122 protein-coding genes and 4 pseudogenes (2 of these 126 only partly in view) are annotated in these 115,343 nt (G+C 41.4%); 88 read left to right on the forward strand and 38 right to left on the reverse strand.

Going from position 1 to position 115,343, the window contains the following annotated elements; translation table 11 throughout:
• From yutH to JJ692_RS06220, 6 genes are all read left to right on the forward strand, one after another.
• Positions 1-372: the 3' portion of a spore coat putative kinase YutH gene (gene yutH / locus JJ692_RS06195; protein WP_073207282.1), read on the forward strand. 651 nt of this gene lie to the left of the window's left edge; only the last 372 of its 1,023 coding nucleotides appear in the window; its start codon lies beyond the left edge, outside the window; its stop codon occupies positions 370-372.
• A gap of 74 nt (positions 373-446) precedes the next feature.
• The gene (locus JJ692_RS06200) at positions 447-1,415 is read left to right on the forward strand and encodes a 2-hydroxyacid dehydrogenase (protein WP_206534343.1); all 969 of its coding nucleotides are present in this window, start codon (positions 447-449) and stop codon (positions 1,413-1,415) included.
• Positions 1,416-1,638: 223 nt separating this feature from the next.
• The gene (locus JJ692_RS06205) at positions 1,639-2,940 is read left to right on the forward strand and encodes a homoserine dehydrogenase (protein ID WP_041107666.1); all 1,302 of its coding nucleotides are present in this window, start codon (positions 1,639-1,641) and stop codon (positions 2,938-2,940) included.
• Positions 2,940-4,001, forward strand: a complete 1,062-nt coding sequence (thrC, locus tag JJ692_RS06210) for a threonine synthase (protein WP_103131572.1) — start codon at positions 2,940-2,942, stop codon at positions 3,999-4,001. Before JJ692_RS06205 ends, thrC begins: the two co-directional genes overlap by 1 nt.
• Positions 3,998-4,930, forward strand: a complete 933-nt coding sequence (gene thrB, locus JJ692_RS06215) for a homoserine kinase (RefSeq protein ID WP_206534344.1) — start codon at positions 3,998-4,000, stop codon at positions 4,928-4,930. The genes thrC and thrB overlap by 4 nt, the downstream gene beginning before the upstream one ends.
• 102 nt (positions 4,931-5,032) lie before the next feature.
• Positions 5,033-7,003 carry a S9 family peptidase gene (locus tag JJ692_RS06220; RefSeq protein ID WP_044331186.1) on the forward strand — a complete coding sequence of 657 codons (1,971 nt, stop codon included), beginning with the start codon at positions 5,033-5,035 and terminating at the stop codon, positions 7,001-7,003.
• A gap of 216 nt (positions 7,004-7,219) precedes the next feature.
• On the opposite strand, the pseudogene JJ692_RS06225 reads toward JJ692_RS06220, so the two are convergent.
• Positions 7,220-7,519: pseudogene (locus JJ692_RS06225) on the reverse strand (NifU family protein).
• A gap of 121 nt (positions 7,520-7,640) precedes the next feature.
• Between JJ692_RS06225 and JJ692_RS06230 the strand changes: the two are divergent.
• Positions 7,641-7,970, forward strand: a complete 330-nt coding sequence (locus tag JJ692_RS06230; RefSeq protein ID WP_024423358.1) for a YuzD family protein — start codon at positions 7,641-7,643, stop codon at positions 7,968-7,970.
• Positions 7,971-8,071: 101 nt separating this feature from the next.
• Positions 8,072-8,302, forward strand: a complete 231-nt coding sequence (locus JJ692_RS06235) for a WYL domain-containing protein (protein ID WP_024423357.1) — start codon at positions 8,072-8,074, stop codon at positions 8,300-8,302.
• 50 nt (positions 8,303-8,352) lie between these two features.
• On the opposite strand, the gene JJ692_RS06240 is transcribed toward JJ692_RS06235, so the two are convergent.
• Positions 8,353-9,420, reverse strand: coding sequence for an NAD(P)/FAD-dependent oxidoreductase (locus tag JJ692_RS06240; protein ID WP_024423356.1), 1,068 nt, complete (start codon positions 9,418-9,420; stop codon positions 8,353-8,355).
• Positions 9,421-9,675: 255 nt separating this feature from the next.
• Between JJ692_RS06240 and JJ692_RS06245 the strand changes: the two genes are divergently transcribed.
• From JJ692_RS06245 to JJ692_RS06255, 3 genes are all read left to right on the forward strand, one after another.
• Entirely contained in the window at positions 9,676-9,912 is a 237-nt protein-coding gene (locus tag JJ692_RS06245; protein ID WP_008346813.1) for a YuzB family protein, read from the forward strand.
• Between the two features lie 270 nt (positions 9,913-10,182).
• Complete coding sequence (gene dapF, locus JJ692_RS06250) at positions 10,183-11,037, forward strand: diaminopimelate epimerase (protein ID WP_044331168.1); 855 nt, start codon at positions 10,183-10,185, stop codon at positions 11,035-11,037.
• Positions 11,038-11,110: 73 nt separating this feature from the next.
• Positions 11,111-11,473 carry a HesB/IscA family protein gene (locus tag JJ692_RS06255; RefSeq protein WP_024423354.1) on the forward strand — a complete coding sequence of 121 codons (363 nt, stop codon included), beginning with the start codon at positions 11,111-11,113 and terminating at the stop codon, positions 11,471-11,473.
• A 295-nt stretch (positions 11,474-11,768) separates the two neighbouring features.
• On the opposite strand, the gene JJ692_RS06260 is transcribed toward JJ692_RS06255, so the two are convergent.
• On the reverse strand, positions 11,769-12,536 hold the full coding sequence (locus JJ692_RS06260; RefSeq protein WP_171464652.1) for a MerR family transcriptional regulator: 768 nt from the start codon (positions 12,534-12,536) through the stop codon (positions 11,769-11,771).
• A 238-nt stretch (positions 12,537-12,774) separates the two neighbouring features.
• Between JJ692_RS06260 and JJ692_RS06265 the strand changes: the two genes are divergently transcribed.
• Positions 12,775-12,981, forward strand: coding sequence for a hypothetical protein (locus tag JJ692_RS06265; protein WP_024423352.1), 207 nt, complete (start codon positions 12,775-12,777; stop codon positions 12,979-12,981).
• 46 nt (positions 12,982-13,027) lie between these two features.
• Here the strand turns inward: JJ692_RS06265 and yumC are convergent, their stop codons facing one another.
• Positions 13,028-14,026, reverse strand: coding sequence for a ferredoxin--NADP reductase 2 (yumC, locus tag JJ692_RS06270; protein ID WP_024425964.1), 999 nt, complete (start codon positions 14,024-14,026; stop codon positions 13,028-13,030).
• Positions 14,027-14,417: 391 nt separating this feature from the next.
• On the opposite strand from yumC, the gene JJ692_RS06275 reads away from it, so the two are divergent.
• The 4 genes from JJ692_RS06275 to JJ692_RS06290 all read left to right on the forward strand — a co-directional run bounded on the left by JJ692_RS06275 (position 14,418) and on the right by JJ692_RS06290 (position 17,045).
• Entirely contained in the window at positions 14,418-15,635 is a 1,218-nt protein-coding gene (locus tag JJ692_RS06275) for an NAD(P)/FAD-dependent oxidoreductase (RefSeq protein WP_024423350.1), read from the forward strand.
• Positions 15,636-15,773: 138 nt separating this feature from the next.
• Entirely contained in the window at positions 15,774-15,899 is a 126-nt protein-coding gene (locus JJ692_RS06280; protein ID WP_157834354.1) for a YuiA family protein, read from the forward strand.
• A gap of 81 nt (positions 15,900-15,980) precedes the next feature.
• Positions 15,981-16,301, forward strand: coding sequence for a YuiB family protein (locus JJ692_RS06285; protein WP_024423349.1), 321 nt, complete (start codon positions 15,981-15,983; stop codon positions 16,299-16,301).
• Between the two features lie 99 nt (positions 16,302-16,400).
• Complete coding sequence (locus JJ692_RS06290) at positions 16,401-17,045, forward strand: 3D domain-containing protein (protein WP_024423348.1); 645 nt, start codon at positions 16,401-16,403, stop codon at positions 17,043-17,045.
• Between the two features lie 40 nt (positions 17,046-17,085).
• Here JJ692_RS06290 and JJ692_RS06295 read toward each other — a convergent pair whose 3' ends face one another.
• Positions 17,086-17,562 (reverse strand): divergent PAP2 family protein, encoded by a 477-nt coding sequence (locus JJ692_RS06295; protein WP_024423347.1) that lies wholly within the window; start codon positions 17,560-17,562, stop codon positions 17,086-17,088.
• A 324-nt stretch (positions 17,563-17,886) separates the two neighbouring features.
• Between JJ692_RS06295 and JJ692_RS06300 the strand changes: the two genes are divergently transcribed.
• From JJ692_RS06300 to JJ692_RS06310, 3 genes are all read left to right on the forward strand, one after another.
• Positions 17,887-19,377 carry a leucyl aminopeptidase gene (locus JJ692_RS06300; protein ID WP_024423346.1) on the forward strand — a complete coding sequence of 497 codons (1,491 nt, stop codon included), beginning with the start codon at positions 17,887-17,889 and terminating at the stop codon, positions 19,375-19,377.
• Between the two features lie 341 nt (positions 19,378-19,718).
• Positions 19,719-21,047: a Na+/H+ antiporter family protein gene (locus tag JJ692_RS06305; RefSeq protein WP_206534345.1), complete on the forward strand. Its 1,329-nt coding sequence runs from the start codon at positions 19,719-19,721 to the stop codon at positions 21,045-21,047.
• A gap of 159 nt (positions 21,048-21,206) precedes the next feature.
• Positions 21,207-21,983 carry a sporulation protein gene (locus JJ692_RS06310; protein WP_206534346.1) on the forward strand — a complete coding sequence of 259 codons (777 nt, stop codon included), beginning with the start codon at positions 21,207-21,209 and terminating at the stop codon, positions 21,981-21,983.
• 39 nt (positions 21,984-22,022) lie between these two features.
• Here JJ692_RS06310 and JJ692_RS06315 read toward each other — a convergent pair whose 3' ends face one another.
• The 3 genes from JJ692_RS06315 to JJ692_RS06325 all read right to left on the reverse strand — a co-directional run bounded on the left by JJ692_RS06315 (position 22,023) and on the right by JJ692_RS06325 (position 25,212).
• Complete coding sequence (locus tag JJ692_RS06315; RefSeq protein WP_034282595.1) at positions 22,023-22,619, reverse strand: biotin transporter BioY; 597 nt, start codon at positions 22,617-22,619, stop codon at positions 22,023-22,025.
• 116 nt (positions 22,620-22,735) lie between these two features.
• The gene (gene ald / locus JJ692_RS06320) at positions 22,736-23,872 is read right to left on the reverse strand and encodes an alanine dehydrogenase (RefSeq protein ID WP_025094176.1); all 1,137 of its coding nucleotides are present in this window, start codon (positions 23,870-23,872) and stop codon (positions 22,736-22,738) included.
• 110 nt (positions 23,873-23,982) lie between these two features.
• A complete protein-coding gene (locus JJ692_RS06325; RefSeq protein ID WP_024423341.1) occupies positions 23,983-25,212 on the reverse strand; it encodes a sporulation transcriptional activator AdeR in 1,230 nt (409 codons plus the stop codon).
• Positions 25,213-25,618: 406 nt separating this feature from the next.
• Here JJ692_RS06325 and JJ692_RS06330 point away from each other — a divergent pair, with 406 nt between their 5' ends.
• From JJ692_RS06330 to JJ692_RS06365, 8 genes are all read left to right on the forward strand, one after another.
• The gene (locus JJ692_RS06330; RefSeq protein WP_003213769.1) at positions 25,619-25,912 is read left to right on the forward strand and encodes a WXG100 family type VII secretion target; all 294 of its coding nucleotides are present in this window, start codon (positions 25,619-25,621) and stop codon (positions 25,910-25,912) included.
• A gap of 95 nt (positions 25,913-26,007) precedes the next feature.
• Positions 26,008-26,247 (forward strand): ESX secretion system protein YukD, encoded by a 240-nt coding sequence (gene yukD, locus JJ692_RS06335; protein ID WP_003213579.1) that lies wholly within the window; start codon positions 26,008-26,010, stop codon positions 26,245-26,247.
• Positions 26,248-26,261: 14 nt separating this feature from the next.
• Complete coding sequence (gene essB / locus JJ692_RS06340; protein WP_206534347.1) at positions 26,262-27,575, forward strand: type VII secretion protein EssB; 1,314 nt, start codon at positions 26,262-26,264, stop codon at positions 27,573-27,575.
• Between the two features lie 49 nt (positions 27,576-27,624).
• Positions 27,625-32,100 (forward strand): type VII secretion protein EssC, encoded by a 4,476-nt coding sequence (gene essC, locus JJ692_RS06345; protein ID WP_206534348.1) that lies wholly within the window; start codon positions 27,625-27,627, stop codon positions 32,098-32,100.
• Positions 32,097-35,006 carry a type VII secretion protein EsaA gene (gene esaA, locus JJ692_RS06350; protein WP_206534349.1) on the forward strand — a complete coding sequence of 970 codons (2,910 nt, stop codon included), beginning with the start codon at positions 32,097-32,099 and terminating at the stop codon, positions 35,004-35,006. The genes essC and esaA overlap by 4 nt, the downstream gene beginning before the upstream one ends.
• Complete coding sequence (essA, locus tag JJ692_RS06355; protein WP_073207254.1) at positions 34,996-35,481, forward strand: type VII secretion protein EssA; 486 nt, start codon at positions 34,996-34,998, stop codon at positions 35,479-35,481. Before esaA ends, essA begins: the two co-directional genes overlap by 11 nt.
• A 99-nt stretch (positions 35,482-35,580) precedes the next feature.
• Complete coding sequence (locus JJ692_RS06360; RefSeq protein ID WP_241258054.1) at positions 35,581-36,324, forward strand: (S)-benzoin forming benzil reductase; 744 nt, start codon at positions 35,581-35,583, stop codon at positions 36,322-36,324.
• Between the two features lie 299 nt (positions 36,325-36,623).
• Positions 36,624-37,157, forward strand: coding sequence for an HD domain-containing protein (locus JJ692_RS06365; RefSeq protein WP_024425954.1), 534 nt, complete (start codon positions 36,624-36,626; stop codon positions 37,155-37,157).
• On the opposite strand, the gene JJ692_RS06370 is transcribed toward JJ692_RS06365, so the two are convergent.
• Positions 37,154-38,641: an esterase/lipase family protein gene (locus JJ692_RS06370; RefSeq protein ID WP_241258024.1), complete on the reverse strand. Its 1,488-nt coding sequence runs from the start codon at positions 38,639-38,641 to the stop codon at positions 37,154-37,156. The genes JJ692_RS06365 and JJ692_RS06370 overlap by 4 nt on opposite strands.
• A 176-nt stretch (positions 38,642-38,817) precedes the next feature.
• Between JJ692_RS06370 and JJ692_RS06375 the strand changes: the two genes are divergently transcribed.
• The 9 genes from JJ692_RS06375 to JJ692_RS06415 all read left to right on the forward strand — a co-directional run bounded on the left by JJ692_RS06375 (position 38,818) and on the right by JJ692_RS06415 (position 45,194).
• Complete coding sequence (locus JJ692_RS06375) at positions 38,818-39,054, forward strand: YuzF family protein (RefSeq protein WP_024423334.1); 237 nt, start codon at positions 38,818-38,820, stop codon at positions 39,052-39,054.
• 183 nt (positions 39,055-39,237) lie between these two features.
• A complete protein-coding gene (locus tag JJ692_RS06380) occupies positions 39,238-40,341 on the forward strand; it encodes an AI-2E family transporter (RefSeq protein ID WP_024423333.1) in 1,104 nt (367 codons plus the stop codon).
• Between the two features lie 66 nt (positions 40,342-40,407).
• The gene (locus JJ692_RS06385; protein ID WP_024423332.1) at positions 40,408-40,629 is read left to right on the forward strand and encodes a spore germination protein; all 222 of its coding nucleotides are present in this window, start codon (positions 40,408-40,410) and stop codon (positions 40,627-40,629) included.
• 98 nt (positions 40,630-40,727) lie between these two features.
• A complete protein-coding gene (locus JJ692_RS06390) occupies positions 40,728-40,949 on the forward strand; it encodes a spore germination protein (RefSeq protein WP_024423331.1) in 222 nt (73 codons plus the stop codon).
• A gap of 96 nt (positions 40,950-41,045) precedes the next feature.
• The gene (locus tag JJ692_RS06395) at positions 41,046-41,294 is read left to right on the forward strand and encodes a YueH family protein (protein ID WP_024423330.1); all 249 of its coding nucleotides are present in this window, start codon (positions 41,046-41,048) and stop codon (positions 41,292-41,294) included.
• A 27-nt stretch (positions 41,295-41,321) separates the two neighbouring features.
• Positions 41,322-41,729, forward strand: a complete 408-nt coding sequence (locus tag JJ692_RS06400) for a YueI family protein (protein WP_024423329.1) — start codon at positions 41,322-41,324, stop codon at positions 41,727-41,729.
• A 60-nt stretch (positions 41,730-41,789) separates the two neighbouring features.
• A complete protein-coding gene (locus tag JJ692_RS06405) occupies positions 41,790-42,341 on the forward strand; it encodes a cysteine hydrolase family protein (RefSeq protein WP_024423328.1) in 552 nt (183 codons plus the stop codon).
• A gap of 17 nt (positions 42,342-42,358) precedes the next feature.
• A complete protein-coding gene (locus JJ692_RS06410) occupies positions 42,359-43,831 on the forward strand; it encodes a nicotinate phosphoribosyltransferase (protein ID WP_024423327.1) in 1,473 nt (490 codons plus the stop codon).
• A gap of 136 nt (positions 43,832-43,967) precedes the next feature.
• Entirely contained in the window at positions 43,968-45,194 is a 1,227-nt protein-coding gene (locus JJ692_RS06415) for an EAL and HDOD domain-containing protein (protein WP_024423326.1), read from the forward strand.
• Between the two features lie 35 nt (positions 45,195-45,229).
• Here the strand turns inward: JJ692_RS06415 and JJ692_RS06420 are convergent, their stop codons facing one another.
• Entirely contained in the window at positions 45,230-45,586 is a 357-nt protein-coding gene (locus JJ692_RS06420; RefSeq protein ID WP_024423325.1) for a YuzC family spore coat inner layer protein, read from the reverse strand.
• Positions 45,587-46,091: 505 nt separating this feature from the next.
• On the opposite strand from JJ692_RS06420, the gene degQ reads away from it, so the two are divergent.
• The 6 genes from degQ (at position 46,092) to JJ692_RS06450 (ending at position 50,966) form a co-directional block, all read left to right on the forward strand.
• The gene (gene degQ / locus JJ692_RS06425; protein WP_003213123.1) at positions 46,092-46,232 is read left to right on the forward strand and encodes a degradation enzyme regulation protein DegQ; all 141 of its coding nucleotides are present in this window, start codon (positions 46,092-46,094) and stop codon (positions 46,230-46,232) included.
• Positions 46,233-46,383: 151 nt separating this feature from the next.
• Positions 46,384-47,298, forward strand: a complete 915-nt coding sequence (locus JJ692_RS06430) for a polyprenyl synthetase family protein (RefSeq protein ID WP_206534350.1) — start codon at positions 46,384-46,386, stop codon at positions 47,296-47,298.
• Positions 47,295-47,465, forward strand: a complete 171-nt coding sequence (gene comX / locus JJ692_RS06435) for a competence pheromone ComX (protein WP_098677614.1) — start codon at positions 47,295-47,297, stop codon at positions 47,463-47,465. The genes JJ692_RS06430 and comX overlap by 4 nt, the downstream gene beginning before the upstream one ends.
• Positions 47,466-47,518: 53 nt before the next feature.
• Positions 47,519-49,831, forward strand: a complete 2,313-nt coding sequence (locus tag JJ692_RS06440) for an ATP-binding protein (protein ID WP_206534351.1) — start codon at positions 47,519-47,521, stop codon at positions 49,829-49,831.
• 80 nt (positions 49,832-49,911) lie between these two features.
• Positions 49,912-50,553 (forward strand): two-component system response regulator ComA, encoded by a 642-nt coding sequence (gene comA / locus JJ692_RS06445; protein ID WP_024423322.1) that lies wholly within the window; start codon positions 49,912-49,914, stop codon positions 50,551-50,553.
• A gap of 23 nt (positions 50,554-50,576) precedes the next feature.
• The gene (locus JJ692_RS06450) at positions 50,577-50,966 is read left to right on the forward strand and encodes a hotdog fold thioesterase (RefSeq protein ID WP_024423321.1); all 390 of its coding nucleotides are present in this window, start codon (positions 50,577-50,579) and stop codon (positions 50,964-50,966) included.
• 92 nt (positions 50,967-51,058) lie between these two features.
• Here JJ692_RS06450 and mnhG read toward each other — a convergent pair whose 3' ends face one another.
• From mnhG to JJ692_RS06485, 7 genes are read right to left on the reverse strand one after another with little or no spacing between them, the layout of a single operon-like run.
• Positions 51,059-51,433, reverse strand: coding sequence for a monovalent cation/H(+) antiporter subunit G (gene mnhG, locus JJ692_RS06455; protein ID WP_024423320.1), 375 nt, complete (start codon positions 51,431-51,433; stop codon positions 51,059-51,061).
• On the reverse strand, positions 51,417-51,698 hold the full coding sequence (locus tag JJ692_RS06460; protein ID WP_024423319.1) for a Na(+)/H(+) antiporter subunit F1: 282 nt from the start codon (positions 51,696-51,698) through the stop codon (positions 51,417-51,419). The genes mnhG and JJ692_RS06460 overlap by 17 nt, the downstream gene beginning before the upstream one ends.
• The gene (locus JJ692_RS06465; protein WP_024423318.1) at positions 51,698-52,177 is read right to left on the reverse strand and encodes a Na+/H+ antiporter subunit E; all 480 of its coding nucleotides are present in this window, start codon (positions 52,175-52,177) and stop codon (positions 51,698-51,700) included. The genes JJ692_RS06460 and JJ692_RS06465 overlap by 1 nt, the downstream gene beginning before the upstream one ends.
• A 6-nt stretch (positions 52,178-52,183) precedes the next feature.
• Positions 52,184-53,662, reverse strand: coding sequence for a Na+/H+ antiporter subunit D (locus tag JJ692_RS06470; protein WP_206534352.1), 1,479 nt, complete (start codon positions 53,660-53,662; stop codon positions 52,184-52,186).
• Positions 53,655-53,996, reverse strand: a complete 342-nt coding sequence (locus JJ692_RS06475) for a Na(+)/H(+) antiporter subunit C (protein WP_048237322.1) — start codon at positions 53,994-53,996, stop codon at positions 53,655-53,657. Before JJ692_RS06475 ends, JJ692_RS06470 begins: the two co-directional genes overlap by 8 nt.
• On the reverse strand, positions 53,996-54,427 hold the full coding sequence (locus JJ692_RS06480; RefSeq protein WP_024423315.1) for a Na(+)/H(+) antiporter subunit B: 432 nt from the start codon (positions 54,425-54,427) through the stop codon (positions 53,996-53,998). Before JJ692_RS06480 ends, JJ692_RS06475 begins: the two co-directional genes overlap by 1 nt.
• Positions 54,424-56,829, reverse strand: a complete 2,406-nt coding sequence (locus tag JJ692_RS06485) for a Na+/H+ antiporter subunit A (protein WP_206534353.1) — start codon at positions 56,827-56,829, stop codon at positions 54,424-54,426. The genes JJ692_RS06480 and JJ692_RS06485 overlap by 4 nt, the downstream gene beginning before the upstream one ends.
• Before the next feature lie 219 nt (positions 56,830-57,048).
• Here JJ692_RS06485 and JJ692_RS06490 point away from each other — a divergent pair, with 219 nt between their 5' ends.
• Complete coding sequence (locus JJ692_RS06490; protein ID WP_024423313.1) at positions 57,049-57,258, forward strand: hypothetical protein; 210 nt, start codon at positions 57,049-57,051, stop codon at positions 57,256-57,258.
• A 74-nt stretch (positions 57,259-57,332) separates the two neighbouring features.
• Here JJ692_RS06490 and JJ692_RS06495 read toward each other — a convergent pair whose 3' ends face one another.
• From JJ692_RS06495 to malK, 7 genes are all read right to left on the reverse strand, one after another.
• Positions 57,333-58,670 carry a 2-hydroxycarboxylate transporter family protein gene (locus tag JJ692_RS06495; RefSeq protein ID WP_206534354.1) on the reverse strand — a complete coding sequence of 446 codons (1,338 nt, stop codon included), beginning with the start codon at positions 58,668-58,670 and terminating at the stop codon, positions 57,333-57,335.
• Positions 58,671-58,846: 176 nt separating this feature from the next.
• A complete protein-coding gene (locus JJ692_RS06500) occupies positions 58,847-59,806 on the reverse strand; it encodes an ABC transporter permease (RefSeq protein ID WP_024423311.1) in 960 nt (319 codons plus the stop codon).
• Entirely contained in the window at positions 59,807-60,853 is a 1,047-nt protein-coding gene (locus tag JJ692_RS06505) for an ABC transporter permease (protein ID WP_024423310.1), read from the reverse strand.
• A complete protein-coding gene (locus tag JJ692_RS06510) occupies positions 60,846-62,381 on the reverse strand; it encodes an ABC transporter ATP-binding protein (protein ID WP_024423309.1) in 1,536 nt (511 codons plus the stop codon). Before JJ692_RS06510 ends, JJ692_RS06505 begins: the two co-directional genes overlap by 8 nt.
• A 159-nt stretch (positions 62,382-62,540) precedes the next feature.
• Positions 62,541-63,623, reverse strand: a complete 1,083-nt coding sequence (locus tag JJ692_RS06515) for a BMP family lipoprotein (RefSeq protein WP_024423308.1) — start codon at positions 63,621-63,623, stop codon at positions 62,541-62,543.
• A gap of 394 nt (positions 63,624-64,017) precedes the next feature.
• On the reverse strand, positions 64,018-64,725 hold the full coding sequence (locus tag JJ692_RS06520; protein ID WP_024423307.1) for a response regulator: 708 nt from the start codon (positions 64,723-64,725) through the stop codon (positions 64,018-64,020).
• Positions 64,718-66,316: a malate sensor histidine kinase MalK gene (gene malK / locus JJ692_RS06525; RefSeq protein ID WP_024423306.1), complete on the reverse strand. Its 1,599-nt coding sequence runs from the start codon at positions 66,314-66,316 to the stop codon at positions 64,718-64,720. The genes JJ692_RS06520 and malK overlap by 8 nt, the downstream gene beginning before the upstream one ends.
• 185 nt (positions 66,317-66,501) lie before the next feature.
• On the opposite strand from malK, the gene JJ692_RS06530 reads away from it, so the two are divergent.
• Positions 66,502-67,059, forward strand: coding sequence for a YufK family protein (locus tag JJ692_RS06530; RefSeq protein ID WP_024423305.1), 558 nt, complete (start codon positions 66,502-66,504; stop codon positions 67,057-67,059).
• Between the two features lie 247 nt (positions 67,060-67,306).
• Here the strand turns inward: JJ692_RS06530 and JJ692_RS06535 are convergent, their stop codons facing one another.
• The 3 genes from JJ692_RS06535 to JJ692_RS06545 form a co-directional block, all read right to left on the reverse strand.
• Positions 67,307-67,717 (reverse strand): thiol-disulfide oxidoreductase DCC family protein, encoded by a 411-nt coding sequence (locus JJ692_RS06535; protein WP_024423304.1) that lies wholly within the window; start codon positions 67,715-67,717, stop codon positions 67,307-67,309.
• An 18-nt stretch (positions 67,718-67,735) separates the two neighbouring features.
• The gene (locus JJ692_RS06540; protein ID WP_206534355.1) at positions 67,736-69,637 is read right to left on the reverse strand and encodes a transglycosylase domain-containing protein; all 1,902 of its coding nucleotides are present in this window, start codon (positions 69,635-69,637) and stop codon (positions 67,736-67,738) included.
• Positions 69,638-69,744: 107 nt separating this feature from the next.
• Positions 69,745-70,923: an MFS transporter gene (locus JJ692_RS06545; RefSeq protein ID WP_024423302.1), complete on the reverse strand. Its 1,179-nt coding sequence runs from the start codon at positions 70,921-70,923 to the stop codon at positions 69,745-69,747.
• Positions 70,924-71,141: 218 nt separating this feature from the next.
• Between JJ692_RS06545 and kapD the strand changes: the two genes are divergently transcribed.
• Entirely contained in the window at positions 71,142-71,759 is a 618-nt protein-coding gene (kapD, locus tag JJ692_RS06550; RefSeq protein WP_206534356.1) for a 3'-5' exonuclease KapD, read from the forward strand.
• Here the strand turns inward: kapD and kapB are convergent.
• Positions 71,756-72,148: a kinase-associated lipoprotein KapB gene (gene kapB, locus JJ692_RS06555; protein WP_151039934.1), complete on the reverse strand. Its 393-nt coding sequence runs from the start codon at positions 72,146-72,148 to the stop codon at positions 71,756-71,758. The two genes, kapD and kapB, sit on opposite strands and share 4 nt — an antisense overlap.
• Positions 72,149-72,239: 91 nt before the next feature.
• Here kapB and JJ692_RS06560 point away from each other — a divergent pair, with 91 nt between their 5' ends.
• Positions 72,240-72,416: a hypothetical protein gene (locus tag JJ692_RS06560; RefSeq protein ID WP_162860193.1), complete on the forward strand. Its 177-nt coding sequence runs from the start codon at positions 72,240-72,242 to the stop codon at positions 72,414-72,416.
• Here JJ692_RS06560 and JJ692_RS06565 read toward each other — a convergent pair whose 3' ends face one another.
• Positions 72,417-73,709: a sensor histidine kinase gene (locus tag JJ692_RS06565; RefSeq protein ID WP_034282546.1), complete on the reverse strand. Its 1,293-nt coding sequence runs from the start codon at positions 73,707-73,709 to the stop codon at positions 72,417-72,419.
• Positions 73,710-73,842: 133 nt separating this feature from the next.
• Positions 73,843-75,018, reverse strand: a complete 1,176-nt coding sequence (locus tag JJ692_RS06570) for a MalY/PatB family protein (protein WP_206534357.1) — start codon at positions 75,016-75,018, stop codon at positions 73,843-73,845.
• A gap of 83 nt (positions 75,019-75,101) precedes the next feature.
• Here JJ692_RS06570 and JJ692_RS06575 point away from each other — a divergent pair, with 83 nt between their 5' ends.
• Positions 75,102-75,362 (forward strand): YugE family protein, encoded by a 261-nt coding sequence (locus JJ692_RS06575; protein WP_024423298.1) that lies wholly within the window; start codon positions 75,102-75,104, stop codon positions 75,360-75,362.
• Here JJ692_RS06575 and JJ692_RS06580 read toward each other — a convergent pair.
• Positions 75,359-76,183, reverse strand: a complete 825-nt coding sequence (locus tag JJ692_RS06580) for an alpha/beta fold hydrolase (protein WP_044332465.1) — start codon at positions 76,181-76,183, stop codon at positions 75,359-75,361. The genes JJ692_RS06575 and JJ692_RS06580 overlap by 4 nt on opposite strands.
• Before the next feature lie 175 nt (positions 76,184-76,358).
• Between JJ692_RS06580 and JJ692_RS06585 the strand changes: the two genes are divergently transcribed.
• The 3 genes from JJ692_RS06585 (at position 76,359) to yugI (ending at position 78,644) form a co-directional block, all read left to right on the forward strand.
• Complete coding sequence (locus JJ692_RS06585) at positions 76,359-76,859, forward strand: Lrp/AsnC family transcriptional regulator (RefSeq protein ID WP_003213765.1); 501 nt, start codon at positions 76,359-76,361, stop codon at positions 76,857-76,859.
• Positions 76,860-78,053 (forward strand): aminotransferase, encoded by a 1,194-nt coding sequence (locus JJ692_RS06590; protein ID WP_024423296.1) that lies wholly within the window; start codon positions 76,860-76,862, stop codon positions 78,051-78,053.
• A gap of 198 nt (positions 78,054-78,251) precedes the next feature.
• A complete protein-coding gene (gene yugI / locus JJ692_RS06595; protein WP_008345795.1) occupies positions 78,252-78,644 on the forward strand; it encodes a S1 domain-containing post-transcriptional regulator GSP13 in 393 nt (130 codons plus the stop codon).
• A gap of 239 nt (positions 78,645-78,883) precedes the next feature.
• On the opposite strand, the gene JJ692_RS06600 is transcribed toward yugI, so the two are convergent.
• Complete coding sequence (locus JJ692_RS06600; protein WP_003212952.1) at positions 78,884-79,120, reverse strand: DUF378 domain-containing protein; 237 nt, start codon at positions 79,118-79,120, stop codon at positions 78,884-78,886.
• Positions 79,121-79,264: 144 nt separating this feature from the next.
• On the opposite strand from JJ692_RS06600, the gene JJ692_RS06605 reads away from it, so the two are divergent.
• From JJ692_RS06605 to JJ692_RS06625, 5 genes are all read left to right on the forward strand, one after another.
• Positions 79,265-80,428, forward strand: a complete 1,164-nt coding sequence (locus tag JJ692_RS06605; RefSeq protein ID WP_024423295.1) for an iron-containing alcohol dehydrogenase — start codon at positions 79,265-79,267, stop codon at positions 80,426-80,428.
• 121 nt (positions 80,429-80,549) lie between these two features.
• The gene (locus tag JJ692_RS06610; protein ID WP_024423294.1) at positions 80,550-81,722 is read left to right on the forward strand and encodes an iron-containing alcohol dehydrogenase; all 1,173 of its coding nucleotides are present in this window, start codon (positions 80,550-80,552) and stop codon (positions 81,720-81,722) included.
• A gap of 126 nt (positions 81,723-81,848) precedes the next feature.
• Positions 81,849-83,204: a glucose-6-phosphate isomerase gene (locus JJ692_RS06615; protein WP_024425924.1), complete on the forward strand. Its 1,356-nt coding sequence runs from the start codon at positions 81,849-81,851 to the stop codon at positions 83,202-83,204.
• 111 nt (positions 83,205-83,315) lie between these two features.
• Positions 83,316-83,534, forward strand: coding sequence for a spore germination protein (locus tag JJ692_RS06620; protein WP_024423292.1), 219 nt, complete (start codon positions 83,316-83,318; stop codon positions 83,532-83,534).
• Positions 83,535-83,564: 30 nt separating this feature from the next.
• Positions 83,565-83,966, forward strand: a complete 402-nt coding sequence (locus tag JJ692_RS06625) for a YugN-like family protein (RefSeq protein ID WP_024423291.1) — start codon at positions 83,565-83,567, stop codon at positions 83,964-83,966.
• On the opposite strand, the gene JJ692_RS06630 is transcribed toward JJ692_RS06625, so the two are convergent.
• Positions 83,963-84,949 (reverse strand): potassium channel family protein, encoded by a 987-nt coding sequence (locus JJ692_RS06630; RefSeq protein WP_206534358.1) that lies wholly within the window; start codon positions 84,947-84,949, stop codon positions 83,963-83,965. The two genes, JJ692_RS06625 and JJ692_RS06630, sit on opposite strands and share 4 nt — an antisense overlap.
• 126 nt (positions 84,950-85,075) lie before the next feature.
• On the opposite strand from JJ692_RS06630, the gene JJ692_RS06635 reads away from it, so the two are divergent.
• The 6 genes from JJ692_RS06635 (at position 85,076) to JJ692_RS06660 (ending at position 89,230) form a co-directional block, all read left to right on the forward strand.
• On the forward strand, positions 85,076-85,300 hold the full coding sequence (locus JJ692_RS06635) for a YuzI family membrane protein (protein ID WP_024423289.1): 225 nt from the start codon (positions 85,076-85,078) through the stop codon (positions 85,298-85,300).
• Between the two features lie 80 nt (positions 85,301-85,380).
• Complete coding sequence (locus JJ692_RS06640) at positions 85,381-86,055, forward strand: zinc metallopeptidase (RefSeq protein WP_024423288.1); 675 nt, start codon at positions 85,381-85,383, stop codon at positions 86,053-86,055.
• Positions 86,056-86,103: 48 nt separating this feature from the next.
• Positions 86,104-87,396 (forward strand): hemolysin family protein, encoded by a 1,293-nt coding sequence (locus tag JJ692_RS06645; RefSeq protein WP_024423287.1) that lies wholly within the window; start codon positions 86,104-86,106, stop codon positions 87,394-87,396.
• 113 nt (positions 87,397-87,509) lie between these two features.
• Positions 87,510-87,911, forward strand: coding sequence for a secondary thiamine-phosphate synthase enzyme YjbQ (locus tag JJ692_RS06650; RefSeq protein ID WP_025094201.1), 402 nt, complete (start codon positions 87,510-87,512; stop codon positions 87,909-87,911).
• A 16-nt stretch (positions 87,912-87,927) separates the two neighbouring features.
• A complete protein-coding gene (locus tag JJ692_RS06655; RefSeq protein WP_206534359.1) occupies positions 87,928-88,956 on the forward strand; it encodes a nitronate monooxygenase in 1,029 nt (342 codons plus the stop codon).
• A gap of 25 nt (positions 88,957-88,981) precedes the next feature.
• Positions 88,982-89,230 (forward strand): hypothetical protein, encoded by a 249-nt coding sequence (locus JJ692_RS06660; RefSeq protein ID WP_024423284.1) that lies wholly within the window; start codon positions 88,982-88,984, stop codon positions 89,228-89,230.
• A gap of 21 nt (positions 89,231-89,251) precedes the next feature.
• Here JJ692_RS06660 and JJ692_RS06665 read toward each other — a convergent pair whose 3' ends face one another.
• On the reverse strand, positions 89,252-89,992 hold the full coding sequence (locus JJ692_RS06665; RefSeq protein WP_024423283.1) for a protein-glutamine gamma-glutamyltransferase: 741 nt from the start codon (positions 89,990-89,992) through the stop codon (positions 89,252-89,254).
• Positions 89,993-90,331: 339 nt separating this feature from the next.
• Between JJ692_RS06665 and JJ692_RS19250 the strand changes: the two are divergent.
• From JJ692_RS19250 to JJ692_RS06690, 8 genes and pseudogenes are all read left to right on the forward strand, one after another.
• Positions 90,332-91,198, forward strand: a pseudogene (locus JJ692_RS19250) (cache domain-containing protein); the annotation flags it as partial.
• A 114-nt stretch (positions 91,199-91,312) separates the two neighbouring features.
• Complete coding sequence (locus JJ692_RS19255; protein WP_372713616.1) at positions 91,313-92,140, forward strand: methyl-accepting chemotaxis protein; 828 nt, start codon at positions 91,313-91,315, stop codon at positions 92,138-92,140.
• A gap of 124 nt (positions 92,141-92,264) precedes the next feature.
• Positions 92,265-94,256, forward strand: coding sequence for a methyl-accepting chemotaxis protein (locus JJ692_RS06675; RefSeq protein WP_024423281.1), 1,992 nt, complete (start codon positions 92,265-92,267; stop codon positions 94,254-94,256).
• Positions 94,257-94,570: 314 nt separating this feature from the next.
• Positions 94,571-95,467 (forward strand): annotated as a pseudogene (locus JJ692_RS19260) (HAMP domain-containing protein); the annotation flags it as partial.
• Positions 95,459-96,406 (forward strand): methyl-accepting chemotaxis protein, encoded by a 948-nt coding sequence (locus JJ692_RS19265; RefSeq protein WP_369880186.1) that lies wholly within the window; start codon positions 95,459-95,461, stop codon positions 96,404-96,406. The pseudogene JJ692_RS19260 and the gene JJ692_RS19265, both read left to right, overlap by 9 nt.
• Positions 96,407-96,569: 163 nt before the next feature.
• Positions 96,570-97,613 (forward strand): annotated as a pseudogene (locus tag JJ692_RS19270) (HAMP domain-containing protein); the annotation flags it as partial.
• Positions 97,605-98,558: a methyl-accepting chemotaxis protein gene (locus tag JJ692_RS19275; protein ID WP_370880889.1), complete on the forward strand. Its 954-nt coding sequence runs from the start codon at positions 97,605-97,607 to the stop codon at positions 98,556-98,558. The pseudogene JJ692_RS19270 and the gene JJ692_RS19275, both read left to right, overlap by 9 nt.
• A gap of 90 nt (positions 98,559-98,648) precedes the next feature.
• Entirely contained in the window at positions 98,649-99,173 is a 525-nt protein-coding gene (locus JJ692_RS06690) for a type 1 glutamine amidotransferase domain-containing protein (protein WP_024423278.1), read from the forward strand.
• Between the two features lie 73 nt (positions 99,174-99,246).
• On the opposite strand, the gene JJ692_RS06695 is transcribed toward JJ692_RS06690, so the two are convergent.
• The gene (locus JJ692_RS06695; protein ID WP_151863261.1) at positions 99,247-100,239 is read right to left on the reverse strand and encodes a Gfo/Idh/MocA family protein; all 993 of its coding nucleotides are present in this window, start codon (positions 100,237-100,239) and stop codon (positions 99,247-99,249) included.
• 197 nt (positions 100,240-100,436) lie between these two features.
• On the opposite strand from JJ692_RS06695, the gene JJ692_RS06700 reads away from it, so the two are divergent.
• The 4 genes from JJ692_RS06700 (at position 100,437) to JJ692_RS06715 (ending at position 103,844) form a co-directional block, all read left to right on the forward strand.
• Complete coding sequence (locus JJ692_RS06700; RefSeq protein WP_073207206.1) at positions 100,437-100,829, forward strand: DoxX family protein; 393 nt, start codon at positions 100,437-100,439, stop codon at positions 100,827-100,829.
• 65 nt (positions 100,830-100,894) lie between these two features.
• Entirely contained in the window at positions 100,895-102,037 is a 1,143-nt protein-coding gene (locus JJ692_RS06705; protein ID WP_024423275.1) for an AI-2E family transporter, read from the forward strand.
• Between the two features lie 127 nt (positions 102,038-102,164).
• A complete protein-coding gene (locus JJ692_RS06710) occupies positions 102,165-102,998 on the forward strand; it encodes an undecaprenyl-diphosphate phosphatase (RefSeq protein WP_171464637.1) in 834 nt (277 codons plus the stop codon).
• Positions 102,999-103,370: 372 nt separating this feature from the next.
• Positions 103,371-103,844 (forward strand): hypothetical protein, encoded by a 474-nt coding sequence (locus tag JJ692_RS06715; protein WP_024423274.1) that lies wholly within the window; start codon positions 103,371-103,373, stop codon positions 103,842-103,844.
• 35 nt (positions 103,845-103,879) lie between these two features.
• On the opposite strand, the gene bioB is transcribed toward JJ692_RS06715, so the two are convergent.
• The 3 genes from bioB to JJ692_RS06730 all read right to left on the reverse strand — a co-directional run bounded on the left by bioB (position 103,880) and on the right by JJ692_RS06730 (position 105,974).
• A complete protein-coding gene (gene bioB / locus JJ692_RS06720; protein ID WP_206534361.1) occupies positions 103,880-104,875 on the reverse strand; it encodes a biotin synthase BioB in 996 nt (331 codons plus the stop codon).
• 151 nt (positions 104,876-105,026) lie between these two features.
• Positions 105,027-105,377 carry a hypothetical protein gene (locus JJ692_RS06725; protein ID WP_024425911.1) on the reverse strand — a complete coding sequence of 117 codons (351 nt, stop codon included), beginning with the start codon at positions 105,375-105,377 and terminating at the stop codon, positions 105,027-105,029.
• A 219-nt stretch (positions 105,378-105,596) separates the two neighbouring features.
• Positions 105,597-105,974, reverse strand: coding sequence for a helix-turn-helix domain-containing protein (locus JJ692_RS06730; RefSeq protein ID WP_024423272.1), 378 nt, complete (start codon positions 105,972-105,974; stop codon positions 105,597-105,599).
• Positions 105,975-106,133: 159 nt separating this feature from the next.
• Between JJ692_RS06730 and JJ692_RS06735 the strand changes: the two genes are divergently transcribed.
• The 15 genes from JJ692_RS06735 to JJ692_RS06805 all read left to right on the forward strand — a co-directional run.
• Entirely contained in the window at positions 106,134-106,397 is a 264-nt protein-coding gene (locus JJ692_RS06735; protein WP_206534362.1) for a helix-turn-helix transcriptional regulator, read from the forward strand.
• Positions 106,394-106,546, forward strand: coding sequence for a hypothetical protein (locus tag JJ692_RS06740; protein ID WP_162860191.1), 153 nt, complete (start codon positions 106,394-106,396; stop codon positions 106,544-106,546). Before JJ692_RS06735 ends, JJ692_RS06740 begins: the two co-directional genes overlap by 4 nt.
• The gene (locus JJ692_RS06745) at positions 106,524-106,766 is read left to right on the forward strand and encodes a hypothetical protein (protein ID WP_029706250.1); all 243 of its coding nucleotides are present in this window, start codon (positions 106,524-106,526) and stop codon (positions 106,764-106,766) included. The genes JJ692_RS06740 and JJ692_RS06745 overlap by 23 nt, the downstream gene beginning before the upstream one ends.
• A gap of 50 nt (positions 106,767-106,816) precedes the next feature.
• A complete protein-coding gene (locus tag JJ692_RS06750; protein WP_206534363.1) occupies positions 106,817-107,218 on the forward strand; it encodes a RusA family crossover junction endodeoxyribonuclease in 402 nt (133 codons plus the stop codon).
• The gene (locus JJ692_RS06755; protein WP_024423268.1) at positions 107,215-107,421 is read left to right on the forward strand and encodes an XtrA/YqaO family protein; all 207 of its coding nucleotides are present in this window, start codon (positions 107,215-107,217) and stop codon (positions 107,419-107,421) included. The genes JJ692_RS06750 and JJ692_RS06755 overlap by 4 nt, the downstream gene beginning before the upstream one ends.
• 131 nt (positions 107,422-107,552) lie before the next feature.
• A complete protein-coding gene (locus JJ692_RS06760) occupies positions 107,553-108,071 on the forward strand; it encodes a sigma-70 family RNA polymerase sigma factor (RefSeq protein WP_206534364.1) in 519 nt (172 codons plus the stop codon).
• Positions 108,072-108,223: 152 nt separating this feature from the next.
• Positions 108,224-108,868 (forward strand): phage terminase small subunit, encoded by a 645-nt coding sequence (terS, locus tag JJ692_RS06765; RefSeq protein ID WP_024425907.1) that lies wholly within the window; start codon positions 108,224-108,226, stop codon positions 108,866-108,868.
• The gene (locus JJ692_RS06770) at positions 108,865-110,178 is read left to right on the forward strand and encodes a PBSX family phage terminase large subunit (RefSeq protein WP_445662185.1); all 1,314 of its coding nucleotides are present in this window, start codon (positions 108,865-108,867) and stop codon (positions 110,176-110,178) included. Before terS ends, JJ692_RS06770 begins: the two co-directional genes overlap by 4 nt.
• Positions 110,175-111,632 carry a phage portal protein gene (locus JJ692_RS06775; RefSeq protein ID WP_024425905.1) on the forward strand — a complete coding sequence of 486 codons (1,458 nt, stop codon included), beginning with the start codon at positions 110,175-110,177 and terminating at the stop codon, positions 111,630-111,632. Before JJ692_RS06770 ends, JJ692_RS06775 begins: the two co-directional genes overlap by 4 nt.
• 38 nt (positions 111,633-111,670) lie before the next feature.
• Positions 111,671-112,759, forward strand: a complete 1,089-nt coding sequence (locus JJ692_RS06780; RefSeq protein WP_206534365.1) for an XkdF-like putative serine protease domain-containing protein — start codon at positions 111,671-111,673, stop codon at positions 112,757-112,759.
• Between the two features lie 22 nt (positions 112,760-112,781).
• Entirely contained in the window at positions 112,782-113,705 is a 924-nt protein-coding gene (locus JJ692_RS06785; protein ID WP_024423262.1) for a phage major capsid protein, read from the forward strand.
• Positions 113,706-113,718: 13 nt separating this feature from the next.
• On the forward strand, positions 113,719-114,102 hold the full coding sequence (yqbG, locus tag JJ692_RS06790; RefSeq protein WP_024423261.1) for a protein YqbG: 384 nt from the start codon (positions 113,719-113,721) through the stop codon (positions 114,100-114,102).
• Positions 114,099-114,455: a YqbH/XkdH family protein gene (locus tag JJ692_RS06795; RefSeq protein ID WP_149126338.1), complete on the forward strand. Its 357-nt coding sequence runs from the start codon at positions 114,099-114,101 to the stop codon at positions 114,453-114,455. The genes yqbG and JJ692_RS06795 overlap by 4 nt, the downstream gene beginning before the upstream one ends.
• Entirely contained in the window at positions 114,452-114,949 is a 498-nt protein-coding gene (locus JJ692_RS06800) for an HK97 gp10 family phage protein (RefSeq protein WP_206534366.1), read from the forward strand. Before JJ692_RS06795 ends, JJ692_RS06800 begins: the two co-directional genes overlap by 4 nt.
• 4 nt (positions 114,950-114,953) lie before the next feature.
• Positions 114,954-115,343: the 5' portion of a phage tail terminator family protein gene (locus tag JJ692_RS06805; protein WP_039180991.1), read on the forward strand. 66 nt of this gene lie beyond the right edge of the window; 390 of the gene's 456 nt are visible here — the first part of the coding sequence; it begins with the start codon at positions 114,954-114,956; its stop codon lies beyond the right edge, outside the window.

The following is a 115,343-nucleotide window of genomic DNA, read 5'->3' on the forward strand; positions in this document are numbered from 1 at the left end:
CATCCAACCCGTGATATTGCCGAATACTTAAGAGAGACCTTTGTACAGCATAAGGAAGATTTAATTGAAGAGGGCTTTTCCTTTCTTCAGCAATATGAACAGGTGACACCTCTTTCTTCCTTTTCAAAGCGTTTGTTATACAGCCGCCTGCTGTTCCCACTTCATTACTTTGAAATTGTAGAAGGCTACTACATGTCGGGAGAAAATGAAAAGTCATATTATGAAGAGCGGTTAGATTACGTCTTAAATGATGCGAGCCGCTATGAATACTTTCTGAAGGTCTTTCAAGAAATGAGTGCCATGCGAAGCGGCGGCAGCCCCATTCCGGCTGTTGGCTGGATTCAGCCTGCAGCTGATTTGAAGTTTCAGTGAACAGACAAAACGTCTCTTTTCTCTTGAGGCGTTTTTCGTTATGCTTAAAGAAATCGATTAAAGGAGTGTTCTTCTTGCCGAAACCTTACGTCTATATCACAAGAAAGCTGGATGAAGCATCACTTACACCATTAAAAGAAGTCGCTCATGTTGAGATGTGGCCAAGCGAGGATGAGCCGTGTCCAAGAGAAGAGTTAGAAACACAAGCTGCTAAAGCGGATGCGCTTCTCACCATGCTGTCAGATCAAATAGATGAGCCGCTTTTATCAAAGGCTCCGAATATCAAGGTGGTTGCAAACCTTGCTGTTGGCTATGACAATATTGATCTTGAAGCAGCCAAAAAGCATGGAATCACCGTATGTCATACACCAGACGTCTTGACAGAATCGACGGCTGATTTAGCCTTTGCTCTTCTGATGGCGTCAGCTAGACGCATTGTCGAGGCGAGTGATTGGATTAAGGATGGAAACTGGACAGGCTGGGGGCCGCTTCTTCTTGCCGGTGCTGATGTTCATCACAAAACACTCGGGATTGTCGGAATGGGCAGCATTGGAACAGCACTTGCCAAGCGGGCCAAAGGCTTTAATATGAATGTCCTTTATCATAATCGTTCAAGAAAACCCGAGGCAGAAGCGCAGCTTGGCGTGACCTATGCGGCTTTTGAGGAACTGCTCAAGCAGTCTGATTTCATCGTCTGTCTGACGCCGTTAACCCCGGAAACGAAAGACATGTTTAATGAAAAAGCATTTGATCTGATGAAGAACTCTGCTTATTTCATTAACGTATCAAGAGGACAGACTGTAAATGAGGATGCTTTATACGAGGCTGTCACAACAGGAAAAATTGCCGGCGCTGGTCTGGATGTGTTTAGAGAGGAACCTGTCAGCCCGTCTCATCCGTTAACGACATTACCTAACGTCACAGTCCTTCCTCATATTGGAAGTGCTAGTGTTGAAACAAGAAAAACGATGATGCGTTTATGTGCTGAAAATATTGCGCTTGTCTTACAAGACGAGCCAGCCAAAACGCCGGTTCGTTTATAATATAAGGCTTCCCGGTGTTCGGGAGCTTTTCTAACAAAAATATTTTGAAAATATAGAATCTTGATGTAAATAGCTGTTAAGCGGTTTCATTCTGACAATCTCTTATTTTATTACCTTGTCAAAATGAGGATACCCCTTTATAATGTGTGTACATTGAATGTCTGTGTAAGGTTAACAAATGTCTTTTTAGAGAGGACATTTACGGAGAAAGGTGGAATTTCAGGTGAAGGCAATTCGAGTTGGGCTATTAGGATTAGGAACAGTGGGAAGCGGTGTCGTAAAAATTATCCAAGACCATCAGGATAAATTAATGCACCAAATCGGCTGTCCGGTATTAATACAAAAAGTGCTTGTGAGCAATCCCGATAAAAAAAGAGATGTGGATGTCGCAAGAGAGGTCTTCACAACTGAAGTATACGATGTGATTAGAGATCCAGAGGTCGATGTCATCATTGAAGTGATGGGCGGCATTGAAGAGACAAAACAATATTTAATAGATGCGTTAAATGAGAAGAAGCATGTCATTACAGCCAATAAAGATTTAATGGCGCTTTACGGTACGGAGCTTTTACATGTAGCGAAAGAAAATGGCTGTGATCTTTATTATGAAGCAAGTGTCGCCGGAGGAATTCCGATTCTGCGCACACTGGAGGAAGGGCTCGCCTCTGACCGAATCACCAAGATGATGGGGATTGTGAACGGTACAACGAATTTTATTTTAACGAAAATGAATGTCGATAAAAGCGCATATGAGGATGTCTTAAAAGAAGCACAGGATCTAGGCTTTGCAGAAGCAGATCCGACAGCTGATGTAGAAGGACTGGATGCAGCAAGGAAAATGGCGATTCTTGCAAGACTCGGCTTTTCTATGAATGTGGATTTAGAGGATGTAAAGGTGAAAGGTATTTCTGATATCTCTGATGAGGATATTAATTTCAGTAAGCGGTTTGGCTATACAATGAAGCTGATCGGCATTGCTCAGAGGGACGGAGAGAAAGTAGAGGTCAGCGTCCAGCCAACTTTACTTCCTGATCATCATCCATTATCATCTGTCAACAATGAATTTAATGCGGTGTATGTCTACGGAAGTGCTGTAGGAGAAACGATGTTTTACGGACCTGGAGCAGGAAGTCTGCCGACAGCAACAGCTGTTGTATCAGACTTAGTCGCAGTGATGAAAAACATGCGCCTTGGCGTGAACGGAAGCGGATTTATCGCACCGCAGTTTGAGAAGAAGATCAAATCGTCATCAGAAATATTTGCTCAGCAATTTTTAAGAATTCATGTTAGAGATCAAGTCGGGGCATTCTCCCGCATTACATCTATTTTTTCTGAAAGAGGCATCAGCTTTGAAAAGATCCTTCAGCTTCCTGTGAAAGGACATGATGAGCTGGCTGAAATTGTGATTATTACACATCAGACCTCAGAAGAAGATTTTTCAAATATCCTGCAAAAATTAAACGACCTCGACGTGGTGGTTCAAGTGAAGAGCACGTACCGAGTAGAAGGGAACGGTTTAAGCTGATGAAATGGAATGGACTCATTGAAGAATTTCAAGAATTTTTACCAGTAAACGAATCTACACCTAAACTAACATTAAATGAAGGGAATACACCGCTGATCCATCTCGCCAAGCTTTCAGAAAAGCTGGGAATCGAGCTTCATGTGAAAACAGAAGGCGTCAATCCAACAGGCTCTTTCAAGGATCGAGGAATGGTCATGGCTGTTGCAAAAGCAAAAGAAGAAGGCAATGATACAATCATGTGCGCTTCAACAGGGAATACCTCTGCAGCAGCAGCGGCTTATGCAGCCCGTGCGGATATGAAATGTATTGTCATCATTCCAGACGGGAAAATTGCCTTCGGTAAGCTTGCACAGGCCGTCATGTACGGAGCAGAGATCATTGCCATTGACGGCAACTTTGATGATGCACTGAAAATCGTCCGCAGCATCTGTGAAAAAGCACCGATTGCCCTTGTTAACTCGGTCAATCCTTATCGAATTGAAGGACAAAAGACAGCAGCATTTGAAATCTGTGAGCAGCTAGGCTCTGCCCCGGACGTACTGGCGATTCCTGTTGGTAATGCAGGGAACATCACGGCCTACTGGAAAGGCTTCAAGGAATATCACGAGAAAAAAGGAACTGGACTGCCTGTCATGCGTGGTTTTGAAGCAGAAGGTGCAGCGGCAATCGTTCGAAATGAAGTGATTGAGCAGCCAGAAACAGTGGCAACGGCTATCCGTATCGGAAATCCAGCGAGCTGGAAACAAGCTGTGGCAGCCGCAGAGGAATCAAATGGAAAGATTGATGAAGTAACAGATGAGGAAATTCTACATGCGTATCAATTGATTGCACGTGAAGAAGGCGTGTTTGCAGAACCGGGCTCATGTGCGTCGATTGCGGGCGTGTTAAAGCAGGTGAAATCTGGAGAAATCAAGCCAGGCAGTAAAGTTGTTGCGGTACTAACAGGCAACGGACTGAAAGATCCAAATACGGCTATCGATATTTCTCAAATCAAGCCGGTCACACTCGATGCAGATGAAGATCAAATTCTTGAACACTTAGAAAAGGCCGCACGCGTATGAGTGAAGCCTCCATGCTTTTTTCAATCACAGTACCGGGAAGCACTGCCAATTTAGGACCAGGCTTTGATTCAGTTGGAATGGCGCTCAGCCGCTATTTAAAGCTATCGGTCTATGACCATGATAGCTGGCTGTTTGAAGCAGAAACAGATGTCGTGTCTGGGATTCCATCAGGCACCGACAACCTGATTTATCAAACAGCCAAAAAGGTCGCAGATGACTTTGGAAAAACACTCCCGCCTGTTCATGTCAAAGTGTGGAGTGACATTCCATTGGCACGGGGGCTTGGCAGCAGTGCTGCTGCCATCGTGGCCGCCATTGAACTCGCCAATCAGCTTCTTGAATTAAACATGACAGATGATCAGAAGCTCTTTTATGCAAGTGAGGTAGAAGGTCATCCAGATAATGCGGGTGCCTCTTTATTCGGTGGTTTACTGATTGGTCTCCACGAAGAAGACAAGACACATGCCGTTAAAGTGCAGCATGTGGATGTAGATGTTGTCGTGGTGATTCCTTTTTATGAAGTGCTGACAAAGGATGCCCGTGATGTCCTGCCAGAGGATTTTTCCTATAAGCATGCCGTCAGTGCGAGTGCTGTGAGCAACGTCCTTGTAGCCGCCTTAATGACGCAGAACTGGCCGCTTGTTGGAGAAATGATGAATAAGGATTTATTTCATCAGCCTTACCGCACAATGCTCGTGCCAGAGCTGTCAAAGGTAGAGCATGTCGCTTCGCTAAAAGGAGCGTATGGAACGGCTTTGAGCGGTGCTGGACCGACGATCCTCACCTTAGTGGAAAAAGGGAAGGGAGAAGCGCTGAAAGAGCAGCTAGCCCAAAATTTCCCGCATTGCGAAGTTGATTTGCTGACGGTGCCAGTAGAAGGTATTGTCGTGCAGCATCATCCTGTTAATCAAGTAAAGAACGTGCTGTGAATCTGCACGTTCTTTTTTTATGCTTGTTTTTATGGGAAGAAGCAGGGATTATTATTTAGAGGATCGAACTATTTTTTAAGCATAAAAGGGGGAGATACGTTCATGAAGAAATTGATGACGGCAGAAGATTTAACAAAGATTGTTTCTGTTTCCCATCCGGTTTATTCACCAGATGGACAAAAGGCAGTCTTTACAAAAGTCACTGTGAATGAGAAAAAAGACGATTACAACATCCACTTATGGGTTCGAGATGAAGAGACAGAGGAGCTGGCACAATGGACATTTGAGGATGGAAAGCATCATCAGCCAGTTTGGTCAAAAGACGGCAGGCAGCTTGCTTTTATTTTACAAAAGCCAAAGGAAGTCCCTCAGCTGGCGCTCATGAAGAGCGAAGGAGGCGGCGTGCGAACCTTAACGACGATTCCTTACGGAGTATCTCATCCTGTTTTTTCTCCAGATGGTGCTTTTCTTTATGCGGCTGTGTCATTGAAACAATCAGAATCTGTTCATGATGAAAAAAAGGAAGAGCAAGATGACTTTGCTCCAGCGGTATATGATGATTTGACCTATAAAGCAGATGGAAGAGGCTTTTTAGATGGGCGTGTCACGCAGATCGTGAAGGTAGATATCGATTCAGGAGAGATAGAGCCTGTCACGAGCGAGCAGGTTCATCATATGAATCATACGATTTCTCCTTGCGGCAAATGGCTTGCCTTTATTCAATTAAATCCACAGATACCTTACATAAGTGACGTGTGTCTTCTGTCATTAGAAGATGGTCAGACAAAAAAGATCACACAAGCAAACGGCGCTTATTCCACCGTATCTTTTTCTCCAAATGGAGAGAGTCTTTTGTATATTGGACATGAGCGCGAATTTCAAAATGCTACCTTCCCATCACTATGGCTGTATGATCTGAAGGAAGAAAAGACGGTTCAACTGTCAGAAATGCTGGATATGTATGTTGGGAACTGTATGGCAGGAGATAGCGTGATGGGAGAGGTCTATCAGCTTCCGCAGTGGACAAAGGACAGCCAAGGGTTTTATGCGCTTGTTTCTGATCAAGGCAGTACAGGAATTTATTATTTCTCTATTGAAGGTTTAGCCTATCCTGTTCGACTAGAGGCGGAACATATCACCAATTTCAGCCTTCATCCAAATGAATCCAAATTGCTGCTCAGCCGGCTTTCACCTGTCTCACCAAGTGAGCTGTATGAGATGACATTAGGGGAGACAGAACTAAAGCAAATCACATTCGAGCATCATGATTTTCTAAAGGAGCATATCGTATCGGAACCTGAACCATTTTCTTTTCAGTCAAAAGATGGAGACGAGGTGCATGGCTGGTTTATGAAGCCTTCCAAGATGGAAGAGGGAAAGAAATATCCGCTCATTCTAGAGGTTCATGGCGGACCGCATGCCATGTATGGTTATACGTATTTTCATGAATTTCAAATGCTCGCTTCTGAAGGCTACGCCATCGTGTATATCAACCCGCATGGCAGTCATGGGTATGGACAGATGTTTACTGACCGTGTGAGAGGAAACTATGGTGACGTTGATTATGACGATGTCATGCAGGCTGTTGATCATGTGCTCAAAGCCTATGATTTCCTTGATGAAACAAGGCTTGGCGTGACAGGCGGCAGCTATGGCGGTTTTATGACCAACTGGATTGTTGGTCAAACCGACCGCTTCCGTGCAGCTGTCACACAGCGTTCCATTTCAAACTGGATTAGCTTTTATGGCATCAGTGATATCGGTTATTTCTTTACAAGGTGGCAGATTGATGGGGATATTTATGATTCTGTCGATAAGCTATGGGATCGTTCGCCACTAAAATATGTGAAGCAGGTGAACACGCCGCTCCTCATCTTGCACAGTGATGAAGATTATCGCTGCCCAGTTGATCAAGCAGAGCAGCTTTTTGTGGCCTTGAAGGAGCTTGGGAAAGACACAAGATTGGTCAAATTCCCGAAGGCATCTCATGATTTATCCAGAAGCGGCCACCCGGGGCAGCGTATTCAAAGACTGACTTTTATAAAGGAATGGTTTAGAGAAAAGCTAGCCTAATAAAAAACGACCCTTCAGCGTGCTGACAAACCCTCGCATTCGGTGTCAGTTCAGCGTGCTGGTGCTCACGAATAGAAAATTCGCTCCGCGCCAGTACTCGTCCTTCCTAGACTTCAAGGGTTTTCATATCACGCTGAAAAGAAGACAAAGGGCTAAAGCCTCTGTCAATCATGAAAAAAACGACCCTAATTGGGTCGTTTTCATGTCATATATGAATTAGAAAACCTGTTCAACTTCTACAACGCCAGGCACTTCTTCTAATAATGCGCGCTCAATACCGGCTTTCAATGTAATGGTTGAACTTGGGCAGCTGCCGCATGCACCAAGAAGACGTAATTTCACAATGCCATCTTCAATGTCTACAAGCTCACAGTCTCCACCATCACGTAATAGAAATGGACGAAGTTTGTCCAGTACTTCCTGTACTTGGTCTTTCATTTCGACTTCAGTCATTAGATATAATCGCTCCTTTCACAACATATCACCATTATATTCATCTAGACGATAAAAATCTATTGATTGGTTTCAAAGTTTCCTTCTCATTATAGCACAATCTCATCTTGAAACAAAAAGTGATTTTGACTTTTTTCATCCAGAAAATTCAGCTAAAATGAAGAAAGAATAGGGGGCTTGTCAAATGAACAAAACCGTCGATCTTTATGTATATGGAAGAGATGTCTTGTGCGCTAGCTGCGTGAATCTGCCTTCTTCAAAAGATACGTTTGAATGGTTAGATGCAGCATTAAAACGAAAATATCCGAATCAGCCATTTCGCATCACATATATTGATATTGAGCACCCGCCAGAAAATGAACAGCAAAAGGAATTGTCTGAACGAATTCTTGATGATGAATTCTTTTATCCGCTTGTCTTAGTAGAGGATCAAATCGTTGGAGAGGGCAATCCGAAATTAAAAGACATTTATCAAGAAATGGAGAAATACGGGTACAGGGAGAGCAGTGAATAAGCTGTTCTTTTTTTGAGAAATATAAACGAACGAGTGTTCCTATTTTGGGTTGAAAAAGAACGTTTGTTCGTTTATAATGAAATGAAAGGAGCGTGAGCATCATGAATTATTTACTGAAACAATCTCTTCATCAGCAAACACCGATTGAGATGATTTATATGAAGAAAAATGGAGAGTGCACGAAGAGAAAAATCATTGTCCACCGTGAGACGGATCAGTTTATCCAAGCGTATTGTTTATCGAAGAAAACGATGAGAACCTTTCGTAAAGACTGCATTCTTGCCCTTGCTCCGATCAAATGGACCAACTCATCGGCACATGCCGTTTCATAGAAAAAAGCTCCCTCGTCACGAAGGAGCTTTGAGAAAAAATTCACATAATTTTAGCCGTTGTGATGCTTGTACATCCAAAGCAGTCCAGATTTCAGAAGTCTTGGCACCCTGCCAACAAGTGGACGATCTGCCACTAAGCCAAATCCGGCTTTTTTCCCTAATGAACCTAAAACACCTTTTAGCTTAAACTGTGGATAAGCCTCAGGAAGCGGCTCATTTTTCCAGCGTTTTTGCAGAGATTGGACAATTTGTTCTGCCTGCGCCTCAGCTAGCTGTGCACTTGGGGCATGCGGCAGACTTGCGCAGTCACCTACCACATATACATGCTCATCCCCTGGGAGATTGTGATGAGGAGTTAATACGACACGGCCTTGTGCGTCTTTTTCAACATCCATCTCTCGTACCACTTTACTTGGCTGTATTCCTGCTGTCCACACGATGACATCAGCTTCAATCGCGTCATCATGGTTATAAACAAGACCTTCTTCAACCTTTGTAATATTGGCACAGTTAATAATCTTTACGTCATTTTCTTCAAACCACTTTTGCACATACAAACTTAATCTTTTTGGGAAGCTTGATAGAATCAGCTCTCCGCGGTCAAAAAGAATAATGTTTAAATCAGCACGGCTTTCTCTTAATTCACTGGCCAGCTCTACCCCGCTAAGTCCAGCACCGACGATGCCAACCGTTGCACCTGCGCTCAAATTGTTTAATTTGTTATACGCATGTCTTGACTGATCAATGGTTTGAATGCTGTATGTATGTTCTTTCGCACCAGGGACATTATGATACTTGTCCTCACAGCCGAGTCCAATCACCGTATCATCATACGGAATCGGTTCACGGTCGCTGAATAAAATCTGTTTGTTTTCAATATCAATTTTTTCTACTTCCCCGTATTGAATATCCAGCTTCGGATGCTCTGGAAAAGATACTCGAATGTGATGATCAGAGATCGTTCCAGCAGCAAGTGCATAATATTCTGTTTTTAAACAGTGGTAAGGATTTCGATCAATTAATGTGATAGTGACATCATCAGGTAATTGATTTGGCAATAAGCGGTGGAGAACCCGCATATTCCCGTAACCTCCGCCGATCAAGACTAAATTTTTCATGACGATTCTCCTTTTCCCCGTAGACATTGAAAAACACTTATACTAAAAAACTTTAAGTTAAAATACCAAATAAAATTATATCGAATTTACTGTGAAACCACAATAATTGTTTCAAAATAACCTACATATTCATCAGTTAGTCCTAAATAGTAAAACATTTTATGAGGAATAGGCGTAACGATACAGATGAAGCTCATATTTTGACTAATGCAAGGAATTTCGGTAGGATGGTAAGGCAATGTGAGGTGAAGCACAGTGTTTCCACTGATCGAATTTTGTGTAAGTAATCTTGCACAAGGGTCTCAAGAAGCAAAAGAGAAGCTTGAAAAAGACCCAAACCTAGACGTAATGGAATACGGCTGTTTAAGCTATTGCGGCAAATGTATGGACTCCCCATTTGCACTTGTGAATGGAGAATTTGTTTCAGGAGAAAATGCAGAGCAGCTAGTCGAGCGTATTTATGCTTTTATAGAGGAAAACGACATGTTTTAAATGCACCACATGGGTCATGAGGTGCATTTTTTTCACATTTTCAGCTTCCATTTTTAAGGAGAATCAATAGAAAGCGCATCCAATATGTTATGCTAATAAAATATCATCAATATGAAATATCACACGAGAGAAAAAGAGGCATATGCATAATAAAAGCCCTTTGCCATGGCAGCAAAGAGCTTCTATGTATGAAAAACGGGGGATGATAAGATTGTCTCCTGAATCGACTCCTTTTATACTATAAAGAAACAACATTTTTGGAGGAAGCTCATGACATCATTTCAATTCACGAAAATGCACGGATTAGGAAATAATTATATTTACGTCAATCAGATGAAGGAACAGCTTCCAGAAGAGCAGCTATCAGAGATAGCGATTCGCGTTTCTTCTGTTTATACAGGAATCGGTTCTGACGGGATGATCCTGATTTGCCCATCAGATGTTGCACCTGTGAAGATGCGCATTTTCAACAATGATGGATCAGAGGGCAAAAACTGCGGTAATGGGCTGCGCTGCGTTGCAAAGTATGTGTATGAGCATCAAATTGTGACGGACACAACGTTCCAGATTGAGACATTGTCAGGACTTGTTGAAGCGACCGTTCATGCTCAGGATGGTCACGTTCAGTTAGTTACAGTAGATATGGGAAAACCACGTTTTGAAAAAGAAGCAATGCCGATGCTTGGTGAACCGGCTAGCACAACGATTAATGAGCTGCTTGATTTTGGCACTGCGAAATTAAATGGAACGGCCGTTTCAATGGGAAACCCGCACATCGTTTTTTATTTAGAGGACATTGAAAAAGCGCCGCTTCATACACTTGGACCAATCATCGAAAAACACGACATGTTCCCAGAAGGCGTCAATGTAGAATTTGTAGAAGTTGTCAGTGAAACAGAACTGCATTTTCGCGTATGGGAAAGAGGTTCAGGGATTACCCAGGCTTGCGGAACTGGGGCCTGTGCTGCGGCTGTATCCACAATTGTGAATGGTCAGGCAAAAAAAGAAACAGACATGACCGTTCATTTAGCAGGCGGAGACCTCATCATTCGTTGGAAAGACAATGACCACGTGCTCATGACAGGACCTGCTGAAACGATTTGTGACGGCACATTTTATCTCTAAACCATTTATTTGAGAAAAGGCATCATCACGTTTATAATTGAAAAGAAACATCCAGTCAAAAGGAGGGATGATCATGAGTACACCAGTAACCATTACAGAAGCTGCTGCACTGCAGATTAAAGATATGATGAAAGAACATGAAGAAGAAAATGCGTTCCTTCGAGTGGGCGTAAAAGGCGGCGGCTGCAGCGGTCTCTCATACGGCATGGGCTTTGACCATGAAGTCTCAGAGAAAGACACGCAGTTCGAGCAGCACGGCATCAATGTCCTTGTCGATTCCGAAAGCCTTGACATCATGAACGGAACTATCATTGATTTCAAACAATCACTCATGGGCGGCGGTTTCACCATCGACAATCCGAACGCCATCGCGTCATGCGGATGCGGTTCTTCTTTCAGAACAGCGACGAATACCGGTACGCCGGAAGAGTGTTAAGGGTTAAAACGATTCATTCTGTAAAAGCATTTGTATAATGAAGACCTCCTCATATTAATCATTTTCTTGAGGAGGTTTTTTGTGTTGTTTTTAAAGATGCAAAAAAAGGACATGACTTCAATCACTCAGCACGTCCTCTTTATAAAGATATTTAATTAGAAAAAAGCTCGCAGTTTCTTAGTATTTCCTCTGTTCATCTTCCACATCTTTTCAAAAAGGTTCATCATGGTGTCGGAAAAAATGTTCTTTGTTGTGTTTCGTTGAGAATAACGTTTCGTATTAATCGATTGTATTCTTAATCATCATTTTCAAAGCTGTTCTCTCTTTTATGAAGAGTAGTAAAGACTTTCATCGCTTCGCTCATAAATGATGCCAATCCCTCACCATAACGATCTATATTCTTTGTGAAACGTTCATCTTGAATATAGAGTTGGCCTAAACCGTAAAAAGCATCAAGAGAGTAATAACGAAAGTTTTCGTTTAAAAAGTCGTACCATTGTTTGATGACGATTTGCACCTCTTTGGATTTAGGGGAATGGCTGCGAAGAGAGGCTAGTTTATTCAATATGCTATCCCAGCTATCAGATAATTCAATTTGTTCATCTTTAGACAAATGATTTAGTTTTGAGCTGACTTCATCAACAGCTTGATTTCCCCAACGGTGACGAGCTTCTTCTTCATATTGGCTAAAATTCATATTCATATTCTCAAACCTTTCTTTATAGGTGTATTGAGTTTCTCCCGTTAAATGCTGTAGCGTCTTATCAATATTTCCGATCATTTTATCGAGATTATTTCGTTTCTCTACTAACATTTTTCTTTGTAGCATAAATGCTTCTTTCTTATTAAATGAAGGATTGTGCATCATCTTTTGGATTTCCTTCAATGGAAATCCAAGTTCCCTGAAAAATAATATTTGCTGCAATGTTTCAAGGTTTTCTTCTGAATAGAGCCGATAACGATTATCTGTGACTTCACTTGGGGTCAATAAACCAATCTTGTCGTAATGATGAAGTGTACGAATGCTAATACCAAATAATTCAGCTACTTCTTTCACTTTCATTTCAATTCACCTCTCTTGATATCCACTATAAAATATGACGTTGCGTTAGGGTCAATCATCTTTTTAAAAATTTATATCATTGTTGATCTTGTTTGAAGCAGCGGATTCAAGGAGTTATGTTTTTTTCGCAAATCGCTCAATTTTGTTACAGCTGGCCCGAACAACTGGCTATTTCCATTCGAAAAGAGTATCATGAGAACCAAACATAAACTGTAGTCAGAAAAGAGGTTGCTGAGGTTTGAGTGAACAAATCAATTGCAGGAACTGTCATGAACTGATTCCGTATCGTTCCAAAACGTGTCCATCTTGCGGGATTGAGAAGCCGCTTCCGAAAAAGGAACGTGTGAAGGATCGGGTGATTTTGGTTGTGGCAGGAATTGTTGTGGTGCTGCTTGCTGCAATGGTGCTTGGAATGGCAAATGCCTATATTGGGGTTTTTAAATAAACGAAAAAGGAGTTCCACGAGTGGGAACTCCTTTTTTGATCCGATCTTATTTGTTTTCAAATAAGCTTGTGGAATGGAGAGGCTGTACACGGGCTTTCGGGTCCATGTAAGCTTTCGCATTGTTGACAGCAGTTGGTGCTTCACCAAATCCGCTTGCAATCAATTTGACTTTTCCTTCATACGTACAGATGTCTCCTGCCGCATAGAAGCCTTCAATGTTTGTTTCCATTGTAGATTTCACCACAATGGAGTTCTTTTCGATTTCAAGGCCCCATTGTTTGATTGGTCCAAGGGAGGAAACAAAACCGAAGTTGACGATCACGTCGTCCACATCAAGCACTTGTTTTTTGTCGCCTTTGACTTCTTCGAGCACGATTTGTTCAATGCGGTCTTCACCAATGAGCTCAGTTGGTACATATGGTGTTAGTACATTGACTTTCGAGTTGTGCAGGTTTTCTACACTGTGCTCATGTGCGCGGAATTTATCGCGGCGGTGAATAATGGATACTTCTTTTGCGATTGGTTCAAGCATAAGTGCCCAGTCCACCGCAGAGTCTCCGCCCCCAAGAACGGCAACACGTCTGCCGGCAAATTGGTTCAAGTCATTAATGAAGTAATGCAGGTTGCTTCCTTCAAATGATTCTGCTGAATCAAGTTCAAGCTTTCTCGGTTGGAATGCACCGTTACCAGCTGTGATGATAATTGTTTTAGAATAATGAATCTCTTGATTTGTCACAAGTTTAAAGATCCCATCTGCCTGCTTTTCAACCGTTTCAACTGCCTGCTCTAAGCAAATGGTTTGATCGAATTTATCCATTTGTTCCTTTAAGTTATCAACTAATTCTTGTGCGCGGATTTTTGGAAATCCAGCCACATCATAAATATATTTTTCAGGGTAAAGAGCGGATAGTTGACCGCCGAGCTGAGGAAGGCTTTCAATGATTTTCACACTTGCCTGTCTCATGCCTCCGTAAAACGCAGTAAACAATCCAACGGGGCCGCCCCCGATAACGGTAATGTCATATACCTTAGAATCTTCTTGCATTCCTTTAATCCTCCCAAATGAAAATTGTTATCACTATATCATATCATACCACATATCGTCGTTTGACTTGTTTTGAAAAACTTGTCGTTTTTTGATGCCGAAGCTTTAGAAAGGAGGAAAAAGTGAGAAAGACCGTTTATCATAAGGATTTTCAGTTTAAAGCCTTGAAAATTGGAGCAGAACTCGCTATTATTGTTAAGGGAACTAAATATTAATTTTTTATGAATTTTTGTCGGATACGGTCAAATGCTTTCGTTTTATGTAGGTGAAAGTTCAGATTTTCACATACTTATTTTTTTGTTTAAATTTCATAAAATGCCGCAAAGCGGTTGAGAATAACGATATGTAATTCTTTATCCGTTTTACAGCAAATTTAAAAAAGGTGGATGTGATTCCAGTGAATAAACCGAAAATCGTTGTATTAGGTGCAGGTTATGGCGGATTAATGACTGTAACAAGATTAACAAAACAGCTTGGCACAAATGATGCGGACATTACTCTTGTGAACAAGCATAATTATCATTACGAAACAACATGGCTTCATGAAGCAAGTGCAGGTACTCTTCATCATGACCGCTGTCGTTATCAAATCAAAGATGTGATTAACAGTTCCCGTGTCAACTTTGTACAAGCAACAGTTGAAAGCATTGATAAGGAAGCGAAGAAAGTTGTGACATCAGATGGCGAACTTTCTTATGACTACCTTGTTGTTGCACTTGGTGCTGTTCCTGAAACATTTGGTATTGCAGGACTGAAAGAATACGCATTCTCAATCTCTAACATCAACTCTGCTCGTCAGCTTCGTGAGCACATTGAGCTTCAATTTGCGACGTATAATACGGATGCTGAAAAACGTCCAGAGCGTTTGACAATCGTTGTCGGCGGCGCAGGATTCACAGGTATTGAGTTCCTTGGTGAGCTTGGAAACCGTGTGCCTGAGCTTTGCAAAGAGTATGACATTGATCAAAAAGACGTGCGTATCATCTGTGTAGAAGCTGCGCCAACAGCTCTTCCCGGATTCGATCCAGAATTGATCGACTATGCGATGAACTACCTTCAAGGTAAAGGTGTTGAGTTCAAAATTGGTACAGCGATCAAAGAATGTACACCTGAGGGGATCATTGTTGGAAAAGACGATGATACAGAAGAAATCAAAGCTGCAACTGTTGTTTGGGCAGCAGGTGTACGCGGTAACCCAATCGTTGAAGAAGCTGGTTTTGAAAACATGCGCGGCCGCGTAAAAGTTTCTCCAGACCTTCGTGTACCAGAAAATGATGATGTCTTCATCATTGGTGACTGTTCATTGATTATCAATGAAGAAATCAACCGTCCATACCCACCAACTGCACAAATCGCTATGCAGCAAGGTGAAACAGTAGCGAAAAACCTTGCAGCACTAGTAAAAGGCGGTTCTCTTGAAAGCTTTAAGCCAGACATCAAAGGAACAGTTGCTTCTCTTGGTGAACACGACGCTGTAGGTGTTGCGTTTGGTAAAAAACTTCAAGGAACAAAAGCTTCTGCAATGAAGAAAATCATCGACAACCGTTCTTTATTCATGGTTGGCGGACCAGGACTTGTTTTGAAAAAAGGAAAATTCAAGTTCTTCTAAACCATCATAGACAAAAACGTGTATCCTCGTGATACACGTTTTTTTATAAGTTGTGGTGGTATATTTTCTCACTTGGTCATCGGCAGTAAAATATGTTATGATAAATTATCAGAAAATTTAGATTAAGGAGTGAGCAATATGAATGCACAAACAAAGGAAAAAACATCAATCTGTCAATATTGTTCAGGAAAAGGGTATTTTCAGCTATTGCTCGGCGGATCTGAAACGTGTGAGGAATGTAAAGGGACAGGAAAGAAGCGTTAATCGATCTGCTTTTTCCATTGATTGACTTCATCTCTATTTCCAAGTTAAACTAATGATGGGATATTTGGGGGTGGAGATGAAGTGATCAGTTTACCAGTCGTTATCATTTCAGTTATTTTATTTTTCGTGTTATTCTTCGGCATTGGCTTTTTGCTCAATATGCTACTGAGAATGTCATGGATTATGGCTATTTTATATCCAATTGTATGCCTTTTCATTATTAACAATCAAAAGATGATCGCTTATGTAAGAGAGCCTGGCACTGCTTTTTCAGGAATAGGAGACCGGATCGTCTCACTCGCTGCGGCAGATATCATCATCTTATTAAGCGGCCTGATCGGTGCAATCACATCAGGTTTTGTCATTAATGCACTTCGAAAAAGAGGGTATCAAATGTTTTAACTCACTTGTGGACACGCAAGTGGGTTTTTTTGTTTCTCCTTTGCATAGTTTCCATTTTGTTTGGAAACAAATAGATGGGTAGAGGAGTGACAAATAGAGATGAAAACATGGATGAAACGATTGTTCATGACCGCCCTATTCATGCTTGCACTTTTGACAAGCTTTACGGGCATATCTGGAGTCGAACCAAGTGATTTAGCTGTTTGGGTGAAAAAAACCGATGCGGGCAAGCAAGTATCTTCTTTTTTTCAGCAGCAAAAAAGGGAAACGATCGCACTCAAAAGTGAAGATTCGCGGGCTGTTTCTCTCGAAGAAGCCTTTAATTGGAACGATTACCCGAAGCAGAAAGTTGTGGCAACCGGCTATACAGCGGGTGTGGAATCAACAGGCAAAACGAAGGAACATCATGCATATGGCATTACATATTCAGGCGTCAAAGTGAAACGTGATTTATACTCAACAGTGGCAGCCGACCCATCTGTTTTTCCGATTGGAACGGTGCTGTTTATCCCAAACTATGGCTACGGTGTGGTTGCAGATACCGGGAAAGCCATTAAAGGTCATAAGCTTGATTTATACTATGAAACCGTAGATGATGTGTATAGAGAATGGGGTAAAAAAGTGCTCGATGTGTATATCATCAAAAAGGGTGAAGGGACGTTAACGGAAAAAGACTTAAATCAGCTTAATGAAGCAGAATCGATGCAGGTATTCCGTCAGCAGTTTCAAGCCAATAAAGAATAAAAAAGCTTTGGGCCGTTTAAGGTCCAAAGCTTTTTCGCTTCTACATGAAGTAATAATCTAAGATGAGTGTCAGCAAGATCCCTGTTAAGCCGCCGAAGAAGACTTCAATCGGCTTATGACCAAGAAGCTCTTTTAATTTCTTTTGCTTTTCTTTTTCTTCCGCATTCGGGAAATTCTTTGCTTCGGAAACAAATCGGTTAAAATCTGTTACAAGCTTGTTGAGAACAGTCGCCTGTTCTCCTGCCTGTCTGCGAACGCCTGTCGCATCAAACATCGTAATAATGGCAAAGATGGCGGAAATGGCAAAGATAGATGTATCTAGCCCGTGCTCTAAAGCCACTGCTGTTGAGAGTGCTGTTACTGCTGCGGAGTGTGAACTTGGCATTCCGCCTGTGCTTGTAATGAGCGACCAATCTAGTCGTCTAGAAATGATAAATTGAATCGGTACTTTTACAAATTGAGCAAAAAAGATGGCTGCAAGGCTGGCAAGCAGCGGAAAATTCGTCAGTACGCTCATGAACAAGAAACATCCTCTCTTTAAGAAAAAATATTGTGCGAAATGATGGACTAAAAATCCTAGTATGATGAAAAAATGATAGCAGTAAAAAATGCTGCCAAGTCCATGTTCATTATAACATTAAAGAAAGTAGATGTGGAACGAGGAGAACAAGGACAGGCTGCTCAGGTTTTCGCCGCTTTTTCATGATGCCCTTCCGCGTGTGAAAATATAAATGTTCATCAAGTAAAGACAGACTGGCAATGATCGTATAGGCACGCAAATTTTGATATAATAGAAGTTCCAATGTGAAAAATGGAGTTCATTAAGGAGCGTGTGATAAATATGTTTTTCTCGACAAATGAATTGCAGCATAAAGATACACTGGCGATCGGACTTTTTCAAAAGAGCCAATTATCAGGAAAAGCAAAAGAAATGGATGAATTACTCGAAGGAAGAATCACTGAATTATTAAAAGAAGGCGACATTTCATCCAAACGAAATCAGCTTTCGAAGTTTTTCCCATCCCCTGAAACAGGCATCAAACGCATTTATTTTGTCGGGCTTGGGAAGGAATCAGATTACACGTTTGAAGAGGCAAAAGAAGTGTTTGCCCATTTATTCAAAAAGCTTCATCAAGATAAAAAGCAAGCGGTTTCTGTCTTGCTGGATACGTTTATTGGAAAGGATCTGCCTGCTCAAGATGCAGCCCATGCCCTTTCTGAAAGCTGCCTTTTAGCTACATATGAATTACAGGATTTTAAACATAAAACAAATGAACCGGATCGTTTTATCGAGTTTGTTTATGCAACGACAGAGCATGATCAAGCTGAAATTCAGGCGAGTTTGAAAGTCGGCGAAGTGTACGGACAGTCAGTTAATTCGGCCCGTACCCTTGTGAATATGCCGCCGAACATGCTCACATCCTCTGATCTGGCTTCGTATGCGGCAGAGCTTGCATATAAATATGAATTTGAGATTGAAATTTTAGATAAAGAACAAATGGAAGAGCTCGGAATGGGCGGTATTTTAGCCGTCAATAGAGGCTCAACAGAACCGCCAAAACTCATCGTATTAAAATATCAAGGCAAGGAAGAATGGACAGACGTCATCGGCCTTGTCGGTAAAGGCATCACGTATGATACCGGCGGCTATTCTTTAAAGCCAAGAGCGAGTATGGTTGGCATGAAAACAGATATGGGCGGCTCAGCCTCTGTTCTAGGCGCAATGGAAATCATTGGCGAACTTCGCCCAGAGCAAAATGTCATTGCGGTCATCGCCTCAACCGATAATATGATCTCGGCAGACGCTATGAAGCCGGACGACGTGATTGTGTCACTAAGCGGTAAAACAATCGAAGTGCTCAATACGGATGCAGAAGGCCGTCTTGTTTTAGCAGATGGGGTGACATATGCGAAGCAGCATGGTGCCTCTGTCCTTGTAGATGTGGCCACATTAACAGGCGGTGTCATTGTGGCGCTTGGAAATGAGACAACAGGCGCGATGACCAATAACGATGAGCTGTACGCTCAGTTTAAAGAAGCATCAGAAGAATGCGGTGAAATGATCTGGCAGCTGCCAATCACGGAAAAAGATAAGAAACGAGTACGAAACAGCAAAATGGCGGATCTCAATAACTCACCAGGCCGTGATGGTCATGCGATCATGGCAGGTGCTTTCATTGGCGAATTCGCAGAGGAGACGCCTTGGGTTCACTTAGATATTGCAGGAACTGCAACAACAGAAAAACCTTCATGCTTTGGACCAACAGGGGCAACAGGTGTGATGGTGAGATCACTCGCAACATTTGTGGAACGATTTGAAGGAACAAAATAAAGGAGAAGGCTCTGCCAAGTGGCAGGGCTTCAGATTGTTGACAAAGAGCTAAAATGAACTTTATTTTAGCTCTTTGTCTTTTTCTTTTCAGCGTGATAGAAAACCTTTGAAGTCTAGGAAGGACGAGTACTGGAGCGGAGCGAATTTGACATTCGTGAGCACCAGCACGCAGGACTGACAAAGAATGCGAGGGTTTGTCTACACGCTGGGCTCTGCCAAGTGGCAGAGCTTTTTTATGTAGGACATACGCCATTTGACGAAGTTTTTTTTCTATGGTAACATACGTTGGTACTTTAATTATCTACTACATTAGTAAACTAAAGGATTTCGGGGGTTTCACCATGAATGCAGTTGTTTTAGCGGTTGTTTTAATGTTGATATTAAGCTTGCTGCGGGTCAATGTCGTGATTGCGCTGGCAATAGGTGCTTTAGCTGGCGGACTTGCAGGTGGATTAGGCTTGGGAGGAACAGTGGACGCCTTTACGGACGGACTCGGAGGAAATGCAACAGTGGCGATTAGTTATGCGTTACTAGGAGCATTTGCTGCGGCACTGACGAAAACAGGTCTTCCAGATGCCATGGTTGAAGGAGCAGTGAAGCTTCTAGGAAAAGAAGGCGATTCAAGACGGAAAACACTATCAAAAGTGCTCATCGTTCTTGTCATTTTGATCGTGTCTTGTTTTTCACAGAACGTCGTTCCTGTTCATATTGCCTTTATCCCAGTCTTAATTCCGCCGTTATTAAAGGTGTTTAACGAGCTTCAGATTGACCGCAGACTGCTAGCGTGTGTCATGACCTTCGGACTCACTGCACCATATATATTACTTCCAGTCGGTTTTGGACAGATTTTCCACGGAATGCTTCGTGACAATATGAAGGAAGCGGGTCTGACTGTAAACTTAGCAGATATTCCATATGCCATGCTGATTCCTGTTGCGGGTATGGTTCTTGGATTGATCGTTTCCATTTTTGTGTATCGAAAGCCGAAAGTATATGAGGATCGTGAAATTACAGATGTAGAAAAATCGGCTTATACGAAAAAAAGCTTATTCTTTGCCGGTCTTGCTATTCTCGTTTCGTTGATTGTCCAGCTTTATTTATCGCAAAGCCTTGGTGTGGAAGGAATGATCTTCGGTGCACTCTCAGGACTGCTTATCTTGTTTGTGACTGGAATGATGAAACGCGATGAAGCAGATGAACTGATTACATCTGGAATGAATATGATGGCATTTATCGGTTTTGTTATGCTTGTTGCCGCTGGATTTGCCAATGTTTTAACAAAAACAGGAGACATTGAATCTCTTGTCAAAGCATCTTCCCAATATATTGGCAACAGCCACAGCCTTGCAGCGATTTTAATGCTGCTCGTTGGCCTGGTTGTGACAATGGGGATCGGATCATCATTTGCAACGATTCCAATTATTACAACCATTTTTGTTCCACTTTGCTTACACTTAGGATTTAGTCCAATGGCTACTATTGCCATTATTGGCTCTGCTGCGGCTGTTGGAGATGCAGGTTCACCTGCAAGTGACAGTACGCTTGGACCAACATCTGGATTGAATATGGATGGACAGCATCACCACATTTGGGGAACTTGTGTTCCGACTTTTATCTATTATAATATTCCGCTTGTTCTGTTCGGCTGGCTTGCGGCGATTATTCTGTAAAATGAAAAGCTTGTAGAGAAAACGATGATGTTTTTTCTATAAGCTTTTTTGTTGTTCGTAGATGAAAAAATAATTAGGACAAAAGTATGAATTAAATGAATCTTTCTTCCTCTATCTTACGTATATATGCTGATAAAAATGAAAAGGGGAAGATGGGACATGTCATTTTTTAAAAAGCTAGCGGCAAGTGCTGGGATTGGTGCGGCAAAGGTAGATACCATTTTAGAGAAAAACGCTTATTATCCAGGACAAGAAGTAACGGGAACTGTCCATGTAAAGGGCGGGAAAATTTCTCAGGAAATACGCTATATCAATGTCAAGATTGAAACACAATATGTGATTGTGAAAGATGATGAAGAGCGTAGAAAATATGCGAACATCTATACTTTACGGGTAACGGATTCTTTTACCATCCAGTCTGGTGAAAAGCATGAATTTCCGTTTTCATTTATTCTTCCTATTGATACCCCGATGACGATTGGAAAAGTAGAAATTGCAGTAGAGACAGACCTTGATATCCAAGGTGGAATCGATAAATCTGACTATGACCGTATTTTCGTTGAAGCACATCCTTGGGTGAAAAATGTGCTGGAAGCCACTAGAAATTTAGGTTTTCACCTGAACGAAGCAGACTGTGAGCAAGCACCTTACTTCCAGCGGCGCCTGCCATTCGTCCAAGAATTCGAGTTCATTCCGACATCAGACTACTATCGCTATATGCTTGATGAGTTAGAGCTGATTTTTCTGATAGATGAAGGCGGATTAGACATTGTTTTCGAAGTCGACCGTAGAGCAAGAGGTCTGAGAGGCTGGCTTGAGGAGATGTATAATGATGGAGAACAGCTTGTACGCTACCGCTTCAGTCCATCAGATCTTGAAGATGTAGAAGTGCTTGAAGGAATGCTAGAAGAAATCATAGACCAATACGCTGAGTAATGAAGAAAAAAGAGCCTGAATGAAGACAGGCTCTTTTTTCTATGATACAGCTTCTTGTTTTCGAAAGGATGTGGCTTTGGAAACAGAGCGATAAATTTTAGGTGCCAGCATCGCAAGTAATATAGTCAATGCGTAGTCTTTTACCATAAACCAGATCATAAAGAACCATGTGGTTTGATAGGAAATCGGTGCATTAAGCCATACATTTAATGCGAGGTATGTATAGGTCGTTCCGATCACATACATCACGGTCGTACCAGCAATGGCTGCAAGCAAAAAGCGACCAAAGCCAGGATTTTTTCTTTTCTCTAGAATGAATCCAGCAAGCCAGGCAGCAGGGATGTACGATAGTACAAAGCCGCCGCTTTTCCCTAAAATGACCCCAAAGCCCGCAGAGAACTGGGCGAATACTGGTGCACCAGCAATTCCAACCAAGGCATAGACAATCATAGCTAATGCGCCAAGCCGTCTGCCGAGTAAGAGACCAGCAAGCACACAAAAAAACGGCTGCATCGTAAGTGGAATTCCGCCGACCTGTAAAAATGGCACAATGGATGTGATATTGGCTCCGATAGCCATGAGTGCAGCAAACATTCCCACTAGCACAAAGTCAGCAGTTCTTGTCTTCTTTTGCATGATGTTTCCCCCTGTCTTATCTGTACAAATAGATTAAGGGGAAGAAGGATTTTTGTCAACTTGTTTTTATTTTAGGTTAACAATAAAACCCGCCCATCAATAGGGCGGGTAGCTGATTAAGCTTCGGTCATAAAAGAGGCATCGATGGCTTTGCTGACAGGTACGTAATCATAGCCGAGATCACGAGCGACCGCTTCGTACGTGATATGTCCGTTCATCACATTGACACCTTCTGCGATGGCATTGTTTTCTCTAATAGCTTTTGCAGCGCCTTTATTCGCAATTTGCAGCGCATATGGAACAGTGACATTCGTTAACGCAACAGTTGATGTCCGCGGAACGGCACCTGGCATGTTGGCGACAGCATAATGTAATATGCCGTGTTTTTCATAAGTAGGCTGATCATGGGTTGTGATGTGATCAATGGTTTCGACAATGCCGCCTTGATCAATCGCTACATCCACAATGACAGAGCCAGGCTTCATTTGTTTCACCATTTCTTCTGTCACAAGCGTTGGTGCTTTGGCACCAGGAATCAGCACCGCACAAATAAGAAGGTCTGCCTCACTGACTGAATCTGCAATGTTGACAGGATTGGACATTAACGTTTTCATTTGATGGCCAAATTGGTCGTCCAGCTGACGCAGGCGTTCTGCGTTTACATCAATCAGGGTGACATCTGCGCCAAGTCCGATCGCCATTTTCGCTGCGTTTGTTCCAACAACACCGCCCCCAATAATGGTGACCTTTCCTCTTGATACCCCTGGTACACCTGCAAGTAAAATACCCTTTCCGCCTTTTGGCTTTTCTAAAAATTGAGCCCCAATTTGAGCGGCCATTCTGCCTGCTACTTCAGACATTGGTGTGAGAAGAGGGAGTGTTTTTCCGTCCGTTACTGTTTCGTAAGCAATGGCTGTAACGCCTTTTTGTTTTAATGCTTCAGCCAAGGAGGGCTCTGCGGCTAGATGCAGGTACGTAAATAAGATGAGTCCTTCTCTGAAATAAGGATATTCCTCAGGTAATGGTTCTTTTACTTTCATGATCATATCAGAAGATGCCCATACATCTTTCGCCTGATCAAGAATCTCTGCACCAACAGATACATAATCGTCATCAGTGAATCCGCTTCCAAAACCAGCGTTTGTTTCAATTAAAATCTGATGTCCAGCTGAAAGCAATTGAGAAGCTGCTCCTGGTGTTAAAGCCACTCGGTTTTCATTGTTCTTAATTTCTTTCGGAATGCCGATGATCATGTTTATTCCTCCTATGCTTATCTATTGATATTGTATGTCTAGTGTATCCGGAAAGTTTAGAAAATTCTTCGGTTGAAATAAAAAATAAAAAAACGCCTCTTTGTGAAATTTCACAAATGGACGTTTTTTAGTTTCATATCAAGGTAGATGGTCATTTTCTCATTCATGTTTTTTAAATCAATTTCTGCGATGTCTGTAATCCGTTTTAATCGATAATTTAAGGTATTGATGTGGATGTTTAATTGCTTTGCGGCAATATTGGCATTGCTGTCACAGTCAATAAACCGCTCAAGGGTTTCGACAAGGTTGGAATGATGCCTCAGGTCGTAATCCTCCAGCTTTGATAAAGAGTAACTGGAGTAAGAAGAGCCCTTTCGCTTCTCAGCAAGCACATCAAGATATTGATAAATGCCTAGTTCAGAAAAGCTGTTTAAACGTTCTGTTTCAACTGGAAAGCGTTCTTTCGTCTTTAATACAGCCAGTGCTTCTTTATAGGAAGGCTGAATTTGAGAGATGTTATCGTAAATTCCTCCAATTGCTGCCTGAACATGCTGAATATGATACCGGTCCGCAAGCTGCTGCAACATGCCGCTTGTGAATTGCTTAATATCTTGAAGCGGATGTTCTGTTTTTGGTGAGACAAGAATAATGAATTCGTGAAAATCAACAGTCGTTAACAGTACCTGTACTTGCTGTGTTGTTTCAAGCAGATAGGACAGCTTTTTTTCTGTCTCCTCTGTGAGTTCGTCACGAAGACGGAAGATGATGATGGCATATGTGTCTGGACATCTGATGCCAAGCCTTAAAAATAGGTCAAGCATCTCATCCTTTTCATGAATATGACCTGTGAGCATCTTCCAGAAAAGCTCCTGATTACGTTCTTCTGTTTTCGTTTTTCGAATTTGTAAATTGAGTAATTTGTTTTTCACGGCATGCGCTGCCATTTTGAGAAGGTCCATTTCTTCTTCTGAAAAAGGCTGTGCGGATTCAATCGCCCAAATAAATCCGAGCACTTCTTTGTCCTTCCAGATCGAAATGGCGACCCTGCTAGATAAACCCACCTCTGCAATTTGAGGGACACGAAGCGGTTCGTCTGTTTTAAGGAGTGTAGGAATGATGCCGTCCTTCCAAAGCCGATTAATGACTTTTTCCGGTACCCGGCGGGAGATAATGGTTGAAGTTCTGGCGGGATCAGTAAAATCATTGTGTGTGCTATATGCCAATAATCGATGATGAGTATCTTCTATAGTAATAGGGCAATTGAGCACATCACTAATTTGGTCTGCCACATCCTCTAAACGATCAAGACTATACTTAAACGGATCTGTCTTTTTTGTCATAAAAAACCCCTGCTTTTTCGAATATTTCACGTACTTACATTATGAAGAGAATGAGGTACGTAAATCAACAAAAAACTGCCATAAACTTAAAAAAACAAAAAGTGTGAGAAGCAAGTAAATGCATGTTGAAGCACGCTGAAAAAGAAATAGTACAATAATAACGTAGTAAAAAATCAATAGGCGGAAAGATCCACCGAAGCAGGTGGATACTTATTATGAATATATGACCAAAAAACTGTTAAATACTAGATAAAAAGCGAAAAAACAGTAATTCTATAGACTCATTTTGTAAAATAAAAACAGATTTGTTTGACTGTGTATCATTTCTGTTTTTATAATAATAACGTCAAAAAATAAGTGGATTAGCCCATTATATGGCGGCTATGCACGGGAGGTAATGAGGAATATGTCAGGAATTATTCGCGTAACCCCAGAAGAACTAAGAGCGACCGCTAAGCAATATGGTGTTGAAAGTCAAGAAGTGTTAAACCAAGTTGATCGTCTAAATAGAATGATCTCTGATTTAAAAGGAATGTGGGAAGGTGCTTCTAGTGAAGCATTTGCTGATCAATACGAACAGCTTAAGCCTTCATTTATCAAAATGTCTGATCTATTAACAGATGTCAGCAATCAGCTTGATCAAACGGCAAATACACTTGAAAGCACTGACCAAGACATCGCAAGCCAAATCCGCGGCTAATCAAAGGGATTTCCTTTCTAAGTGTGAAAAGCAGAAACAGCGCCGAGTCTGTCAATGGATGCCGGCGCTCTTTCTATTTTGTGAGGTGGAAATTTGTGTATATCGATATTACCATCGACTTAAAAAATTATGATGGCAGTGTGTTTGATTTGAGACTATCAAATTATTTACATATTAAACAAGTCATCCATATCGCCTGGCAGGCAAAACAAATCTCACTTCCAAAGCGAGAAGGCGGATGGGTGCGGGTAGTCAATAAGAAAGCTGTGTTTTCAGGCGAATATAAGCTGTCAGACTGTGGAATTACCACAGGAGACAGGCTGGAAATACTATGAAAGGACTTTTGTAAATGGCAGATAAAAAGAGTTCCTATTTAGAAGAACAATTAGAAGCAGTCATGAAAAAAGAGGGAGGCACCTATACCTTTATTTTTCAAAAAGAGACGATTAAACTCTTAGACGGTTTAGAAGCGGCACCGATCAAAGACATCAATCCTTCATTTCAGAAAGAGATTCAATTAACTGAAGATGAGGTCATCATTTCTATACAACCGCCTCCTGCCTATCAGGAATTTCGTTTCATCCATGCAAAGGATGAAAAAAGCAAATGGATTTTTTCATACCAGCTTGTCGATGCAGTTCTTAAACACGACGTGAAGCGGCTGCATCCTATTGTTTCTCCTGAAAACATTGTTTTTCATCAAGGCTTAGCTCCTGCATTTTTACATTATGGGGTTAAAGAAAGTATCCCGCCATATGAAACCGATGAGCATCGCCTGTTAAAAGAGGTCAAGGCTGTCGTTCTTCGAGTGGTTGACCATGAATATCAATTTCAAGAATATGTGGCTTACAATGAAACGTTGAAATTATCGGAGCTGGCAAAAGAAATTAGTGAAACGAAGTCGCTGGAAGAATTATCATCTTTGATTGAGCAAAAGATCAAAGCAATCGATGCGAAAGAAAAAACGCTCTTAACCATTCCTAAAAAGAAATGGAAGATCGAGCGATACATCGGATTAGGTCTGCTTGTCCTGTTAATCCCTGCATTGGTGTACACCATTTACACCTTCTTTTTTGCCATGCCAAAACAAGAAGCATACGTCGAGGCAAACAAATATTATCTCAACAAGCAGTACAGTCAAGTGGTGGATACGTTAGAGAAGTATCCAGCCAATCAAATGCCAGTCTCTCTTCAATATGAACTGGCCATTTCGTATGTACAAACGAACCAAGGCAGTTTGTTGCTTGATCAGCATAAAAAAGAAATCACAGAAACGTACACATTACAGACAGATCCGCAATACTTCCTATTCTGGATTCATATTGGACAAGGCAATAGCAAGGAAGCACTTGATATTGCACGGGTGCTTGGAGACGACAGGTACATATTTACGGCACTCGTCGCCTATCGCAATGAAATTCAAAACGATGACAGCCTTTCTGCTGAAGAAAAACAAAAACAGCTAGATCCGATCATTAAGGAAATGGCGAAATATGAAGAAAAAGAAACAACCGAGACAAGCACAAGTGACTCCTCAGACGCAAGCCAAACAGATGAAACAGCTGAACAAAAAGAGCAGTCAAAAGCCGATCAAGAGAAAAAAGAGAAAGAATCTGAAGCGAAAAAGAAAACCTCTCAGACGAAAAAAGATGAGAAAAAATAATTTTCGATACAACTGACAGTTGGTGCTGTCCCATGAGGAGGTGGAGCGTTTGAGTCTTCTTTGGGTTTTTTATGAGGAGGATTATCAAACTGTCCGTTTAGATGAGCAGTTCAATCGAGAAGCTCTGATTGGACCTGAAATAGAGCATACAGTGACAATCCCTTCACTTTCGTTTGATGAAGGGGTCATTCGTTTATCTCCTGATGAACCGAATGATGGTTTTACTATTTATCAGGGAGATGAGAAGAAAGGCAAATTACTTCCACATGAACCATATCAGCTTGGTTCACTCACACTTATTTTAATGGATGCACATCATGATCAACATATTTATTACCTAGGAAATAGAGTGGAGCTGTCTTTTTCACGTGAAGAGAAAGATGAGATTGATGTGTGGAAAGAACAAGCTCATTCCATGTTTCAAGATGCCAGCCAGTTCACTTTAGAGAAAATCGAAGGAACATGGTATGTCATGCCTCAGGACGAGACGATTTACGTGAACGGAAAGAAAATCCACGGTCCCGAGAAGATTTATGCAGGAGATGAGCTGTTCTGGAACTTTCTGACGGTGACATTTAAAGATGATGATTTATTACAGGTGACAGCTTACGAACCCTTTCATACACGTTTGGAAAAAACAAGACCGCCAAGTACAGAAACAAAACAAAAATACCCTTCATACAGGCGTACACCACGTTTGATTTATGATTTGCCAGATGACCGGGTATCCTTTAGCTTTCCTTCGCAGGAGAGTGAAAATAACAGCAGAGGGCTTTGGCTTGTTGTCCTTCCGCCGCTTGTGATGCTCCTTGTGATGGGGATTGTTGCCCTTATCCAGCCGCGTGGAATCTTTATTATCGTGTCAATGGCGATGTTTATCATGACGTTAATTACATCGTCCGTTCAATACTTTAAGGAAAAATCACAGCGCAAAAGACGAGAAGAGAAGCGGCAGCGTGTCTATTCTCTTTATTTAGAAAATAAACGAAAAGAGCTGCAGGAGCTGTATGACCGCCAGCAATATATTTTGACGTATCATTATCCGTCATTTGAACAAATGAAGTATTTAACATCAGAAATCAGCGGACGCATTTGGGAAAAGACGCTTGTGAGTGACGACTTCTTGCACCTGCGTCTTGGAACAGGCGCAGTCCCATCAAGCTATGAATTATCGATGAGCGGCGGCGATATGGCCAATCGAGATGTTGATGACTTAATGGAACAAACGCAGCACATGCAAAAAGTATATCGTGAAGTGAAGAATGTCCCGATTACATTCGGTCTTGCGGATGGTCCAACAGGATTAATAGGGAAGCCTGCGATTGTGAAAAATGAGCTTCATCAGCTAGTTGGACAGCTTGCTTTCTCGCACAGCTATCACGATTTGAGATTTGTCTTTATCTTTCATGAGCAGGAGTATGAGAATTGGGAATGGATGAAATGGCTTCCGCACTTCCAGCTGCCTCATACATATGGCAAAGGGTTTATTTACAACGAACAAACACGCGATCAGCTGTTGTCCTCTATTTATGAAATTTTACGCGAGCGTGATTTAGAAGAAGAAAAAGAGAAGAAAATCTTTACGCCTCATTTTGTGTTCATCGTGACAAATCATGAGCTCATTGCCGAGCATGTGATTTTAGAATACCTAGAAGGCAGCCGGACAGATCTTGGTATCTCCATCATTTTTGCAGCAGAAACAAAGGAAAGTTTGGCTGAAAATATTTCGACGCTTGTCCGTTATATTAACGAAGAAGAAGGAGATATTCTCATTCAGCACAAGAAGGCAGTACGAATTCCGTTTCAGCTTGATACACATCAGCGCGGGGACAATGAACTGTTTGCCAGAACACTGAGAACATTAGATCATCAAGTCGGTATGACCAATTCGATTCCTGAGACGGTCTCATTCCTTGATCTTTTCCATGCCAAACAGGTAGATGACATTGGCATTCGTGAAAAATGGCTGACTTCAGAAACGGCCAAATCATTATCAGTTCCAATTGGTTATAAAGGGAAAAACGACATTGTCGATCTGAACCTGCATGAAAAAGCACATGGCCCGCACGGACTGTTGGCGGGAACAACGGGATCAGGGAAAAGTGAATTTTTACAGACGTATATTTTATCGCTCGCTGTACATTTTCACCCGCATGAAGTTGCTTTCCTATTGATTGACTATAAAGGGGGCGGAATGGCGCAGCCGTTTCGAAATATTCCTCATTTACTTGGAACGATCACCAATATTGAAGGCAGCAAGAACTTTAGTGAAAGAGCGCTTGCCTCAATTAAAAGTGAATTGAAGAAAAGACAGCGGCTGTTTGATCAGTATCATGTGAATCACATCAATGATTATACGAAGCTTTACAAGGAGAAAAAGGCTGAGCAGGCAATGCCTCACTTGTTCTTAATCTCTGATGAGTTTGCTGAATTAAAAAGTGAAGAGCCAGACTTTATTAGGGAGCTTGTCAGCGCTGCACGTATTGGCCGAAGCCTCGGGGTCCATCTCATTTTGGCTACCCAAAAGCCAGGCGGGGTCATTGATGATCAGATTTGGAGTAACTCCCGTTTTAAGGTCGCACTAAAAGTACAAGATGCGTCAGACAGTAAGGAAATTTTGAAAAATAGTGATGCAGCGTCCATTACCGTCACAGGCCGCGGTTATTTACAAGTGGGCAACAATGAAATTTATGAATTGTTCCAATCGGCTTGGAGCGGTGCACCATATATGGAAGATGGCTACGGCTCAGAAGATGACATTGCCATTGTGACAGATACTGGTCTTATTCCGTTATCAGGGGTAAGCACAGAGCCAGCAGTGAAAAAAGAGACAGTGACGGAGATTTCCGCTGTTGTGGATGAAATTGAACGTATGCAGCAAGAGCTTGGAATTGAGAAGCTGCCAAGTCCATGGCTTCCACCGCTTGAGGAACGTATTCCAAAAACACGTTATGCTTCGAGTGAAGAGCATGTCTTCCATTTTGCGCTTGTCGATGAACCAGATCAGCAAAGCCAGCATCCACTTTCTTATCAAATGATGGAAGATGGGAACATTGGCATCTTCGGTTCCTCCGGCTACGGCAAATCACTTGCTGCCACAACACTGCTGATGAGCTTTGCGGAGAGGTATTCACCTGAAGAATGGCACGCATATATTTATGATTTCGGAAACGGAACATTGCTTCCGTTAGCCAAACTGCCGCATACGGCGGATTATTTCTTAATGGATCAGATGAGAAAGATTCAAAAATCAATGAAGCGTCTGCGGGAAGAGGTTGAATATCGCAAGCGCTTATTCAGACAGCAAGAAATGAGTCATATCAAAATGTACAACGCCTTAAATGAGAAAAAGCTTCCGTTCATTTTTATCGTGATTGACAACTTTGACATTGTCAAAGACGAAATGCATGATCTCGAATCTGAATTTATTCAGCTGAGCCGTGACGGACAATCACTAGGTATATACTTCTTGATTACAGCAACCCGGGTAAATGCAGTGCGTCAATCGCTGATGAACAATCTGAAAACAAAGATTGTCCATTACTTAATGGATCAAGGAGAGGCGTACTCGATTATTGGCAGACCGAAATTCAGCTTAGAGCCGATCCCAGGACGAGTCATTATTAACAAAGAAGAGCTTTATTTTGCGCAAATGTTTCTGCCAGTTGAAGGAGAGAACGATCTCGAATTGTTTGAGCATTTGAAACAAGAGATACAGCTTCTTCATGACCGCTTTGAAGCATCCGAAAAACCAAAGCCTGTGCCAATGCTTCCTGATAAGCTGACAGTTTGGGAGCTTGAGAGTCGTTTAGATGAACAAAAACCGCCATATCACATTCCAGTCGGATTAGATGAGGAATCTGTGGCACCTGTTTATTTTGACTTGAAAAAGAATAAACATTGCCTCATTATCGGTCAAACGCAGCGCGGGAAAACAAATGTGACAAAACTGATGCTCGATCAGCTTTTAGTGGCAAAGCCTGAAAAGCTGGCTGTCTTTGATTCAATTGATCGGGGTCTATCCCATTATGCAAAAGAAGAGAACATTGATTACCTTGAAACAAAAGATGATATCACCGAATGGGCAGAAGAAATGGACCGCATATTCAAGGTGCGGGAAGAAATGTATGTCGAAGCTGTGCGCCAAGGGGAGACCGATCAGCTGTCATTTCCTCAAATTGTGCTTGTGATTGATGGCATTACGCGTTTTCAGCAGACGATCGATCCGCGTCTTCAAGATCAATTGGCAGATTTCATGAAGTCATATGCACACTTAGGCTTCAGCCTGATTGCATCAGGGAATCATACCGAGTTTAGTAAGGGCTATGATGCACTCACAAACGAAATCAAACAAGTTCGTCATGCTATGTTACTCATGAAAAAATCAGAGCAAAACATCATACCGCTTCCGTATGCAAGACAAGAACCAGAGATTCAGCCAGGCTTCGGGTATTTGGTTGAAAACGGAAAAGAGAAGAAAATCCAGGTTCCTTTATGTGCGGTAGAAAGGAAGAGTGTTCAATGACAGAGCAGCAAAAAAGCTCCATCAAAATCGTATCCACCATGATATTGATTCTTGTGCTGCCGGTTTTATTTTTCCACCTGATTGGAGATGACCCGGCAAAACAGAAGAAGAATGCCACGCGAAATATTGCAGTGGTCAATGAGGATATGGGAGCGAGCGAAAGTGAAAACACGGCTCGTTTCGGACAGGATGTTGTGGCAGCATTGTCAGAACGTCCTGATTATACATGGACTGTAGTGAATCGCAGTGCGGCGGAAAATGGACTGAAAAACAGAAGATATGACGCTGTCCTTTATATTCCGTCTGATTTCTCTAAAAATGTGCTGAGCTATGATAAAGACCATCCTGAAAAGGCGTCCATCCAATTTTCGATTCAAGATCAGCTCAATGCAGTCAATAAAGAGAAAGTGCAGAGAGAGCTGGAAAATGCGCAAAAGAAAATGAATGAACAGATGTCGACGCTATACTGGAGTTTTGTATCACAGGAAATTGGCAATGTGAGAGAAGAATTTGAGCATATTGTCGGCAAAGAAGTTGAATTCCAAAACACGATGTACAACTTCTATAAACCGAACTCAAACAAACTATCAGATGCCGTCCAGCAGCAGAAGAAACAAATAGAAGAATTAAAAAATGCGATGGCCGATTCACAGAAACAATATAAAGACGGCTTGAGTACAACAGAAGAAGCAAAGAACCAATTAAAGGACTTTGTGAAAGTAGTCGATCAATACCAGCAGTATCAAGATAAACAAAAGGATCTCTTGATCAAAGCGCAATCAACAAGCCAAAAGCAAATCCAGCAAGGGCTCAAACAACTCGCTGACATTCAAAACCAAAATGCCCGCAGCTTTAGTGATCAAATGGGCGGACTCAAAACAGACATCAACGGGGTACAAAGTCAGCTGAAAACAACGGACAGCGCCATCCAATCTGTTCAAAAGTCGAGAGAAGACGTTATTCCTAAGCAATCCACGGGGTTAACGGAACTTGTGAAGACGTCTCAGGAAGAACTGATTAGAAATTATGAAGCTCAATATCTTGCATACATAGGGGATAAAATTATTCCATTGCAAGAGCAATTGAAAGTTTCGAGAAAGGCCTTGCTTGAAGCAGAGAAACCGAAAGAGGATCCGAATGAGGATTCGAATAATCAAGGTGAAGACCAAAAAGACTCGACAGACGATTTGAAAATCGATCTTGAAGAAGAGACGAAGAAATTAACTGAAATCTCAACAGAAATAAATCAAGTGGCAGATGATTTGTCTGGAAATGAAGAAACGCCACCTACTTCAGAAAATGGTGAAGAAAATCCAGAACAAACTGGGGAAACCCAATCAACGTCAGTTCAATCAAAAGAGCAACTGAAAGCACTATCCCTAAGATTAGAAGAAGTGAGAAAGAATATTGAGGAGAAAACTACAGCTCATAATGATCAATTACAAGGGAAAGTCGATCATTTGAGTGAAGAATTAAAATCTTTAACAGAAAAAATAGGCAAACTAGAAGAAAAAATAAAAAGAATAGAAACTAGCAACAATAAAAACATACGTGATATAAAGAATTCCATTATCAAACAAGAATCTGCTATTTCAAGAAAATTAGAACGAATAAAAACAACTCAATCTCCATTAAATCAATATACATCGAAATTGGATAAACTTGTGGATTTTAATACAGAATCTGAAAATGCGGCTGAATTATTAAAGTATTCAAATGAATTAGCACAGTATGAAGCCTTACTTAACAGCTTCTACCAAAAGAAGGATCCTTCTTCTTTGGTCGACACCAAACCAGATGAAATCCAGTCCATCCTCTCCATCAAAAAAGAAGAAACAGAAAACTGGGATAAGCTCAAAAACCAGATGCTGACATCAAACGATGATGTGTCTACTTTTATTGATGAGATGCAGAAGTTTTCAGATGGTTATGCGGAGTACATTACGACTCAGCAGGCAAGCATGGAACAGGAGTTACAGACAATCTCTGAAAGTGCCGACAATGTAGCTGAGCAAATGGCTGATCAAGGAGATGCGGTGTATACGGCAGATCTTGCAGGCAGTTCAATAGTTGTCAGTGCACAGGATTCAATTGGACAGGAAGTGCTTCGTCTTTCTGAAAATATGAGTTCGTTAACCGACCGTCAAAAAGGGGTGGCGGATTATACGAATAACATTGAAGAGAGTGTCACAACAGTTCAAGAAAAAGCAGATACGCTGAATGAAAACTGGAGCAAGAATGTCGACTCTACAAAGCTTGTTCAGCAAGATTTAAAGGGTATTTTAGGAAATACATTAAGTGATCAAGGCAACAGCAACTATGTGTATAACCATTTAGCCAATCCGCTGAAAATCAGCGGCGATGTGCCGGAAGAAAAAACGCAGACTGTACCGCCGGTCGTCATTTTGGTCATTGTGATGATCAGCAGTTTGTTAATTGGCTTTTTCAGCTCGTATTATGCGTCAGCTCCGATGCTGGTCAAAGGTGCACTGTTTGGCATCTTGAATCTATTAGTCGGACTCATGATCAGCTTGTTTGGACTGAACATTTACAAACTAGCAGATGATCAAGCCATTCAATGGTCGATCTTCACCATTTTGTTATTAGTGGCGTGCTCTGCTTTTATTCGCACGGCCTTCCTATTCGGTTCTATTGCCGGGTGGATGGCAGCAACAGCGCTGATTTTCTTCTTTGTCGCACCGTTAATTGATTTGGTGATGCCGAATTTCCACTTTACCAATCCAGTGACAGACGTGTACCTGTCGATTCAATATGGAAATGGAGACACCTTTGGAATGGGCGTCACAGGGTTAGTGATTTTAACTGTTCTTTTCATGGTCGTACCGCTTGTGAAAAAGCTATGGAAAGATAAAACAGAGGAACGTGATGTGACTCATGAAGCTTAATCTATTCGTGAAAGGGACGGCACTCGTTGCCGTTTCCCTTTTTCTCCTCATCCCTGCTGCTTTCGCTGCTGATGAAGATACGGATACGAATGTCAAGCCGAATGAATATCAGGAAAAGGAACTCAATATTAACTCGAGTATATTGAGGGATCAAACGAAATACGAACAAAGCAAAACGACATCAAAAATCAAAACAGACATTCATTTTGCTAAACCGCCTAAAGCCCCGGGGGGATCTCTTTCTCCGCAGCTATTTAGTGATCTAAAGGAGAACCCGCCCAAAACACCAGCTCGTATGATGAAAGAGATGAATATCTCTTTTAGTGATTCGGCTGTATCAGCACCTTCTGAGGATGAACATGAGAAGCAGACATCGGCACTGCTTCCGATGATCTTTGGTTTCTTGATAGCCCTTGGTCTCGTTGTGATGATCATCCTGATTCCAAAGGTGAATGTGAAGGCTGAAAAGAAATAGTCTGTCTCTTTTAATAGAGGCAGGCTTTTCTTTATGCAGATTGCTTGCTGTCATACCGTTTCACTACGTAAAATAGTGATATCAAGGGAGGAGATTGTCATTCGAATTTCAATCGTTACAGGCGGATCAAAAGGTTTTGGCTTAGCACTTGTAAACAGGCTGCTTTCACGCGGGGATCATGTGTACACGGCAGCAAGAAGTGCATCGCCAATATCCCATCCGAAGCTTACACATACCCAGGTTGATCTGACCGATGAAGAAGCAGCGGCCAAATGGCTTCAACATAGTCTTACGCCGCAAACTCTGGCAGATGCTGATGACATCTTACTTGTCAACAATGCAGGAATGGTCACACCGATCAAGCGCGTTGGACAAGGCGGACAGGATACACTTCATCAGCATTACAAGCTGAATCTTGTCATTCCTGTTTTGCTGAGCCATGTGTTTGCCAAGCAGACTCAATCATTTAACGGAAAGAAAACGATCGTTCATCTCTCTTCTGGAGCGGCGAAAAACCCATACAAAGGCTGGAGTGCGTATTGCAGTTCAAAGGCAGGACTCGATATGTTTATGAGGACTTTTCATGAGGAACAACAGGACGAGGCGCATCCGATCAACACGTTTTCCTTTTCACCCGGCACGATCGATACAGATATGCAGGGGGAAATTCGGAAATCATCAAAACAAGACTTTGAACAAATAGACCGTTTTCAGCAATTATATGAAACAGGCACACTGAAGAGTCCAGATGAAGTCTCAGGTATTTTGCTCGATCTTTTAGCGGGTGATCCAGCTGGCGGATGTGTCTACGATGCACGTGAGTATGGGAAAAAGCAGTCATAACGACGGCTACAGCGTGAAGACAAACACTCGCATTCGGTGTCAGGCCTGCGTGCCGGTGCTCACGAATCTCAAATTCGCTCCGCACCAGTACTCGGCCTTCCTAGACTTCAAGGGTTTTCATATCACGCTGAAAAGAGGAAAAAAAGCAGTCATAGCGACTGCTTTTTTCGTATTGTACAAGCAAAAACAGCTCATTTGACATAAGCTATTCTTGAGACTCATAGAAAATATAACAGAACATTTGAGTTTCTTTTCAGAATATGTTAGGATGCTAAAAATATAGATAAGGAGGGGTTTCCATGAGAAAGGTTACATTAATGGATGTTTACACCCATCCAGTCGCTCAAAAATATTTAAATCGTTCAGGAAAAGCCCATGCGATTGCTTGTGCTTATCACGCATTCAAACTGGCGGTGCAGGCTGGGATTAATCCAGATCTCGCTGTGAAAGCAGCCCTCTTGCATGACATCGGCCACTATGAATGGTATACAGATGGCGGAGAATGGGATTACGAGACATATAGACGGAATGATATTCATGCCATTAAAGGCGCAGAGCGGGCTCACAAACTGCTCATACGGCTCGGTGAGGAACCGAAGGCAGCCAAAGATATTGCGCTTGCGATTCTGCTTCATACAGATTCATATTTGCCAGAGGGCGACCTTCATAAGGACACACTCCAGCAAATCGTCAAGAAAGCAGATGAAATGGATGAAGAGCCTGGCGGACATCATCATTACAGACAAATAGACGAATCACTAGCAATGAAAAAAATCACGGAATTGGATCAAAAAGTGCAGCAGGCACTTCAGCCCATGAAACGTTCTGTTTAGTATGGAATGTCTCCATGAATATTTCCATGCTGATCGACATACAATGTGCGAATAACGGTGCGGTTAAATGCTGATGTACCTGATGCAGTGAGCCCGGTGTAATGAACCGTGACAGAATAAGCACCTTCTTTTTTCAATTGAACAGCGGATGAATCAGTTGTTTTGAGTGGATGATCTTTTTGGGCATCCTTAAAGTAAAAGGTTTCTACTTTCTTGCTTAACCGTTTAATCAGACCGCTTGAATGGGTCGATGCATCATCCCCTGATTTCGCTGCCTCTGCTTTGATTTCTTCATTTAATGGTGAATCAAAGGATACGAGCAGCAAATAAGGAGCCTTTTTTCCTGAATTTGATCGAATCGTCCATTTTCCAGGAACGGGTTTATTGATTTGCACATGGTGCGTATATGCGCCTTCATATGGGAAAGATGCTTCCGATGTCTTCAGATTTGTTAAGACGTCTCCATTTGGGGCGATGATTTCTGGCCGCGTCTCCTGTCTTTCATTTAACCAATGAATCGATAAGCCATTCGTTCCTTCCTCTACATAGAACGCTTCTGTTTTCTCCTTTTCACTTTCACCGCCTTTCACATAAATATCTGTATTCAGCTCAGTAGAGTTCGGGCTCTCTATATTTTCTTTTTCAGCGCTTGCGGCATTTGCCAGCAGCTGATGCTGAAACACAGGGAACATGCTTGTGCCGTTTTTAATTGAGTTGTGATCCCATTTCCCTGTTAAAATATTGTTTGCATATGATAGTCTTGTGCTGCTTACCGTGACGGCGCCATCGTTTGCGCCAAAGCTCTTTAAATACATGCCTCCTAAGTACAGCACCCCGCCAAATGTTCCCCATTCCGATCCCGAATACGTGATGTATTTATGAGGAAACTTCTCCAGCTTGTCGGTTTCACTTCGAAAAGCCGCCATGAGCCCCGTTTGCAAAGAATAGAGCGCGTCGCTTTTTTGTCCAAGAATTTCCGCGAGCCAGCTTCCGCCCTTGCTATACGCTAAATCTGCCAGCGGCGTCCCGTAATGAGGGGAGCCGAGTGTGATGACCTTCTCTACATATGGATGGGCATTGTGATACACGAGTGCGGATTGTGTATCCACCCCGCCTTTACTATGACCAATCACAATGAGTTTTCGACCGAACACATCATAGATTTCTTTTAACTTTTCTGCTAATAGTTTGCCATTCTTTTTCGTATCCTGATCTGGATACAAATCTATGAATGCGCTTTCGTATCCGTTCAGAACAGCTTGCTTTGCCATGTCGTTTCGGTCGAACCATGTGGAGGAGGAGCTGTTAATGCCGTGAACAAAAACAAGCGGCGGTTTTGACTCGTCTTTTTGAACCGGCTCTTCTCCTTTAAACCACTTCCCTGGTGTCCCAGGCTCATCCCCAATTGATCCTGCATACGCATAACTTGCAAAGGAAAAAAAGAGCATGACAGCAGCGAGACAGATGAGTTTTTTCAAGATCATTCACCTCTTCAAATGTTTTAAATTGTTGGCAGCACCAATCTATTATACTTCCAAAAGATGTAAAGTTACATAAAATGTTAAAATATGGTATTTAGGTTGTGGGTTTGCCCTGAGTGACATTCACATGGGTCATTGCATACGCTGTGGGTAAATACACAAGTAAAGGGGCAGGTAGGATGGCACAACAAGGAAGTCCGCAGCTTGTTTCATTAGTTGATCCATATGTTTATCAAACATTGCAGAAAGTGATCGGTATGAGATTAATTGTTCAAACAGTGAAAGATACAGTGCGCGGAAAATTGAAGGAAGTCATGCCGGATCATATTGTGATTGAGGCGGGGGCAAAATCAGTTTTTTATGTGCGGATCCAGCAAATTGTATCGGTGATGCCTGATCACAGTGAAAGAGTGTAACAAGCAGACGCAAAGGTGTCTGCTTTTTTCACGCTTATAGAATGTATATCTGGAAAAAGTGCATGATATACCAATTGTTCTTTTTTTTACAAAAAATGAGGTTCTAAAACAAGAAGCAGTTGACAGAAGGTGGGTTGAATAGTAGTTTTTTAATAAGATCAATACGTAACAGGAGGAGCATCTTTGTTAAAATCTAAAGTTCATTTTTGGACATTCCAAATATTACTTGTTTTACTCATTGTTTATGTATCAACAAAGGTTTCGTTTTTATTTCAGCCGATTATTTTATTTGCATCCACCTTGTTTGTTCCCATCTTGCTGGCTGGGATTCTCTTTTTCATCTTTAATCCAATTGTTCGATTTTTGTCCAAGAAAATTCCTAGGACACTTGCTATCCTGATTATTTATCTTTTGTTCATCGGACTTATCACGTTCATTGTGAATGCTGCGGGACCGGTTATTGTCACACAGGTCGGTGGACTTGTCAAAAGCTTCCCTGGTTATGTGACGGATATGCAGAAATTTATCAACGACTTCTCGCATTCTAAAACATTCACTTGGATGATGAACCAAGATTATGTCTCCGTCTCGAAGTTTGAACAGACAATTGTTTCAACATTAAAAGGTTTGCCGGAAAATATTGCTTCAAGCATGTCTGCTGTGTTTGGCGTGATTGCTAATATTGCTTTAGCTGTGATCACAGTTCCGTTCATTTTGTTTTATATGTTGAAAGACGGACATAAGTTTCCGGACAAGCTCGTTCAATTTTTGCCAATGCCTTACCGTAAGGAAGGATTGAAAATCTTTAAAGAATTAAACGATACACTTGCGGCTTACATACAAGGGCAGATTGTTGTCTGTTTATTTGTTGGAGTGGCTTGTTTTATCGGATACTTATTAATCGGTGTGAAATATGCGCTCATTCTCGGCATTATCATTGCGGTCACAAATGTGATTCCGTACCTTGGGCCATATCTTGGCGCGGCACCAGCTGTGCTTATTGCGTTTCTTGATTCGCCTGGAAAAGCGGTGGTGACAGTCATTGTCATTCTTGTCGTTCAGCAAATTGACGGAAATGTCATTTCTCCATTGATCATTGGAAAACGCCTCAACACACATCCTTTGACCATTATCCTGTTATTAATTGGGGCAGGAAGTTTTGGTGGAATCCTTGGCATGATCTTTGCGGTCCCTGTCTATGCACTGCTCAAAGCCATCACCTTGAATATTGTTAGATTGGTGCAGCTGCGTCAGCGATCTCGCAAAGAACAGCATTTAAACGTCTAGGACAGATGCACACCTTTTCCCTACTTGCATAAGATGATTGAGATAAGCAGATAGGGGGAGATTCTGATGCCTGCAATCGTTGGACCTATTCATATCGAGTCGTTAGGAGGAAACGGTGCAGCTACTTTCGGTGATGTCCTGGCCATTGCCCCTTTGGCTGTAGACCACTCTACTGGCGGTGCGGGAGCCTTTAATTCAGGTGATTATATGTCGCTTACAAGTAATCCGAATGCCACGATGCTTTGGGACTTTACATTGTTTGGCCAGCCTCAATCATTTAATGCATAGGAAGGCAGCTGATACTCACAGATCAGCTGTCTTTTTTATTTTTCATACACGTATTTTTAAGCTGGGCATATGATGTGGGGAGAAAAGGTGGTGGAAAGATGCCAGCGATTGTTGGGCCTATTCATATTGACCGTGTGATTGGAAATGGTTCTGCACATTTCGGTGATGTTTTTGCCATTTCGCCAAAAAGTGTCGATCACTCCGCCGGTGGATCAGGTACCTATAATGCAGGGGACTTTGTCCAATTTTTTAGCAGTCCAAACGTTACGTTTATGTGGGATATAAACCTGATCAGCCAGCAAAAGAGCTTTAATGCATAGCCAGCTTTGAAAGGGAATTCCTTTTCAGAAGCTGTCTTTTTTTATGGTACAATAGATATGGATGTAAGAAGAAAAAAGAGGTGTGAACTGAGTCAAATGAAAATTAGAAAAGCACACATCACAAGCGGACAACCAAAGACCTACAATGTATATTTACATGAAAATAAAAAAGAATATAAAACGCTTGTAGCCGTACCTGACATTGAATGGAGTATTTCCATTGCGTATGAGGACGAAAAGGAGCAGCTCATCCATACGCTTGAACAATCTTTAATGGAAAGAGTAGAAACAGACGAAGCCCGTGACCTCGCACTCAAAATTGTGCACTGGGTCACAGAAATGTAAATTTAGAAACCAGGAGTGAAAACAGCGATGAAAGAAGAATCCGTAGACTTTTATTTGCAGCAAGGGATATTTGGACATGCTGAAACAAAACCTGATGAACGAAGGATGTTTCTTGGTTCATTAAGGGAACGAGCGCTTCTCGCCCTGACAAAGGGACAGGTATCAAGAAATAAACCGTATCAAGAGGTGGAACAAGTATTGAAGGCCAATCGACAGGCCTCCCTACTTTTAAATGGTGAACTGTCTTATGCTTCTTATTCTCAATATGTGAAAATGGCAAATGCCGCTGGATGTTCCTTTAAAGTGGTGAATCATCACGAAGCACACTCTCCTTTTGGTCTTGTCATCGAGATGCCTGGTGCGGTCAATCAGGAGCATATCTATATAGAAGATGAGCTGTTTCAAAAAGCTTTTTCTCATGAATCTGTTGAATAGGTTTCCCTAGTGAAATGAATAAGCTATAATGATTCAAAAGAGCATATGGGAGAGATGCGGATGGGCAAAGCGTTGATTTGTATTGATTATACAGTTGATTTTGTTGCAGACGATGGAAAACTGACATGCGGAAAGCCTGGACAGGCGATTGAGTCTAAGATCACAGAGATCACTTCTTCATTTATTGATGAAGGCCACTTTGTCGTCTTTGCTGTCGATCATCATGAAGAAGAGGACCCTTATCATCCAGAGACAAAGTTATTTCCGCCCCATAATATTCGCGGAACAGAGGGTATTGAACTTTATGGAAAACTAAGTTCACTATTTCACACGTCAAAACATTTAAAACATGTCTACTATATGGAAAAAACAAGATACTCTGCTTTTGCAGGCACTCAATTAGAAATGAAACTGCGCGAGCGCGGCATCACGGAACTTCACTTAGCCGGCGTATGTACCGATATTTGTGTACTTCATACAGCTGTTGATGCGTACAATAAAGGCTTCGAACTTGTGATTCACCAAAATGCTGTGGCGAGTTTTAATGAAGCGGGGCACGAGTGGGCACTTTCTCACTTTGAGCAGTCGCTTGGTGCGAAAGTGGTTAAGTAAGGGAAGGAGAATGGAAGTTGGAGCATCGGTTTAATGACGACAGTTTATCACTACATACAGATCTTTATCAAATTAACATGGCAGAAACGTATTGGAGAGACGGCATTCATGAGAAGAAGGCAGTCTTTGAACTCTTCTTTAGAAAGCTTCCATTTGACAATGGCTTCGCTGTATTTGCTGGCTTAGAGAAAGCGATTGAATATTTATCGGACTTTTCCTTCACCGAAAGCGATCTGGCGTATTTAAAAGATGAACTCGGTTATAAAAGCGATTTCATTGACTATTTAAGCGGATTGTCCTTTACAGGTACACTTCATTCAATGCGAGAAGGGGAAATTGTCTTTGCGAATGAACCGATTATGCGCATCGAGGCAACGCTTGTTGAAGCTCAGTTAATTGAAACGGCATTGCTCAATATCGTGAATTTCCAGACGCTGATTGCAACAAAAGCGGCCCGGATTAAAGGAATCATTGAAGATGAGACAGCATTAGAATTCGGAACAAGACGTGCGCATGAAATGGATGCGGCGATGTGGGGAGCAAGAGCAGCACTCATCGGCGGCTTTCAGGCGACAAGTAATGTTCGTGCTGGGAAACGCTTCAACATTCCAGTATCAGGAACACATGCTCACGCACTTGTACAAGCATACCGCGATGAATATACAGCATTTAAAAAATATGCTGAAACACATACAGACTGTGTCTTTTTAGTCGATACGTATGATACTGTCAGATCAGGTATTCCGAATGCGATTAAGGTAGCGAAAGAATTTGGAGACAAAATCAACTTCATTGGTGTCAGACTTGATAGCGGAGACCTTGCATACTTGTCTAAAAAGGCTAGAACAATGCTGGATGAAGCAGGATTCCATGATGCCAAAGTCATTGCATCAAGCGATCTTGATGAACACACCATTATGAACTTAAAGGCACAGGGCGCCAAAATTGATGTGTGGGGTGTTGGAACAAAACTGATCACAGCATTCGATCAGCCAGCCCTCGGTGCAGTGTATAAACTGGTGTCCATTGAAGAAAACGGCAAAATGAATGATACCATCAAAATTTCATCCAATCCAGAGAAAGTGACAACACCAGGCCGTAAACGTGTGTACCGCATTATCAATCAATTGAATCATCATTCTGAGGGTGACTACATTGCGCTTGAAGAGGAAGATGTTCATAGTGAGGATAAACTAAAAATGTTCCATCCTGTGCATACATTTATTAGTAAATTCGTGACAAACTTTGTGGCGAAAGATCTTCACGTCCCGATTTTTGAGCAAGGGAAACTTGTCTATGACAATCCAGATATTCAAACGATTCAAGCCTACGTGCAGGACAGTCTTGGACTCTTCTGGGAGGAATACAAACGAATCAGCAAACCAGAAGAATATCCAGTCGATTTGAGTCAAAAATGCTGGGATAATAAAATGCAGTTTATCCATGATGTGAAAAATAAAATCAAAAAAGAGCTTTATGAAAGCGAATGATTTGAAGAAAGGGAGACCATCAAGCCAGGTGGTCTCTTTTTTTATTTTGACCGATTGAAATTGAACTAAAAGCGCAATCATTTGGTATACTGAAAGCACATCTTGTTTGTCATGGCATAAAGGAGGATTGGAGCAGTTGAGGGTGTTTGTTGCGAGACAGCCTATTTTTAACAGAAAAGAACAAGTCGTATCATATGAGCTGCTTTATAGAGATAGTGAAACCAATACATATAGCGCTGAAGACGGTGATCAAGCGACAACGGACCTCATTATCAATAGTTTTCTAAATATCGGCATCGAAACACTGACAGAAGGAAAACGATGCTATATTAATTTCACCGAAAGCTTACTTTCATCTGATCTGCTCACCTATTTTGATCCGCATCAGCTTGTGATCGAGATATTAGAAAATGTACCGATTACCCCGGCACTTATTATGAGATGTAAGCAGTTAAAAAAATGGGGATATACGATTGCACTCGATGATTTCTTCCTAAACGGAACACATTATAGTGACAAGCTGCTTGAGGAACTCCTCTATTGCATAGATATTTTAAAAATTGACTTTCTGAAAACCACAACGCAAGAACGAAGAGATATTCTGCATTCGTATAAAAAGTATCGCCTTCGATTCCTAGCAGAAAAGGTAGAAACGAGAAGAGAATATGAAGAGGCACTAGAAGCGGGCTTCCACTTGTTTCAAGGGTATTTCTTTAGTGAGCCGCATGTGATATCGGGACGAGCATTATCGACCAGCTTCCATGCGTACCATCAGCTTTTAAATGAGTTAAGCAAGGACCAGCCGAATATCCAGACCGTGACCCATTTTATTGAAAGTGACCTTTCGCTATCATATCAATTATTAAAAATGCTGAATTCAGGCGGCATGAGACGTCTTTATCAAATTAAAAGTATCCGGCAGGCGATTATCCTGCTTGGATTTAATGAAATTCGGCGCTGGATCTTTATCCTTTCATTTAAAGAACTGAATGTCCAAGCTAACTCAAGCCAAAAAGAAATTATCAAAATGTCATTCATTCGTGCCAAAACGTGTGAACTGATTGCTTCTCGTACTGAACGAGAGCACCCCGCCTCTTATATGCTGACAGGTATGTTTTCTCTCATTGATACGCTTGTCAGGGCAGATATCACAGAACTTGTAAAGGAACTGCCGCTTTCTGATGAAGTTGGTGAGGCACTGCTTGGCTATGAAAATGATTATTCTTTTGTGCTAGGTGTGGCCAAACGTATTGAACGAAATGAATGGGATGATGAAATGTTAGATGGAAATCTCCCGAAACAGGAAGCCTATGGGTGTTATATAGAAGCCATTGAATGGTGCCATAAAATGTTTGAATCTTAAGAAAAGCCGCTCGTGTGAGAGCGGCTTTTTCTTTGTCATGCCCACTTTAAAAGAAGAAAAAGTCTGCTGGAGGCAAGAGACAAGTAGATTCGAATCCCTTCTGGACTAAAGCGGATATCAATGCCGCTTTTCACACCAATTTGCTTCAGCATTCGGCTCACACTTGTGGAATCAGAGCGCTCAGCAGCCTCCATGATGCGCTGCGCAAACGGAAGGGAGCTTGAAATTTGCTGCGTGATGAGTGAAGCATCAGCAACGAGACGGGCCGATTCCTTTGCGGCTCGTTGAAATGAGTGGGCATCTACTGGAGGAAAAGTCATTGGCGTGCGCGGCGGGTATGCGTGGCTCATTGCGGGAACCGGCAAAGCAGGATAAGGAACATAGTAAAACACATGGTCACCTCTTCTCTCATTGACGTGAAATTGGACGGATATCTGTTCTAAATGTATGTAGAAAATCAGAATAAAGAATCAAAATGATCTTTCTAGCTTTGTAATTCCAGCATAAAAATAGGTACTTTTGCGGTCAATTTCGGTGAATGTCGCCAAAAAATTGCGGTGTCCACAATAGCGTCTGTCATCTGGCCTATGACACGCAAAACCGAAGATACAGAGGGGATCGTACGTTCTATCGGGAGAGAAGTGTGACGAATGATGCCTATTCCTGTCGCAAAAATGACGCAATTCCTTTGAAATTGAGATAAAAGTATGATTTGAAAAGTCAGAAAATGATGAAAAAAGACCTATTGAATTTTGCGGTATCACGCACACGTTTTGTGCATACTTTTCGGTGAAAAAATACTCAATTACATTTACACTGTTAGTAACAGATCAAATACTTATGACCCAATCACCATACACAAATACATTGATCTTCCAAAAAAGGAGAGTGGAATCGATGGAAAAGTATGAAATCGAAGAACTTAAACAATTATTATGGAAACTTGAAAACGAAATCAGAGAAACAACGGCTTCTCTTCATAACATTAACAAAAGCATTGATCAATACGACAAATATGAATATGTGAAAATTTCTTAAAGACTTGATAATCATCAAGTCTTTTTTTTATCCAAATACATACAAAAAAAGGATATATTATTATATAATTGTTAAATAGTGATGTCAGTGGACATTTGCTCATGTCTTTTTAGTAAAATAAAAGACGAAAGGGTGAGGTACAAGATCGAGTATGCTAAACTATCTAGAGAATACAAAAATCAAGCAGAATATGTCTGATTTTATTCAACATGCAGTCAGGCAGAATGATTTACAAAAGCTGCTTCTGGAATTTACAGATAGAAAAAAAGAATTTCCTCTTGGTCAATTGGCTTACCAGCATTATGAGGCATTTGGCGGACAAGACAAGCAAGCGATTACAAAACTGGCAGCAGGGATTGAACTTCTCATTTTATCTGCCGATATATTAGATGATATTGAAGATCAGGACAATGATTCGTATCCTTGGATGAACGTCGATCAAGGAGTGGCCATCAATGCTTCTACGTATTTGTATACGGTGAGTATCCAATTCATCACATCAATATGTGAAAATAATTCTCAACTATTAGAGAAACTGTTCCATTTCATTAAAATGTCAATGGAAGGGCAGCACGAGGATTTGCGTCATTTGCATGGAACAGAAGAAGAGTGTGTAGAGGTTTTAAAGAAAAAATCAGGATCTTTAACAGCTATTTCTAGCGTATTGGGTGTTTATTTAGCGACAGGAAAAATAAACGCCACTGTGGAATCTTATTCGATATATTATGGTGTTGCTGAACAGATCAGTAACGATTTTTTTGCGTTATTTTCAAAATCAAACGGAGATTTTCAAAAAAAACAAACGCTGGCATTCAGTTATTTACAAAGACGTTTTAACGACGCCAGTCAAGAGCTTCTTTCCTTCTTTTCTAACCGGCTGGTTGAGTCAGAGCAAAAGCCGTTTCAACTGAAGCAGAAGTTACTTGAAGCTGGTTTGACTCAGTACATGGTATCGATGAGAGAGATTATGCTGTTAAAAATGAAGCAAGGAATTGAACAACTTGATTTACCGGGGAAGAAGAAGGAACAATTATGTGCATTTATGACAAAGGAGGGCAATGATTGAACATTCAAAATGTTATTGCATATTTAGTGAAAAATCCTGGTGTTGTGAATGAATTAGACTTAGGGAATGCAAGTTTAATTCACACAGATGAGCAAACCATGAAAGCAATCATTCAGGGGATTAAAAAAGGGCAAATGTCTGCAGAGTATATATGGTACTATAAATGATACTATTCATTTAAAAATGATTTAAAAGTTCTCCAGTTAAGGATGTTTTATACATGAAGATAACTTATACGAAACTATCTGCTTTTTTGGTTTTTCTTTCTTTTTTATTTGTGATCTATGTTTCATATATTTATGTATTTGATATTTTTAATGGAGCACGTGTAGCGGAGAACAAGAACGGTCAAGCAGAAGTTGTCAAAGTTGAATATCTTTCTTTAGCCTACACATCAGGATTAGAAGAAGGAGATATTATACTTAAAATCAATGGGGAACCTGCTAACAACAAAGATCATTTGATCAATGGTGAGCTTAGGAATGTGCAAAGAATTGATATTCAAAGAGGCAACCAAATGATCACCCTAAAAAATAAGACATTGATTGGTCAAGAAAGTTTATTTGTCTATATAATTCCTCTCATCCTGTATTCAATTTGTTTATTTTGTATCTTCTTTATCATTCGAATTAACAAAGAGGCCCAACGAAAATCAGCATTTCTTTTAGTTGTATTTTTATTAACAATTTGTATCGGATATCTTAGTGCAGGTACTTCAGGTATTGGTGAGAGATTTAGCCATTATGTGATCGTATTTTGTTTATCAAGTGTATTTGTCTTTTATATTCATTTCATTTATCAATATTTCAAAGAGTTTGACCTGCATATAACGACTCAAAAAACGATTCGCTTTTTATATAGTCTTCCTATAATTAATCTAGTAATAGAGTTATTTGTTCCAATTGATTCGGCGTTAGCCAGATACATGCCAAGTTTAAATCTTTTATTCTTTTTTGCTTCTATTATCATGTCATTCAAAGTGATTATCAATGGAATGCGGAAATATAAAGAGACAGAGCAGGGGTCTGTTTTAAAGTTTTTTGTGATGATAAATATCATAGCATTTTGTCCATTTATCTTTTTATTTGCAATCCCATATGTTTTGTTTCGTATTTATGTGATAGATCCCTTTTTCTTAACTTCTTTTGTCTTGCTCATTCCTTTTTCACTTGTGTATCAATTCATGACGAACAAGCTTTACAATATGGATTTTTTGTTAAGCAGACTGAAATACTACGGATTTCTTGCAATTACACCGACCGTTTTTGTTGTTGTCACGTTTTACATTCTGCAAAAACCAGAAGATTTGAAATACACACTGAAGCTCGCAATAATTACTTATACACTCATGCTGGCTGTATTCTATTTCAAAGAAATTCTAGATTTCCGCTTCCGTCTGAAGCGTTTTTCAGAAAAGCATAATTACCAGGACAGTGTGTTTAAATTCACGCAGCTCATTCGTGAGGCGTCCTCACTTCATCAAGTGCTGTATCATTTGAAATACACCATTTTAGAAGTGCTTGTTGTGAATAAAGCCTTTGTGCTTGAGGTGAAAGCTGACGGACAAATTATTGAAATTGATGAATCCACAAATGATAGTCAGCTATGGAAAGAATACGTGGATCAATTTCAAGATATTTTAGGTGAAGTCGGGAAAATTATTGAGCTTGATAAAGGGTTTATGATGAAAATTGGCGAACGGGGCGGTCACTCGTTTATCATTTGCTGCTTATCCAATATACAGACACCGAAATTAACGCGTGATGAGATTTCTTGGCTAAAAACATTGGCCTTTTATACAAGTGTCAGTTTGGAAAATGTCGTTAAAATCGAAGAATTGATGGAGCATCTTGACGATTTGAAACAGCGCGAGGCCAATCCTGCATGGCTGAAGAAAATCATGTTTGCTATGGAAGAAAAGCAGCGTTCAGATTTAGCGAGAGATCTTCATGATTCCGTGCTGCAGGACTTAATATCACTAAAAAGGCAGTCGGAGATGTTTTTAACGAATTTCCAAAACAACCAATGCCCGACATCTATTGAAAATTCGCTTATCTCATGGAATGATCAAATGTCCAAAGTGATTCAAACGACGAGAGAAACGTGTCATGAGCTTCGCCCGCAGCTGCTGTATGATTTAGGTTTAGTAAAGGCGATATCGAAGCTGACTTCTCAAATTCAGGAGGAAGCGCCGTTTCATATTAGGCTGAATACGACACGCTTTGATAAAGAATTGGACATTGATATTGATTCACAGCTGAATATTTACCGAATTGTTCAGGAGCTGTTATCCAACGCCCTGAAGCACTCAAAAGCCACTCAAGTGTTAGTGATGCTGATTTGTATTAAAGATCAGGTTGTTCTTCACTATGAGGATGATGGAGTCGGTTTTGATGCCAGTCATCTTGATCAGCACACAATGAGCATGGGGCTATCGGGAATTAGAGAACGAGTGAAAGCGTTAAATGGAAAGCTTCAAATTCACACAGCCCCGGAAAAAGGGCTTAAGGTGAAAATTGAAATGGAATTGTAACGATTTATTAAGGATTAAGACTTGGCATCAGCCAAGTCTTTTATATAAAATGGAAGTGAGTGATTTAAAGGGAGGAAGACATGAAGAAGATATTGGTCATTGATGATCATCCGGCTGTCATGGAAGGGACAAAAAGCATATTAGAATCAGACCAGCAGCTATCAGTCGATTGTTTAAGTCCTGATGCAGAAGCCGCCTTTTTAAAGACGCATGACTTTTCCATCTATGATGTGATTTTAATGGATTTAAATCTCGGGGATATCAATGGAATGGACATTGCGAAACAAATTTTAGAAACCAACCATCAAGTGAAAATTATCATTTATACAGGGTATGAAGTAGATGATTATTTTGAAGAGGCTATTCGGGCTGGATTACACGGTGCAATTAGCAAAACAGAGACGAAAGACAAAATTATTGAATACATACACCGGACATTGCAAGGGGAAGTTGTCATTCAGCTGTCCTATTTAAAGAAATTAATTTCACAGCAGCAAGAAAAGCCAGAACAGGCGCAGCAGACTGATCACGATCTCTTAACCGAACGGGAGTGTTTGATTCTTAGAGAAGTGGAAAAAGGATACACGAACCAGGAAATAGCCGATGTGCTTCATTTGAGCAAACGGTCAATTGAGTACAGTTTGACATCCATCTTTAATAAGCTGAATGTTGGATCTCGTACAGAAGCGGTGTTAATTGCCAAGTCTGAAAGTGTGCTGTAAACGTGTGAAGGGAGAGGGCCTTAATGGATGTGAGCGGATCAAATACACTGCTTGAGGCACTAGGCATTGAAATTGTAGAGTGCAATAAATCACGATGCGTTGCAACAATGCCAGTCGATCACAGAACAAAACAGCCATTTGGACTGCTGCACGGAGGAGCATCTGCTGCTCTAGCAGAAACAGTGGCGAGCATGGGGGCTGCGGCTCATTTAGACTTAACGCAGCAAGTTTGCTCAGGTATTGAAATCAATGCCAATCATTTAAAATCTGTACGCGATGGAGTTGTGACAGCGACAGCTGTTCCTGTACATGTAGGACGGCGTACAATGGTATTTCAAATCGATATAAAGGATGATCGAGACCGGCACATCTGTACGTCAAGATGCACACTTGCTGTCATTGATCGCATATAAAAAAGCTCCCGGTGCAGCGGAAGCTTTTTTTATATGCTGTTGAGAGGTAAAAAAAGAATGGCCCAACATGGCAGGCCATTCTTTTTTGCTTTTTATAAATAAGAATCTTCTTTTCGCTTAATCACAAAGTTACGGAAACCGCCATAATCATCTTGGACACTGCGTTTGTCGAGCTTCACACCAGTATTGTAGGCGGCTCTTCCGATTAAGTGTGCGCCGACTGGTGCTGTCAGGAAGATAAATACGATGCCGAGTAGGATTTTTGCAGAAATAACGCCTGCAAGAAACCATTCGTGAAAAAACACACCTACTAAAATCAGAACAACGCCAAGGGTCGATGCTTTTGATGCAGCATGCATACGTGTGTAAACATCCGGCAGGCGAAGGACACCAATGGCTGAAATCAAACAAAGGATAGCGCCTAGCAGGATAAAGAAAATCACGATGGCTTTAGCGATGACGATCATTTTCAATCACTTCCCCTTTCTCAAGGAATTTGGAAAAAGCGACAGTACCGATAAAGGCAAGGATGCCGAGCAGTAAAATAATTTCAAAGAATGCAGTCGTTTTCAGTAAAATTGAAACGATGGCTGTCATCCCAATTAAATTGATTCCTATCGCATCAAGCGCACTCACACGATCAGGAATAGAGGGGCCTTTGATCACTCGTACCACAAAAAGCAAGGTAGACAGTGCAAGAATGCCAAGTGACATTTGCAAAATGAGTTCCATTACTTACCGCTCACCTCCTGAATCGCTTTTTCAAATGAAACCCGGATATCGTGAATGGCTTTTTCAGCATCTTCAATATCCATCGCATGAATGTATAAAATGGACCGATCATCGGAAATATCAATTACTAATGTACCTGGTGTCAATGTAATCATATTTGACAGTATGGTGATTTCCCAATCTGTTTTCAAGTCCGTACGAAAGGCGAAAATACCGGGCTTAATCTTGAGCTTTGGAGATAATACAGTCTTTAATACACTTAAATTGGCAAGAAGCAGCTCGCGAATGAAAATGATGATCAGCTTGAAAATTGCATAAAGGGCATAGCCGTAAAAACGCTGCGGGAAAAATCGACGCAGCATAAAAATGGCGATCATTCCTAATGCAAAACCTGATACAAAGTCTGCGGCTCTGTATGTATCATTCATAAACATCCATGTAAAGGCGAGGAGAGCGTTTAGTAATATTTGAAAGGCCATGTTCATCTACTCCTTCAGCACAGCTTGAATATATTTTTCTGGTGTTGAGAGCATTTCCGCTGCTTGATTGATATAAGGGGCAATGAACTCTGTCCCTAACCCAATGGCAAGCGATAAGACGACAAGCAGTACGCCAGGATACACCATTCCTTTAATTGACGGCTTTCTTCTTCGCATATCCTGTTCCTCGCCCCAAAATGCGGACATGAAAATCTTCATAATAGAGTAGAGGACAAGGAGAGTGGACAGTAAGACCAGGATAGAAAACGTCATGTATCCAGCAGAAAATCCACCTTCCACAATTTTTAGTTTTCCAACAAAGCCACTCAGCGGCGGAATTCCTGCAAGCGATAAAGCCGATATGAAAAACATCCATCCTAATAGAGGCTGGGATTGAATCAGTCCGCCCATTTTTTTCAGTTGATTTGTACCAGCATACACAAAGAGGGCACCTGCCAGCATAAATAATGCCCCTTTGATCACCATGTCGTGAATGAGATAATAAATGGCACCTTGGAGTGATGCGGGTGTGTTGGCTGCAAATCCAAACAAAATGACCCCAACAGCTGTGACAATGTTATAAATCACAATCTTTTGCACATCAGAATAGGCGATCGAGCCTATCACACCGAATATCACCGTCAGTGCAGCAAGCCACGCCATGAGTGTATGGGTGAAGCCTGTATCGTGTATAAAAATTAATGTAAAGACTCTGGCAATCGCATATAAGCCAACCTTAGTGAGCAAAGCACCAAATAGAGCTGAAATCGCTGCTGGCGGCGCGTGATACGATCCTGGCAGCCAGAAATAAAGCGGGAAGATCCCAGCTTTTAAGCCGAATACAATGAGGAACAGGATGGAAATGACAGTGATTAGCCCTGTTTGTCCTGATTCAGCTATTTTCACACTTAAATCAGCCATATTGAGCGTACCCGTCACTGCATATAAACAGGCGACTCCAACAATAAATAAGGCCGACGAGATGATATTAAACACAATATATTTGAGTGATTCACGAAGCTGAGGCTTTGATCCGCCTAATACAATAAGCATATAAGATGCCATCAGCAGTAACTCAAAGAATACAAACAGGTTGAAAATATCTCCCGTTAAAAAGGCTCCGCTCACGCCAGCTAACAAAAACTGTACGCCAGAATAATAGAAGAGCCGCTCTCTTTCTTCCCCAATCGTTTGAAAGGAGAAGAGGACTGTCACAAGCCCGACAACGGAAGCGGTCAGTACAAGGAGTGCAGCAAATTGATCGGCCACAAGGGCAATCCCAAATGGCGCTTTCCAGCCGCCCAAATAAAGTGTTTGTATCCCATTTGTGAAAATCGTTTGAACCAAATATGCATTACATATAATGGCTGAAAGAGATGCCAAGACACTAAAGACTCTTGACAGCATGATGTTTTTATTCATAAAGATCAATAGTGTAGCAGCTAGTAATGGAATTAATATAGGCAGGATCACGAGATTATTCATGCTGATCATTTCCTCTCATTTGATCCATGTCATCTGTTCGCAGCTCTTGGAAGGCACGGAAGGCCATGACAAGTAATAAGGATGTCACACCAAAAGCAATGACAATGGCTGTTAAAATTAATGCTTGTGGCAATGGATCCACATAGGATGTGATTCCCTCTTTTAGAACGGGAGGCGCTCCTTTTTTTAAACCGCCCATTGTTAAAAGAAGCAAGTGGACGCCGTGACTCAAAACAGCAGTACCGACGATGACCCGCAGAAGGCTCTTTGACAGCATCAAATAGGTCGCCGCCATAAAAATAATTCCGACGATAATAGACATTAGAAATTCCATTATTCCTTCTCTCCAATCATTTGAATAATGGTCATGGTGACACCGACAACAACCAAATACACACCGATATCAAACAGGACGGCTGTCGCCAGTTCTGTTTTCCCTAAAAACGGTAATTGGAAATAATCAAATGCATGGGATAGAAAAGGTGCACCGAATAGAAAGGATCCCATACCGGTCAGGATTGCAACAAGCAAACCGGCTCCAGTTACATAAATAAAATCAAATGGCAAAATGCGTCTTACTGTCTTCAGATCATAGGCTAAAAGCAGAAGAACGACAGCCGCAGCACTCATCAGCCCGCCAATGAATCCGCCGCCAGGATTGTTATGCCCCGCAAGAAATAGGTGAAGGGAGAAAAGCAAGATGATGAATGCTGTGATTTTTGTTGTGACTTGCAAAAGCATATCATTCGTATCAATCTTTCTCATCGCCGCGCACCTCTCTTCCGTTTTGTTTGCGTTTTTAATAACCCATAAATACCAAGTGCCGCAATGGCGAGCACGGTAATTTCAAAAAGGGTATCAAAACCCCTGAAATCTACAAGAATGACATTGACAATATTGTCACCGCCAGCAAGTTTGTAGCTGTTTTCAATAAAGTAAGTTGAAATGGTGTCAAGGGACTGCTGACTTGTGGAAGCGAAAGCTAGACAAGTGACAACAACCCCAACACCTAATGAAATGATGAAATTGGTCATTTTGAATCTTCTTGTTTTTTGCTTTAAGCTCAGCTTCGGCAAATGATAGAAGCAAAGCAAAAACAGTGCAACAGAAATCGTTTCAATAATCAGCTGCGTCAGCGCAAGGTCAGGTGCTCTGAAAATCACGAAGAATAATGACAGCGTGTAGCCCATGACACCTAGTGCAATAATAGCTGTTAATCGTGAACTTGCGAATACTGTGGCAATCGTCGCCGCCACCATCACAAGTGAAAGAATCACCTCATACGTGCCAATTGAGGCAGCCTGATCAGTTTGAAATGAAAAGGCCTGCTGATAAAACATCACGCCGCCAATGACGATAATCATGAACCCAAACACATAGACAAGATAGTCACGAAGAAAACCAGTCATATAACTGTTTGTCAGGCGGTATGAACCTTTTTCTAAACCGATAAGAGAGCGGTCGTATAAAGAGTTAAATGACCACTTTTCCTTAAAGATGTTGTACATTGGACGCCATTTTGAAAGCGTCAAGTAGCCGATTGTGCCGAGTACAACAACACCTATTGTCATATAGAGTTCTGGCTGGAAGCCATGCCATGCTTCAATTTTCACAGAAAAACGGCTTCCTGTTTCAATCGCTTCAGGAATGATCGCCGCCATTGCAGGTTCGATGACAGAATAGGCAAGAATATTAGGGAAAAAGAAGAAGGTGACCACAAGTGCAGCTAGAATGATGGGCGGAATGAGCATGCCGATCGGTGCTTCATGCGGTTTTTTCTCCAATTGGTCTATATTCAGACGGCCTCTAAACGTTTTAAAGAGGAGCATCATACTATAAATGAACGTAAAGACACTAGCGAGCCAAGCGAGTGCTGGGAAGATGGCACCCCATGTTGAAACGTCTGTAAAGCTGATATCAGAAATCCGTATCATACTTGTGAAAAATAGCTCTTTACTTAAGAAACCGTTAAATGGCGGTAATCCGGCCATTGAAAATGTACCGATTAACGTAATTGTGAAGGTAATCGGCATGATCGTCATTAATCCGCCTAATTTCCGAATGTCACGAGTCCCTGTTTCATGATCGATAATACCAGCTGCCATAAAGAGACTGCCTTTAAACGTAGCATGGTTAATGAGGTGAAAAATAGCTGCAAGAACGGCTGCACCAAAAAAGGCAGGATTGTTTTCATGAATTGCAGCTGCACCGACGCCAAGCATGAGCATAATCATGCCGAGCTGGCTCACTGTCGAATAGGCCAGAATGGCTTTCAAATCGTTTTGCCGGACGGCGTGGAATGATCCCCAGAATAATGTGACAAGCCCAACGATGGAAATGGTCCAGAACCATACCTCTGATATAGCAAAGATTGGACTGAAGCGCGCAACAAGATAAATACCGGCTTTCACCATCGTAGCAGAATGCAGATAACTGCTCACAGGGGTCGGTGCTTCCATTGCATCAGGCAGCCAGATATAGAATGGGAACTGCGCTGATTTCGTAAAGGCACCTAGTAAGATTAGGATCATGGCAGGGATAAAGTAAGGTGATGCCATAATGAGCTGAAGCTGATTGACTGCTTCACGAATACTGAATGAATCAGTAATCAGGTAAATGAGGATGAAGCCACCAAGCATAGCTAATCCGCCAAAAACAGTAATAAGCAGTGATTTCGTTGCTCCATATCTAGAGCGCTCCCGCTTATACCAATACCCAATTAAGAGGAAGGAAGAGATACTCGTTAACTCCCAAAACAAGTATAAAACCACCATGTTGTCAGAAAGAACGACACCCAGCATCGCGGTCATAAACATGAGCAAATACGTGTAGAAAGAGCCAAGCTGTTCTTTTTCCTTTGATAAGTAGAAAATACTGTACAGCACCACTAGTGAGCCGATACCTGTAATTAATAAAGCAAATAACAGGCTGAGACCATCGACATACACAGTGAAATTCATCCCTAAAGATGGAATCCATTCAGCCTGTGAGAAAAGCGTTCGTCCATTCGAAGTGATGTGTAACATTTGGATGAAATAGGTAAATAAAAGAATCGGCAAGATGAGAACAAACCATCCTGTATGTATACGCCTCACATATTTGTAAAGGAAAGGTACAACAAAAGCGAGTAAAAAAGGTGATAGGATGGCGAAGTGAATAAGCTGCAAGAAAATGAACCTCCTTTGATCAATATAAATTCACGTTCTAAAGAACTGGTAATTAAAATTATAGCGTAAATACAGCCATAGTGCATTGGTTTGAAACGATTTCAAGCAAACTGTATTTGTTTTAGGTTCTTTTGACCACAAAAATAATTTTATCAAAAATGATACTCATTGTATATTGTTTTGTTTTTCGTACATGCTTTTCTTAAAGGAGCTGATCAAATGAAACGAAAGATCGCCATCAGCTTAAGCCTATTCTGCACGATTTTAGGAGGAGCATTCTTGATTGACCGAAATGATCAAAAAAGGTGGCAGGCCGGGAGTGAATGGCCGCTGTTTTCTGAGCATCTTCTTCACATGAGCTATCAAGAAACCAAGCTGTATCCTTTTCAGCCCAGGGAATATTTACGAATTGTATTAGCTGATGAATAAGATCCTATAGGAGAAAAGAAATATAAAAAAAGCATGGGCCCATGTGAGAGCCCATGCTTTTTATGTGTGGTAGTTTAACTAAACACTCTGAGTAAGATCGTTGCACAGATAACAGTTGCTGCTCCGCCAAGTCGTGTAGATACTTGTGCGAAAGGCATAAGACCCATTCTTCCAGAAGCTGAAAGAATTGCAACGTCACCAGTACCGCCAAGTCCGCTGTGACAGCCAGTGACAATAGCAGATTCTACTGGATACATGTTCATTAGTTTTCCAACGAAGTAACCAGAACCAACCATTGCGAGTACAACAGCGATACATACGCATACGAATGGAATCGAGATGACAGTTGCTACATCATCAAGTGGAATGTATAGAATACCAAGACCAACCATCAGCGGCCATGTAAAGCTTTTTGATACAAACTTGTAGAACTGTTGTGAGCCGTTTTGAAGATGTTGAGGCATCACGTTTAAGTATTTGATTAAAGCGGCAAGAACAATCATTAAGATTGGACCTGGAATATGAACAAAGCTTTCTAACAAACCACCAAAGATGAAGGTTGTACAAGCAACAAGTACACCAGCACCCATTAACCCGAAATCAACTTTTGCATCCAAATCTGGCTGCTCGAAAATTTCGTTTGCTTCTTTAGATTTCACAAGACGGCCATTTCCGTTTAGTTCAGGACGTTTTTCACCAAGCTTCTTCAATGCGCCAGCACAGATAATGGCAATGACGTTCCCAATGACAGCCGCAGGAATTAATTGAGAAATTAATGACTCTGCTGATACATCAAGAATTTGTGAATAAGCGATAGATAATGGCAAAATCCCTTCTCCAACACCACCGGCAATAATCGGTACAATAATAAAGAAGAATGAATGATGCGGTGTGTAACCAACTAAAAGGCCAACAAGGATACCAGCACTCACAGCTGCAATTGTACCTGCAACGAGAGGAACAAACATACGAATAAGGCCTTGTACTAAAATAGTTCGCTGCATCCCAAGAATACTACCTACTACAAGAGCAGAGATATAGAAGTAAAGGAAGTTCGACGTTTTCATAAGAGACGTAACCGCTTCCAATGAGTTCGGATTCAGAACATTAAAAAAGACCAGGAACGATGGTACGAATAAAGAAAGAATCGCCGGTCCACCAATATCTTTTAAGATTGGAATACGTTGTCCTACATCTCCAAGGAAAATCCCCAAAATCATAATAACAGCGAAACCACCAAGCATATTTGCTGGAATTTTATTAAAATAAGCGGCAGTTAAAATAATCGCTGCAAGTACTAAATACACAGGTAGATCAATAACACCAATTTTCCAAGACATGATCTTACGGAAAACGCTTTTATTATTGTCAGAATCGTCTGTAATCGATTTCAATTGTTGTGCATTAGCCACATAAACACCCCCAAATGCTATTTGTCTCAATTGTAGAAGATTCTGTGACACTCATCTATTTATTAAACTAAAATAAGTGTAATAAAAGTAAAATAAACAGGAGTTTTTGAGTTTTTTATCATACAAAAATCCCCTGAAGGTAGTTTGTCCTTCAGGGGATTGATCATACATCGTATTTATCGTTTTCCTTTTAGATAAGGCGTACCAAGTGCTTTCGGTGCATCGGCACGTCCGATGAAGCCAGTAAGTGCTAAAATGGTGAGCACATATGGTGCTATGAGCATATACACATTCGGTATATCTTGGAACAGCGGCAGGAGAGAGCCAATGATGCTTAAACTTTGAGCAAATCCAAAGAATAAAGCAGCGCCCATTGCGCCAAATGGATGCCATTTACCGAATACAAGCGCAGCTAGTGCGATGAAGCCTTGTCCAGTAATGGTGGCATGTGAGAAATCAAGCGCGATCGTTGAGGCATAAACAGCTCCGCCAAGACCGCCAAACAGTCCACTAATGAAAACAGCGATGTAACGCATCCGATACACTTTGATACCCATTGTATCAGCTGCCATTGGATGCTCTCCGACTGCACGAAGACGAAGACCAAACGGCATTTTAAATAAAACAAACCAAGCAACAACCGCAAGAGCTAAGGCGAGTATAGACGTATAATAAACATCTTTAAAGAAAATATCACCAATGATCGGAATGTCACTTAAAAGGGGGATATCTCCTTTATAGAAAGGCTCTGTAATTTTATCAGTTTGTGCTTTCCCATAAATCAGTTTGACGACAAACAATGTAGCGCCAAGTGCCAGCATGTTAATCGCCACACCACTGACCGTTTGATCAGCTCGGAAGGTAATGGTCGCCACTGCATGAATCAGTGAGAACAATCCGCCAACGGCCATTCCGACGAGAAGCCCAAGCCACGGGGTCAAGGCTCCAAACGTATCAGCAAAAAACAAGTTAAAGATAATACTGGAAAATGCTCCGACGACCATCAACCCTTCAAGACCGATATTGACAACACCTGATCTTTCTGAAAAGACGCCTCCAAGAGCGGTTAAAATAAGTGGTGCAGCATAAACAAGTGTAGCTGGGACGATGATTTCAAGTATTTGCAGAAATCCCACTTATTTTCCCCCCTTTTTCTTCATTTGTTGAATCACAAGACGGATAATATAGCTTGAGGCGACGAAAAGAATGATGATCGCAATGACAATATCAACAACCTCAGTCGGTACGCCTGATTCAAGCGGCATATTTAATGCACCGACCTTCAATCCACCAAGCAATAATGCAGCAAGGACAACACCAACAGCCGTATTTCCACCTAATAAAGCGACGGCAATTCCATCAAAACCTACGCCTGTAAACGAGCCTTTAATAGAGGCATATTCAAATGTACCAAGACCTTCCATAGCGCCTGCAAGACCTGCAAAAGCACCTGAAATAAGCATCGCATAAATGATATTGCGGCGAACGTTCATACCAGCATAATGTGATGCCTGCTGGTTCATTCCAACTGCTCGTAATTCAAATCCTTTAGACGTTTTTTGAATAATGATCCACATCACGACCGCAGCAATAATGGCAACAAAAATACCGTTATGCATTCGGGAAAAATCAGTGATCTGCTCAAAAAATCCAGAGCGGAGCGAGGCAGTGGCATCGATTTTATCTGTTTTATCTTTATTATCTGTTAAGACATTTGAGATTAAATAGTTTGTGACATGAAGGGCAATGTAGTTCATCATGATAGTAACGATGACCTCATGCACATAAAAACGAGCTTTTAAAAAACCAGGAATAAAGCCCCATAAAGCTCCTGCAGCAGCTGCGGTGATGAGTGCAAGCGGCAGATGAATATACATAGGTGCATGGACAGTTGTTCCAATCCATACAGCAGCTACCCAGCCAACAAGCATTTGACCTTCTACACCGATATTAAACAGGCCTGTCCGAAATGCAAAGGCAACAGCAAGACCTGATAATATATAAGGCGTCACTTGCCTGATGGTTTCTCCCATATAATAGGTTTCACCGAAAACGCCATTCCAAAGGGCGCTATAGCCTTCGATGACACTATAACCGCTTGCCAGCATAATAATGGCCCCAACCAAAAGACCAAGTACAATGGCTATAAGCGGAATCAGCAGATTTGTTAAGCGATTAGACATTTGCTTCTTTCCCCACTTCCTGTTGCGTACTTCCAGCCATTAATAGACCAAGCTCTTGCTCTGTTGTTTCTTTTGGATCAACAATGGCGACAATGCTGCCTTCGAAAATAACAGCAATCTTATCACTGACATTGATAATTTCATCAAGCTCAAAGGAGATGAGCAAAACAGCTTTGCCTGCGTCTCTTTGCTCGATTAGACGTTTATGAACAAATTCAATCGCACCAACATCAAGTCCTCGTGTCGGCTGAGCGGCAATTAATAAATCAGGATTGCGGTCAACTTCACGGCCGATAATGGCTTTTTGCTGGTTACCGCCTGACAGAGCGCGTGCTTCTGTATATTCACTCGGTGTTCTGACGTCATATTCCGCAATGATTCGTTTTGCTTTTTGATAAATATTTTTCATATTCAATAAGCCGAATTTTGAATAAGGACGCTGATAATACGATTGTAAGGAAATGTTTTCTCCAATTGAAAAATCGAGTACAAGTCCATGTTTATGACGATCCTGAGGAATATGTCCAATCCCAGATTCGGTCACTTTGCGAGGCGGGAGATTTTGTATGGCTTTCCCGTTTAGCATGATTGTGCCAGAATCTGATTTTTTTAGACCGGTAATGGCTTCAATTAATTCAGACTGGCCATTGCCATCTACCCCAGCAATTCCGACAATTTCGCCAGCCTTCACTGAGAGGTTCAACTGTTTGACCGCTTCAATTCCTCTGGCGTCTTTTACTGTGAGGTCTTGAATTTGAAGAACCTCCTCAGCAGGAGAAGCAGCTTTTTTGTCTGTTTTAAATGACACTTCACGGCCAACCATGAGGCTTGCAAGTTCGTCTTTATTTGTGCTTTCCACATCAAGTGTACGAATGCCTTGACCTTTTCGGATAATGGTCACGCGATGACAGGCATCCATAATTTCTTTCAGCTTATGGGTGATTAAAATAATGGATTTGCCTTCATTAATTAAGTTTTTCATAATTTGTATGAGTTCTTTGATTTCTTGAGGTGTTAAAACGGCCGTTGGTTCGTCGAAGATCAAAATGTCAGCGCCGCGGTAAAGTGTTTTTAAGATTTCGGCACGCTGCTGCATGCCGACAGAGATGTCAGATACTTTTGCGGCAGGATCTATTTTCAAACCATAGCGGTCAGAAAGCTCTTGTACTTGCTGTATGGCTTGTTCTTTGTCAATCTTTCCAAACTTCTTGGGCTCTTTACCTAAAATGATGTTTTCAGCGACAGTGAAGGTATCGACAAGCATAAAGTGCTGATGCACCATACCGATGCCTAAATCACTAGCATCATTTGGACTAGAGATGGTCACAGGTTTTCCGTGTACCTTGATTTCACCTTTTTCAGGCTGGTACAGTCCGAAAAGCACGTTCATGAGCGTTGATTTTCCAGCGCCGTTTTCACCAAGCAGCGCATGAATTTCGCCCTTTTTTAGCTGCAGCGTAATGTTGTCGTTTGCTACAATGCCAGGGAATTCTTTGCGTATATTCAACATTTCAATGACATAATCCACAGGTTTAACCGCTCCTTTTTTAGGGTGCTGATGAAGATAAAAACTAGCAAAAGAAAAGCTGCAAAACGAGGCTGCAGCTTTTCTTTTACCACCTTTTACGAATAAAGAGGAGGTAAAGGAGAGGCAAGGGGATAAGGCGCGCTTATCCCGCTGCTCAAATTAAGCTTTAAAATCTTTTAGTTCATCACGTGTTGCAGGGATTTTCACTTCACCCTTGATGATTTTTTGTTTCCATTCTTCAACTTTCTTTAATACATCTTTATCAAGGTTTTCCTTAGATGGAGAGATGTCAAGAGCGCCTTCTTTCAGACCGTATGTGATCACTTCGCCGCCAGGGAACTTACCATCTTTTGCTTTCGTTGTTAAGTCTTGTACCGCAGTGTCTACTTTTTTAACCATAGAAGTAAGGGTGACACTTTGTTTTGTTCCAGGTACTTTTCCTTCGTCATACTGGTCTTTATCTACACCGATAACCCAAACTTTACGGTTAGGATCCGCTTTTTTCAGGTTTTTCGCTTCTGTGAACACACCAGTTCCAGTGCCGCCAGCAGCATGATAGATGATGTCGACGCCAGATTTGTACATGCTTTCAGCTGTTGCTTTCCCGATGTCAGCCTTATCGAATGCACCGGCATATTTCACTTCAACTTTTGCTTTCGGGTTAGCTGCTTCAACACCTGCGCGGAAGCCAACTTCGAATTTTCTGACTAATTCAGAATCAACGCCGCCGACGAATCCAATTTTGTTTGATTTTGTAGAAAGAGCAGCCGCAACACCCACAAGGAATGATCCTTCGTTTTCGTTAAATACAATGCTGGCTACGTTGTCTTTTTTCACGACTGCATCAACGATCGCAAAGTGGTTTTTCTTACGTTGATCCGCAATTTCAGAAATTGCATCTTCCATTAAGAAACCAATTCCGTAAATCAGGTCGAATTTCTCACGAGCAAGTGTATTTAAGTTTGTTGTATAGTCAGCATCTGATTTAGATTGTAAGTAATCAAAGCCGTTTTTACCTTTTTTTAGATTGTTGTCTTTCCCAAATGCTTGTAAACCTTCCCAAGCTGATTGGTTAAACGATTTGTCATCGACACCACCGACATCAGTTACCATTGCAACAGTGAATTGATCTTTATCTTTTTTGCTTTCACCGCTGTTTGAGCCAGAGTTGCCGCATGCTCCAAGGATGGTTCCTGCTGCTACGACTAAGGACAATGCTAGTCCAATTTTGCGCTTCTTCAAAACATAACCCCCTATAAAATTTAAAAGTTTCAGAAAAGTCTCGCGAAAAAAGACCGATCTATCTCTTCTCACCCTTCTGAAGAGGGTATTTTATCCTGCTTTCTCATGAAACTTATGGAGGGCAGGAGAGAAGATGTAAGACATCAGACTTATATCTCGTTGAACTAATCAATCATAATTTATCATTTCCGATCGAATAAATAAATAGAAATTTGTTTTATTTTTAAAAAAATGTTAAATGGCTTTATTTGATGTCTTTTTATCTGCTGAAATATGATATAATGCCGCTTTTGTGATGTGCTCCGCTACAGCAGAACCACTGATATCAAGGGGTTTGTTACATCGTATGCCATAAAAAAACATCTGGCCTTTGTGAAAGGTCAGATGTAGTATTTTAAAGATATTGCTGAATCAAATTCATATTGCTCGTGTTCAGTTTATATTGGAAAACAGGACGTCCTATTGTCCCATATGCCATTTCAACATCCACCACTTCGATATCCTCAAGGAATTTCAAGTATTTTCTAATGGAGACTTGAGAGATTTCTGTATGATTGGCTAGGTCTTCGGTTGTGAAAGCCTGCTGGCCAAATGATTGAATGCTTGTCCAGATGAGTTTAAGTGTGCTTTTGGTCAGTCCTTTTGGCAGGAGGACTTTTTCCGCCTCTGCTTTTTTATGAAAAAGCTTCGCATCTAAATCATTTTGCGAAATGCTGTTCATGGATTGATACAGGGCGTGTTTCCGTTTATACTCTGCCAGTGCTGATTGGAATCGTTCGAACTCAAACGGCTTAATTAAATAATCAACTGCTCCGTTTCGCATCGTTTGCTGTACAACATCGACTTCATTTGCAGCCGAAATGACAATGACATCAACGGCATGATTCTGCTGGCGAATTTCTGTTAGTAATGCCAGTCCATTTTGTCCAGGCATATAAATATCGAGCAGTACGAGGTGAATGACTTCTGTTTTTAACACTTCAAGTGCCTGCTGAAAGGAGGTGGCAATCCCCTTTAACTCAAAGCCGTCGATTTGGGTCAGGTAGCGTTTGTTCAGCTCCCCAACCATTGGATCATCTTCTACTATTAACACATTAATCATGTGAATCCTCCTTTTGTTTATACGGAATGCGGAGACTAAAGGTCGTTCCTTCTCCTTTTTCACTCGTGACAATCATATGTCCGTTCAATTTCTTGATGCTTTGGTCAACGAAGTAGAGTCCGAACCCTCGGTCTTCTCCTTTAGTTGAAAAGCCTTGATCAAACATGATGTCTTGTTCTTCTTTCGTGAGACCAACACCTGTGTCCGTGATTTCAATGTGGAGCTGCTCATGGACGTATCTGAAGGAGATCGAGATGTTTTTCGTATCAGTATGTGAAACAGCATCGAGTGCGTTATTTAACAAGTTGCCAATCACGGTAATGAGATCATGCGTCACTGCCGGGTCCTCCGTATTTGGCACTTGTGTGCTGCAAATAACCTCTAAGGCAGCGCCTTGTTCCCTGATATAGCTTTGTTTTCCTAGTAAAAATCCTGCTAAAACAGAGTTTTTCACATGGTTGATGATTTCATTTGTTTCCGTTTGCTGATAAATTGCAATATCTTTGATGTAGGTGCCAAGATCATCGTAGTTTTTGAGCTGGACCAAACCTAAAATGACATGAAGCTTGTTCATAAATTCATGGGACTGGGCACGGAGCGCATTCGCATACATTTTGACCCCGCTAAGCTGCTCAGCCAGATGTTTCACTTCTGTTTTGTCACGGAAGGTGGCGATGGCTCCGACAATTTCACCTTTTACCGTAATTGGCACTTCATTAAAGACGAGCTCCAGTCCATTCATTCTCACGTCACGATCAAGCAGCGGCTTGCGTGTTTCAATGACCTGTTTTAAGCCGCTTGAAGGGAGGAGAGTTTGAACATCTTGTTCTCTAGGATCAACCATAATGCCCATATTATGAAAGAGCCGTTTGGCCTCTGCATTGGCCAGTTTGATTTTACCGTGCTGATCGACGGCCAGAATCCCTTCTTTTGTTGATTCTAGCATGGCACTTCGTTCTTTTAACAATGTGGCGATCTCATCCGGCTCAAGTCCAAACATAATCTTCTTCACTTTTCTTGCCACAATGAGTGCTCCGATGATGCCAGATAGAAGGCTGAGTGATGTGACGAAGTAGAGTGGAAGTAAGCTTTGATGAATAATCAAGTCAATTTCCTTTAACGTAATTCCTACGGCTACAGCCCCGAGCTGCTTACCATTTTGATCATAAACAGGAACAAAAGCACGCATGGATCTGCCGAGTGTACCAGAAGCCGTACTAATATGTTCTTTTCCCTGTAATGCTGCTTTTTCATCACCGCCGGCAAACCGCTTTCCAATTTTCTGCGGATTCGGGTGTGTTTTGCGGATACCGTTCATATCCATGACGACAACGAATTCGGTTTTGGTGATTTGCTGAACACTTGTTGTATATTTTCGTAATGCGGAATATGAATGATCTTCTAATGATTGTGCTGTAATCGGTGCCTCTGCGACCATTTTGGCAGTAGAGAGAGCAATGTCACGCTCCTGCTGATGGATGTTCTTGGCTGTTTCCGACCATATCGTAAAGAATGTGATACAAAGGGAGATCAGGACAACGATACACACAAAGATCGTCAGCCGTGTTTGCAGTCTTAAAGTTTTTTTCACGAGTATACCCCTAACGCACGATTTTTTCGTAACAGTAATACTTTAACGGGAAAATGTAAGTTTGTGAAGGAATGTACGTGCAAAATCATAAATTTGATTTTGCTGTCAGTTTACTTTGAAAGCATCTTGTCAATCTGTTTTAAGTGAGCCATAATAAATGTGAGCTTATGAGAAAGGATCTATTTATGAAAAATACATATTTGACTGGATATTTTCCGCTGATTTCAATTTTACTATTCAGCTCTGCTTTTTCGATTTTCACAGTAGGTATCACGACTGATTTCTTGACTCAAGCAGGCATTTTAAAAGGAATGCTGGAATTTTTCTCAGAACAGGGCATTCGTCTTGCTCTCTTTGCTGCTTTTGCACTTGTTTATTTTATGATCTTATCTGCCTTAAAACTGATTGCAGATACGGTATTAGAGCTGGCGTTACTCTTTTTCGCTAAGGACCCTGAAGGGGAGAACTTAAAGAAAATTCGGATTGCATCCGTTGTTTATTTATTTGCCAGCTTGCTAGCATTTCTGTTGACGCAGCAGCTCATTCTGCTAGTCGGACTTTTTGCATTAGCAAGTCTTGTCTATTTTATCTGGGTTGTGGTTCGCATTTATCAATCGCTTTCTATGCTGAATTTGATTGGATTTATGATGTTTATTCTGCTGTTTTGGGCGACGTTTTTGATCGGTATTTTGTACTTATTTATTAAGCTTTATAACAGTGTGATGGCAAGTCTGCCTTCATAAGCAGACAAAGAAAGCATCCTCCGATGATGGAGGATGCTTTCAGCGTTTAGACAAACCCTTGCATTCGTTGTCAGTTCTGCGCGCCGATGCTCACGAATGTTAAATTCGCTCCGCTTCGGTGCTCGTCCTTCCTAGACTGCAAAGGTTTTCAGGTCACGCTGAAAAGAAGAAAAAGAGCTAAAATAAAGATCATTTTAGCTCTTTTTCAACAATCTGAGCATCCTCCAATGATGGAGGATGCTTTTTTTTATGAAAGAAACCGTTTTTGAATATCGGGTGTAGGCATCATACAAGATGTTTTTTGACCAAACCATTTGTAGCGATTTTTTGCTATCAACTGATAAAACCAATCACGGATTGGGCGAGGTATGGCAAGGAGTAAAAAGCTCCATCTGTATATCCCTTTTAAATGCCGCGCGGCTTTTAAGATGCCTGTCGACTTCGTATAAAGGGTCCCTTTTTCAATATAAATGAATGAATTGAACTCATCTAAAGGCAAACCGTTTTCCTTTAAAATACGCTGCCCTGTATCTGATTGTAAGGAAGCGAACATCATCCGTTCATTCGGATCGCGCTTAATCACAAACTGAACCGCGCCGCTGCACACGTTGCAGACACCGTCAAATAAGATTAAATGGGGTGGATGTGTTGAATGCATCGCAATCAAACCTCCTGTTTATCTGGCGTATTGCATCGTATTTTTCCAAATACGTAAGTGCGGGCTTGAATGATAAATCGATTCCACCGTTCCTCTATTTCTTCCAACCCATACACCCATTGTGTACTGATCTGTCAGTCCCACAAACCAAATATCTTTGTAGTCATTGGATGTCCCTGTTTTACCACCGATGTAAGGGGCGTTGAAATTCGCTTTTTTCCCTGTCCCACTCTTCACAACAGAGGTAAGCAGCTTACGCATCGTTTCATTTGTACGCTGAGAATATACTTGCTTTGGCGACTCTTTCCACTTGTAAAGGGTCTTACCGTTTAAGTCTGTCACTTTTGTGATCGAATGACTTTGTGTGTAGGCTCCTTGGTTGCCAAAGACGGTATATGCATCTGTTATTTCTAGCGGTGAGAAGCCTTTCGTAAATCCGCCAAGTGCAGAAGGAAGGCGGTAATCATCCGCTACGATATGCTGGAATGAGAACTTCTCTAAATAGCTGAAGCCTTTTTTGACACCTACTGTATCCAGCATTCGGATCGCAGGGGTATTGTAAGAATTTTTAAAGGCTGTTTCAAGTGTGACTGTTCCATACGTTTTATGATTATAGTTCTGCGGACAGTATCCGCTGCTGCAAAACTTGCCGGCACTGATGGTACTTGAAGCCGTTGCGCCGGTTTGATCAATATAAGGCGCATAGTCTAAAAGCGGCTTAATCGCAGAACCAGGCTGTCTTTGCGCTTGATAAGCGTAGTTAAAATCAAATTTCTTATAGTTTTTCCCGCCAGCAAGTGCAACAATTTGATGCGTTTCATGATTAATGACGGCTGATCCGCCTTCCACACCTTGGTAAGGCAATTGAGCATTGAGCTGATAGACGGCTCTTTGCTGTAAGGAAGGATCAAGCGCCGTATAAATTTTCACACCATCCTGGAGCAGGGCACTGACCTTTTCAGATAATTCCTTTTGAATCGCCTTTTTCGCTTCAGCTGTTTTGGCTTTTTTCAATCGTTTTGTAAAGCCCTCCTGATCAGACACAAGATCGGTAAACTCTTCATTGGCATATGTCACATAGTCAGGGTATAGGTTTTTCTTTTCACTTAAAGAAAGGCTGATTTTTTCTTTGACAGCTTTTTTGTATTGTTTTTTGGTGATGACGCCATCTTTCTTCAAAATACCAAGCAGTCGTTCTTGGCGTTTCTTTGTGTGCTTGAACTGTTTTAATGGGTCATACAGTGTTGGGTTGTTTGGAATTGCAGAGATAAATGCCATTTGGGCAAGTGTTAAAGAACTAAGCGGCTTATCAAAATAGTAATTAGCCGCAGAACCGACACCGTAAACACCATTACTGAAATAAATCGTATTTAAATAGCTTTCGAGAATTTCATCCTTCGAGAATTTCCGCTCAAGTTCATAGGAATAGAGCAGCTCCGTAAACTTTCGGCTGAACGAACGTTCATGGCTTAAATATAAGTTGCGGGACAGCTGCTGTGTGATCGTACTCGCTCCTTGGCTGATGCCATGGTTTTTGACATTTGCAGCAAGGGCACGAACAACTCCCATAAAGTCAATTCCCTTATGGTCATAGAAGTTGCGGTCCTCTGAACGAAGGAACAGCTCCTTCACAGGTTCAGGAATGTTATCGTATTTCACGAACACTCGGTTCTCATCGTTTGAGACGATCTCGGAGATAAGAGAACCATCCCGGTCATACATATAACTGTTTTGGGAAAAATCTATCTTTTCCAGCTTGATTTTTTGATCAAGCACTTCGTTAACAGGCTTTACACTTGCAGCTTCTTCCTTTGATAGATAAAAAGTCAGAGCAAATAATGGGATGAGGGCAGCAAGTAATAACCAACCAATGATTGCACGAAACATGAGGTCACTCACTTTCTTCAATTTTCTAGCCATATCGTACCATTCTTTTGCGGATACGAGAAGGTTATTTTTAGAAAAGAAAGGGCGGGAAGTCTAGTGAATCAGGCTTTTCCGCAAGAAAAAAGAGTATCTGAAGATGATCAGACACTCCTTTCCTTTGTTTTCGCATGTGAGCGGACCGCCCATAAAAATAACGCGCCAAACAGAAAAATGCCGGCAGTGACATAAAAGACAGCTGGAATCCCGTAATGACTCGCCACTATGCCGCCGATTACCGGACCGACGACATTCCCAAGAAAGCGGAAGCTGACATTGTATCCGAGTACTTCTCCTTGCATAGAAGCAGGTGCTTTAATCCGGATATACGCCGTCGTACACGGAATAATTCCGCCAAGTGCCATCCCGTATAGGAAACGGAAAATGACTAACATGACGTACGAATCCGCCATCGCTTGCGGGATGAATAAAATAGAGGAGAGGATGAGAAGGGCAAGCAGCACCTTGTCATGACCAATTCGATCTCCGAGATCTCCCCATTTTCGCGTAAACAGCAAATTGCCAAGTCCAGTTGCAGAAAAAGCAAGCCCCGCATAAAAAGCGAGATTGACAGGACCATGTAAATCATGAATGTATAAAGCCAAAAGCGGCTGAATGCTAAAGTTCCCTACTTGTGTAATAAACGTTAAAAGCATCGTGACGACAAGCAAAGGCTGTTTGAAAATGTGAAAGAGTACATCCTTCCGTGAGTAAGAAACACGCTTTGCTTCTTTTGATCGGATCGGCTGTTCCTTCACTCCGAAGATAATCACAATAGCTGACACATAAATGACAGCCGCTGTCAGGAAAAACGTATAAATAAATCCGACGCTGTCTGCCATGAATCCACCCATTAATGGACCAAACAATCCTCCGGCAACATTACTCATCTGCATCGTTCCAAGGGTTTTACCGGCAGTTGCCTTTTCGGTTTGTGCAGAAATCAGTGCCATTGAAGTCGAGATAAAGCCTGTGACAAGCCCCATGAAGAGCCTTAATGCGAATAGCTGATACACGGTGTTTACAAGCCCCATTAATAGAATACTTGTGGCGATGCCAATTCCGTTAATTAATAAAATCTTTTTATAGCCATGCCGGTCGCCAATCCGCCCCCAAATCGGAGAGATCAGGAAGGCCGTTAAAAACGTGACCCCAAAGACATAGCCGCTCCATCTTTGAACAAATTCATTTGAATAGCTGCTATCAAGAGATTCTATGTAAAGTGATAAAAAAGGGACGATCATTGTAATGCTCGCAGATACAAAAAAGTTCACAAACCACATGATGTACAAGTTTTTCTTCCTGTTTGTGATAGAGATCACCTTCTTTATTTATTTCGTGTTCCTTAATAATTATAAAGGAAAATAAACGATCTTTCATCAGATGAATAGGTTGGGCATAGTGAATCTGCATTATTTTCACGAAAATGAAGTGATTTCAAGGTCCGTCTTAATATAATGGTATGAGAATGAAAAGCTGACGAAAAAGTGAGGTGAAACTGGTGGAACAGAAGACGGTGCTTGTGGTCGATTTTGAATTTACGATGCCTGATGGAAAATATCATCCGCAAAATTTTTTTCCTGAAATTATTGAAGCTGGGGTAGTGAAAGCAGCAGATGAAACGATCATAGACTCATTCTCTAGCTACGTCAAACCGAAAAAGTTCCCGAAGCTGACGAAGCGCTGTAAATCTTTCCTCGGAATTACGCAGGAGGATGTAGAGAGCGGAATTTCATTTGAGGAATTTATCGAGAAGCTCGTGTCACTTGATGGGGGAGAGAATTGTGAAATTATTACGTGGGGCAACATGGACATGATGGTATTGAAGCAAAATTGTATGCTCAATCACATTGCCTTTCCTTTTAAGGGGAAGCTGAGGGACCTGGCCTTTGAATATAAAACCTTTTTTGGTGACCGCACACTGACAGGGCTTCGAAAAGCAGCAAAGGAATACGGCAGTGAAGGAGCTGGTAAGCATCATAAAGCACTCGATGATGCCATGACGACTTATCAGCTGTTCACCCTTTTTGAAAAAGACAGAGCCTATGTGGAAAATCCGCAAACAACCAAAATTGGTGAGCTGATCGATTTCTCACATTTTTTTGATTCGGCTGATTAGCGGCCGTCTTCTGGAAAATAATCTTTCTCAAGAGAAGATAGGCATGCTCTTGATTTTTCAGCCCATTTGGAATCATCCGCACGGAGTGCTTGTTTCAATTTATCTACAGCTTCTTTCAGTGACTCTTCATAATCAGGGATATCGCCATCATAAGGCTTCACCATATGATGAGGGATATTTGTCTGTTCTTTATAGGCCAAAGCCCGCCTTTCTTGGAAAAAAGGCACGTCTGCTTCTTTCGGATGATGCAGGTCGCCTTGAGTGGGATGTGTCAGAACGGCTTTTACTTGAACGAGATAGGTCGATGGTTTCACTGCTGTCACTTCCCCAACGTATACACCTGTTTTATAAAAACCTTTCACAACTTGTCCAATTTGAATGTCTGTCATGTGAAATTCCTCCATTTCCTTCTCATAGGAAGGTATTTCATTTCTTTTAGCCAATATAGTGAAGTAAACGAGCAAAAGGGGGAATGGCGAGATGTCATTCATCGTACTTTTTCTACTATATTTTCCTGAAGATAAAAGGGAGTACATCCCAGCGGCTATCACCACGGTGATTTTCTTTATTGCTGCGTTTATTTGTTTTCGTCTCATCGTTCGTGCGTCTAAGAAGCAGGAGCGGATAGATGAAAAAAGAACAAAAAAAATGGATTAATCATTTTCTTCTTGTATCTTCAGGAAATTTCACGGTGACGGTTGTTCCAGACTGCAGCGAGCTTTTGAAACGAATCGTTCCATGGTGATTTTCAATAATTGAAAAAGTCACTGTCAGCCCAAGTCCAGTCCCTTTATTTTTCAAGGTGTAATAGGGTTCGCCGAGTTTTTTCATCTGACTTTCTGTCATACCTACACCGTTATCAACGAAATAAAGGCAGATTTTATGATTTTCTTTTGAAGCAAAAAGTTCAATTTTCCCTTCATGTTCAGGAGCTGCTTCAATTGCATTTTTGATTAAATTAATCATGACTTGCTTGATCTTCGTTACGTCACCTTGAATGTATAAGTCAGGTTCAATGGATTGATGAATCGTGACCGATTTAAAATTCGCATAGGATGTCATCAGTGATGCACATTCCTCAAGTAATTTAGATAGATTGAGAGATTCAATTTGATAGTAGTTTTGTTTTGCAATGTCAAGATAACTCGTGATAATGTCCTGCGCCCGGTCTAATTCGGACAGAACGAGATTTTTATAATCTTTATTGGCAGGTGGCTCTTTTGTATTATCACTCGAAAAGAGCAATTGAATAAAGCCTCTTACAACTGTCAGCGGATTGCGTACTTCATGGGCAACGCTTGCAGCAAGTTCACTTACAATGGTCAGTTTTTCTGACTGGACAAGCTGTGATCTCATTTCCGCATTTTCCTTAACGAATTCAATGGAATAGATACTGAGCACAAGAAAGAATATGTAGTAAAGAGTTGAGAAAAATAACTCAAGGAGCTTTTGCTGCATAATAAAAGCTGGGCTGTATGCCATTAAGCTGACCGCAAGCAGTCCAATGTAAATAAAGAATCCTTTGGATAAACCGATAAGCACTCCGTAAAACAGCTTATTTGGCTTCGAATATTGATGCCATTTTCGGTAGAACAGGAATGGGATAAAAAAGTAAATTGGGACAACGATGAGTCCAATCCATAAGAAAGAGCCGTACATCACGAATTTGACAATGATGCTTATCAAGATGGCAACGATCCCCGCCATGTATCCTCCGTATAAAATAGCAAGCACAAGGGGAATGGATTGAAGCCCAGTCTGCAAATCTAAAATCGAACCAACTGGATACATAATACATAGTGCTGAAGAGATGGATGCGAATACTGTGATGAGCAGTTTATTCGTTTTTGGGAAATGAGCAGGGGTCCGGCTTAACCATAGCGCATGATATAAAAAGATTGGAAATAGAATAAAAGATACATGGAGCAGAAAATCCTTGAACATTTCCATTTAAATGCTCTCCTCGTAAATAATTGTAATTCCTCTCATTATATCATTTCATGTACAAAGTAGATATGATAAAAGGAGGGTTTTTTTCTTTAAAAAGAACACCCGTTAGGATGTTCTTTCTATCGTATAGGTCTTATTCAGCTGATAGCGTGAACGCTTGGTGGAGACGTTTCAGTCCTTCTCTGACTGTTGCAGCAGGACAGCCGAGATTCATCCGAATAAAGCCGTCTCCTTCGTGTCCGTACACGTGGCCAAGCTCTAGGATTACTTTCCCTTTTTTCAGCAGATTCCGTTTCAATTCCGCTTGACTGAATTGATAATCCCGAATGTCCAGCCACAATAAATAAGAAGCATCTGGTTTCATATAACTCATATTTGGAAGATTTTCATCGATATAGTCCATCGCCGTCTTCATATTGCCTTCGAGATAAAGAACAAGGGCATCAAGCCACTCATCCCCGTGGCGGTATGCTGCTTCCATCGCTGGAATCGCAAAGGCATTCAGTTTGGACAGTCCGTTTCTTTGCACTTCATTATTGAAAAGGGTTCTTTTTTCTTCATCTGAAATGATAATAGCAGAGGCCTGGAGCCCCGCTAGATTAAAGGTTTTACTCGGCGCAATACACGTTACCGTGATATGTGCAATGTCGTCAGAAAGGCTGGCGAAGGGCACATGCTGCTTCCCGTAAAGCATCAAATCCGAGTGAATCTCATCTGAAACGACTGTGACTCCATGTTTTACACATAGGTCTCCGACTCGCTTTAATTCCTCTTTTGACCATGCTCTTCCGGACGGATTATGCGGATGGCAAAGGAACATGAGCTTTGCTTGTGGTCTGCTCAGTTTTTTCTCTAAATCATCAAAATCCATCATATAGCGGTTGTTTTCTATTTTTAAAGGATTGGTTGAGACTGTACGTCCATTTCGCTCAATCATTTGATAAAAAGGTGTATACACTGGTGACTGTATAACTACTTCGTCGTGCGGTGCTGTAAAGGCTTGAACAGCAAAACTAAGTGCCGTTACGATTCCTGGTGTGAAGGTGACGGCATCTGTCTGGATTGTCCATCCATGTCTTCTTTTGAGCCAGCCAGCGACTGCCTGCTGCGTATCCTGATCCTGAAATGCATAGCCAAATACACCGTGATCTAATCGCTCTTTCAATGCATCAAGGACGACCTGCGGTGCTTTAAAATCCATATCGGCCACCCACATCGGAAGGGCATCTGTTGTCAGGAACAAAGACTCTGCCTGATCCCATTTCACTGATTTTGAACCTTTACGTATGATCTGTTCGTCGAAATTCATGAAACCCACCTCTAGCTGTTTTTCAACCATTCTTGGTTGTGCTAAAATAAACATCACAAAATTTATTATAAGCGGTGATACCGATGAAAGATAGTCAAGCTGTAGAAGAGATGATTCAATTCATTAAGGCATGGGACCCTTTTCATTATGGAGAGGATTTTTATGAAACGGAGCCTGCTGACGTCATCAGTGCATTATACGACGCAGAAGACCCGTTATCTTTAGCAAAAGAGATTCAAGCCATCTACCATCACTCATTTGAACAGCTTCTTCCGATAGAGAGCTGTCAGCATATAGCAAATCAGCTTTTTGTCATACGAGACAGCAGCTCCTGTTCACGCTAAGACAGGCTGAAATGTCCGATTTGATCAGACACAAAGACCGGATTTTCCTCAGGAATGAGGTGCCCGGTTTTTTTTAATGCATGTAAGGTCGAATTTGGCAGATCTTTGTGCAGTCTTTCGCCTATTTGAATGGGAACGATTCGATCTTCCTCGCCCCAAATGAGCAGCACGGGTGTTTCCATTTTCTTTAAAACGTCCGAGGTTAAATCTCCTTCCCGGTGCCGAATCAAACGAAAGATCCCCCGAAAGATTTGATCATCTGAAAATGGCTTTAAATATCCGTCGACCATCTCTTGATCAATGATGGAATGATCATGCACAACAGCCGTTAAATTTTTCATAATGCCCTGCTTTAAAAGCTTTCTTTTTAGATACAGATAAAAATAAGGAATATATGTGCTGTAAACAAGTGATCTTTTTGACTTATTCAAATAGCCTGAGCTGCACAATAGAACCGCCTTTTCAAATAGATCCGGCCGTTCAGTAGCAGCGTATAAGGCGATTTGTCCGCCCATTGAATGGCCCACTAGAATTGCATGCTGAATCTGTAAATAACCAGCTAGCTCTATAATAATTTTCCCCATGTTGCGATAGCTGTAAATAAACGTATTCGACTTCTCGGACTGTCCAAATGGCGGCAGATCAATCGCAATTAAATTGAAGTCCTGTTTCAGAAGCGGGATGAGCTTTCGATAGCTGAAGGTAGAAGAGAAGAGACCGTGAATTAAGATCAATGTCTTCTTGCCTTCATTTGGATAGTGCTCGTAATAGATATCTAAACCGAATGCACTTTTCATATAAGCTGGCTGAACAATGTCCACATTCTTCACTCCGATACTTGATACTCTCTCTGTTAGGTGACTGTATTGTACCCTAAAAAGTGGATTTTAAGCTATCATTAGAATCTTTTCCCTGCTTAGCATAATGGGAAAAACGTGCTATAATGTTCAGAAGATTTTTTAAAACTAGCTTTTATAATCTGAGGTGTAAAATCAAATGAAACTAACAGAAAAAGAAACTGAAATATTAGAGATTTTAGATGAAAACAGCCGCGCCGATTTAAATACAATTGCAAAAATGGCAGGCGTGACAACAGAAGAAGCCGAAGCCATCATTCAAAAACTTGAAGATCAAAAAGTTATTATTGATTATTCAACCATGATTGACTGGCGAAAAGTGGATGGTCATGAAGGCGTTACAGCAATGATTGATGTAAAAGTGACACCAAAAAGAGGCGTCGGATTTGATGAAATTGCTGAACGGATTTATCGGTTTCAGGAAGTGGAGTCTGTCTATCTCATGTCAGGTGTTTACGATCTTTCCGTTGTGATCCGCGGAAGATCAATGTCTGATATTGCCCGCTTCGTATCTGAAAAATTATCGACACTTGATTCCGTTGTTTCAACAACTACCCACTTTATTTTGAAAAGATATAAACATGATGGGAAAGTGTTTGAAACAGGAGACGATGACAAAAGAATCGTGGTGTCTCCTTAAATGAAAAAGTCTTATTTATCTGAAACGGTACAAAGCATTCAGCCGTCAGGTATTCGGAAATTTTTTGATTTGGCAGCCACAATGGAAGGGGTTATCTCCCTTGGTGTCGGCGAGCCGGATTTCGTGACAGCTTGGAATGTCAGAGAGGCAAGTATTATGTCATTAGAACAAGGGCTGACCTCTTATACGGCGAATGCAGGTTTAATTTCTTTGCGAAAAGAATTGAGCCACTATTTATATAAGCGGTTTCACATTGATTACAGTCCCGAAGAAGAACTCATTATCACAGTTGGCGGAAGCCAGGCACTTGATTTGGCCTTTCGTGCGATTTTAAACAGCGGGGATGAAGTAATCATTCCAGAGCCTTGTTTCGTAGCATACGGGGCACTTACGACACTAGCAGGCGGAGTGCCTGTCTATTTAAGTACAACCGCTGAAAAAGATTTCAAAGCAGATTCTGCTGATCTTCGCACAAAGCTGACGCCGAAGACAAAAGCTATTTTGCTTTGCTCGCCATCAAATCCGACTGGGTCTGTTTATTCAAAGGAAGAGCTTGAAGATATTGCTCAATTTGCGAAAGAGCATGACCTGCTTATTATTACGGATGAGATTTATGCAGAGCTGACGTACGATGAAGCTTTTACAAGCGTCGCAGCTATTCAAGATATGAAGGAAAGAACGATCTTGATTTCAGGCTTTTCCAAAGGGTTTGCCATGACGGGCTGGCGTTTAGGATATGTGGCCGCACCACCTGTACTGCGGGATGCCATGCTGAAAATACATCAATATTCTATGATGTGCGCACCGGCGATGGCACAATATGCGGCAGAAGAAGCATTAAAAAATGGGCTTGAAGATGTAGAGAAAATGAAGAAAAGCTACAGAAGACGCCGTAATTTGTTTGTCGGGTCCCTGAATGAACTAGGACTCACATGCCATCAGCCAAACGGAGCGTTTTACGCGTTCCCATCGATTAAAAGCACAGGCATGACATCAGAACAATTTGCTGAGGAGCTGCTCCTAAGTGAAAAAGTCGCTGTTGTTCCTGGGAATGTATTCGGACCGAGCGGTGAGGGTCATATCCGCTGTTCATATGCTTCGTCACTTGATCATCTTCAGGAATCACTTTCAAGAATTCAGCGCTTTTTGCAGGCTCGACAAGTGAAGGAAGAAGCATCAGCCATATTAAAATAAAAAAAGGCATCAATCCAAATGGACTCATGCCTCACAAATTAGGGGGGAATACTAGAAAGCATTCTTGTTTTCAGGTATTCCCCCTTTTGTTCTCATCTAAACCCATTTAAAAAATATTTTGCGTAACTGCCCGTTCTGTGATATAGTTTTTAATTGCGTATAAACGAATATTAAAACATTTATTTAGGAGTTGTTATCATGGCGACAAAGTTTGAAGTAGGCAGTGTTTACACTGGTAAAGTAACAGGATTACAAGCGTATGGTGCGTTTGTTGCATTAGATGAAGAAACTCAAGGACTTGTGCATATTTCTGAAGTAACACATGGCTTTGTAAAAGACATCAACGAGCACCTTTCAATTGGTGACGAAGTACAAGTAAAAGTTCTTTCTGTTGATGAAAATGCAGGTAAAATCAGCCTTTCTATCCGTGCGACACAAGAAGCACCTGAAAGAAAAGAAAGCAAACCAAAGAAACAAAGACCACAGCAAGTGAAAGAAGAAGCTGCTGCACCACAAGGTTTCAATACGCTTAAAGATAAACTTGAAGAGTGGATTGAGCAATCAAACCGTAAAGACCTTATCAAGAAATAATAAAAAAGCACCGCTTCAAACGGTGCCTTAGATTGTAGACAAAGGGCTAAAATGATCTTGATTTTAGCCCTTTGTCTTTTTTTTCAGCGTGATAGAAAACCTTTGAAGTCTAGGAATGGCGGGCACTGGAGCGAATTTAGAATTCGTGAGCACCAGCGCGCAGACCTGACAAAGAATGCGAGGGTTTGTCTACACGCTGAGGCTGCCTCATGTAGGCAGCCTTTTTTATGTCCTTTTATTTAACGAACTTCTGGGTTCGGCTCGTCACGGCGAACAGCTTCTTCGCTTGGTTTGAACAACAGACCAAGGTTGACAAGACCTGCAATTCCAACAAGACCATAAATAATACGTGATAATGCAGAACCTTGTCCGCCAAAGATCGCTGCTACTAAGTCAAATTGAAAAAAGCCGATTAGTCCCCAGTTAATAGCACCGATAATCGTGAGCACGAGGGCAATACGCTGAATAGCACTCATCGTGATTCCTCCTTTCGCTACAGCATCAATACATTTATATTTTGCAGATTTTTAGCCAAACTATGCGTAAGAAAATGGATGAAAGCAAATTACTTTACTTTTGGAATGAATGAGGCGCATAATGTAGCGCGAGGAGGAGATCACATGGATCGATTTACTTATTGGAACCCAACGAAATTAATTTTTGGAAAGGGAGAAGTATCAGCCCTTTCAGATGAACTCAAACACTACGGAAAAAACGTATTACTTGTATATGGTGGAGGCAGTATTAAACGAAACGGCCTTTATGACCAAGTTGTCAGCATCCTAAAAGAATCAGGAGCTGCAATCACTGAACTTGCTGGTGTAGAGCCTAACCCGCGCTTAACAACAGTAAGAAAAGGGGTAGAGCTTTGCAAAGAGAACAACATTGATTTTATTTTGGCAGTTGGCGGCGGCAGTGTCATTGATGCCACAAAAGCAATCGCAGCTGGTGCGAAGTACGATGGAGATGCTTGGGATATCGTGACACGCAAACACGTCCCAATGGAAGCTATTCCGTTCGGTACAGTGTTAACACTTGCGGCAACAGGCTCTGAAATGAACTCAGGATCAGTTATCACAAACTGGGAAACAAATGAGAAGTATGGCTGGGGAAGTCCAGCAGTTTTCCCGAAATTCTCTATTCTTGATCCAGTTAACACATTCACTGTGCCTAAAAACCATACGATTTATGGCATGGTTGACATGATGTCACATGTGTTCGAACAATATTTCCATCACACAGAAAATACACCTTATCAAGATCGTATGTGTGAAGGACTTCTTCGCACTGTCATTGAAACGGCACCGAAGTTGATCAACGATCTAGAGAACTACGAGCTGCGTGAAACGATTTTATTCACTGGCACAATTGCACTTAATGGCATGCTTTCAATGGGGGCACGTGGTGACTGGGCATCTCATAACATTGAGCATGCAGTATCTGCTGTCTATGATATTCCTCATGCAGGCGGTCTTGCGATCTTGTTCCCGAACTGGATGAAACATGTGATTCAAGAAAACCCAGGCCGTTTTAAACAATTAGCGGTGCGTGTATTCGATGTAGATCCTGCGGGCAAAACAGACGAAGAAGTTGGCTTAGAAGGAATCGACAAGCTGTCAGCTTTCTGGACAAGTCTTGGTGCACCAAGCCGTTTGGCGGATTATGACATCAACGATGAGAAAATTGATTTAATTGCAGACCGTGCAATGGCACGCGGTGAATTTGGTCAATTTAAAAAGCTGAACAAAGAAGATGTTTTAGCCATTTTGAACGCTTCTTTATAATTGAACAACAAAGGGATAGCTGCTTGCGGGCAGTTATCTTTTTTTGAGTTCATCGTGTACATATGTTACAGTAGTCTTTCATGTTTTTGGATATATTCGTTGTAAGGAGATGTTTCAACAGATGGAGAATTTTATTTACTATAATCCAACAAAATTGATGTTTGGAAAAGGACAGTTAGAAGGACTCAAAAGCGAACTCGCTCGTTATGGAAAACGAGTGTTACTTGTATATGGTGGCGGCAGCATTAAGAAAAATGGTCTTTATGACAAAGTCATCAGTGCGTTAAAAGAAGCAGATGCTGAAGTATTTGAGCTGTCTGGCGTTGAACCAAACCCGCGCCTCACAACAGTGAAAAAGGGAATTGATATCTGCCAAAAGGAGAACATTGATTTCTTATTAGCCGTTGGCGGCGGCAGTGTGATCGACTGTACAAAAGCGATAGCAGCCGGAGCAGAGTATGACGGTGATGTGTGGGATATTATTTCAAAGAAAACAACCGCTCAAAAAGCGCTGCCGTTTGGCACAGTGCTGACACTTGCAGCAACTGGTTCAGAAATGAACCCGGATTCAGTCATCACAAACTGGGAAACGAATGAAAAATATGTGTGGGGCAGCTCTGTCACTCACCCTGCTTTTTCAATTCTAGACCCTGAGCATACGTATTCTGTGCCAGAAAACCAGACGGTGTATGGTATGGTCGATATGATGAGCCACGTTTTTGAGCAATACTTCCATAATGTGAAAAACACGCCTTTACAGGACCGGATGTGTTTTGCTGTTCTTCAAACGGTCATCGAGACAGCACCAAAACTGCTGGAAGACTTACAAAACTATGAGCATCGTGAAACGATTCTCTATGCAGGAACGATTGCTTTAAATGGCACGCTGCAAATGGGTTACTTTGGCGACTGGGCGTCCCATACGATTGAGCATGCTGTATCGGCTGTCTATGACATTCCGCATGCAGGTGGGCTTGCTATTCTCTTCCCAAACTGGATGCGCCACACGCTCGATCATAATGTGGAACGCTTTAAAAACCTTATGCTGAACATGTTTGACATCGAAACAGAAGGAAAATCAGATCGTGACATCGCATTAGAAGGAATCGACAAACTGTCAGCTTTCTGGACTAGCCTTGGTGCACCAAGCCGTTTAGCTGATTATGACATTGGTGAGGATCAGCTGGACAAAATTGCCGACATTGCAGCAAAAGAAATGGAATACGGTGGTTTTGGAAACTTTATGAAACTTAACCGTGATGATATTCTAGCGATTTTGAAAGCTTCTTTATAATCCAGATTGCCGCTTTTCATCCAGAGAAGCGGCTTTTTGCTATGCCAGTGACGATCACTTGATTTCAATAGCTAGTTCCGCTAAAGTGAAAGGGACAGAACTAACGTAATGGAGGGCTTACAAGCGATGACACATATTCAATTTGACTACTCGAAAGCGTTACCTTTCTTTCAAGAACATGAGCTTACATATTTAAAAGATTTTGTGAAGGTAGCCCATCATAATATTCATGAACAAACGGGTGCAGGCAGTGACTATTTAGGCTGGGTGGACTTGCCGAAGCAATATGACCGCGAAGAGTTTGCCCGCATTAAAAAAAGTGCAGACAAAATTAAGTCTGACTCTGACGTCCTGCTCGTCGTGGGAATCGGCGGGTCATATCTAGGTGCACGTGCGGCGATTGAATTTTTGAACCATTCTTTCTATAACACTTTGCCAAAAGGCAAGCGCAAGACACCGCAAATCATTTTTATTGGAAACAACATCAGTTCTTCTTATTTAACAGATGTGATGGATCTATTGGAAGATGCAGATTTCTCCATTAATGTGATTTCAAAATCTGGTACAACAACAGAGCCAGCCATTGCGTTCCGCATCTTTAAAAAGCTCCTCATTGAAAAATACGGTGCTGAAGAAGCGAAAAAACGTATTTATGCGACAACTGACAAGGCACGCGGTGCATTAAAAACATTAGCAACTGAAGAAGGCTACGAATCATTTATCATCCCTGATGATGTTGGTGGACGCTATTCTGTATTAACAGCAGTCGGTCTTTTGCCAATCGCTGTGAGCGGTGCAGACATTGATCAGATGATGGAAGGTGCGGCAAAAGCAAGCGAAGACTTCGCTTCATCTGAGCTTTCTGAAAATGCGGCTTATCAATATGCTGTCGTCCGCAATGTCCTTTACAATAAAGGCAGAACGATTGAAATGCTGATTAACTATGAGCCAGGCCTGCAATATTTCGCAGAATGGTGGAAGCAATTATTTGGTGAAAGTGAAGGGAAAGATGAAAAAGGAATCTATCCTTCATCTGCTAACTTCTCAACAGATCTTCATTCACTTGGCCAATATGTTCAAGAAGGAAGAAGAGACTTGTTTGAAACAATCGTCAATGTAGAGAAGCCTCGACATGAGCTTGTAATTGAAGCAGAAGAACAAGACCTTGATGGCTTGAACTATCTAGCAGGAAAAACGGTTGATTTCGTCAATAAAAAAGCATTTGAAGGAACGATGCTTGCCCATACAGATGGAAAAGTACCGAACCTTATCGTGACAATTCCTGAGATGGATGCTTATACATTCGGATACCTCGTGTACTTCTTTGAGAAAGCATGTGCGATGTCTGGATATTTACTAGGCGTCAATCCATTTGATCAGCCTGGAGTAGAAGCTTATAAAGTGAATATGTTTGCTTTACTAGGAAAACCAGGCTTCGAAGAGAAAAAAGCAGAGCTTGAAAGCCGTTTAAAACAATCATAAGAACAAAAAGCACACCTTCCCATAAAGGTGTGCCTTTTTTGTTTTCTTCAGATTCCTGTGCAAGCTTTCCTATGTTCTGTACATAGAATAATGAATGGAGGAGGGTGAAAAATGAGGACGAACCATATTTATATTCATGATATTTCTGGTCAGGCGATCGTGAACTTTGGCAATGTCGGACGCATTTGTTCTAAGAGTGCTACGAAGGAAACAGCAGGTTCCGGCAGTGATAACGAGACGAATCAATCAACCAATCAAAGCTTATTTGATGCCGCGTTTACAAACAATGTACAAATCACGAGAGGCAAATGTATGAATTCCTCTCTTTAACGAACCCTAATACAAAAAGGAGGGTTTCGTATGATTCATGTACCATCCAGGCTGCCTGGTGAAAGCTTTTCACTTTACCATTTAGAAGAAACGATGAAGCCGCTCGGTTATGTCATTAATGGGAACTGGGATTATGATCACGGGTATTTTGATTATAAAATTGATAACCGTGATGGCTATACCTTTCTCAGAGTTCCTTTTACAGCCGAGAAAGGCCAGCTCGATCAGCCTGGTGTTGTGGTGAAAATGGGACATCCATTTCTCTTAAAGCATGTATATCAAGACAAGTTAGATGATCATGCGATGGTTGGAAATGTGGGCGCATCCTTTAACCAATTCCAAGAACCAAAAGAGAAAGATGGGGATGTATCAAAGGCTTATGCTGAGATTGGCTTTTCGCTCGTCAAGGAATTAGAAGACGCACTGCTTTAAAGGCTGATCAGTTCATCCTCTGGATGAAGCTCATAGCCAAAGGGAGGATTCATCATGGGTCCTTCTTTTTTTTGTACGCCGACGATGATCACATGATGCTCTAAAAAATGATGGAGCGCTGTTAAAAAGGTTTCTCCAGCCAATGAAGCCGGTACAGGTATGATGGTAACGTTTTTATGCAAGGTCATTTGTCGTTTTTTTGTTAATGCCGTGAGTTGTTCCTTTATTAGAAAATGTTCAACCATTAAATGATTGACAGCATCAGAGGTATGAATGACTTGGTTGGCACCAGCACGCTCGGCATTTTTCACGTAACGATCTGTTAAAATTTCAATTAAACAATATAGCGAAGGATTTAATCCTTTTGCTGCAAGCAAGGTTAAAACACTCTGCATATCGGCTGTCACTTCATTTTCATGCTGATCTGCGGTAATCATGAGTGCATCTGCACTGGTAATGTTGGCTTTGCGCAGTGTGACGTCTTCGGTCCCGTGTCCTTTAATAAAATGAACATTCTCTAAAAGAGGCCCCTCTTTCAAGGAATCATCAATCAGCACAATCGGCATAGCTGGATCAATCGTTTGAAATGACTGAAGCAGTTTGTTCGTTTTCTCATTCCAGCCGACGATAATGAGATGTCCTTTTCCCTTAAAGGCTACCTTGCCCTCCACATAATGGTGCTGCTTACTGAACACAGCGGCGGCAAGTGTGGCAAAATAAGCGGTGACAAAGCTGGCTCCGATAAAAATGAGCGCCATACCTGCCACCTGCCCTGGCGTGGTTTGCGGCACAAAATCTCCGTAACCAACCGTAGAGACTGTAATAAGCGCCCACCAGATCCCATCAAAGATCGTATGATACTGCTTCGGTTCAAGTAAAACGATTAATTGTCCAAAAAAGAGAAGCAAGAAACAGATGATGATGGCAATTCGAAGATAAAGCGGCCACCTTAGCCAAGCAATAAAGATACGGTTTGATTTCATCGGACTCTTCCTTTCAGGAGACTGCTAATGTCAGTATGCCCGATTGGGAACACATTTTTTCATCTTTGTCATGTATTGAAATAGAACCCATATCTTAAAATAAGGGAGAAGAAGGAGGGAATTCGAATGTCGTTTGTTCAAAAGACCGTACTTCTTTTTATTGGTGTGCACTTTTTATCATCAGCTGTCATCTTACTCGTGTTTGATTTAAATGCTGTGAATCATTTTATGAATGATTTTTCATGGCTGCACTTTTTTCAAGACCTTTATGGTACGGGAACCTTTTATACAGCTTGCTTAGGTGTGTTCTTCTTTTTCATTGGTGCGGTTATCCCCCTGAAAAAGACCTAGTGCTTTTTGCTGTACATGGTACATAAAAGTCATTAAAATTGTAAATAAATATATAAAATAAAAGGAAGCTGATGAGCATGCTGTTTTTTTATTTTTTAACATTTGCCGCATTGGGATTATCATTTTGGGCACAATTTAAAGTGAAGAATAATTTTGAAAAGTATTCAAAGGTTGAAGCATCCAGTATGAAAACAGGTGCTGAAACCGCTCGATATATTTTAGATCGCAACGGGTTATACGACGTGCCTGTTGAACCGGTAAGAGGAACTTTGACTGATCATTACGACCCGACGCAGCGTGTGGTTCGTTTATCTGAACCTGTGTACTACGGCCATTCCATTTCGGCCATTTCAGTCGCATCACACGAGGTTGGACATGCCTTGCAGCATCAGGAATCCTATGGTGCGCTTGTTTTGAGACATAAGATCTTTCCTGTCGTGAACTTTGCATCTGGTGTTGCTCCGCTTCTTTTCCTTGGTGGAATTTTGCTCAGCAGCCTTAACTTAATCGGGCTTGGGATTATTTTGTTCTCAGCAGCTGTATTCTTTCAGCTTGTGACATTGCCTGTCGAGTTTAATGCAAGTTCTCGTGCAAAAGATATCATTGTTTCAGAAGGAATCATTAGAAGCAGTGAAGAAAGAGGCGTGAACAAGGTGTTAAATGCTGCAGCTCTGACGTACGTAGCAGCGGCCCTTGTCTCCCTGTTTGAATTGCTCCGTTTTGTAATGATCTTCCTAAATGGCCGTAATGATTAATTGATGCCAGAGGAGGTGAGCCCTTACCAGTGTTAGGTAAGGGTTTTTTTGTATATTTTAAACGTATTTTTAGTCATATTACTCATTGCTGCGACAGCATTTTTTGTTGTCACTGAATTTGCGATTGTGAAAATTAGAGGCTCTAAAATCAACCAGCTGATCGAAAGCGGTGATAAGAGAGCCATCCATGTTCAAAAGCTGATATCAAATCTCGACGAATATTTATCCGCCTGCCAACTTGGCATTACCATCACGGCCTTAGGCCTAGGGTGGCTTGGTGAACCGACGGTGGAGCATTTTCTGCATCCGCTGTTTGAAAAAATCGGGCTTCATTCTGCATTGACTGACATCCTTTCGTTTATCATCGCATTTGTGATCATTACGTTTTTACATGTCGTGGTGGGAGAGCTCGCGCCTAAAACAATTGCCATTCAAAAGGCAGAGGCCGTCAGCCTTGTGACAGCAAAACCACTCATCTTTTTCTATAAAGTCATGTACCCGTTTATTAAGGCATTAAATGGGGCTGCACGAAGCATCGTGAAATTATTTGGTTATCATTCTGTCAAAGAACATGAAGTGGCGATCAGTGAGGAGGAATTGCGACTCATTTTATCTGAAAGCTATGAGAAGGGTGAGATTAACCAATCTGAGTACAAATATGTGAATAAAATCTTTGAATTTGATAACCGAGTGGCGAGAGAGATCATGATCCCGCGTACAGAAATTTCAGCCATAGAGATTGAACAGACCTTAGAAGACGTGACCCATTATATGCTGAACGAAAGGTACACACGCTACCCTGTTATTAAAGAAGACAAAGATCATGTGATTGGTGTTATTAATAGCAAAGATGTATTTAAGGCGAGTTTCCTAAATCAAGATGTATCGATTGAAGACTTAATGCGTCCGGTGATCCGGGTCATTGAAAGCACCCCTGTTCAAGAATTGCTCATTTTGATGCAAAAGGAACGGATTCATATGTCAGTGCTTGTAGACGAATACGGAGGTACAGCGGGACTTGTCACAGTAGAGGACATATTAGAGGAAATTGTCGGAGAGATTCGAGATGAATATGATCAGGATGAAACACCTCATATCGTTAAAAAAGGTGATTTTCATTATGTGATGGATGGGAAAGCATTGATTGATGAAGTAAATGATTTATTGGATTTAGCCATTGAGAATGATGATGTTGATACAATTGCAGGCTGGATGATGACACATAAATTTGATTTTGACATTGGAGATACGATTGAAGCAGAAGGCTGTGAATTTACGATCATTGATGCTGAAGACCACCATATTCGAACCATTGAAGTCAAAAAGGTTCACTTTTCTTAAAAACCTCGCATTGCTTGACGAGGTTTTTTTGCTTGGTAAACTTTAGATAAGAAGATTTGTTTCACATAAAAAGGGTATGGTTTTTATAGAAACGTCAAAAAGGAGCAGCTCATATGAAAAAAATCAATGTACAAACAGACAGACGCGATGACATGATCGACGTCACACACGAGGTTCTCCAATATGTCAGGGAAACAGGCATACAAAACGGAACTGTCATCGTCTATTGTCCACATACGACAGCTGGGATCACCATTAATGAAAATGCGGATCCAGATGTGAAACGGGATATGCTTCGCCGGCTGGATGAAGTCTTTCCGTGGAAACATCCAAAGGATCGCCATATGGAAGGAAATACGGCAGCACATATGAAAGCGAGTTATATGGGGGCGTCTCAGCATGTTCTCATTCATGATGGAGATCTTGTGCTAGGCACGTGGCAGGGAATCTATTTCTGTGAGTTTGACGGGCCGAGGCAGCGTCATTTTTATGTACAAGTGATGTCAAACGAGTAAGAGATGGGGGAAATAAATGGGGGATATCAAAAAGTTGCAAATCGAACATGGAATCATCCAAGCGCCAATGGCAGGAGGAGCTGTGACACCGCAGCTGGCAGCCGCTGTTTCAAATTACGGAGGGCTTGGCAGCCTGGCAAGTGGATATGTGCAGCCTGACGATTTGAGACAGCAGATTAGACAGATCAAACAGCTGACATCTCGTCTGTTTCAGGTCAATGTGTTTGTACCAGAGCCAATTCCAGATGTGAAAAAAGAGGATGTGGCATTTTGGGAGAAGAGACTGCCTGTATGGCCCGAAGCTCATAGGATGCCAAGCGAAGAAGAATTGTGGGATGATTTTGAACAGAAAATCAACATTCTTCTGGAAGAAGACGTTCCGATTGTTTCCTTTACATTCGACTGTCCAAAAGAACAAACGATTCACCGCCTAAAACAAAAGGGGATCTTTTTAATCGGAACGGCCACAACAAAAGAGGAGGCACTGCTTTTAGAGGAAAAAGGAATGGATGCCATTGTTCTGCAAGGAAGTGAAGCAGGGGGGCACCGCGGCACATTTTTACGTGCAAAAGGAGACGCTCTGCTGGGACTCATCAGCCTGATCTCAGATGTCAAACGGGTCTGCCGCTTGCCTTTGATTGCCGCAGGAGGCATCACGGACCGATCAGGTGTCAAAGCAGCGCTGGCGCTTGGAGCAGATGCGGTTCAAATCGGTACACGGTTTTTAGCCAGCAAGGAAAGTGCTGCGGCAGAAGTATATAAGAAGGCTATTTTACAGGCAGAAGGCAGTGAAACAAAGGTGACCAGACTTTTTTCTGGGAAAAGAGCGAGAGGTATTGTGAATCAGTGGATGGAGGATGAAAGCCTGCATGAAGATCGGGTTCTTCCTTATCCAGTTCAGCATGTATGCACAACACCGATGCGAAAAGCAGCTGCTGCCGGCGGTAACCCTGATCAAATGGCTTTGTGGGCAGGACAGGGGGTTGGACGTATTCACTCGATTTTAAGCGTTGAAGACATCATGCACGAACTGACGCAGATATAAAAATCATGATGGGTGGTGTGACAGGATGGACATCTTAAAACATTCCTACCGAAAAAAAGGCCAGATTGAATTTTGGTTTGATGATTTCCCTCATTCTCCTGCTGTCCTTACGCCCATTCGTCATTACTATTTTGTTCGCTACGTGAAATGGAGCCGGCACGACTCGCCGGTTACAAGAAAAGATTTAGAAGAAATGGAGGTCCTTGCGAACACGATGCTTGGCACACTCCAAAATTATCGTAAACGCAAGGCATACAAAAGCCCCTTGTCATAACCAAGAGACAAGAGGCTTTTTTTAGCTGCCAAACATTTGCCTGAGATAAATGACATCCATTCGTGTAGTCTGCGGTAATAAATAAGCGGATTGAACCGCACCTGGCCGTCTTCTCTTATTTAGTTTGTCGATAATTTCTGCCGCTGTTAAAATTCCAAGCCCGTGACCGTAATATTGATCTTCTCCTAAGTAAATCACATTTTCTCCGCGCCATTGCGACTGCTGATAGCTAAACTCTGGATTTTCGAAATATAGACAATCCCCATAGATAAAATCATTCCCGCGCTCTGTATAAATCGACAAAGTATCATAGTGCCAGTCATACAGTGTTAAACTGCGAAGTCTCCGATTAAACTTCTCCTCTCCTACTGTTTGCAAGACCCCCATATAAAACACAATGACAATTGCCGTTGCACATTCAAATGCATATTTTGAACCATTTTCAAAAATGTCTTTAATGCCTCTAGATGGCTCCACTTGATAGCGCAGCTCTAGTGCTCCTGCTTCCGATACTCGCCAAAACGCATCATTTGCACGCGATCTTTGAAAGATGGCAAATGAGGCACCGCTTTTATTCAAATCTCTTGCAGCATTCATAATGTTCGATCTTAAAGTGACCTCAAATAGCAAATCAGATGCTTGCCTATAGCGGAACGTATCATTTGAGGCTTGTAACTGCATCAAAATGCTCCGCTTTTGTCCCTCTAGCTGAAACGATGCCAGCTGCTCATTTGTCACTGGCTGTCCTGAAAGGATAATCATATGAAAAGCGCCCCCTTTTGTATTAGCGTATGCAGGGTGCTTGGGCAAGGAATCAATTTGTGAAAATAAACAAAATAGCATCCTTTTTATTTGAAAAACATGAAAATACTATGAAGATGTCCGATATAAAACATATCGTTTAAAAGGAGGAAAAACATGAAAAGTGCAATAAAATGGTTGAAAAAACCATCGATTTCCAAGAGACTGATTATTTCATTCACACTTGTTCTCGTCTTGCCAATCATTACACTTAGTACAATTTCATATCAGATTGCCAAAGAAGAATTAGATCATGAAATCATGTACGGAGCAAAAGCAAGAGTCAATGATATGAATGACATGATCGAGCAAAAGCTTTTGAATAAAGAAAACGCGGTGAAACTTTTTACTCAAACAACTACTGCTGCAGACTTTAAAAAGAAAAACCAGGACGAACTGTATGAGCATTTCGAAATATACAGCAAAATCAACGAAGATGATGTGGTTGGATTTTATGCAGCAAGTAAAAATCGTGATTTCATTCAGTTTCCTAAAGTAGACATGCCAAAAGGCTATGACCCAACAACACGCGATTGGTATCAGCAAGCGATGCAGGATGAAAAAGGTGAGCCAGTTGTCACCAATCCATACATTTCTGCTACAACAAACGGCATGGTGGTTACGATTGCCCAGCGCCTGAAGGACGGGTCGGGAGCAATCGGAATCGACATTGATGTGCAAGACATTGTTGATAAAATCAAAGAAATTAAAATTGGACGAGAAGGATATCCAATTATTGCAAATAAAAGCAAGCAAATTGTTGCCCATCCAGAAGAAAAATCAGGATCTGAAGTCACAGGAAATATTTCATCAATCCTTTACAGCGGCAAAGAAGGAACATCAACTTATGAGAATAAAGGAGAACAAAAACGTATCGTTTTTGTCACAAATGATTTAACAGGTTGGAAAATTGCTGGAACGATGTTTGTATCAGAAACAGAAGAAGCAGCACAGCCAGTTTGGAATTCTGCCATTATTCTTTTAATTACTTCATTTATCCTTGGCGGTGTCGCTATCTTCTTCATCGTTCGCTCGATCACGATTGGATTGAGAAGGCTTGTTGATTTCTCAGAAAAGGTGAGTGAAGGGGATTTAACAGAAACCCTTGAAACCAAATCGAAGGATGAAATAGGAGATCTCACAAGAAGCTTCAGCAAGATGAGTGAATCTCTTCGTGACGTCATTCGCGCTGTACAGCAATCTGTCGACAACGTCGCTTCGGCTTCAGAGGAGCTGACGGCAAGTGCCAGCCAAACGAGTCAAGCAACAGAGCATATCACGATGTCAATTGAACAATTTTCAAATGGAAATGAAGCACAAAACGAGAAAGTCGAATCCAGTACGAATCAGCTTGTGGCAATGAACGAAGGATTACAAGATATGTCACAAACCTCATCTGAAGTGGCTGCTGTCTCACTTCAATCAACAGAGGCGGCTGGTCAAGGCGGCCGAATTGTTGAAAGCACAGCGAACCAAATGAAACATATTGATACATCTGTACAAGAAGCAGAACAGGTCATGAAAGAATTAGAATACAAGTCTAAAGATATTACGAGTATTTTAAATGTCATTAACGGCATCGCGGATCAAACAAACTTACTTGCGCTTAATGCAGCAATTGAAGCAGCAAGAGCAGGTGAATCAGGACGCGGCTTCTCCGTCGTTGCAGAAGAAGTGAGAAAACTAGCTGTCCAATCCGCAGATTCAGCGAAAGAAATTGAGAAGCTTATCCAAGAAATTGTGTTAGAAATTGCTAAATCTCAAGATATGTTCAAAGCAGTCAATCGAGAAGTAAACGCAGGGCTTGGTATGACAGAAGAAGCAAAAGAAAGCTTCCAGCACATTTATGAGGCGGCAGAAGGAATGTCGAAAAAACTGTCGCAATTAAACGATACAGCCATTGACCTATCAAGCGGTTCAAAGCTAGTTTCACAAGCGATGCAGGAGATGCGCCAAGTCTCGAGAGAAAGCGCAGCAAACATTCAGGACATTGCGGCTTCTGCAGAAGAGCAGCTAGCATCTATGGAAGAAATCACATCTTCTTCTGTGACACTTGCCAACATGGCAGAGGAATTAAAAGAGCTTACAAGTCAATTTAAAATTAATTAAATAATAATGAAAAAGTATCCAGAATTGTCTGGGTATTTTTTTTATTTTTAAACCTCATTTCCAGTCTCTAAAAATACACCTTTCATCCGATATTAACTTTAGAGAAGTAAAGGGGGAAGTTAAAATGGGAAAAATGATCCAATGGTTCAAAAAACCATCCATTTCAAAAAAATTAATCATTGCCTTCTTGGTAGTCCTAATCCTGCCAACTGTGGCACTGACAATTAGTGCGTTTTTTACATCAAAGACAGAGTTAGACAAACAGATTATGGGCAGTGCGATGAGTCAGGTCAATGCATTTGATACCTTAATCAATGAGAATATTGGCAACAAATCGGATGCTGTGACACTGTTTTCAGACTCGCTCAAAGCGTCTAATCTTCAAGAAAAAAATAGAAATGCGACCATTAAAGAATTACAGCAATTTGGAAAAATTAATGAAAAGGATGTATCCGCGATCTATGCAGGCTCTGAAAAGGGATTGTTTATGCAATACCCAGTTCAAAAGATGCCAGATGGCTACGATCCAAGAGAACGTCCATGGTATCAAGAGGCATTGAAAGCAGAAAATGGCAAACAAGTCATCACAAAACCATATGTAGCAGCATCTACAGGCAAAATGGTGATCACAATTGCCCAAAAAACGAAAGATGGTTCAGGTGTCATTGGTCTTGATATGGAAATTGACAGCCTGCTTCAAAAACTAAAAGAAATCAAAATTGGGCAAAAAGGCTATGCTTTCATGATGGAGAAAGATAAAACGGTTTTAGCAGATCCAACCCAAAAGTCAGGAAGTCAGGTCAATGAAAATCTGGCCAGTATTATTTATAAAAACAAAGAAGGAAGCGGCAGCTATACCCTCAAAGGAACAGATAAAAAGGTTGCATATGTCACCAATGAATTAACCGGCTGGAAAATTGGTGGAACGATGCTCGTATCTGAAGTAGAAGAAGCGGCAAAGCCCGTTTTCAATACTGCCATTATCGTATTCAGTGTCACACTCATTGTAGCAGGAACCCTCATTTTCTTTATCGTCCGCTCTATTTCAAAAAGATTATCCAATCTTGCCCGCTTCTCGAAAAAAGTCAGCGAAGGAGATTTACGCGATAAGCTTCAGATCCAGTCAGATGACGAAATTGGACAAGTTGGTAAAGGCTTTAATACGATGATTGATTCATTGCGATCCCTCATTGGAGCCGTTCAAACTTCAGTTGAAAATGTCGCATCTTCATCAGAAGAACTGACTGCCAGCGCAGGACAGACAAGTAAAGCAACAGAGCATATTACACTAGCCATTGAACAATTCTCCAGCGGAAATGAAAGCCAAAATGATAAAGTCGAATTGAGCTCAGTCGAGTTAGAAGAAATGAACCGTGGTCTTCAACATATGAATGAATCGGCTGAATCTATTACGGCTTCATCGATCAAATCAACAGATATCGCAGGAGAAGGCGGCCAGCTTGTTGAAAAAACCGCTTCTCAAATGAATGTCATTGATCAGTCCGTGAAAAAAGCAGAGAATGTCATCAGTGCACTTGAAAGTAAATCTAAAGACATTACCCAAATTCTCGGTGTCATCAATGGAATTGCCGATCAAACGAATTTACTTGCGCTAAATGCAGCGATTGAAGCAGCAAGAGCTGGTGAATCTGGCAGAGGCTTCTCCGTTGTAGCAGAAGAAGTAAGAAAACTGGCGGTTCAATCTGCCAACTCGGCAAAAGAAATTGAGAATTTGATCAAAGAAATCGTGCAAGACATCGACGTATCCCAGGAAGTATTCACTGCGGTGAATCGAGAAGTTCAATCAGGCCTAAGCTTCACTGAACAAACGAAAGTAAGCTTCCACAATATTTTCGACATGACAAAAGAAATTTCTAACCAGCTCCAAACAATGAATCAAACCGTTGTCCAGCTTTCAAAAGGCTCTGCACATGTGTCAGAGGCTGTTCGTGAGATTGCAGACGTATCACGTGAAAGCTCGGCAAATATTCAAGACATTGCTGCTTCAGCTGAAGAACAGCTGGCATCAATGGAAGAAATCAGCTCTTCCTCTGCCACACTCTCTTCGATGGCAGAAGAATTACGCGATTTAATTAGCAAATTTAAAGTTGAGTAGACAGGAAGAAAAGAGCCTCCAGCTAGAGGCTCTTTTTTATTGGGTAAACCAAAAGAAATGGGTAATTATACTTATTTTTTGTTTTTATTGAACATTATTCCTTGAAAAATAATTCATATTACCTAAGAATAGAAGAGAAAGACCACAAATCATAAATCAAAAGGAGTAGAGTCATGAAAAAATTCAACTTTTTTAAGCACTTTACGATGTCGAAGAAATTAATTACTGCATTCTTAGCGATTCTCCTAGTGCCAATTCTCGTATTGGCCGCATTTTCTTATGAAGTGGCATCAAAGTCTCTCAATGATGAGATTATGTCTAGTGCTGCAAATGGTGTTCAACAATTAAACGAACTCATTAATAAAGATATACAGCCTAAAATTGACATTGTTTCATATTTATCCAGATCGGTCAAAAAGGAAGAATTGACTGCTAAAAACAAAGATTTACTCAAAGTGAAATTAGAGCAATTATCGGAAACAGATGACGATGTAGTAGAAGTATTTGTTGCAGATCAAAATGGTAAACTAACTGAATATTCCGAGATTCACAAAGGTAATGCAAAGAGCGCAAAAAATGAACCATGGTTTCAGCAATCGATGGGAGAGAAGAAACTCATCATTTCAGATCCTTTCACCGACAAGTCATCAGATGACCTGCTCATCACAATATCAGAACAGTTAGCAGATGGATCTGGTGTGATTGGGGTGAATGTTCGATTAAATACGGTTGTAAAAGATACAAACAGCATCAAAATTGGCCAAGAAGGCTATGCGTTTATCGCCACATCAGATCAGCGTTATGTGGCCCATAAAACCGAAAAGGCTGGGACAAAGCTGACTGGTGACTTCATCTCAAAACTATATGATAAAAAAGAAGGCAGCTTTGAATATGAATACAATGGCCAGCCGAAGCAAATGTTTTTTGACACAAATGAAGCAACCGGCTGGAAGCTAGCTGGAACGATGTATGTGAATGAAGTAAAAGAAGCCGCACAGCCAGTGCTCGACTTAACAATGATCATCCTTGCGGCTGCGATTGCCATTGGTGGAATCGCGATTTATTTTATTATTAAATCGATTCGGAAGCCACTGATAGAGCTCTCAGAATCGGCTGAGAAAATCAGTCAAGGTGATTTGACCCAGTATATTGAAGTTCGTACACACGATGAAATCGGTAAACTTGCGCAAAGCTTTAACGACATGTCAGCTAAGCTGAAACAAGTCATTCAAGCTGTCCAAAATTCCATTGAAAATGTGGCTGCCTCGTCTGAAGAGTTAACGGCAAGTGCAGGACAGACAGCTCAAGCGACTGAGCATATCACATCATCTATTGAACAGTTCTCAAACAGCACTGAACATCAAAATGATATGATCGAAAAAAGCTCAGTCCAGTTAAACGAAATGGATCGGAGCTTATCGCATATGGTTGACACAACCTCTCATATGATGGAATCGTCGATCGAATCGAGCAAAACCGCTCAGGCTGGAGGAGAACTCGTTCAAAAAACAGCAGGTCAAATGCAAACGATTGAGCAGGCAGTAAAAGAAGCAGAGCTTGTCATTGCAGGCTTGGAGCAGAAATCAAAGGATATTACAAACATTCTTGGGGTCATCAACGGTATTGCGGATCAAACGAATCTCCTTGCTTTAAACGCTGCGATCGAAGCCGCACGAGCAGGTGAAGCAGGCAGAGGCTTCTCTGTTGTCGCAGAAGAAGTTCGCAAATTGGCAGAGCAGTCAGGAAGCTCTTCAAAAGAAATTGAAAGCCTGACGAACGAAATTGTGGAGGAAATAGAAAAATCGCAGAAAATGTTTAAACAAGTAGCAGGTGAAGTACAATCTGGATTAAACATTACAGATGAAACGAAAGTGAGTTTTGAGAAAATCACTGATAAAACATCAGAAATGACAGAACAAATGAAACAAATGAACGGATCAGCCAAAGAGCTATCGCATGGCTCAAATGATATTTCTCATGCGGTGAATCAAATCAAAGAGCTCTCAAGAGAAAGCTCAGCAGGCTTCCAAGATATCGCGGCATCAGCAGAAGAACAGCTTGCATCTATGGAAGAGATCAGTTCATCCTCTGCCACTTTATCTCAGATGGCAGAAGAACTAAGGGAGCTCATTAAACAATTTAAAATGTAAGAGAGTAGCGAAACACCTGACGCCAAAACGTCAGGTGTTTTTCCATTCGATGCATATAAATTGGGTAATTTGGACTTATTTAGACTTTAATAAGTTAAAAAAGTAAAGAACCTAGTAGTACTTCCGATATATATACTATCTTACTAAAGGAGTTTTCTTTTTTATGAAATTCATACAGTATTTCAGAAAGCCATCTATTTCAAAAAAGCTCGTATTCTCTTTCTTATTTATTCTTTTATGTCCAATCATCGTATTGGCATTCTCTTCATACCATACGGCAAGCACTTCCTTAAATGATCAAATTATGCAAAGTGCTAAGGAAAACGTAGAGCAGCTAGATAAAAATATAACGAAGGTTGTAAAAGTGAAAACAGACGCAGCCGATTTCTTTAGCAAATGGATCACGGAGAAAAAGCTCAAGCAAAAAGGAACGACCGATATTCAAGGACGCTTTGAGCAGTTCATGAGTATGAATGATGACACAGAAGGCATTTTTGTCGCTTCAAGTGACGGCAAAGTGTTTTCAAGATATCCTAATCAAAAAATGCCTGCCGATTATGTCGCAACTGAGCGGGATTGGTATAAAGACGGCTGGGCGAAAAACGGTGAGCTGTCTGTTTCAGCACCATATCCAACGGCATCAACTGGTACGCTTGTAATCACAATCTCTAAAAAACTAGAGGATGGATCAGGCGTTATTGCGATGAACCTAGACATTGCGAATCTAGTTAAAGAGTCCAATAGCATTAACATTGGGAAACAAGGCTACGCCTTTATTGGAAGTCCAGATCGTACATATGTGGCACATCCAAAGAAAAAAGCAGGAACAAAATTATCTGGTGAATGGTTAGAAAAAATGTATTCACAAGATAACGGATCGATGAGCTATATGTTTGAAGGAAAAGAAAAGCAAATGGAGTTCACCACAAACAAGGCGACTGGCTGGAAGATTGTCGGGACGATGTTTGTCAGTGAAGTAGAAGAAGCAGCACAGCCAGTCTTTAACATGGCCGCTATTATTTTAACAGGCGCGCTTATCATTGGCGGGATTCTAATCTTCTTTATCATCCGTTCCATTACAAAACCACTTTCCACTCTTGTCTCTTCTTCGAAGAAGATCAGTCAGGGAGATTTGACAGAAAAAATTGATGTCCGCTCAAAAGATGAAATTGGACAGCTTGGCACAAGCTTTAATGAAATGAGTGAGTCCCTAAGAGATGTCATTCAAGCTGTACAAACATCTGTTGAGAATGTCGCTTCATCATCTGAAGAACTGACGGCAAGCGCAGGTCAAACAACAAAAGCAACCGAACATATTACATCATCTATTGAAACATTCTCAAACGGCAACGAAAATCAAAGCGAAATGGTGGAGCAAAGCGCGGCTCATTTAAAACAAATGAATGAGGGTCTGAACGAAGTTGCCGAAACGTCTGATGTCATCACAGCGTCATCTATTCAATCAAAAACAGTTGCGGAAACAGGCGGACAGCTTGTGGAGCAAACTGTTGGCCAAATGAAGACGATTGACCATTCAGTGAAAGAAGCTGAAGGCGTGATCAACGGGCTAGAGCATAAATCAAAAGATATCACAAACATCTTAGGCGTGATTAACGGTATTGCGGATCAAACGAATTTACTTGCACTAAATGCCGCCATTGAAGCAGCACGCGCAGGCGAGTCAGGCAGAGGATTCTCTGTTGTTGCCGAAGAAGTGCGTAAACTAGCGGTTCAATCATCGGATTCAGCAAAAGAGATTGAAAAGCTTGTAAATGAAATCGTCACTGAAATTGAAACATCTCAAAATATGTTCAAAGCAGTGAATGAAGAAGTGAAGAATGGTCTTACAATTACAGATCAAACGAAAGAAAGCTTCTCACAAATAAATGAACAAACAGCGGAAATCGCAGCAAGAATTAACGAAATGAATACAACGGTGCGCGAGCTGTCGAAAGGCTCTGAGCAAATTTCTAAAGCAGTGAATGAAATTGCAGATGTATCAAGAGAGAGTTCAGCAAGTATCCAAGATATCGCAGCATCTGCTGAAGAGCAGCTTGCTTCTATGGAAGAGATTAGTTCTTCATCCACAACTCTTTCCCAAATGGCGGAAGAATTACGTGATTTAATTAAAAAATTCAAGATTAGTGAATAAGGTTAAGTGGTTCTCCTCAAGGGGAACCGCTTTTCTTTTTAACAGGACATCTCGTACAATAGAGGAAATCGAAAGAAGAGGAGAGATAGTATGCGTTTATCAGATAAGAAGGTCATTGCGTTTGTCAGCGATGATTTTGAAGATTTAGAGCTGTGGTATCCGGTTCTGCGATTAAGAGAAGAGGGAGCAACTGTCCATCTTGTAGGTGAAAAAGCAAATCATGAGTACATTGGGAAGTATGGTGTGCCGGCGGTATCCGATGCAGATTTTTATTCCATTCAAGCTGATGATTATGATGCTGTGCTTGTCCCTGGTGGATGGGCGCCTGATAAACTGCGCCGTTATCCAGAAGTATTAGACATCGTTCGTACATTTGATGCGAAGGCAAAACCAATCGGTCAGATTTGTCATGCCGGCTGGGTGCTGATATCAGCAGGAATCCTGAAAGGCAGACAAGTGACAAGTACACCAGGTATTAAAGATGATATGACAAATGCTGGTGCGGACTGGTTCGATGAGGCAGTCGTCACAGATGGCCACCTCATCTCCAGCAGACGCCCGCCTGACCTTCCGCCGTATGTGAAAGCATTTGCGGATGTGTTAGCGGCAAAATAAATGACCGACACGAAACGTAAAAAACAAAGGGCGAACAAATCAATCATTCGCCCTTTGTTCCTCATTTCATGCCCTATACATTTTGTCTGTCGGCAGGATACATCACGCCCATTTGTCTTCTCGCTTCGTCCATGACGGACATGGTTTGAACAGATAAGGCAAATGTATTGACCGGAGACTGCCCCATTCCCTGCTGAATACACTCAATAAAATGATTAATCTCATAAGACATAGCTGGCTGATCATCTTTGAGAGAGATGTCAGTTTGATGTCCGTCAAGGTCATGTATCGTAATTTGTGAAGGACGGTGGAATTGATCAATCACCATCGTGGCATCCTCGCCTTGAATTTCAGCCGATAAATGAGACGTTGAAATTTTAGAATGAAAAAGAAGTGCTTGATGCCCGTCATACTGTAAAAGGACTGAACCGTTCCCATCCACACCAGAAGAAAGCTTATAGCCTCTCGCGGTGATTTGATTCGGCAGACCAAATAAGGATATGACTGGGTAAACGAGGTACACCCCGATATCCATTAAAGAACCATTGGATAGCTCAGGCTTAAAGGCATTTGGAAGCACGCCGCTTCGATAGGCATCGTATCTTGAAGAATATTTACAGTAATGTGCGACCACTTGCCTGATAGGTCCAAGCTGATCAAGATGCTGTTTGATTTGAAGGAAATTAGGCAGAAATGTCGTTTTCATCGCTTCCATCAAACAAACGTGATGTTTTTTCGCTGCGGCAATCATTTCTTCCACTTCTTTTCGATGAGAGGCGAATGGTTTTTCGCATAAAACATGCTTTTGATGCTCCATCATCAACATGGCTTGCTCTTTATGAAGGGCATTTGGACTCGCAATATACACGGCATCAAACGTATCACTTTCCGCCATTTGTTGTAAGTTCGTAAAAACCGTATCAATCCCATATTTTTCGGCAAAGGCCTGTCCTTTTTCAGCGGACCGTGAATAGACGGCTGTACATGTAAAATCAGCTAGTTTTTCACCAGCTTGTAAGAACCGATCTGTAATCCAGTTCGTTCCGATGACAGCAAATCGAATCATGTGATTCCCTCCTTCTGCTTTTCTCTGATTATACATGCTTTGAAAGCGTTTGTATGAAAGAATATTCTTTTTATTGATAAGCGGATGAAACCTTTATATAGGCTGATGCGTCTTACATAAAGGATATAAATGTACGAAAAGTGGGTAGTTTCTTCCTTCTTCGGGTAATACTCAGGATAGAAGGGAGAGGAGGAAACATGAAGCGCGTCCTGCATATAGGAAGTACATACACCTTTGCGCTTTTATTCATAGCGGCTGGTATTTTTCATGTGATAGAGCCGAGCGGCTTTGCCCGCATGATGCCAGGCTGGCCATTTCCATATGTAATGGTCTATGCGACTGCATGTTTTGAATGGCTGCTGGCCGTGCTGCTGCTTTTGCCAAATGTCAGGATTACAGCGGCAAAATCCATTGCTGTCTATCTTGTACTCATTTTCCCTGCAAACTTATTTGCTGCTCGTGAGGGAATACCATTTCCAGGTCAAGAAATAACAGAACAAGCCTTGCTATGGATAAGGCTTATTGGACAGCCGATTCTCATTGTATGGGTGATGTCTATTGCAAAATGGGAAAAAAAGCTGAAACAATGACCACCATATCATGATCAAGTAGTGTACAATTTACTCATAAAATAGCCCGTGTTTGGAGGAACGATATGAACTCTATGCAAATGTGGAGCAGTCGATTTAGAAAATTTTTTCTTGATAACAAGTTTGTTCTCTTTTTACTCGTCCTGTTATTAATTGGATTGAATATCCTTGTTTTCATGAAAACATCATTTATTTTCACACCGCTCATTGTACTCGTCAAAACCATTGCCTTACCGATTATTTTAACGGGGGTCGTGTATTATTTATTAAATCCAATTGTCAACTTGTTAGAGAAAGCAAGAATCAAGCGGATCTATTCCATTTTGCTTTTATATATTGTCATTATTGGGATTATTACAGTGACCATCGTGTCCATTATTCCTTTTTTACAAGCTCAAACCATGAGTCTATTTCATAATCTTCCGAAATACGTCGATACGGTAGAAGATCAAATTAGACAATTAACAGGAAGTAACTTTATTAATCAAGTGCAAAACTCGATGAACTTTAACGTGTCTGAATTGGTAAGTAAAGCATCTAGTCAAGCGACGAAGATTTTGGAAAGCACCTTTACCGGTGTAGGAACATTCTTAGGGGCGCTCACAGAAGTCATCATCTCGATCGTGACTGTGCCGTTTATTCTGTTTTATCTCTTAAAAGACGGCAAAAAGCTGCCTGACTATCTATTGAAATTTTTCCCAAGTAAAATGAGGGAACATACACATATCATGCTTCACGAAATGAACCACCGTCTGAGCTCGTATATTCGCGGACAGATCATTGTCAGCTTCTGTATCGGTGTTCTTCTGTTAATCGGTTATATGATCATTGGACTTGACTATGCGCTGCTGCTCGCTATCATTGCTGCATGTACAAGCATAGTGCCTTATCTTGGTCCAACAATTGCGATTACACCAGCGATTGTGATTGCACTTGTGACGTCACCAGTAATGCTGTTAAAACTCATTATAGTCTGGACAGTGGTTCAGCTAGTTGAAGGGAAATTCATTTCTCCTCAGGTGATGGGGAAAAACCTTCATATTCATCCCATTACGATTATTTTTGTTATATTAACAGCTGGGAAATTGTTCAACGTGGTCGGCATCATTGTCGCTATTCCAACGTATGCCGTTCTGAAGGTCATCACCACCCACTTGTTTGATTGGTTCAAAATGCGATCCAATTTGTATAAAGAAGAAAAGGTTTGATGTCATAATCTTTTTTTGAAAAAAATATAGTATCATAAAGACGAGCTTTCGATGTAGGAAGCTTGTCTTTATGTGGACATAGATGTTTGGCGTGTTCAAAAGATCAGAATTGAAAGGAAAGAAAATCATGAATCTATGGGATTTATTCGTGGCACTGGTTTTAGGAATTGTCGAAGGATTAACAGAGTACGCACCTGTTTCATCTACAGGTCACATGATCATTGTCGATGATCTTTGGTTAAAATCAAAGGAAATTATTACGCCAGAAGCGGCCAACACATTTAAAGTCGTGATTCAGTTAGGCTCAATTTTAGCTGTTATGATCGTGTTTAAAGATCGTATTTTAAACTTATTGGGCTTAAAGAAAAATATCACCGAAGAGCAAAAGCGCAGCGGGCATAAACTGACCATCGCCCAAATTGCAGTTGGACTTGTTCCAGCCGTCATTTTAGGATTCTTATTTGAAGATTATATTGATAAATACTTATTTGACGTCAGAACGGTCGCTGTCGGTTTAATTTTAGGGGCAGTGCTGATGCTTGTCGCTGACTGGCTCAATAAACGAAAAACAGAAACAAGCTCTGTCGATAACATGACGTACAGACAAGCGCTTTATATTGGACTGTTTCAATGTTTAGCATTATGGCCAGGCTTTTCGCGCTCAGGTTCGACGATCGCAGGCGGGGTTATTCTTGGTTTGAATCACCGTGCTGCGGCAGACTTTACATTTATCATGGCGATGCCGATTATGGCAGGAGCAAGCTTGTTAACCCTTGTGAAAAATGCCGAATATTTAACACCAGACATGCTGCCATTCTTTATCGTCGGCTTTGTGAGTGCGTTCGTTGTGGCTCTCTTTGTGGTTCGATTCTTCCTAAAACTGATCAATAAAATCAAACTGGTGCCTTTTGCGATATACCGAATTATCCTAGGTGTGATTTTATTTATCCTGTTCATGTAATACTGTAAACTACTCTTTTATAAAGAGTAATTTCAGCGTGTAGACAAACCCTCGCATTCGGTGTCAGGTCTGCGCTCCAGTGCTCACGAATGTCGAATTCGCTCCGCTCCGGTGCTCGCCCTTCCTAGACTGCAAAGGTTTTCTATCACGCTGAAAAGAAGACAAAGGGCTAAAATCAAGATCATTTTAGCCCTTTGTCAACAATCTGAAACTACTCTTTTATAAGAGTAGTTTTTTTGTTATTTCGCCTAATTAAACAGTAAAAACACCCTCTTAATTGGTAGAATAAGAATTTTTTTCATAAATTAGTGTTTAAGAGACAGATAAAGGGGTAGTACATAAACATACCAATTAAAGGAGGAGTTAGAAATAATGAGAAAAACAAGCAAAATGTTTGTTGGTTCTGTCATCGCTACGTCAATGATTGCTGCCCCTCTATCTCTTACGACTTTTGGTCAAACGGCTGAAGCTGCTACAACAACAGGTGTTGATGGAAGTGTCTCAATTGATCCAGTAGCCATTGCCGATAAAATTGAACAAGCAGTAAAGTCATCTCAAAATCGTGATGGATTCGTAAAAAATGCAGCATACAGTGCGTTCTATGAAGCAGGTCAAAACTACAACGTAGTTGTCCAAAACTTAAGCCAAGACCACGACTTTAGCGGTCTGAACAATGTTGTTTACTATGATAGTGTTGAATATGACGGTATTACGTTTGGTATTTGGGTATTTGAAGATGGTACGTTTGTCAATAATGGCGACGGTGGATATATTAACTGGACGTTTGTTGGCAGCTTTGACCGAGAAGATGGAAGCGGAACTGTCGATTTTCATAAAAGATTCTAATCTTAAAAGTCTGCCGGAGAATCGGCAGACTTTTTTTATAACGCACATCCTTCTATTTCAAACCCTAAATCTTCAATGATGTGATGATCCGTTTGGACTTGCTGGCCTTTAGTTGTTAAATAATCACCAACAAAAATGGAATTTGCGGCATAAAGTGCGAGCGGCTGGAGTGTCCGTAAATTAAACTCTCTGCCTCCGGATACCCGAATTTCTTTTGTTGGGTTGACAAATCTCATCATTGCCAGCACTTTCAATGCTTTGATTGGGTGTGTTCGTTTTTGATGCTCAAGCGGTGTTCCTTCGATGGCATGAAGAAAGTTGACTGGAATTGAATCCGCATCAAGTGCTCTGAGCGCAAAAGCCATTTCAACAATTTGCTGATTGGTTTCACCCATTCCAATAATGACCCCTGAGCAAGGTGACATGCCAGACTGTTTGACCTGCTCAATGGTCGATACACGGTCATCGTATGTATGAGTTGTCGTAATGTGAGCATGATGATCATGATGTGTATTGATATTGTGATTATACCGATGAACACCCGCTTCCTTCAGCCGCTTCGCTTTTTCTTCATTTAATAACCCAAGACAGGCACACACCTTCAAAGGCATCGTTTCAGTGATCTCCTTGACTGCTGCTGTGACTTCATCTAATTCCCTATGAGAAGGCGCTCTCCCGCTTGCCACAATACAATAAGTCCCGGCTTTTCTTTTAAGAGCTTCACGCGCACCAGCTACAATGGTCTTTTGATCAAGCATTGTATATCTTTCAACTGGTGCTTTTGAAATCATCGACTGTGAACAATATCCACAGTTCTCAGGGCAATATCCACTTTTCGCGTTAAAAATCATATTTAATTTCACCTTTTTTTGAAAAAAATGATATCGCACTTGATAGGCTGCATGCATAATAGGTAACAATTCTCTATCGTCAGCTTCAAGAATGTCTAGACCCTCTTGCGCCGTGATCGGTTCATTTTTCATCGCCTTCTCCGCTATTGCTTCCCAAGACAAAGACAGCTGCTCTCTCATCATGAATACCCCCTTAATATGTTAACTTATTCATATTAAAAGTTAACATATTGGGCGGATGTTGGCAATCATGTTTCAGATGAAACCAACTCTAAACACCAAAAGGCGATGACTTCATGTCATCGCCTTTAGATATGTAAAGCTAGATTATTTATCGAACAGTAATATAGTTAATCACAAGCTCGCCTAGTGAATTATAGTAGGAAACTGTTACAGAACCGCGTTGTACAGCGCGAATCCAAGTGAAGTTTGGAGCTGTTTGATCTAATTGAATCGCATACGTTGCACCCGACACAGAAATTTGGCTTGCTGGAAGAGAGACGGCGATTGAAGAACCTACAGAAAGTGTACGGTTCACCGTAATTACTTTATTCATAATAGGAGCTTTTGCTATGACTGGTTCTTTTGGCTGTGCAGCTGCATGAGCACCTTCAGTTTGAGAGAACGTAAGAGCACCTACAGCAGCTAAAGACAATGTACAGATTTTCATGAATTTTTTCATCGGTAACACTCCTTTTTTTTGGTATATACATATATTAATAATAATAGAATTATTTGTCAATTAAAATATATGAAAAAAAGAGTAATTATGGCGAAAATTGTCACATATTTGTTGGAAAAAATATGATTTTTTATTCATATGCTATTTCTTTTTTAAGGGAAAAAGAGGTATAAAAAAAAGCTGGGTGCGTCCCAGCGTAAAGCAGATGAAAAGAGATGATCAATGGTCGTCACGCTTTTTTGGCTGACGACCTTTTTGCTTCTCTTTCTCTCTAATGTAGTTAATAAAATCGATGGTTTGTCTTCGTGCTTCTTCGGAAAAATCTGAGGCTGCTTTAAACGCAATTTGCAAATCAGGATCGTCTGCAAGATCGTCATCGGGCCTGCCTTTGTCCTTACCTGTGAGAAGATAATCGGTTGAGACCCCATATAACTCAGCAATTTTCACAATCATTTCACCGTCGGGTTTTCTCAAGCCGTATTCCCAGTTTGCATAAGTGGACATTGCCTTTAATCCGAGTTTTTTAGCAACTGTTGACTTGCTCCATCCATGCTTCTCTCTTAATTCAGTTAGAATCTTCCCAGTCAAATTATCCATCAGAAACACCTTTTTTCATGTTATGAGTAAATTTTATCATGAATTACACGGAAAAGATAAATAAATACACAAAAAGAATAAAAATGTGATTGACTTACTCGTTACGTGTATATTATCATAATGAATATAACTTACACATATTGAGTAAGAGGTGGACAGATGAAACTTGAAAATTTACGAGAAGAGCGCATATTGCAAGGTAAAACACAAACCTATATGGCGAAAAAATTGGGATATAAGTACACAAGCGGCTATGCGAATATCGAAATGGGCAGAACGAAGCCTAGCTTAGAAATAGCAAAGCATATTGCAGATCTGCTGAATACCGGGGTTCAAGAGCTTTTTTTTGGCCAAAAGTTACACGAAAAGAGTAATTTTTTAAGAGAAGATCGGTTCTTAGAAAAGGGGAGACGAGCAGAATGAATATTGAACATCCAATGGTGACTCAGATGAGTGACTTTGGTTATCCAAAAAGCTATTGGTTATATGACATGAAACGATATGGATACCAAACAGAAATTGAGGACAGCTTGGAGGGAGCTGAAGAAGATGAGACATCAGCTGACGTTTGATGCTAGAAAAGAAGCGCAGCTTTGTTTAGACCAAGCTGGCGGCTGGATCGCCTTTCATCGTCAGAAACCGATGTTTGTTTTTGCCACAGCAGAAGAGAAAGAGACATATATGACCCTCCTGGAGGCTAAGGTCGATGATACAAAAAAGGAGGAATCAGGGCAACGTGAAACGATGGAAGCAAATCATGACATTTTTGAAATGCTTGCTCAAAGCGAGTAAAAACGAACAAGACATCCGCCAGTGGTCAAAGGATGACGGGAGATCATAACATGGTCATCCATTTAATGATTGAACATGAGCATTTGTTAACAAAAGAGACATTGATGAAAAGAATACGATCAGCTGCAAAAGGGCAATGCCCGCAAAAATTAAAAGACGCACTATCACTTGAAATTCGTTTATTTGATCACATGCCGTTTGACATAGCTGACTGCCAAAAAAAGCGTACATACGCAGAAAAAGGGTTGATACGCCCGGTACACGTCAGCATCTTTCAGCCAAATCTACAGCATATTCAAGAAGCACTTCATTCTATAGCCGATGAAGTCCCTCTGCAGATGGTCGATTTAAGAGTTTCCCAGTTTTATAGTATGTGTCCAAGAGTTGAAATCATTATCAATACGGTAGGTGGTGGCAGGAGGCCATCACCAAAAAAGGAGACAAGCATATGAACGAGCCAAAACAACTATTCATTCAAGAAAACCAAACATTTGTCGGTGAGATGGAAAAAGGAAAAATTCAAGTCATCGTGTTAGATGGGAATGTAGGAACGGCTTATAAAATGGATGTACCTGAACATGGAAAAACCATTATTCAAACGGCAAAAGGTCATTTTGCAAGAGTAGATCACGAGATTGGTTTTAAAATCAGCTAACTGACTGACCACATCAAAGCACAATATTATGTCCAAGACGGAAAGCCTGCGGACACTGATCAAGACCCTGCTAAAAGGGGGCTTGATTGGTGTCCGTTTTTTATTTTCTTAAAAAAAGGGAGAGAGCCAATATGCAAGATTTACTCATTGAATATAAAAGAGCTTTAAAGAATGCTAGAAAACAATATGAACCATTTAATGAAAAAGAAGAACATCAGCTGTCCGTTCAAGACAAGCATGATAAAAAAATGATCGCCAGTATGGTAAGCGATCTGGAATACGTAGTAGAATGGCTTCAAATCGGAAGAGAGCCAGGTGCGCGCAGAGGATTAGACAGACGTTCAGTCTATCAGCGTACCATTCTCGCAAATCCAGAAGTGTTAGAGGCTTTATCACATGAATATACCCTTATTCAAGAGAAAGAAAGAGAAGTCAGTGAGAGAGACAAAAGACGAATTGATGAAGCTCTGTCTGTTTTAACAGATCGAGAAAAGGACGTATTCTTTATGCACACAACACAAGGGTTATCGTTTAGCGAGATTGCGGTTATGCTGGATGTCAAAAAAGGAACTGTCCAAAAACATATGGAAAGAGCGCGGACGAAGATGTCCAAAAAAGTACAAGAACGCCTATTCAGAGCTGCTGAATAGGCGTTTTTTCTATCCGAAAATAAATCAGTGAAAGCTTGTCTTACAGTTGCCACCTATAGTTAGAAAGACCAAACGAATGTTTGCTAGCCCTACACAAATGATTCCTTCAGAGGGAATCATTCGAATTAAAAGGAGGCGGCAGGTGAATGTAAATGAAAGATAAACGGATAGAGGCCAAGCAGGATTATATGAAGGGGATGACGTACCAGCAAATTGCTGATCATTACAATGTCTCGATCCATACCGTCAAATCGTGGAAAAGGCGATACGGATGGCAAAGACAAAAAACTTCGTCAAAGCAAGCACACTCGATTTTCAATCAATTTCTTTCAGATGAAACGATTGAAATCATGGAGAAAATGGATGGACGCACATCGCTTGATTTAATCTGGGATCAAATTCAAATTCAATATGCAGCCATTATTCGGGCGCAGCGAATTATGTATGTAGCGGATCAAGAGGACATGATCAAAGAGCTGAAAAAGGCGGCATACATGCCTTCTTCATTAGAAGAAACAGGAGAAGGCATTCAGACAGAACTAGACATCACCTCAGAAGAATATTCGTTTCAATTTTCATGGGATCGGCATGCGACGTTTTTAAATGCACAATCCCGTGCAATGGGTGAACTCAGGCGTTTAATAAAACAGTTTGAAGAGCTCGCACATGCGAAGGATGAACGAAGATTAAGGCTGAAACAAATTGAACTGACGATCGAAAAAACGAAAAAAGCAGTGCGTGAAGAAAAAGAGGAAGATCTTCAAATCATGATCAAGCGAAAAGAGGACGACTCATGACGCCATTGATTGAAAAAGAAGTCAATCCTCATTTTGAACACTTTCTATTCGATTGGAATCAAAAGTTTCAATTTTTAGTAGGGGGCTACGGCTCCTCTAAAAGCTATCACATTGCTTTAAAGCTCGTTTTAAAGCTGCTGGAAGAAAAACGGACAGCACTTGTCATTCGGGAGGTGTATGATACGCACCGCGAATCAACCTTTTCTTTATTACAAGAGATCGTCAGCGACCTCGGCATCGACCACGTGGTAAAGTGCCGAAGTTCGCCGCTTGCACTAACATTTCGAAACGGCAGCAGCATCTTATTTAAAGGACTGGACAAGCCTGAAAAATTGAAATCGATCAACAACATTTCGATCATTTGGATTGAGGAATGTTCAGAGGTTTCTTATGAAGGCTTTAAAGAGCTGCTTGGAAGGCTGAGGCATCCATCCTTACCGCTTTATATGATGTTATCGACGAATCCTGTTGGTCAGGATAATTGGACGTACAGACATTTTTTTCGAGATGAACAGCTGAAGCGATTTGTTTTAGATGACGAAACATTATACAAAAAGCGAACCGTTGTCATCAAGGATACGTATTACCATCACTCCACGGCGGAAGATAACCTATTCCTTCCTAAAAGCTACGTGAAGCAGCTGGATGAGCTGAAAGAGTATGATCCAGATCTCTATCGCATTGCGAGGAAGGGGTATTTCGGCATTAATGGCACAAAGGTTTTTCCTCAATTTGAGGTGAGAAGCCATTCTGATGTATTAGAAGCCATTCAGCAGATTGACAGACCGCTGAAATTAGCAGGCATGGATTTTGGATTTGTTGAATCATACAATGCGCTCATTCGGTTAGCTGTCGATCATGAAAAAAAGTACTTATATATTTATTGGGAATATTACGACCGCGGGAAAACAGATGATGAAACAGCCACTGACTTGAAAGAGTTCATTGAATCAAAGGAACTGATTAAAGCCGACGCAGCCGAACCTAAAACCATTCACTATTTTCGGCAGCGCGGCTTTCAAATGGTAGCGGCACATAAGTTCCAAGGCTCACGTTTGCAGTATACAAAAAAAATCAAACGGTTTAAGAAAATTATTTGTTCTGATGCTTGTCCATATACCATCTATGAACTTCAATCACTAACCTATAAGGCAGATAAGGATGGACGTCTAGAGGAAGATGAATTTCAAATCGATCCGCACACTTTATCAGCCATCTGGTATGCGCTGGATGATTATGAAGTGACAGATTTGAAGCAGACCGCCTCAGAGCGTGTCCGTCCACACAGAGAGAGGAGGTCCATACAATGAAACAATTGAAAGCAACCATTATGAAGGCAAACATGTCTGATCATACAAAACAAATGTATGCAGATGAATTTTCCTACGAAAAAGATGACATTGTTCCCCCGCCTTACAATATCAATGAATTAAAAAGCATGGCAGAATATTCAACCATTCTTCAGCAATGTATTGATGCGTATAAGACCAATATTTTAGGCTTTGGTTTTGGTGTAGAATATGCCTTTGACTTTAATGCAGAAGGTGTGAAACCGGCAAAAAAGAAAGCAGCAGAGAAGGAATGGACAAGGCTTGAAGAGTTTACGAAATACATGAACTATGATGAGTCTGCTGATGTGGTGCTTGGCTATGTCATCGAAGACCGGGAGAAAACGGGGAATGGTTTTTTAGAGGTTCTCCGAGATGGTCAGGGAAAGCCGGCAGGAATCGAGTATTTAGATGCGCTCCATATCCGTATTTGCAAGCTTAGTGAGCCAGTTGACGTTGAATTCCGGTATACAGAAAACGGCGAATTGAAAACAATGAATCGAAAGAAACGATTCCGTAAATATGTGCAGGTGATCAATGAAAAGAAAGTCTTCTTCAAGGAGTATGGTGATCCGCGCATTTTACATTGTGAAACAGGCAAATACGATGACACCACCCCAGAGCCGCTGCGCGCAACAGAAGTGATTCATTTTAAAATAGGCAGTGGAACGTATGGGATTCCCCGCTGGATTGGCAACATCGTCAATATGTATGGGGCACGCAAGGCAGAAGAATTGAACTATCTTTATTTTAAACAAGGGCGGCATGTACCTGGTGCCATCATTGTCGAAAATGGAATGCTGTCTGAGTCTTCCTATCAGCAGCTTCAGGATTATATGGACGATATTGAAGGCTCTGATCATGCACATAAATTTCTATTGCTTGAAGTCGAAGGTCTCCCGACGGAAAAAGGGTTAACTGGAGAAGAAGATGTCTCAAATGTCAAAGTGAACTTCAAATCCCTAGCAGAGATCTTGCAAGAAGATGCACTCTTTTTAGAATACGATGAAAAAACAAGAAACAAAATCCGATCTGCTTTTCGCCTGCCGCCTATTTACACAGGTGAGTCTCAAGACTATAACAAAGCGACAGCCGATACGGCGCGAAAAACAACAGAAGAACAGGTATTTCAGCCTGAACGGCATCTCATCACAGGAAAGCTCAATACCCTTTTCTTGCCGGATCTTGATATTTGGCATGTTCGTTTCCTATTAAATGGTCCTGACTTTAGAGATCCATTAGAGATTGCCAAGGTTCTGACACCGTTTATTCAGGCTGGGGCAGTGTCACCAAACGATTTGCGAGATCTAGCAGGACGTATCCTTGGGAAAACGTTAGAGGAATGGCCGGAGGATCTCTATCACAGACCTTTAGAAAGCCGCATGACATCAGCCGAACAAGAGCCTCAACGAGAGGCGAATCAGCTGAAGAAATAAACCGAAGCGCATGCGCTTTTTTGAAAGGGGGTGAACATATGCCAAGAGAATTAAAAAACGCAAAAATTACGCATGTTTCCTATGTGGACAGAGCCGCAAACAAAAAGAAATTCTTTTTGATGAAGGCAAAGAAAAGCCAGCCTGACTTTCAAAAGGAGGTTAGTGTGCTGACAAAGGCAGAAGATGCTCATCGCCTTGTGTATGGTGTCGTGTATGAACCGAATACACCTGATGCACATCAAGACTTTATGTCTGCCAAAGAAATTGAAAGAGCGGCACATGGTTTTATGAAGGATGCCCGCCACATTGACAAGCAGCATGATTTTCAACATGGTGTGGGCGAGGTTGTTGAATCATACATTGCTCCCGCTGATTTTGAGGTAGGCGGTGAGCTGATTCGAAAAGGATCTTGGGTACTTGTAACAAAGGCTTCCCAAGAGATTTGGGATCAAATTCAGAAAGGCCACATTACAGGGTATTCAATGGCTGGAACGGCGGACATCGTAGCAATAGAAGAACAAGATCAGCTCTTATCTCAAAGCACAAATGAGAGAGGGCTTTTTTCTTTGCTGAAAAATTTCTTTTTGAAAGAGGAAGGTGCAAACATGTCACAACAATTTTGGAGCGTTATAGACCATCTGCTGGAAGCCTTACAGTCAAGTGATGGTGATGAGGCGGGTGTAAGATCAGCGCTTGAGCAATTGCTGCCAATCGTGCAGGACATTTTGAAGACAGAGGATGTGCTTCAAACGATTGGTGAAAGGCCAGCCTCTGTACAAAAACAAGATGCCGCTCTTACAACGGAGCAAGTACAAGAGCTTAAAAAAGCAAAAATGGCCATTGAACACGTCTTACAGCAGGCAGAACAGCAGGAAACAGATCAAACAGAGGAAGAACCTGTCCAAAAGGTGCTTGAGCAAGTCGTTGCACCGATTCGTCATCAGCTTTCTTCCTTAGAGAAATCAGCCAGCAGAGAAAAAGCAGCGCTTGAGCAAGTGCTTCAGCAGCAGCTTTTGCCTATTTCAGAGCGGATTCACATGCTTGAAAAAGCGCGCGGTATGTCAAAACAAACAATCCACGATACACAAAACGACAGTACAAAGCCCATATGGGATGGCTTACTATAAGCCTAAATAAGGAGGAAACAGTGTGAGAAATCAAGAGTTGATTCGCAAGGCCGAAATGACACTTGCCAGCTTAAAAACCGGCGGTCTCATGAACGCAACCCAATCCAACACATTCATTAGAATGATGCAAAATACACCAACCGTTTTAAATGATGCACGTATCATTCCAATGGAAAGTGATTCACAAAAAATCGAAAAAATTGGCTTTGGCCAGCGTATTTTGCGCCCAGCAGAAGAAGGCAAAGCACTTGATGCGAAAGACCGTGTTGTCCCAGCGACAAGCACTGTCCAGCTAAATGCGAAAGAGGTCATCGCAGAGATTCATATGACCTATGACAGCATTGAAAACAATATTGAGAAAGACGGAATTCAGCAGACGATTATGCAAATGCTCGCTGAACGAGCAGCAGTTGACATTGAAGAGCTCATCGTCAATGGCGATACGACTTCAGCAGATCCATTTTTAGCTCAAATGGATGGCGTGAGAAAACAAGCAGTCTCTCATATCGTAGATGCAAACGGAGCGGAAATCAGCCGCCAAATGTTTAAGCAAGCCTATAAAGCGATGCCGTCAAAATATTTACGTGTACCTCAGGATTTCCGTTTCTACACATCCCCAAGCTTAGAAGTTGAATGGAAGGATCAAGTAGCAAACCGTCAGACAGGCCTTGGAGATGCGGCCATTCAAGGCGGACTTTCTTCTGCATTTGGTGTGCCGGTCAAAGGTCTTGCCAATATGCAGCCATATGACGAAGCGGGAACAGACGTATCAGATATTTTGCTGACACACCCTAAAAATATTATCGTAGGTTTCTCTCGTCATATTCGAATTGAAGTAGAAAAAGATATTCGCAGCCGTAAATTTATTATTGTCCTCACAGCGAAGCTAGACAGCAAATTTGAGGAAGAGGATGCTGTAGCAAAAGTGATGAAAGTGAAAGAGTAGGTGACGGCAGGCCATGATCATTTCTGCTGAAGAACTGCAAGCCTATTCTGTCTTTGATCGGGTGAAAAATCGATCTGTGGAAAGACTGACAGCAGATATTATCGAAGCAGAAGCTGCGGTATTTCAGATCGTAGGTCACGATTTCTCAAGTGAAAAATATCAGCCCCTCCCTGAAAAAGCAAGAATCGCATTATTAAAAATGGCCCAATATTTTGCCATGCTGAATGATGACGAATCTATGATGAAAGGCTTTACGTCAGAAAAAATGGGCGATTATTCATATGCGAAGGCAGCTGATCAAGTCAAAGGCAGACCCTATGTATATGCCCTGCTTGTAGATTATATTGAACCAACATTGACCGGCGGCAGTGCCAAGTTAAAGGTGAGGTCATTATGAGCTATCAATCTCTATTAACAGATCGCTGTGATCTTTTTCACCTTGAACAGCAGGAGTCTGCCCGCGGGAAATTTGGAATTCCAGCTGATGATTTACAAATAACACTTTCCTATCCCGATGCTCCCAGCATAGCCGATCTATCTTGTTATGTCATAGAAAAAAACCAGTCACTTGTGCAAGAAGAGCCAAATACAGTCATTTATCAATCCTATCTTGTCCATTTTCCTTTAGCAAGTGATATTCGCTTGCATGACAAAATGGTGTGGAATGGCGTGTCACTCAAATTACAGCAGCCTAAAAAAGTGAAAAATCATCACATCGAAGTGATAGCAGTCAGGAAGGAAAATCTATGAAAATTGATGGACTTGACCGGCTGATTTCACAGCTGCAGACAGCGGGTAATGGCGGCTTAAAGGCAGAATATCAAGATTGGCTGGAGGACATGGGCCTGCAGTTTTTAGACATCATTCAGGATGAATTAATCAAGGAGAATGCTGTCGATACAGGCCGGCTTCTTAGATCCTTTACACAAGGCGATAAGGAGAATCATTTTCTCATGTCAAAAGGCGGTCTCACACTTGAAGTGGGAACGCAGCTTGAATATGCCTCCTATGTCAATGACGGACATGCCACTTCTTCAAGTGGAGAGCGAAGATGGGTGCCTGGCAGATGGACTGGCAGCCGCTTTGAATATGATCCGAATGCAAGTACAGGAATGATGCTTGCCTCTCAATGGATTGATGGCAATGGCTACTGGGATCATGCTGTCATGCTCTATGAGCAAATGTTTGAACAGTCGCTGGATCGAAAGCTGCAAAGCTGGTTCGATCGACATTTTGGGAGGTGATGGAATGAATCAAGAAGTCGGGGCAATCATGCATTATATCTACACACACTTTCCTGTGACAATGTATGATCGTCTTTTGCCAGAACGCTTTCAAGTGCCATCGGTTTATGTGCCGCCTGTGACAGTAATCAGTGGTCCAGATACGGTCTCTACCTTTATGAAATCTTATTCGCTGCAAGTGAAAGTCTTTCATATTGATACAGAAAAAGCACATGATGCGGCAGAAACAATCGTTGATGCATTGCTTGCTGATCGTCAAATCATTCAGATGATGAGTGAAGACGGAGAGGTGCTTGATGATTATGTCCGCATAAAAAGAGTGGAAACAAGAATGATAGATCAAGGCGTAGCAGCGATTGTCCTGACGTGGGATAGCAGCTATTGGTATAACCGT

It is taken from the genome of Bacillus sp. 3a, assembly GCF_017161885.1.
Lineage (GTDB): Bacteria > Bacillota > Bacilli > Bacillales > Bacillaceae > Bacillus > Bacillus safensis.

Excerpts from the sequence above, each read along its gene's own strand:
- JJ692_RS06740 (WP_162860191.1), top strand. The coding sequence starts at position 106,394 with ATGAATATTGAACATCCAATGGTGACTCAGATGAGTGACTTTGGTTAT.
- JJ692_RS06735 (WP_206534362.1), top strand. The coding sequence starts at position 106,134 with ATGAAACTTGAAAATTTACGAGAAGAGCGCATATTGCAAGGTAAAACA.
- JJ692_RS06590 (WP_024423296.1), top strand. The coding sequence starts at position 76,860 with ATGAAAAAGTCTTATTTATCTGAAACGGTACAAAGCATTCAGCCGTCA.
- JJ692_RS06255 (WP_024423354.1), top strand. The coding sequence starts at position 11,111 with ATGAGTACACCAGTAACCATTACAGAAGCTGCTGCACTGCAGATTAAA.
- JJ692_RS06675 (WP_024423281.1), top strand. The coding sequence starts at position 92,265 with ATGGGAAAAATGATCCAATGGTTCAAAAAACCATCCATTTCAAAAAAA.
- JJ692_RS06625 (WP_024423291.1), top strand. The coding sequence starts at position 83,565 with ATGATTCATGTACCATCCAGGCTGCCTGGTGAAAGCTTTTCACTTTAC.
- JJ692_RS19255 (WP_372713616.1), top strand. The coding sequence starts at position 91,313 with ATGTCAATTGAACAATTTTCAAATGGAAATGAAGCACAAAACGAGAAA.
- JJ692_RS06235 (WP_024423357.1), top strand. The coding sequence starts at position 8,072 with ATGAATTATTTACTGAAACAATCTCTTCATCAGCAAACACCGATTGAG.
- JJ692_RS06730 (WP_024423272.1), bottom strand. The coding sequence starts at position 105,974 with ATGGATAATTTGACTGGGAAGATTCTAACTGAATTAAGAGAGAAGCAT.
- JJ692_RS06600 (WP_003212952.1), bottom strand. The coding sequence starts at position 79,120 with ATGAGTGCTATTCAGCGTATTGCCCTCGTGCTCACGATTATCGGTGCT.
- JJ692_RS06575 (WP_024423298.1), top strand. The coding sequence starts at position 75,102 with ATGAAAGATAGTCAAGCTGTAGAAGAGATGATTCAATTCATTAAGGCA.
- JJ692_RS19265 (WP_369880186.1), top strand. The coding sequence starts at position 95,459 with ATGTCAGCTAAGCTGAAACAAGTCATTCAAGCTGTCCAAAATTCCATT.
- JJ692_RS06400 (WP_024423329.1), top strand. The coding sequence starts at position 41,322 with ATGAAAGAAGAATCCGTAGACTTTTATTTGCAGCAAGGGATATTTGGA.
- kapB (WP_151039934.1), bottom strand. The coding sequence starts at position 72,148 with ATGACAGACATTCAAATTGGACAAGTTGTGAAAGGTTTTTATAAAACA.
- JJ692_RS06295 (WP_024423347.1), bottom strand. The coding sequence starts at position 17,562 with ATGAGCGTACTGACGAATTTTCCGCTGCTTGCCAGCCTTGCAGCCATC.
- JJ692_RS06665 (WP_024423283.1), bottom strand. The coding sequence starts at position 89,992 with ATGATTATCCTTTCAGGACAGCCAGTGACAAATGAGCAGCTGGCATCG.
- JJ692_RS06385 (WP_024423332.1), top strand. The coding sequence starts at position 40,408 with ATGCCTGCAATCGTTGGACCTATTCATATCGAGTCGTTAGGAGGAAAC.
- JJ692_RS06390 (WP_024423331.1), top strand. The coding sequence starts at position 40,728 with ATGCCAGCGATTGTTGGGCCTATTCATATTGACCGTGTGATTGGAAAT.
- yqbG (WP_024423261.1), top strand. The coding sequence starts at position 113,719 with ATGATCATTTCTGCTGAAGAACTGCAAGCCTATTCTGTCTTTGATCGG.
- JJ692_RS06240 (WP_024423356.1), bottom strand. The coding sequence starts at position 9,420 with ATGAAAAATTTAGTCTTGATCGGCGGAGGTTACGGGAATATGCGGGTT.
- JJ692_RS06635 (WP_024423289.1), top strand. The coding sequence starts at position 85,076 with ATGTCGTTTGTTCAAAAGACCGTACTTCTTTTTATTGGTGTGCACTTT.
- JJ692_RS06490 (WP_024423313.1), top strand. The coding sequence starts at position 57,049 with ATGAAACGAAAGATCGCCATCAGCTTAAGCCTATTCTGCACGATTTTA.
- JJ692_RS06715 (WP_024423274.1), top strand. The coding sequence starts at position 103,371 with ATGAGAAAAACAAGCAAAATGTTTGTTGGTTCTGTCATCGCTACGTCA.
- dapF (WP_044331168.1), top strand. The coding sequence starts at position 10,183 with ATGACATCATTTCAATTCACGAAAATGCACGGATTAGGAAATAATTAT.
- JJ692_RS06475 (WP_048237322.1), bottom strand. The coding sequence starts at position 53,996 with ATGGAATTTCTAATGTCTATTATCGTCGGAATTATTTTTATGGCGGCG.
- JJ692_RS06375 (WP_024423334.1), top strand. The coding sequence starts at position 38,818 with ATGGCACAACAAGGAAGTCCGCAGCTTGTTTCATTAGTTGATCCATAT.
- JJ692_RS06310 (WP_206534346.1), top strand. The coding sequence starts at position 21,207 with ATGTCATTTTTTAAAAAGCTAGCGGCAAGTGCTGGGATTGGTGCGGCA.
- JJ692_RS06770 (WP_445662185.1), top strand. The coding sequence starts at position 108,865 with ATGACGCCATTGATTGAAAAAGAAGTCAATCCTCATTTTGAACACTTT.
- JJ692_RS06370 (WP_241258024.1), bottom strand. The coding sequence starts at position 38,641 with ATGATCTTGAAAAAACTCATCTGTCTCGCTGCTGTCATGCTCTTTTTT.
- bioB (WP_206534361.1), bottom strand. The coding sequence starts at position 104,875 with ATGAGAGAGCAGCTGTCTTTGTCTTGGGAAGCAATAGCGGAGAAGGCG.
- JJ692_RS06315 (WP_034282595.1), bottom strand. The coding sequence starts at position 22,619 with ATGCAAAAGAAGACAAGAACTGCTGACTTTGTGCTAGTGGGAATGTTT.
- JJ692_RS06545 (WP_024423302.1), bottom strand. The coding sequence starts at position 70,923 with ATGTGGTTTGTGAACTTTTTTGTATCTGCGAGCATTACAATGATCGTC.
- JJ692_RS06305 (WP_206534345.1), top strand. The coding sequence starts at position 19,719 with ATGAATGCAGTTGTTTTAGCGGTTGTTTTAATGTTGATATTAAGCTTG.
- JJ692_RS06505 (WP_024423310.1), bottom strand. The coding sequence starts at position 60,853 with ATGTCTAATCGCTTAACAAATCTGCTGATTCCGCTTATAGCCATTGTA.
- JJ692_RS06615 (WP_024425924.1), top strand. The coding sequence starts at position 81,849 with ATGACACATATTCAATTTGACTACTCGAAAGCGTTACCTTTCTTTCAA.
- essA (WP_073207254.1), top strand. The coding sequence starts at position 34,996 with ATGAAGCTTAATCTATTCGTGAAAGGGACGGCACTCGTTGCCGTTTCC.
- terS (WP_024425907.1), top strand. The coding sequence starts at position 108,224 with ATGAAAGATAAACGGATAGAGGCCAAGCAGGATTATATGAAGGGGATG.
- JJ692_RS06570 (WP_206534357.1), bottom strand. The coding sequence starts at position 75,018 with ATGAATTTCGACGAACAGATCATACGTAAAGGTTCAAAATCAGTGAAA.
- JJ692_RS06300 (WP_024423346.1), top strand. The coding sequence starts at position 17,887 with ATGTTTTTCTCGACAAATGAATTGCAGCATAAAGATACACTGGCGATC.
- thrB (WP_206534344.1), top strand. The coding sequence starts at position 3,998 with ATGAGTGAAGCCTCCATGCTTTTTTCAATCACAGTACCGGGAAGCACT.
- JJ692_RS06760 (WP_206534364.1), top strand. The coding sequence starts at position 107,553 with ATGCAAGATTTACTCATTGAATATAAAAGAGCTTTAAAGAATGCTAGA.
- esaA (WP_206534349.1), top strand. The coding sequence starts at position 32,097 with ATGACAGAGCAGCAAAAAAGCTCCATCAAAATCGTATCCACCATGATA.
- thrC (WP_103131572.1), top strand. The coding sequence starts at position 2,940 with ATGAAATGGAATGGACTCATTGAAGAATTTCAAGAATTTTTACCAGTA.
- JJ692_RS06700 (WP_073207206.1), top strand. The coding sequence starts at position 100,437 with ATGAAGCGCGTCCTGCATATAGGAAGTACATACACCTTTGCGCTTTTA.
- JJ692_RS06655 (WP_206534359.1), top strand. The coding sequence starts at position 87,928 with ATGGGGGATATCAAAAAGTTGCAAATCGAACATGGAATCATCCAAGCG.
- essB (WP_206534347.1), top strand. The coding sequence starts at position 26,262 with ATGGCAGATAAAAAGAGTTCCTATTTAGAAGAACAATTAGAAGCAGTC.
- JJ692_RS06620 (WP_024423292.1), top strand. The coding sequence starts at position 83,316 with ATGAGGACGAACCATATTTATATTCATGATATTTCTGGTCAGGCGATC.
- JJ692_RS06395 (WP_024423330.1), top strand. The coding sequence starts at position 41,046 with ATGAAAATTAGAAAAGCACACATCACAAGCGGACAACCAAAGACCTAC.
- JJ692_RS06290 (WP_024423348.1), top strand. The coding sequence starts at position 16,401 with ATGAAAACATGGATGAAACGATTGTTCATGACCGCCCTATTCATGCTT.
- JJ692_RS06775 (WP_024425905.1), top strand. The coding sequence starts at position 110,175 with ATGAAACAATTGAAAGCAACCATTATGAAGGCAAACATGTCTGATCAT.
- yumC (WP_024425964.1), bottom strand. The coding sequence starts at position 14,026 with ATGCAAGAAGATTCTAAGGTATATGACATTACCGTTATCGGGGGCGGC.
- JJ692_RS06470 (WP_206534352.1), bottom strand. The coding sequence starts at position 53,662 with ATGAATAATCTCGTGATCCTGCCTATATTAATTCCATTACTAGCTGCT.
- JJ692_RS06630 (WP_206534358.1), bottom strand. The coding sequence starts at position 84,949 with ATGAAATCAAACCGTATCTTTATTGCTTGGCTAAGGTGGCCGCTTTAT.
- JJ692_RS06280 (WP_157834354.1), top strand. The coding sequence starts at position 15,774 with ATGAATGCACAAACAAAGGAAAAAACATCAATCTGTCAATATTGTTCA.
- JJ692_RS06650 (WP_025094201.1), top strand. The coding sequence starts at position 87,510 with ATGAAAAAAATCAATGTACAAACAGACAGACGCGATGACATGATCGAC.
- JJ692_RS06585 (WP_003213765.1), top strand. The coding sequence starts at position 76,359 with ATGAAACTAACAGAAAAAGAAACTGAAATATTAGAGATTTTAGATGAA.
- JJ692_RS06325 (WP_024423341.1), bottom strand. The coding sequence starts at position 25,212 with ATGACAAAAAAGACAGATCCGTTTAAGTATAGTCTTGATCGTTTAGAG.
- JJ692_RS06660 (WP_024423284.1), top strand. The coding sequence starts at position 88,982 with ATGGACATCTTAAAACATTCCTACCGAAAAAAAGGCCAGATTGAATTT.
- JJ692_RS06530 (WP_024423305.1), top strand. The coding sequence starts at position 66,502 with ATGAAAAATACATATTTGACTGGATATTTTCCGCTGATTTCAATTTTA.
- JJ692_RS06365 (WP_024425954.1), top strand. The coding sequence starts at position 36,624 with ATGAGAAAGGTTACATTAATGGATGTTTACACCCATCCAGTCGCTCAA.
- JJ692_RS06460 (WP_024423319.1), bottom strand. The coding sequence starts at position 51,698 with ATGGAACTCATTTTGCAAATGTCACTTGGCATTCTTGCACTGTCTACC.
- yugI (WP_008345795.1), top strand. The coding sequence starts at position 78,252 with ATGGCGACAAAGTTTGAAGTAGGCAGTGTTTACACTGGTAAAGTAACA.
- JJ692_RS06465 (WP_024423318.1), bottom strand. The coding sequence starts at position 52,177 with ATGGCCTTTCAAATATTACTAAACGCTCTCCTCGCCTTTACATGGATG.
- JJ692_RS06750 (WP_206534363.1), top strand. The coding sequence starts at position 106,817 with ATGGTCATCCATTTAATGATTGAACATGAGCATTTGTTAACAAAAGAG.
- JJ692_RS06560 (WP_162860193.1), top strand. The coding sequence starts at position 72,240 with ATGTCATTCATCGTACTTTTTCTACTATATTTTCCTGAAGATAAAAGG.
- JJ692_RS06605 (WP_024423295.1), top strand. The coding sequence starts at position 79,265 with ATGGATCGATTTACTTATTGGAACCCAACGAAATTAATTTTTGGAAAG.
- degQ (WP_003213123.1), top strand. The coding sequence starts at position 46,092 with ATGGAAAAGTATGAAATCGAAGAACTTAAACAATTATTATGGAAACTT.
- JJ692_RS06800 (WP_206534366.1), top strand. The coding sequence starts at position 114,452 with ATGAAAATTGATGGACTTGACCGGCTGATTTCACAGCTGCAGACAGCG.
- JJ692_RS06695 (WP_151863261.1), bottom strand. The coding sequence starts at position 100,239 with ATGATTCGATTTGCTGTCATCGGAACGAACTGGATTACAGATCGGTTC.
- JJ692_RS06520 (WP_024423307.1), bottom strand. The coding sequence starts at position 64,725 with ATGATTAATGTGTTAATAGTAGAAGATGATCCAATGGTTGGGGAGCTG.
- JJ692_RS06480 (WP_024423315.1), bottom strand. The coding sequence starts at position 54,427 with ATGAGAAAGATTGATACGAATGATATGCTTTTGCAAGTCACAACAAAA.
- JJ692_RS06565 (WP_034282546.1), bottom strand. The coding sequence starts at position 73,709 with ATGGAAATGTTCAAGGATTTTCTGCTCCATGTATCTTTTATTCTATTT.
- JJ692_RS06690 (WP_024423278.1), top strand. The coding sequence starts at position 98,649 with ATGCGTTTATCAGATAAGAAGGTCATTGCGTTTGTCAGCGATGATTTT.
- JJ692_RS06610 (WP_024423294.1), top strand. The coding sequence starts at position 80,550 with ATGGAGAATTTTATTTACTATAATCCAACAAAATTGATGTTTGGAAAA.
- JJ692_RS06405 (WP_024423328.1), top strand. The coding sequence starts at position 41,790 with ATGGGCAAAGCGTTGATTTGTATTGATTATACAGTTGATTTTGTTGCA.
- JJ692_RS06440 (WP_206534351.1), top strand. The coding sequence starts at position 47,519 with ATGAAGATAACTTATACGAAACTATCTGCTTTTTTGGTTTTTCTTTCT.
- JJ692_RS06710 (WP_171464637.1), top strand. The coding sequence starts at position 102,165 with ATGAATCTATGGGATTTATTCGTGGCACTGGTTTTAGGAATTGTCGAA.
- JJ692_RS06755 (WP_024423268.1), top strand. The coding sequence starts at position 107,215 with ATGAACGAGCCAAAACAACTATTCATTCAAGAAAACCAAACATTTGTC.
- JJ692_RS06725 (WP_024425911.1), bottom strand. The coding sequence starts at position 105,377 with ATGAAAAAATTCATGAAAATCTGTACATTGTCTTTAGCTGCTGTAGGT.
- JJ692_RS06330 (WP_003213769.1), top strand. The coding sequence starts at position 25,619 with ATGTCAGGAATTATTCGCGTAACCCCAGAAGAACTAAGAGCGACCGCT.
- JJ692_RS06430 (WP_206534350.1), top strand. The coding sequence starts at position 46,384 with ATGCTAAACTATCTAGAGAATACAAAAATCAAGCAGAATATGTCTGAT.
- JJ692_RS06745 (WP_029706250.1), top strand. The coding sequence starts at position 106,524 with ATGAGACATCAGCTGACGTTTGATGCTAGAAAAGAAGCGCAGCTTTGT.
- JJ692_RS06705 (WP_024423275.1), top strand. The coding sequence starts at position 100,895 with ATGAACTCTATGCAAATGTGGAGCAGTCGATTTAGAAAATTTTTTCTT.
- mnhG (WP_024423320.1), bottom strand. The coding sequence starts at position 51,433 with ATGATCGTCATCGCTAAAGCCATCGTGATTTTCTTTATCCTGCTAGGC.
- JJ692_RS06535 (WP_024423304.1), bottom strand. The coding sequence starts at position 67,717 with ATGCATTCAACACATCCACCCCATTTAATCTTATTTGACGGTGTCTGC.
- JJ692_RS06780 (WP_206534365.1), top strand. The coding sequence starts at position 111,671 with ATGCCAAGAGAATTAAAAAACGCAAAAATTACGCATGTTTCCTATGTG.
- JJ692_RS06230 (WP_024423358.1), top strand. The coding sequence starts at position 7,641 with ATGAACAAAACCGTCGATCTTTATGTATATGGAAGAGATGTCTTGTGC.
- JJ692_RS06450 (WP_024423321.1), top strand. The coding sequence starts at position 50,577 with ATGGATGTGAGCGGATCAAATACACTGCTTGAGGCACTAGGCATTGAA.
- JJ692_RS06260 (WP_171464652.1), bottom strand. The coding sequence starts at position 12,536 with ATGAAAGTGAAAGAAGTAGCTGAATTATTTGGTATTAGCATTCGTACA.
- comA (WP_024423322.1), top strand. The coding sequence starts at position 49,912 with ATGAAGAAGATATTGGTCATTGATGATCATCCGGCTGTCATGGAAGGG.
- JJ692_RS06540 (WP_206534355.1), bottom strand. The coding sequence starts at position 69,637 with ATGGCTAGAAAATTGAAGAAAGTGAGTGACCTCATGTTTCGTGCAATC.
- JJ692_RS06795 (WP_149126338.1), top strand. The coding sequence starts at position 114,099 with ATGAGCTATCAATCTCTATTAACAGATCGCTGTGATCTTTTTCACCTT.
- ald (WP_025094176.1), bottom strand. The coding sequence starts at position 23,872 with ATGATCATCGGCATTCCGAAAGAAATTAAGAACAATGAAAACCGAGTG.
- JJ692_RS06220 (WP_044331186.1), top strand. The coding sequence starts at position 5,033 with ATGAAGAAATTGATGACGGCAGAAGATTTAACAAAGATTGTTTCTGTT.
- JJ692_RS19275 (WP_370880889.1), top strand. The coding sequence starts at position 97,605 with ATGAGTGAGTCCCTAAGAGATGTCATTCAAGCTGTACAAACATCTGTT.